At 33.7% G+C, this 115343-nt stretch carries 114 protein-coding genes, 1 tRNA gene and 1 pseudogene (1 of these 116 running past the window's edge); 63 read left to right on the forward strand and 53 right to left on the reverse strand.

The window, feature by feature from the left end; genetic code table 11:
* The first annotated feature begins 212 nt into the window (after positions 1 to 212).
* Positions 213 to 449, forward strand: coding sequence for a hypothetical protein (locus IRZ78_RS16960; RefSeq protein ID WP_194617674.1), 237 nt, complete (start codon positions 213 to 215; stop codon positions 447 to 449).
* Positions 450 to 586: 137 nt separating this feature from the next.
* Positions 587 to 2014, forward strand: a pseudogene (locus IRZ78_RS16965) (IS1182 family transposase).
* 239 nt (positions 2015 to 2253) lie between these two features.
* On the opposite strand, the gene IRZ78_RS16970 reads toward IRZ78_RS16965, so the two are convergent.
* On the reverse strand, positions 2254 to 2844 hold the full coding sequence (locus tag IRZ78_RS16970; protein WP_194617675.1) for a riboflavin synthase: 591 nt from the start codon (positions 2842 to 2844) through the stop codon (positions 2254 to 2256).
* Between the two features lie 57 nt (positions 2845 to 2901).
* On the opposite strand from IRZ78_RS16970, the gene pdxA reads away from it, so the two are divergent.
* The 12 genes from pdxA (at position 2902) to IRZ78_RS17030 (ending at position 11437) form a co-directional block, all read left to right on the forward strand.
* Positions 2902 to 3951, forward strand: coding sequence for a 4-hydroxythreonine-4-phosphate dehydrogenase PdxA (gene pdxA / locus IRZ78_RS16975; RefSeq protein ID WP_194617676.1), 1050 nt, complete (start codon positions 2902 to 2904; stop codon positions 3949 to 3951).
* A 106-nt stretch (positions 3952 to 4057) separates the two neighbouring features.
* Complete coding sequence (locus IRZ78_RS16980) at positions 4058 to 4609, forward strand: DUF177 domain-containing protein (protein WP_173971000.1); 552 nt, start codon at positions 4058 to 4060, stop codon at positions 4607 to 4609.
* A gap of 9 nt (positions 4610 to 4618) precedes the next feature.
* Positions 4619 to 4813, forward strand: coding sequence for a 50S ribosomal protein L32 (gene rpmF, locus IRZ78_RS16985; protein WP_007137315.1), 195 nt, complete (start codon positions 4619 to 4621; stop codon positions 4811 to 4813).
* A gap of 173 nt (positions 4814 to 4986) precedes the next feature.
* Positions 4987 to 5985: a beta-ketoacyl-ACP synthase III gene (locus IRZ78_RS16990; RefSeq protein ID WP_194617677.1), complete on the forward strand. Its 999-nt coding sequence runs from the start codon at positions 4987 to 4989 to the stop codon at positions 5983 to 5985.
* 23 nt (positions 5986 to 6008) lie between these two features.
* Positions 6009 to 6494 carry an acetyl-CoA carboxylase biotin carboxyl carrier protein gene (gene accB, locus IRZ78_RS16995; protein WP_194617678.1) on the forward strand — a complete coding sequence of 162 codons (486 nt, stop codon included), beginning with the start codon at positions 6009 to 6011 and terminating at the stop codon, positions 6492 to 6494.
* Between the two features lie 110 nt (positions 6495 to 6604).
* On the forward strand, positions 6605 to 7954 hold the full coding sequence (gene accC / locus IRZ78_RS17000; protein WP_068842126.1) for an acetyl-CoA carboxylase biotin carboxylase subunit: 1350 nt from the start codon (positions 6605 to 6607) through the stop codon (positions 7952 to 7954).
* A 372-nt stretch (positions 7955 to 8326) separates the two neighbouring features.
* Positions 8327 to 8623: a hypothetical protein gene (locus IRZ78_RS17005; protein WP_065448665.1), complete on the forward strand. Its 297-nt coding sequence runs from the start codon at positions 8327 to 8329 to the stop codon at positions 8621 to 8623.
* A gap of 85 nt (positions 8624 to 8708) precedes the next feature.
* Positions 8709 to 9005, forward strand: a complete 297-nt coding sequence (locus IRZ78_RS17010; RefSeq protein ID WP_065448664.1) for a hypothetical protein — start codon at positions 8709 to 8711, stop codon at positions 9003 to 9005.
* Positions 9006 to 9032: 27 nt separating this feature from the next.
* Positions 9033 to 9323, forward strand: coding sequence for a hypothetical protein (locus tag IRZ78_RS17015; protein WP_194617679.1), 291 nt, complete (start codon positions 9033 to 9035; stop codon positions 9321 to 9323).
* 26 nt (positions 9324 to 9349) lie between these two features.
* A complete protein-coding gene (locus tag IRZ78_RS17020; RefSeq protein ID WP_194617680.1) occupies positions 9350 to 9646 on the forward strand; it encodes a PepSY-like domain-containing protein in 297 nt (98 codons plus the stop codon).
* A 14-nt stretch (positions 9647 to 9660) separates the two neighbouring features.
* Positions 9661 to 9957, forward strand: a complete 297-nt coding sequence (locus IRZ78_RS17025) for a hypothetical protein (RefSeq protein ID WP_194617681.1) — start codon at positions 9661 to 9663, stop codon at positions 9955 to 9957.
* A 130-nt stretch (positions 9958 to 10087) separates the two neighbouring features.
* A complete protein-coding gene (locus tag IRZ78_RS17030; RefSeq protein WP_194617682.1) occupies positions 10088 to 11437 on the forward strand; it encodes a sigma-54 dependent transcriptional regulator in 1350 nt (449 codons plus the stop codon).
* Here IRZ78_RS17030 and IRZ78_RS17035 read toward each other — a convergent pair.
* Entirely contained in the window at positions 11434 to 13875 is a 2442-nt protein-coding gene (locus IRZ78_RS17035) for an ATP-binding protein (protein ID WP_194617683.1), read from the reverse strand. The two genes, IRZ78_RS17030 and IRZ78_RS17035, sit on opposite strands and share 4 nt — an antisense overlap.
* 178 nt (positions 13876 to 14053) lie before the next feature.
* Positions 14054 to 15955, reverse strand: coding sequence for a S9 family peptidase (locus IRZ78_RS17040; protein WP_194617684.1), 1902 nt, complete (start codon positions 15953 to 15955; stop codon positions 14054 to 14056).
* Between the two features lie 301 nt (positions 15956 to 16256).
* On the opposite strand from IRZ78_RS17040, the gene IRZ78_RS17045 reads away from it, so the two are divergent.
* The 4 genes from IRZ78_RS17045 (at position 16257) to IRZ78_RS17060 (ending at position 20403) form a co-directional block, all read left to right on the forward strand.
* Positions 16257 to 17369: an FAD-dependent oxidoreductase gene (locus tag IRZ78_RS17045; protein ID WP_194617685.1), complete on the forward strand. Its 1113-nt coding sequence runs from the start codon at positions 16257 to 16259 to the stop codon at positions 17367 to 17369.
* A complete protein-coding gene (gene mtgA / locus IRZ78_RS17050; protein ID WP_194617686.1) occupies positions 17369 to 18151 on the forward strand; it encodes a monofunctional biosynthetic peptidoglycan transglycosylase in 783 nt (260 codons plus the stop codon). The genes IRZ78_RS17045 and mtgA overlap by 1 nt, the downstream gene beginning before the upstream one ends.
* Positions 18141 to 19097, forward strand: a complete 957-nt coding sequence (locus IRZ78_RS17055) for a lipid A deacylase LpxR family protein (protein ID WP_194617687.1) — start codon at positions 18141 to 18143, stop codon at positions 19095 to 19097. The genes mtgA and IRZ78_RS17055 overlap by 11 nt, the downstream gene beginning before the upstream one ends.
* A gap of 103 nt (positions 19098 to 19200) precedes the next feature.
* Entirely contained in the window at positions 19201 to 20403 is a 1203-nt protein-coding gene (locus tag IRZ78_RS17060; protein WP_194617688.1) for a hypothetical protein, read from the forward strand.
* Positions 20404 to 20466: 63 nt separating this feature from the next.
* On the opposite strand, the gene IRZ78_RS17065 is transcribed toward IRZ78_RS17060, so the two are convergent.
* The 6 genes from IRZ78_RS17065 to IRZ78_RS17090 form a co-directional block, all read right to left on the reverse strand.
* Entirely contained in the window at positions 20467 to 21246 is a 780-nt protein-coding gene (locus tag IRZ78_RS17065; protein WP_194617689.1) for a DUF2185 domain-containing protein, read from the reverse strand.
* A gap of 89 nt (positions 21247 to 21335) precedes the next feature.
* Entirely contained in the window at positions 21336 to 21707 is a 372-nt protein-coding gene (locus tag IRZ78_RS17070; RefSeq protein ID WP_194617690.1) for a hypothetical protein, read from the reverse strand.
* A gap of 200 nt (positions 21708 to 21907) precedes the next feature.
* Positions 21908 to 22939, reverse strand: coding sequence for an oxidoreductase (locus tag IRZ78_RS17075; RefSeq protein WP_194617691.1), 1032 nt, complete (start codon positions 22937 to 22939; stop codon positions 21908 to 21910).
* A 54-nt stretch (positions 22940 to 22993) separates the two neighbouring features.
* Positions 22994 to 23347, reverse strand: coding sequence for a hypothetical protein (locus IRZ78_RS17080; RefSeq protein WP_194617692.1), 354 nt, complete (start codon positions 23345 to 23347; stop codon positions 22994 to 22996).
* Between the two features lie 21 nt (positions 23348 to 23368).
* Positions 23369 to 23965, reverse strand: coding sequence for a hypothetical protein (locus IRZ78_RS17085; protein WP_194617693.1), 597 nt, complete (start codon positions 23963 to 23965; stop codon positions 23369 to 23371).
* On the reverse strand, positions 23952 to 24380 hold the full coding sequence (locus tag IRZ78_RS17090; protein WP_228520515.1) for a hypothetical protein: 429 nt from the start codon (positions 24378 to 24380) through the stop codon (positions 23952 to 23954). The genes IRZ78_RS17085 and IRZ78_RS17090 overlap by 14 nt, the downstream gene beginning before the upstream one ends.
* 311 nt (positions 24381 to 24691) lie before the next feature.
* On the opposite strand from IRZ78_RS17090, the gene IRZ78_RS17095 reads away from it, so the two are divergent.
* Positions 24692 to 24868 (forward strand): hypothetical protein, encoded by a 177-nt coding sequence (locus IRZ78_RS17095; RefSeq protein ID WP_194617695.1) that lies wholly within the window; start codon positions 24692 to 24694, stop codon positions 24866 to 24868.
* Between the two features lie 81 nt (positions 24869 to 24949).
* Here the strand turns inward: IRZ78_RS17095 and IRZ78_RS17100 are convergent, their stop codons facing one another.
* From IRZ78_RS17100 to IRZ78_RS17110, 3 genes are all read right to left on the reverse strand, one after another.
* Positions 24950 to 25357 (reverse strand): hypothetical protein, encoded by a 408-nt coding sequence (locus IRZ78_RS17100; RefSeq protein ID WP_194617696.1) that lies wholly within the window; start codon positions 25355 to 25357, stop codon positions 24950 to 24952.
* A gap of 214 nt (positions 25358 to 25571) precedes the next feature.
* Positions 25572 to 26942, reverse strand: a complete 1371-nt coding sequence (locus tag IRZ78_RS17105; RefSeq protein ID WP_194617697.1) for a hypothetical protein — start codon at positions 26940 to 26942, stop codon at positions 25572 to 25574.
* Between the two features lie 780 nt (positions 26943 to 27722).
* Positions 27723 to 27796: transfer RNA gene (locus tag IRZ78_RS17110), tRNA-Ala, on the reverse strand.
* Positions 27797 to 27932: 136 nt separating this feature from the next.
* Between IRZ78_RS17110 and IRZ78_RS17115 the strand changes: the two genes are divergently transcribed.
* The 4 genes from IRZ78_RS17115 (at position 27933) to IRZ78_RS17130 (ending at position 30274) form a co-directional block, all read left to right on the forward strand.
* Complete coding sequence (locus tag IRZ78_RS17115) at positions 27933 to 28697, forward strand: enoyl-CoA hydratase/isomerase family protein (protein ID WP_194617698.1); 765 nt, start codon at positions 27933 to 27935, stop codon at positions 28695 to 28697.
* 96 nt (positions 28698 to 28793) lie between these two features.
* On the forward strand, positions 28794 to 28970 hold the full coding sequence (locus IRZ78_RS17120) for a hypothetical protein (RefSeq protein WP_194617699.1): 177 nt from the start codon (positions 28794 to 28796) through the stop codon (positions 28968 to 28970).
* A gap of 31 nt (positions 28971 to 29001) precedes the next feature.
* Positions 29002 to 29454, forward strand: a complete 453-nt coding sequence (locus IRZ78_RS17125) for a 6-carboxytetrahydropterin synthase (RefSeq protein WP_194617700.1) — start codon at positions 29002 to 29004, stop codon at positions 29452 to 29454.
* 79 nt (positions 29455 to 29533) lie between these two features.
* On the forward strand, positions 29534 to 30274 hold the full coding sequence (locus IRZ78_RS17130; protein ID WP_194617701.1) for a UDP-2,3-diacylglucosamine diphosphatase: 741 nt from the start codon (positions 29534 to 29536) through the stop codon (positions 30272 to 30274).
* Between the two features lie 3 nt (positions 30275 to 30277).
* Here the strand turns inward: IRZ78_RS17130 and IRZ78_RS17135 are convergent, their stop codons facing one another.
* The 10 genes from IRZ78_RS17135 to IRZ78_RS17180 form a co-directional block, all read right to left on the reverse strand.
* Entirely contained in the window at positions 30278 to 31486 is a 1209-nt protein-coding gene (locus tag IRZ78_RS17135) for a cytochrome c3 family protein (RefSeq protein ID WP_194617702.1), read from the reverse strand.
* 83 nt (positions 31487 to 31569) lie between these two features.
* Complete coding sequence (locus tag IRZ78_RS17140) at positions 31570 to 31926, reverse strand: hypothetical protein (protein WP_194617703.1); 357 nt, start codon at positions 31924 to 31926, stop codon at positions 31570 to 31572.
* Positions 31927 to 32041: 115 nt separating this feature from the next.
* The gene (locus tag IRZ78_RS17145; protein ID WP_194617704.1) at positions 32042 to 32905 is read right to left on the reverse strand and encodes a carboxypeptidase-like regulatory domain-containing protein; all 864 of its coding nucleotides are present in this window, start codon (positions 32903 to 32905) and stop codon (positions 32042 to 32044) included.
* Between the two features lie 46 nt (positions 32906 to 32951).
* The gene (locus IRZ78_RS17150; protein WP_194617705.1) at positions 32952 to 33875 is read right to left on the reverse strand and encodes an alpha/beta hydrolase; all 924 of its coding nucleotides are present in this window, start codon (positions 33873 to 33875) and stop codon (positions 32952 to 32954) included.
* Between the two features lie 3 nt (positions 33876 to 33878).
* Positions 33879 to 35159: an MFS transporter gene (locus IRZ78_RS17155; protein WP_194617706.1), complete on the reverse strand. Its 1281-nt coding sequence runs from the start codon at positions 35157 to 35159 to the stop codon at positions 33879 to 33881.
* Positions 35149 to 36849, reverse strand: coding sequence for a single-stranded-DNA-specific exonuclease RecJ (gene recJ, locus IRZ78_RS17160; protein WP_194617707.1), 1701 nt, complete (start codon positions 36847 to 36849; stop codon positions 35149 to 35151). Before recJ ends, IRZ78_RS17155 begins: the two co-directional genes overlap by 11 nt.
* A 16-nt stretch (positions 36850 to 36865) precedes the next feature.
* Positions 36866 to 37360, reverse strand: coding sequence for a hypothetical protein (locus IRZ78_RS17165; protein ID WP_194617708.1), 495 nt, complete (start codon positions 37358 to 37360; stop codon positions 36866 to 36868).
* A gap of 8 nt (positions 37361 to 37368) precedes the next feature.
* Positions 37369 to 37713, reverse strand: coding sequence for a HopJ type III effector protein (locus IRZ78_RS17170; RefSeq protein WP_194617709.1), 345 nt, complete (start codon positions 37711 to 37713; stop codon positions 37369 to 37371).
* Between the two features lie 104 nt (positions 37714 to 37817).
* Positions 37818 to 38549: a 16S rRNA (cytidine(1402)-2'-O)-methyltransferase gene (gene rsmI, locus IRZ78_RS17175; RefSeq protein ID WP_194617710.1), complete on the reverse strand. Its 732-nt coding sequence runs from the start codon at positions 38547 to 38549 to the stop codon at positions 37818 to 37820.
* A 125-nt stretch (positions 38550 to 38674) separates the two neighbouring features.
* Entirely contained in the window at positions 38675 to 39754 is a 1080-nt protein-coding gene (locus IRZ78_RS17180) for a hypothetical protein (RefSeq protein ID WP_194617711.1), read from the reverse strand.
* Positions 39755 to 39991: 237 nt separating this feature from the next.
* Between IRZ78_RS17180 and IRZ78_RS17185 the strand changes: the two genes are divergently transcribed.
* The 4 genes from IRZ78_RS17185 to IRZ78_RS17200 all read left to right on the forward strand — a co-directional run bounded on the left by IRZ78_RS17185 (position 39992) and on the right by IRZ78_RS17200 (position 41818).
* Entirely contained in the window at positions 39992 to 40582 is a 591-nt protein-coding gene (locus IRZ78_RS17185; RefSeq protein ID WP_029270718.1) for a thymidine kinase, read from the forward strand.
* A 25-nt stretch (positions 40583 to 40607) separates the two neighbouring features.
* A complete protein-coding gene (locus IRZ78_RS17190) occupies positions 40608 to 41045 on the forward strand; it encodes a hypothetical protein (protein ID WP_194617712.1) in 438 nt (145 codons plus the stop codon).
* Between the two features lie 103 nt (positions 41046 to 41148).
* Complete coding sequence (locus IRZ78_RS17195) at positions 41149 to 41409, forward strand: DUF6364 family protein (protein WP_194617713.1); 261 nt, start codon at positions 41149 to 41151, stop codon at positions 41407 to 41409.
* Position 41410: 1 nt separating this feature from the next.
* Positions 41411 to 41818 (forward strand): PIN domain-containing protein, encoded by a 408-nt coding sequence (locus IRZ78_RS17200; protein WP_194617714.1) that lies wholly within the window; start codon positions 41411 to 41413, stop codon positions 41816 to 41818.
* A 59-nt stretch (positions 41819 to 41877) separates the two neighbouring features.
* Here IRZ78_RS17200 and rpoN read toward each other — a convergent pair whose 3' ends face one another.
* From rpoN to IRZ78_RS17215, 3 genes are all read right to left on the reverse strand, one after another.
* Positions 41878 to 43338, reverse strand: coding sequence for an RNA polymerase factor sigma-54 (rpoN, locus tag IRZ78_RS17205; protein ID WP_194617715.1), 1461 nt, complete (start codon positions 43336 to 43338; stop codon positions 41878 to 41880).
* Between the two features lie 136 nt (positions 43339 to 43474).
* On the reverse strand, positions 43475 to 44923 hold the full coding sequence (gene asnS, locus IRZ78_RS17210) for an asparagine--tRNA ligase (protein ID WP_078006881.1): 1449 nt from the start codon (positions 44921 to 44923) through the stop codon (positions 43475 to 43477).
* Between the two features lie 340 nt (positions 44924 to 45263).
* Positions 45264 to 47648: an MMPL family transporter gene (locus IRZ78_RS17215; RefSeq protein ID WP_194617716.1), complete on the reverse strand. Its 2385-nt coding sequence runs from the start codon at positions 47646 to 47648 to the stop codon at positions 45264 to 45266.
* Between the two features lie 179 nt (positions 47649 to 47827).
* Here IRZ78_RS17215 and IRZ78_RS17220 point away from each other — a divergent pair, with 179 nt between their 5' ends.
* The 5 genes from IRZ78_RS17220 to IRZ78_RS17240 all read left to right on the forward strand — a co-directional run bounded on the left by IRZ78_RS17220 (position 47828) and on the right by IRZ78_RS17240 (position 52549).
* Complete coding sequence (locus IRZ78_RS17220; RefSeq protein ID WP_194617717.1) at positions 47828 to 48157, forward strand: multidrug efflux SMR transporter; 330 nt, start codon at positions 47828 to 47830, stop codon at positions 48155 to 48157.
* A gap of 113 nt (positions 48158 to 48270) precedes the next feature.
* Positions 48271 to 48717, forward strand: coding sequence for a hypothetical protein (locus tag IRZ78_RS17225; RefSeq protein ID WP_194617718.1), 447 nt, complete (start codon positions 48271 to 48273; stop codon positions 48715 to 48717).
* A 3-nt stretch (positions 48718 to 48720) separates the two neighbouring features.
* The gene (locus tag IRZ78_RS17230) at positions 48721 to 49482 is read left to right on the forward strand and encodes a histidine kinase (RefSeq protein WP_194617719.1); all 762 of its coding nucleotides are present in this window, start codon (positions 48721 to 48723) and stop codon (positions 49480 to 49482) included.
* Positions 49445 to 50164 carry a response regulator transcription factor gene (locus IRZ78_RS17235; protein WP_194617720.1) on the forward strand — a complete coding sequence of 240 codons (720 nt, stop codon included), beginning with the start codon at positions 49445 to 49447 and terminating at the stop codon, positions 50162 to 50164. The genes IRZ78_RS17230 and IRZ78_RS17235 overlap by 38 nt, the downstream gene beginning before the upstream one ends.
* A 114-nt stretch (positions 50165 to 50278) precedes the next feature.
* Positions 50279 to 52549: a cation:proton antiporter gene (locus tag IRZ78_RS17240; RefSeq protein ID WP_194617721.1), complete on the forward strand. Its 2271-nt coding sequence runs from the start codon at positions 50279 to 50281 to the stop codon at positions 52547 to 52549.
* Between the two features lie 436 nt (positions 52550 to 52985).
* Here IRZ78_RS17240 and IRZ78_RS17245 read toward each other — a convergent pair whose 3' ends face one another.
* From IRZ78_RS17245 to pyrH, 3 genes are all read right to left on the reverse strand, one after another.
* On the reverse strand, positions 52986 to 55478 hold the full coding sequence (locus IRZ78_RS17245) for a DUF5686 family protein (RefSeq protein WP_194617722.1): 2493 nt from the start codon (positions 55476 to 55478) through the stop codon (positions 52986 to 52988).
* 117 nt (positions 55479 to 55595) lie between these two features.
* Positions 55596 to 56159 carry a ribosome recycling factor gene (frr, locus tag IRZ78_RS17250; RefSeq protein WP_194617723.1) on the reverse strand — a complete coding sequence of 188 codons (564 nt, stop codon included), beginning with the start codon at positions 56157 to 56159 and terminating at the stop codon, positions 55596 to 55598.
* Positions 56160 to 56312: 153 nt separating this feature from the next.
* Positions 56313 to 57020 (reverse strand): UMP kinase, encoded by a 708-nt coding sequence (gene pyrH / locus IRZ78_RS17255; protein WP_194617724.1) that lies wholly within the window; start codon positions 57018 to 57020, stop codon positions 56313 to 56315.
* A 189-nt stretch (positions 57021 to 57209) separates the two neighbouring features.
* Here pyrH and IRZ78_RS17260 point away from each other — a divergent pair, with 189 nt between their 5' ends.
* Positions 57210 to 57827 carry a thioredoxin family protein gene (locus IRZ78_RS17260; protein ID WP_194617725.1) on the forward strand — a complete coding sequence of 206 codons (618 nt, stop codon included), beginning with the start codon at positions 57210 to 57212 and terminating at the stop codon, positions 57825 to 57827.
* A 366-nt stretch (positions 57828 to 58193) separates the two neighbouring features.
* Here IRZ78_RS17260 and truB read toward each other — a convergent pair whose 3' ends face one another.
* From truB to IRZ78_RS17285, 5 genes are all read right to left on the reverse strand, one after another.
* Positions 58194 to 58889, reverse strand: coding sequence for a tRNA pseudouridine(55) synthase TruB (gene truB, locus IRZ78_RS17265; RefSeq protein ID WP_194617726.1), 696 nt, complete (start codon positions 58887 to 58889; stop codon positions 58194 to 58196).
* On the reverse strand, positions 58889 to 59686 hold the full coding sequence (locus tag IRZ78_RS17270; protein ID WP_194617727.1) for an undecaprenyl-diphosphate phosphatase: 798 nt from the start codon (positions 59684 to 59686) through the stop codon (positions 58889 to 58891). The genes truB and IRZ78_RS17270 overlap by 1 nt, the downstream gene beginning before the upstream one ends.
* An 88-nt stretch (positions 59687 to 59774) precedes the next feature.
* Positions 59775 to 60032 carry a DUF3098 domain-containing protein gene (locus tag IRZ78_RS17275; RefSeq protein WP_194617728.1) on the reverse strand — a complete coding sequence of 86 codons (258 nt, stop codon included), beginning with the start codon at positions 60030 to 60032 and terminating at the stop codon, positions 59775 to 59777.
* 77 nt (positions 60033 to 60109) lie between these two features.
* Positions 60110 to 60985, reverse strand: a complete 876-nt coding sequence (locus IRZ78_RS17280) for a permease-like cell division protein FtsX (RefSeq protein WP_194617729.1) — start codon at positions 60983 to 60985, stop codon at positions 60110 to 60112.
* Between the two features lie 466 nt (positions 60986 to 61451).
* Positions 61452 to 61724, reverse strand: coding sequence for a LysR family transcriptional regulator (locus tag IRZ78_RS17285; RefSeq protein ID WP_228520516.1), 273 nt, complete (start codon positions 61722 to 61724; stop codon positions 61452 to 61454).
* 297 nt (positions 61725 to 62021) lie between these two features.
* On the opposite strand from IRZ78_RS17285, the gene leuS reads away from it, so the two are divergent.
* The 4 genes from leuS to IRZ78_RS17305 all read left to right on the forward strand — a co-directional run bounded on the left by leuS (position 62022) and on the right by IRZ78_RS17305 (position 67172).
* The gene (gene leuS, locus IRZ78_RS17290; protein ID WP_194617730.1) at positions 62022 to 64889 is read left to right on the forward strand and encodes a leucine--tRNA ligase; all 2868 of its coding nucleotides are present in this window, start codon (positions 62022 to 62024) and stop codon (positions 64887 to 64889) included.
* A gap of 377 nt (positions 64890 to 65266) precedes the next feature.
* The gene (locus IRZ78_RS17295; protein WP_194617731.1) at positions 65267 to 66115 is read left to right on the forward strand and encodes an alpha/beta hydrolase; all 849 of its coding nucleotides are present in this window, start codon (positions 65267 to 65269) and stop codon (positions 66113 to 66115) included.
* 3 nt (positions 66116 to 66118) lie between these two features.
* Positions 66119 to 66592 carry an RNA polymerase sigma factor gene (locus tag IRZ78_RS17300; RefSeq protein WP_194617732.1) on the forward strand — a complete coding sequence of 158 codons (474 nt, stop codon included), beginning with the start codon at positions 66119 to 66121 and terminating at the stop codon, positions 66590 to 66592.
* Positions 66579 to 67172 carry a hypothetical protein gene (locus tag IRZ78_RS17305; RefSeq protein WP_194617733.1) on the forward strand — a complete coding sequence of 198 codons (594 nt, stop codon included), beginning with the start codon at positions 66579 to 66581 and terminating at the stop codon, positions 67170 to 67172. The genes IRZ78_RS17300 and IRZ78_RS17305 overlap by 14 nt, the downstream gene beginning before the upstream one ends.
* Before the next feature lie 70 nt (positions 67173 to 67242).
* On the opposite strand, the gene IRZ78_RS17310 is transcribed toward IRZ78_RS17305, so the two are convergent.
* Positions 67243 to 67641 carry an MmpS family transport accessory protein gene (locus tag IRZ78_RS17310; RefSeq protein ID WP_194617734.1) on the reverse strand — a complete coding sequence of 133 codons (399 nt, stop codon included), beginning with the start codon at positions 67639 to 67641 and terminating at the stop codon, positions 67243 to 67245.
* A 167-nt stretch (positions 67642 to 67808) separates the two neighbouring features.
* Here IRZ78_RS17310 and IRZ78_RS17315 point away from each other — a divergent pair, with 167 nt between their 5' ends.
* From IRZ78_RS17315 to IRZ78_RS17325, 3 genes are all read left to right on the forward strand, one after another.
* A complete protein-coding gene (locus IRZ78_RS17315) occupies positions 67809 to 69821 on the forward strand; it encodes a sensor histidine kinase (RefSeq protein WP_194617735.1) in 2013 nt (670 codons plus the stop codon).
* Positions 69814 to 70449, forward strand: coding sequence for a response regulator transcription factor (locus IRZ78_RS17320; protein ID WP_194617736.1), 636 nt, complete (start codon positions 69814 to 69816; stop codon positions 70447 to 70449). Before IRZ78_RS17315 ends, IRZ78_RS17320 begins: the two co-directional genes overlap by 8 nt.
* A 104-nt stretch (positions 70450 to 70553) precedes the next feature.
* Positions 70554 to 71240: a zinc metallopeptidase gene (locus IRZ78_RS17325; protein WP_194617737.1), complete on the forward strand. Its 687-nt coding sequence runs from the start codon at positions 70554 to 70556 to the stop codon at positions 71238 to 71240.
* 401 nt (positions 71241 to 71641) lie between these two features.
* Here IRZ78_RS17325 and IRZ78_RS17330 read toward each other — a convergent pair whose 3' ends face one another.
* From IRZ78_RS17330 to IRZ78_RS17340, 3 genes are all read right to left on the reverse strand, one after another.
* On the reverse strand, positions 71642 to 72112 hold the full coding sequence (locus IRZ78_RS17330) for an Lrp/AsnC ligand binding domain-containing protein (RefSeq protein WP_035681816.1): 471 nt from the start codon (positions 72110 to 72112) through the stop codon (positions 71642 to 71644).
* A gap of 452 nt (positions 72113 to 72564) precedes the next feature.
* On the reverse strand, positions 72565 to 73314 hold the full coding sequence (locus tag IRZ78_RS17335; RefSeq protein WP_194617738.1) for a uroporphyrinogen-III synthase: 750 nt from the start codon (positions 73312 to 73314) through the stop codon (positions 72565 to 72567).
* Between the two features lie 14 nt (positions 73315 to 73328).
* The gene (locus IRZ78_RS17340; RefSeq protein WP_194617739.1) at positions 73329 to 74021 is read right to left on the reverse strand and encodes a DUF4271 domain-containing protein; all 693 of its coding nucleotides are present in this window, start codon (positions 74019 to 74021) and stop codon (positions 73329 to 73331) included.
* A 106-nt stretch (positions 74022 to 74127) separates the two neighbouring features.
* On the opposite strand from IRZ78_RS17340, the gene IRZ78_RS17345 reads away from it, so the two are divergent.
* From IRZ78_RS17345 to IRZ78_RS17355, 3 genes are read left to right on the forward strand one after another with little or no spacing between them, the layout of a single operon-like run.
* Positions 74128 to 74853: a polyprenol monophosphomannose synthase gene (locus IRZ78_RS17345; RefSeq protein ID WP_194617740.1), complete on the forward strand. Its 726-nt coding sequence runs from the start codon at positions 74128 to 74130 to the stop codon at positions 74851 to 74853.
* 13 nt (positions 74854 to 74866) lie between these two features.
* The gene (locus tag IRZ78_RS17350) at positions 74867 to 76207 is read left to right on the forward strand and encodes a dihydroorotase (RefSeq protein ID WP_194617741.1); all 1341 of its coding nucleotides are present in this window, start codon (positions 74867 to 74869) and stop codon (positions 76205 to 76207) included.
* A 9-nt stretch (positions 76208 to 76216) separates the two neighbouring features.
* On the forward strand, positions 76217 to 76696 hold the full coding sequence (locus IRZ78_RS17355) for a DUF4296 domain-containing protein (RefSeq protein ID WP_194617742.1): 480 nt from the start codon (positions 76217 to 76219) through the stop codon (positions 76694 to 76696).
* A gap of 8 nt (positions 76697 to 76704) precedes the next feature.
* Here the strand turns inward: IRZ78_RS17355 and IRZ78_RS17360 are convergent, their stop codons facing one another.
* Positions 76705 to 77697, reverse strand: a complete 993-nt coding sequence (locus tag IRZ78_RS17360; RefSeq protein WP_194617743.1) for an NAD-dependent epimerase/dehydratase family protein — start codon at positions 77695 to 77697, stop codon at positions 76705 to 76707.
* A gap of 221 nt (positions 77698 to 77918) precedes the next feature.
* Between IRZ78_RS17360 and tyrS the strand changes: the two genes are divergently transcribed.
* Positions 77919 to 79214 (forward strand): tyrosine--tRNA ligase, encoded by a 1296-nt coding sequence (gene tyrS / locus IRZ78_RS17365; RefSeq protein WP_194617744.1) that lies wholly within the window; start codon positions 77919 to 77921, stop codon positions 79212 to 79214.
* A gap of 79 nt (positions 79215 to 79293) precedes the next feature.
* Here tyrS and IRZ78_RS17370 read toward each other — a convergent pair whose 3' ends face one another.
* The 4 genes from IRZ78_RS17370 to IRZ78_RS17385 form a co-directional block, all read right to left on the reverse strand.
* Entirely contained in the window at positions 79294 to 80274 is a 981-nt protein-coding gene (locus tag IRZ78_RS17370) for an acyl transferase (RefSeq protein ID WP_194617745.1), read from the reverse strand.
* A gap of 140 nt (positions 80275 to 80414) precedes the next feature.
* Positions 80415 to 80753, reverse strand: a complete 339-nt coding sequence (locus tag IRZ78_RS17375; RefSeq protein ID WP_194617746.1) for a T9SS type A sorting domain-containing protein — start codon at positions 80751 to 80753, stop codon at positions 80415 to 80417.
* Positions 80754 to 80913: 160 nt separating this feature from the next.
* Positions 80914 to 82047 (reverse strand): hypothetical protein, encoded by a 1134-nt coding sequence (locus tag IRZ78_RS17380; protein ID WP_194617747.1) that lies wholly within the window; start codon positions 82045 to 82047, stop codon positions 80914 to 80916.
* Between the two features lie 203 nt (positions 82048 to 82250).
* On the reverse strand, positions 82251 to 85025 hold the full coding sequence (locus IRZ78_RS17385) for a TonB-dependent receptor (protein WP_194617748.1): 2775 nt from the start codon (positions 85023 to 85025) through the stop codon (positions 82251 to 82253).
* Between the two features lie 233 nt (positions 85026 to 85258).
* Between IRZ78_RS17385 and IRZ78_RS17390 the strand changes: the two genes are divergently transcribed.
* The 3 genes from IRZ78_RS17390 (at position 85259) to IRZ78_RS17400 (ending at position 88765) form a co-directional block, all read left to right on the forward strand.
* Complete coding sequence (locus IRZ78_RS17390; RefSeq protein WP_041518469.1) at positions 85259 to 85942, forward strand: response regulator transcription factor; 684 nt, start codon at positions 85259 to 85261, stop codon at positions 85940 to 85942.
* A gap of 277 nt (positions 85943 to 86219) precedes the next feature.
* A complete protein-coding gene (locus tag IRZ78_RS17395; RefSeq protein ID WP_194617749.1) occupies positions 86220 to 87299 on the forward strand; it encodes an ATP-binding protein in 1080 nt (359 codons plus the stop codon).
* A 170-nt stretch (positions 87300 to 87469) separates the two neighbouring features.
* The gene (locus tag IRZ78_RS17400) at positions 87470 to 88765 is read left to right on the forward strand and encodes a porin (RefSeq protein WP_194617750.1); all 1296 of its coding nucleotides are present in this window, start codon (positions 87470 to 87472) and stop codon (positions 88763 to 88765) included.
* A gap of 1 nt (position 88766) precedes the next feature.
* On the opposite strand, the gene IRZ78_RS17405 is transcribed toward IRZ78_RS17400, so the two are convergent.
* From IRZ78_RS17405 to IRZ78_RS17425, 5 genes are all read right to left on the reverse strand, one after another.
* A complete protein-coding gene (locus IRZ78_RS17405; protein ID WP_194617751.1) occupies positions 88767 to 89837 on the reverse strand; it encodes a glycosyltransferase in 1071 nt (356 codons plus the stop codon).
* 221 nt (positions 89838 to 90058) lie between these two features.
* Positions 90059 to 90604 carry a hypothetical protein gene (locus tag IRZ78_RS17410; protein ID WP_194617752.1) on the reverse strand — a complete coding sequence of 182 codons (546 nt, stop codon included), beginning with the start codon at positions 90602 to 90604 and terminating at the stop codon, positions 90059 to 90061.
* 64 nt (positions 90605 to 90668) lie between these two features.
* Positions 90669 to 94100, reverse strand: a complete 3432-nt coding sequence (locus tag IRZ78_RS17415; RefSeq protein WP_194617753.1) for a hypothetical protein — start codon at positions 94098 to 94100, stop codon at positions 90669 to 90671.
* 90 nt (positions 94101 to 94190) lie between these two features.
* Positions 94191 to 94361 (reverse strand): hypothetical protein, encoded by a 171-nt coding sequence (locus IRZ78_RS17420; protein WP_194617754.1) that lies wholly within the window; start codon positions 94359 to 94361, stop codon positions 94191 to 94193.
* Positions 94362 to 94406: 45 nt separating this feature from the next.
* Positions 94407 to 94637: a DUF5808 domain-containing protein gene (locus IRZ78_RS17425; RefSeq protein ID WP_194617755.1), complete on the reverse strand. Its 231-nt coding sequence runs from the start codon at positions 94635 to 94637 to the stop codon at positions 94407 to 94409.
* Between the two features lie 369 nt (positions 94638 to 95006).
* On the opposite strand from IRZ78_RS17425, the gene IRZ78_RS17430 reads away from it, so the two are divergent.
* The 3 genes from IRZ78_RS17430 to IRZ78_RS17440 all read left to right on the forward strand — a co-directional run bounded on the left by IRZ78_RS17430 (position 95007) and on the right by IRZ78_RS17440 (position 98739).
* Positions 95007 to 95348, forward strand: a complete 342-nt coding sequence (locus IRZ78_RS17430) for a helix-turn-helix transcriptional regulator (protein ID WP_194617756.1) — start codon at positions 95007 to 95009, stop codon at positions 95346 to 95348.
* 38 nt (positions 95349 to 95386) lie between these two features.
* Positions 95387 to 96448, forward strand: a complete 1062-nt coding sequence (locus IRZ78_RS17435) for a helix-turn-helix domain-containing protein (RefSeq protein WP_194617757.1) — start codon at positions 95387 to 95389, stop codon at positions 96446 to 96448.
* Positions 96449 to 96561: 113 nt separating this feature from the next.
* Complete coding sequence (locus tag IRZ78_RS17440; RefSeq protein WP_194617758.1) at positions 96562 to 98739, forward strand: outer membrane beta-barrel family protein; 2178 nt, start codon at positions 96562 to 96564, stop codon at positions 98737 to 98739.
* 76 nt (positions 98740 to 98815) lie between these two features.
* Here IRZ78_RS17440 and IRZ78_RS17445 read toward each other — a convergent pair whose 3' ends face one another.
* Both IRZ78_RS17445 and IRZ78_RS17450 read right to left on the reverse strand, forming a co-directional pair.
* On the reverse strand, positions 98816 to 100078 hold the full coding sequence (locus IRZ78_RS17445; RefSeq protein WP_194617759.1) for an aspartate kinase: 1263 nt from the start codon (positions 100076 to 100078) through the stop codon (positions 98816 to 98818).
* 197 nt (positions 100079 to 100275) lie between these two features.
* Complete coding sequence (locus IRZ78_RS17450; RefSeq protein WP_194617760.1) at positions 100276 to 100764, reverse strand: GNAT family N-acetyltransferase; 489 nt, start codon at positions 100762 to 100764, stop codon at positions 100276 to 100278.
* A 263-nt stretch (positions 100765 to 101027) separates the two neighbouring features.
* On the opposite strand from IRZ78_RS17450, the gene fbp reads away from it, so the two are divergent.
* On the forward strand, positions 101028 to 102035 hold the full coding sequence (fbp, locus tag IRZ78_RS17455; RefSeq protein WP_194617761.1) for a class 1 fructose-bisphosphatase: 1008 nt from the start codon (positions 101028 to 101030) through the stop codon (positions 102033 to 102035).
* 132 nt (positions 102036 to 102167) lie between these two features.
* Here fbp and IRZ78_RS17460 read toward each other — a convergent pair whose 3' ends face one another.
* Positions 102168 to 102599: a TerB family tellurite resistance protein gene (locus IRZ78_RS17460; protein WP_173971414.1), complete on the reverse strand. Its 432-nt coding sequence runs from the start codon at positions 102597 to 102599 to the stop codon at positions 102168 to 102170.
* A gap of 169 nt (positions 102600 to 102768) precedes the next feature.
* Here IRZ78_RS17460 and IRZ78_RS17465 point away from each other — a divergent pair, with 169 nt between their 5' ends.
* The 5 genes from IRZ78_RS17465 to IRZ78_RS17485 all read left to right on the forward strand — a co-directional run bounded on the left by IRZ78_RS17465 (position 102769) and on the right by IRZ78_RS17485 (position 106149).
* A complete protein-coding gene (locus tag IRZ78_RS17465; protein ID WP_194617762.1) occupies positions 102769 to 103362 on the forward strand; it encodes a HupE/UreJ family protein in 594 nt (197 codons plus the stop codon).
* A 5-nt stretch (positions 103363 to 103367) separates the two neighbouring features.
* A complete protein-coding gene (locus tag IRZ78_RS17470; protein WP_065448582.1) occupies positions 103368 to 103799 on the forward strand; it encodes a dCMP deaminase family protein in 432 nt (143 codons plus the stop codon).
* Positions 103799 to 105376, forward strand: a complete 1578-nt coding sequence (locus tag IRZ78_RS17475) for a S41 family peptidase (RefSeq protein ID WP_194617763.1) — start codon at positions 103799 to 103801, stop codon at positions 105374 to 105376. Before IRZ78_RS17470 ends, IRZ78_RS17475 begins: the two co-directional genes overlap by 1 nt.
* A 19-nt stretch (positions 105377 to 105395) precedes the next feature.
* Positions 105396 to 105761, forward strand: a complete 366-nt coding sequence (locus IRZ78_RS17480; protein ID WP_194617764.1) for a nuclear transport factor 2 family protein — start codon at positions 105396 to 105398, stop codon at positions 105759 to 105761.
* A gap of 76 nt (positions 105762 to 105837) precedes the next feature.
* The gene (locus IRZ78_RS17485) at positions 105838 to 106149 is read left to right on the forward strand and encodes a hypothetical protein (RefSeq protein WP_194617765.1); all 312 of its coding nucleotides are present in this window, start codon (positions 105838 to 105840) and stop codon (positions 106147 to 106149) included.
* A 274-nt stretch (positions 106150 to 106423) separates the two neighbouring features.
* Here the strand turns inward: IRZ78_RS17485 and IRZ78_RS17490 are convergent, their stop codons facing one another.
* From IRZ78_RS17490 to IRZ78_RS17500, 3 genes are all read right to left on the reverse strand, one after another.
* Positions 106424 to 107029: an FAD-dependent oxidoreductase gene (locus IRZ78_RS17490; protein WP_194617766.1), complete on the reverse strand. Its 606-nt coding sequence runs from the start codon at positions 107027 to 107029 to the stop codon at positions 106424 to 106426.
* A gap of 1 nt (position 107030) precedes the next feature.
* On the reverse strand, positions 107031 to 107231 hold the full coding sequence (locus IRZ78_RS17495) for a hypothetical protein (protein WP_017496183.1): 201 nt from the start codon (positions 107229 to 107231) through the stop codon (positions 107031 to 107033).
* A gap of 107 nt (positions 107232 to 107338) precedes the next feature.
* Entirely contained in the window at positions 107339 to 107917 is a 579-nt protein-coding gene (locus IRZ78_RS17500) for a MarC family protein (RefSeq protein ID WP_194617767.1), read from the reverse strand.
* Between the two features lie 308 nt (positions 107918 to 108225).
* Between IRZ78_RS17500 and IRZ78_RS17505 the strand changes: the two genes are divergently transcribed.
* The 7 genes from IRZ78_RS17505 to IRZ78_RS17535 all read left to right on the forward strand — a co-directional run.
* A complete protein-coding gene (locus IRZ78_RS17505) occupies positions 108226 to 108795 on the forward strand; it encodes a DUF3109 family protein (protein ID WP_056248837.1) in 570 nt (189 codons plus the stop codon).
* 336 nt (positions 108796 to 109131) lie between these two features.
* Positions 109132 to 110109: a ribonucleotide-diphosphate reductase subunit beta gene (locus IRZ78_RS17510; protein ID WP_194617768.1), complete on the forward strand. Its 978-nt coding sequence runs from the start codon at positions 109132 to 109134 to the stop codon at positions 110107 to 110109.
* Positions 110110 to 110375: 266 nt separating this feature from the next.
* The gene (locus IRZ78_RS17515) at positions 110376 to 112772 is read left to right on the forward strand and encodes a ribonucleoside-diphosphate reductase subunit alpha (RefSeq protein ID WP_194617769.1); all 2397 of its coding nucleotides are present in this window, start codon (positions 110376 to 110378) and stop codon (positions 112770 to 112772) included.
* A 370-nt stretch (positions 112773 to 113142) separates the two neighbouring features.
* Positions 113143 to 113466 carry a hypothetical protein gene (locus IRZ78_RS17520; protein ID WP_194617770.1) on the forward strand — a complete coding sequence of 108 codons (324 nt, stop codon included), beginning with the start codon at positions 113143 to 113145 and terminating at the stop codon, positions 113464 to 113466.
* 6 nt (positions 113467 to 113472) lie between these two features.
* The gene (locus IRZ78_RS17525; protein WP_194617771.1) at positions 113473 to 113853 is read left to right on the forward strand and encodes a hypothetical protein; all 381 of its coding nucleotides are present in this window, start codon (positions 113473 to 113475) and stop codon (positions 113851 to 113853) included.
* An 8-nt stretch (positions 113854 to 113861) separates the two neighbouring features.
* A complete protein-coding gene (locus IRZ78_RS17530; RefSeq protein WP_194617772.1) occupies positions 113862 to 114134 on the forward strand; it encodes a hypothetical protein in 273 nt (90 codons plus the stop codon).
* Between the two features lie 173 nt (positions 114135 to 114307).
* A protein-coding gene (locus IRZ78_RS17535; RefSeq protein WP_194617773.1) for a DUF1800 domain-containing protein crosses the window boundary here: on the forward strand, positions 114308 to 115343 show its 5' portion. It continues 362 nt past the right edge of the window; only the first 1036 of its 1398 coding nucleotides appear in the window; the start codon lies at positions 114308 to 114310; the stop codon falls past the right edge of the window.

Below are 115343 nucleotides of genomic sequence, written 5' to 3' on the forward strand. Positions count from 1 at the left end.
TCAAATATCAAAATTTAATTATTTGGTCTATTTCTTACATCAAGGAATTAAAATCGTTTTTGTTCTGTTTTTTTTGCTTTAAACATTGTGTTTTTGCAAAAAACGTATACATTTGTTGGGTATTTGCATATAAGCCCCTGTTTTTGTGCGAATTATATTTAAAATAAATAAATTTAACAACCTACCTTGTTGTATAGCAACATGTTAAAATTATGAAGGTAATAAAGGCTATTTTTTTTACGATTTGTTTGACTTTGATGAATGTATTAACTGCTTTCGCACAGGACGATGGTGGTGGTGATTTGCCGCCGGAGCCGGGGGGTCCGCCGGATCAACCTCCGGGAGGTAGGGTGCCAATAGATGAACATATTTTTATTCTGTTGATATTGGCGATTGTTTTAGGAGGTATAATGATATACAGGTATAAAATAAAAAAAGCTCTGCAATAATGGAGGGCACTGAAAAAGTCTTTTTAAGGAATGATTTTTAAATTAAAAGGAGTAGAAGCTAAAAGTTTTCTGCTCCTTTTTTTGTATTTTTTGGGTGTAATCATAAGACTTTTTAAATGTTAATTCAATAGCAACAAATTCAGTTTAGTCCCAATTCTTCTTTATTATGATTTAATTGTTCCCCAGGATAATTTACTGAGAAAAATTAATGAACTAATAGATTTTTCATTCCTCTACGATGAGTTGCTAAATAAATACTGCACCAATAATGGTCGCACCGCAGAAAGCCCAGTGCGCATGTTTAAGTTTTTGCTTCTAAAAACAATTTATGATGTCTCGGATGTTGATGTAGTAGAGCGTTCACGTTTTGATATGTCTTTTAAGTATTTCTTAGAAATGACCTCCCGAGGAAGGTGTCATTAATCCAAGTTCATTGACGAAATTTCTTAAGCTTTGTCTTAAAGATACAGACTTATTAAATCTACTCATTGGTAAAACAGTGGCTATAGCTGTTGAAAAGGGAATCATTAAATCTAGGTCTATTAGTTGATGCTACACATACTTTATCGAGATCCAATCCGTTTGCAGCAATTGATGTATTAAGAGAGCGTTCTAAACTACTTCGAGAAACGGCATATCTATTTGAGGATCAATTCAAAGAGCATATGCCTGAGAAGAACACTACCAATGAATTAGAAAAAGAATTCGCTTATTGTAAAGAACTCGAGCAGCATATAGAAAAAGAAGAATCTTTAAGTTCTATACCTGCTGTAAAAGAAAAGCTAAACCTGCTTAAAGAAACTATAGAAGATACTCAGGAAAATTATACTTTGTCAAAAGATACAGATGCTAAAACAGGTCATAAATCCGCTGATAGCACTTTCTTTGGATACAAGACTCATCTAGCGATGACCGAAGAGCGCATCATCACAGCGGCTGTAGTAACCTCAGCAGAGAAAGCAGATTGACCAGAATTGCCTAAACTTTTGGAAATTAGCCAAGAAAACGGAATCGATGTTGATACTATTATCGGCGATGGAGCTTATATAGGAACATGAAATCTCAAGCGAGCAAGCGAGTTAGAGATTAAAGTGGTAGCTAAACTGAATTCTATAATAGCACAAGGTGCCAGAAAAGACGAAGATAAATTCGATTATAATAAAGATGCCAACAGGTTTGTTTGTCCTGCAGGCCATATGGCTATAAAAAAATCAAAACAGGGTAAAAAAAATGTCGGAACAAATCAAGTAGAGACCTATTATTTTGATGTCCAAAAATGCAAGTCTTGTCCTTTAAAAGAAGGGTATTACAAAGAAGGATCAAAGACAAAAACATATTCGGTATCAATAAAATCAGAATTACACCAAGAACAAATTGCTTTCCAAGAAACCGACTACTATAAGGAAAAGGCCAAACATCGATACAAAATAGAAGCTAAAAACAGTGAATTAAAAAATGTACATGGATACGATAGAGCACTATCATATGGTATCACCAATATGCAAATGCAAGGAGCGATGGCTATTTTTACAGTCAACTTAAAAAGAATACTGAAATTAATGTAAGAAACTTAAAGTAAGTATACTTCTATAAAATGCCTCTATAAATCAAATATCAACACATATAGCCTCAAATAAAAAACAGTTATAAAACAAAAAACGCTTACAACGGATACTTTTAAATCCTATTATAAGCGTTTTTTTTTTTTTTTTTTGTCTAAAAAATAAACCTGATCAAAATAAGGGATGTTTTTCAGTGCCCTCATTTAAATTGAAACTTTTTTTTATGAAATTAAATTTGAGTCTTATTTGTTTATCGAATAAAGTCTGGATATATATTTTCCAACAACATCAAATTCTAAATTAATTTTAGTTCCAACCTCGAAATTTTTAAAATTAGTGTTTTCGTAAGTATACGGAATAATGGAAACGCTAAATTCATTTGTTTTAGAGTTTACAACAGTAAGACTAACTCCGTTTACAGTTATTGAGCCTTTCTCGATGGTAATATTGCTGAGGTTTCTATCGTATTCAAAAGTATAGTTCCAGCTTCCGTTTGCTTCTTCAATCTTAATGCAGGTTCCTGTCTGGTCTACGTGACCTTGCACGATGTGTCCGTCAAGACGATCGCCAAGTTTCATTCCTCTTTCTAAATTTACAATATCATCAACTTTCCAGTCGCCAATATTTGTTTTCGAAATGGTTTCTTCGATAGCAGTAACGGTATAAAAGGAATCTTTTATGGCGACAATTGTCAGGCATATTCCGTTGTGCGAGACGCTCTGGTCTATTTTTAATTCGTTGGTAATAGAGGCTTCTACTGTTACGTGAAGATTGCTTTGGTCTTTTTTTATTTCGTGAATCCTTCCAAGGGTTTCTATAATTCCTGTAAACATTGTTGTTTTATTTTACTAAATTTGCACATCAAAATTAGTAATAAATAACCTGAGCACATGAATAAAAATGCAGAAAATATAATTGTTGGAATTTCAATTGGAGATCTAAACGGTATTGGAAGCGAAGTTATACTAAAAACATTCGAAGATTCTCGCATGTTAGAAATGTGTACGCCTGTTATTTTTGCCAATGCTAAAATACTTTCGTTTGTTAAAAAAAGTTTTACTTCTACAGTTCAGTTTCATGGAGTAGATAAATTAGATCAGGTTGTTCCTGGGAAAGTAAATGTTTTTAATCTTTGGAAAGAAGGTGTGGATATTAACTTAGGAACAAACGATGAGAAAATAGGAGAGTACGCTATAAAATCATTTGTTGCAGCAACAAAAGCTTTAAAAGATGGTTTGGTTGATGTTTTGGTAACAGCTCCAATTAATAAATACAACATTCAGTCAGAAGATTTTAAATTTCCGGGACATACAGATTATTTAGATCAGGAATTAGAAGGAAATGCATTGATGATGATGGTGCAGGATAATTTAAGAGTTGGTTTGCTAACGGATCATGTGCCTTTAAGTGAGGTTTCTTCGCATTTGACAGAAGAATTAATTACAAGAAAAATTGAAACCATTAGAAAATCTTTAATTCAGGATTTTAGTATTGTAAGACCAAAGATTGCTGTTTTAGGATTAAATCCGCATAGTGGAGATGGTGGTGTGATTGGTAAAGAAGAAGATTTGATTTTGAAACCAGCTTTAAAGAAAATATTTGATAGCGGAACGATGGTTTTTGGTCCATTTTCGGCAGATGGCTTTTTTGGAAGTGGTCAATATGAAAAATATGATGCGATTGTTGCGACTTATCACGATCAGGGATTAATTCCTTTTAAGACCTTATCTTTTGGAAAAGGGGTAAATTATACTGCAGGTTTAAATAAGGTGAGAACTTCGCCAGACCACGGTACGGCTTACGATATTGCCGGAAAAGACATGGCAGATTTTAATTCATTTAAAGAGGCAGTTTATCTTGCGATAGATATTTTTCACTCGCGAAATCAGTACGAAGAGATTACTCAAAAACCTCTTAAAGTAAAAGAAAAACAGTTATAAATAAAAAAAGGTGAATAAGATTATTAGTTTTATAATAATTTTATATCTTTGCACCCCAATTCAGGTATCTGATTTTTAGATACGAGTTGGTGAAATTGATGTTGAAATGAGCAAAACAAAAGAATTTTTAATTCCTTTCATAGGGTTAAAGCTAGGAAAACACCATTTTGAGTATCAAATAAGTAACGTGTTCTTTGAGAACTTTGATTACGACGAATTTCAAAGTTCGGATATCAAAGTAGGTTTAGTTTTAGATAAGAAAAGCAACATGTTAGAGTTGGAATTCAAACACAAAGGAACGGTAAACGTGCCTTGTGATCTAACAAGCGAAGATTTTGATTTGCCTTTAAAAGGAAAAATGAAATTGATTGTTCGTTTTGGAGATGAATTTAACAATGATAACGAAGAGCTGTTGATCTTGCCGCATGGAGAGCATGAAATAGATGTGGCACAATACATTTATGAAATGATTGCACTTTCGGTGCCGCTAAAACGAGTTCATCCAGGAGTAAAAGACGGAAGTTTGCAAACTGAAGCCTTGAAAAAACTAAATGAGCTGACAATAAACAAAGTCAAAGAAGAAAAAGAAGAGAGTAAACAAGAAGAAGATATTGACCCGCGTTGGGACAAATTAAAGAAACTATTAACGGATAAATAATATAGTAAAATGGCACATCCTAAGAGAAAAATCTCGAAAACAAGAAGAGATAAGAGAAGAACACATTATAAAGCTACTGTAGCTCAAATCGCTACATGTCCTATTACTGGAGAAGCACATTTATACCACAGAGCTTACTGGCATGAAGGTAAAATGTATTACAGAGGGCAAGTTGTTATCGATAAATCTGTAGCGGTTGCTTAATACGTTTTTGTAAATGATACTAGAACTCTCACATAGTGAGAGTTTTTTTTGTTGGTTATAATTTTCTTTTTTTAAGAAAATGCATACAAATTCATTTCGTTTTTTTTTGTAATTTTCAAGTCTTTTAAAAATTTTTCAGATACGTAGTATTTGAAACGAAATAATAGAATATAATGAATACAATCACAGCCGCAATTACCGCTGTTGGAGCTTATGTTCCTGACTTCGTTCTTTCGAACAAAGTATTAGAAACAATGGTCGATACCAATGACGAATGGATTACTACTCGTACTGGAATTAAAGAAAGAAGGATTCTTAAAGATGCTGATAAAGGAACGTCGTTTCTTGCCATAAAAGCAGCACAAGATTTACTTGCGAAAGCAAATATTGATCCTTTAGAGATTGATATGATTATAATGGCAACAGCTACAGCAGATATGCCGGTAGCCTCTACAGGAGTTTATGTTGCTACAGAAATTGGAGCTACAAATGCATTTGCATACGATTTGCAAGCGGCCTGCTCAAGTTTCTTATACGGAATGTCAACTGCTGCAGCTTATGTGCAGTCAGGGCGATACAAAAAAGTACTGTTAATTGGTGCTGATAAAATGTCATCAATTGTAGATTATACAGACAGAGCAACTTGTATTATTTTTGGAGATGGAGCGGGTGCCGTTTTGTTCGAACCAAATTATGAAGGGTTAGGCTTGCAAGATGAATACTTACGAAGCGATGGCGTAGGACGCGATTTTCTTAAAATTCCTGCCGGTGGTTCTCTAATACCAACTACAGAAGAGACCGTTAAAAATAGACAACACAATATTATTCAGGACGGAAAAACTGTTTTTAAATATGCTGTAACGAATATGGCTGATGCAAGTGAGTTGATTTTGAAAAGAAACAATTTGACTAACGAAGATGTTAATTGGTTAGTGCCGCATCAGGCAAACAAGCGTATCATAGATGCTACTGCAAGCAGAATGAATCTTGAAGAATCAAAAGTATTAATGAATATCGAAAGATATGGTAATACAACTTCAGCTACTTTGCCATTAGTATTAAGCGATTTTGAGCACCAGTTCAAAAAAGGAGATAATATTATTTTTGCCGCTTTTGGTGGTGGATTCACTTGGGGATCTATTTACCTAAAATGGGCTTACGATAAGAAATAAATTAAAACTAAAAAAGAATCATTATGGATTTAAAAGAAATTCAAAACCTAATCAAATTTGTAGCAAATTCGGGAGTTGCAGAGGTAAAGTTAGAAATGGATGATGTGAAAATCACGATCAGAACAACTTTAGAAGGAAATGTAACAGAAACTACTTATGTACAACAATTGCCTGCTCAGGCTGCATTGCCACAAGCAGTAGCTCCTCAACAAGCTCCAGCGGTTGTAAGCGTAACTAGCGAAGCATCTGTTCCGGCAGAAGATTCTAAATTCATTACTATTAAATCTCCAATTATTGGAACTTTCTATAGAAAACCATCTCCGGATAAACCAGTATTTACTGAAGTTGGAAGTACTATTTCTAAAGGTGATGTTCTTTGTGTAATTGAAGCAATGAAATTATTTAACGAAATCGAATCAGAAGTTTCAGGTAAAATTGTAAAAATTCTTGTAGATGATATGTCTCCTGTAGAATTTGACCAACCTTTATTCTTAGTTGATCCATCATAAATAAATTTAGATTTTAGATTTTAGATTTTAGAAGGATTCACAATACAAGTTTTGTTAATCATCTAAAATTATCTAATTATCAAATTGTCTAATTATCTAATTAAAGTAAGATGTTTAAAAAAATATTAATTGCGAATAGAGGAGAAATTGCACTTCGTGTAATTCGTACATGTAAAGAAATGGGAATCAAAACTGTAGCAGTTTACTCTACAGCCGATGCAGAAAGTCTACATGTTAAGTTTGCTGACGAAGCGGTTTGTATTGGTCCTCCTCCAAGTAACTTATCGTATTTGAAAATGTCAAATATTATTGCCGCTGCAGAAATTACTAATGCAGATGCAATTCATCCAGGTTATGGATTTCTTTCTGAGAATGCTAAATTCTCAAAAATTTGTCAGGAACACGGAATCAAATTTATTGGTGCTGCTCCTGAAATGATTGATAGAATGGGAGATAAAGCTTCTGCAAAAGCTACAATGAAAGCTGCAGGAGTTCCATGTGTGCCAGGTTCAGACGGATTGTTAGAATCTTTCGAACAAACACAAAAATTAGCTAAAGAATTTGGTTACCCTGTAATGCTTAAAGCAACTGCAGGTGGTGGTGGAAAAGGAATGCGTGCTGTCTGGAAAGAAGATGAGTTATTGAAAGCATGGGAAAGTGCACGTCAGGAAGCTGCTGCAGCATTTGGAAATGACGGAATGTACATGGAGAAACTTATCGAAGAACCTCGTCATATCGAAATTCAGGTTGTTGGAGATTCTTACGGAAAAGCATGTCACCTTTCTGAAAGAGATTGTTCTGTACAACGTCGTCACCAAAAGTTGACTGAAGAAACGCCTTCGCCTTTCATGACAGACGAATTACGTACTGCAATGGGAGAAGCTGCTGTAAAAGCTGCTGAATTTATTAAATACGAAGGAGCGGGAACGGTAGAATTTTTAGTGGACAAACACAGAAATTTCTATTTCATGGAAATGAATACACGTATTCAGGTAGAGCATCCAATTACGGAACAAGTAATTGATTACGATTTGATTCGTGAGCAAATTATGGTTGCGGCTGGAATTCCAATTTCAGGAAAAAACTACTTACCGGAATTACACGCTATCGAATGTCGTATTAATGCTGAAGATCCTTATAATGATTTTCGTCCTTCACCAGGAAAAATTACTACACTTCATATGCCGGGAGGTCACGGAGTTCGTTTAGATACTCACGTTTATTCTGGTTATACAATTCCACCAAATTACGATTCGATGATTGCTAAGTTAATTACGACTGCACAATCTCGTGAAGAAGCAATTAGCAAAATGCGAAGAGCTTTGGATGAATTCGTTATAGAAGGTGTAAAAACTACAATTCCTTTCCATAGACAATTAATGGATGATCCAAGATATATAGCAGGAGATTATACAACTGCTTTTATGGATACATTTAAAATGAAACCTATAGAAGAATAATATAAAGGCTGTCAATTTTGGCAGCCTTTTTTATTTTATAACTTTTTAAACCCGATAGATTCTTTAAGCTATCGGGTTTTGTATTATAATAATTGAGAGAATTTTATTTTTGCAACATTTGAATCTGATAATTTTAAAGTTTACCGGTTTTAATGCTTAAATTCTTTGAGTAAACACTATTTGTGTATACTTTTTACACAGTATTTCATAAAATTACACACTTATTTTTAATCCTATTTTTTGGCACAACAGAATTAAATGCTTAAATTACAGGGTTTTACGTGGTTGTTGGGCTGGCGTTTGCGTTACGGCATAATAATTTCATTATCTAAAGCGTAAACAACTATTAAATAATTATAAAATATACACATTATGAAAAATCTATTTTTATCAGCCGCAATTGTTTTAGGAAGTTTAACTTCATTCGCTTCAACTACTCCTATTACAAATACTATCGTAAAAACGATTTCTATTGAAGACGAATATACAGAAATCAAATTAGAAGAATTACCAGCTCCAATTGCTGAGTCTTTGAAAAAAGCTTATCCTGATGCTGTAATTACTAAAGCATATAAAAACGAAAAATCAGAATATAAATTAGATGTTACCGTTGGTGACAAAGTAGGGAACCTTTTTGCTAATGCAGATGGAACCTGGATTAAAAAATAATCAAATTAAATTTTAGATGCTCATGTCATGCAGATTCAAATTAGCAATACTAAAATAAAATTAACAATATTAAAATATAACTATTATGAAAAATCTATTTTTATCAGCCGCAATCGTTTTGGGAGGTTTAACATCATTTGCATCAACTTCTCCAATAACAAATACAATCGTAAAAACAATTTCAATTCAAGACGAATACACTGAAATTAAATTAGAAGAAGTGCCAGTTGCAATTACAGATGCTCTTAAAAAAGCGTATCCGGATGCAGTACTTTCTAAAGCATACAAAAATGCTAAATCAGAGTATAAACTAGACGTTACAGTAGGTGACAAAGTAGGTTCACTTTTTGCTAATGCAGATGGATCTTGGATTAAAAAATAATTAGAAACGAACTATAAAACTATCACTATGAAAAAGTTAATATTATCGGCAGCTATCCTGTTAGGAGGGTTGTCAATGCAAGCAGGGAATGTAGCCGTGACAAGTTCAATGGTTCAATCAGTAAACATTCAGGACGAATATAAAGAAGTTGATGCCGTACCGGCAGCTATTAAAACGGCGTTAGACGAAGCATATCCAGGTGTAAAACTAGATAAAGCTTATGTAAACGACAAAAAAGAGTATAAAATAGAAATCACTGTAAGGGGTGAAAAGTCTACTGTTTATACAGATGCTACTGGTAAAATTCTTAAAAAATAATTAAGTAACCCATAAAAACTATTATTATGAAAAAGTTAATCTTATCAGCAGCAATCATTTTAGGAAGTTTGTCAATTCAGGCAGCTAATCCTGTAGTAAAAACTTCAATGACTCAGTCAGTGACAGTTCAGGATGAATTTACTGAAATTGGTGCAGATGCTGTTCCGGCAGCTGTAAAATCAACTGTAGAAAAATCTTTTCCGAATACAAAACTTGAAAAAGCGTATAAAAACGAAAAGAACGAGTACAAGTTGGAAATTTCAAGTGGTGACAAAAAGTATACTGTATTTACAGATGCTTCAGGAAACATCATTAAAAAATAATTAAAGAGAGCAACATGAAAACGTTAATCTTATCAGCAGTAATAGTTTTAGGAAGTTTGTCTATTTACGCAAGTAATGAGACAACTCCGCTACAAACTAAGTCGGTTGTTTCTGCTCAGGCAGAATACACAGAAGTAAGTGCAGATGCTGTACCTGCTGCTGTAAAAACGGCATTGCAAACTGCTTATCCGGGAGCAAAACTGGACAAGGCATTTGTAAATGAAAAAAAAGAGTATAAACTCGAAATATCGGTTGGTGACCAAAAGGCTACTGTTTTTTCAGATGTCAATGGCAACTGGTTAAAGATATAAATTAGGTGAATTTAGATTTATGTTTTTGGTGAAAAAGAGATTGCGATACGCAATCTCTTTTTTTTTTGCATAATTTTGTGAAAAGACAATTTTAATAGTCTTATTTTAGCAAAAAAGTCCCTAAAAACAAATGCCAAAGATATTACTCATAGAAGATGATATTTCGTTTTGCAAATTATTAGAAAAGTTTCTGGTAAAAAAAGCATACGAAGTAACCATTGCTTTCTCTGCAGCGGAAGCAAGATTAGCAATCAAAAAAGAATCATTCGATTTAATTTTGACAGATCTTCGCTTGCCTGATTCTGACGGTATTGGACTGATGTCTGAGTTTAAAACGGCGCATCCTGAAATACCTGTAATTCTTATGACAGGATACTCAGATGTAAATACTGCGGTAAAAGCCATAAAAAATGGTGCTGCAGATTACATTTCGAAACCTTTTAATCCTGATGAGGTTTTATTGGTTATTACCAATGCTTTGAAATCTTCAGCAACAGAAGAAGAAATTCCTGTAAAGGAAAAAAAATCGACTAAAAAGCCAGCTCCAAATACTGAAAACGAGTTTGTAAAAGGAATTTCGGTTGCATCCAAAAAATTATTAGATCACATTCATTTGGTTAGTCCAACAGATATGTCAGTTTTGATAATTGGAGAAAGCGGAACCGGAAAAGAAATCATTGCTAAAAGTATTCATCAGCAAAGTTTAAGAAAAAATAATAATTTCATCGCGGTTGATTGCGGTGCTATTCCAAAAGAATTAGCGGCAAGTGAATTCTTCGGACATTTAAAAGGATCGTTTACCGGAGCTATTAGCGACAAAATGGGCTATTTTGAGGCTGCTAATGGTGGAACTCTTTTTTTAGATGAAATAGGGAACCTTTCATACGAAAATCAAATACAGCTGTTAAGAGCGCTTCAGGAACGAAAAATCAAACCTGTTGGGAGTAATAAAGAAATTAATGTTGATATTAGAATTATTACGGCTACGAACGAAGATTTACGGGAAGCGGTAAAGAATGGTGATTTTAGAGAAGATTTATACCATAGAATAAATGAATTCTCGATTCAGTCTCCATCATTAAAAGACAGAGACGAAGATTTAATGGTTTTCGCTGATTATTTCTTAGAAAAAGCCAATCAACAATTGAATAAAGACATCATCGGATTTTCGCCGGAAGTAGTTACTATTTTTCAAAATTATAACTGGCCGGGAAATTTGCGTGAACTTCAAAATTGTGTCAAACGTGCTACGCTTTTAACCCAGGGCGATTTTATAAAAAGCGATGTGTTGCCGGTTGAATTTTTTCAGATTCAAAAACAGCAAACGAATAATGGTGATTTCTCTTTGTCAGAAAACGAAAAAGAAGCTATTATTCACGCTTTATCAAAAGCACAAAATAATAAATCCGAAGCGGCAAAATTGCTTAAGATTACCAGAAAAACACTTTATAATAAATTAAAGCATTACAATATAGATTAAGCTATTTCTGTATGTAAAGCTTTAAAAAGTACATCTGTTTTTGCTTTCAAAACTTTAAAAATATCGTTTAAATCAGAAGTTTCAAGATCCCTGTTTTCTAAGATTTTTAAAATTGCTCCAATTTCTCGCGCCTGAATTTGCTTGAACATTGGCGCAATTCTGTGTGCGATTGAATTAATTTCGGCTGTATTTTTGTCGATCATTGCATTCTCTAATAAATTCAGGTTTTCAGAGCTGCTTTCGATAAACGATTTTAAAACTTCTTTTAATGCTGCAGCATCATTGCCTAAAAACTCTTTAAGTGTTTCCAGAGAATACAATTTAGTACTGGTTTTTTCTTCTTGCTCATTAATGTCAACATTGGGCAAAGTATCATTTTCTAAAATAAGATTTATGGTCTCCAGTAATATTTTAGGCGAATAAGGTTTTTGTATTACAGTTGTAAAACCAGCTTCGTTATAAACAGCCGCATCAAGATCAGTTCTTCCTGTAAGTGCAATTACGGGCTGGTTTTTATAAGTGGAATATCCTGAGCTTTTTAATTTTTTCAAAAACGCAAAACCATCCATTTCCGGCATTTGTATGTCTGTAATTATAAAATCGAAATTGGTGTTCTGAATCGCTTCTAAAGCTTTCAAAGCGCTATTAAAAGACAGCACGTGATGTTGTTCCTGCCTTAAAACCCCGCTTGTCAAATTCAAAAGATTGATATCGTCGTCCAGAACAATAAAAGTTTGTTTCTTAGTATTTCGAACTACAGTTTTTTTGACTTCAGGAACTGAATTCACATTATTATCAAACTGCAAGGGAAGTTCAACTACAAAAGTACTTCCTTTGCCAAATGTACTTTCCAGTTTTAAATCGCCGCCTAAAATCGAAATTATTTTTTGGCAAATAGACAATCCCAAACCGGTTCCGCCATATTCTTTTTCAATATTTTCATTCGCCTGAGCAAATTCTTCAAAAACTAATTTCTGATTTCCTTTTTCGATTCCTATTCCGGTATCTTCAATTCTAATGGTAAAAAACTTATCATTCTCCGATATATAGCCACTAATTTTTATAAATCCTTCTTCGGTAAATTTATACGCATTCCCGATAATGTTACTCAGAATTTGTTTCAATCGAAACGGATCTCCAACAATTCTCGTATTCAGTTTCTCATCTACATTAATAATAAGATCAATGTTTTTGTGTTTGTAAACGGTCTGAATACTTTTGGCAACTTCGTCAATAATATCAGGTAATAAAAACGGAACTTTTTCGATCGTAATTTTTCCGGCTTCAATCTTAGAAAAGTCCAGTAAATCCTGAACCAATTGCGTAATATATTCTGATGAATTTTTGATGTTTCTAATGAAATACGACTGCTTTGTATTGACATCCGAATTGCCCAAAAGTTCAGAATACCCCACAATGGTACTCAAAGGTGTTTTAAGATCATGGCTTACCGTAGAAATTAATTGTTCGCGGCTTTTAAGCAAATTTTTGGTTTTGAAATTCGCAATTTCGAGTTGTTTTTTATAAACCTGCGATTTCGAATAATCACTGACAATCAGGATCGAGAAAAACAACGTTAGGACCAAACCAACAATAGCGGATACGGTGACAATTTCGTTGACTTTTTTAAGGGACTTTTCTTTTAGCGAATTATTTTTTATCGAGTTGATGATAATTTCTCTTTCGATAATTCGAAGTACTTTACGAAGCTGGTCCGAAATGGCGATTTCGTTTTTTAGTAATTTATTCTCTTCAAAATTCAGCGATTCTTTTTTCTTTTCGGCCTTGATTTTTACATTGCTCAACAATTTTTTCGAATTGGCCAAAATAGAATCCGATGCTTGTTTGCTTAACGTATTGGTGCTGTCATCCGGAATATTCTGATTGAGATAATCAACATATTTTTGAAGTACATTTCGCTGATAACTGCCCAACTGATTTGGGTTTTTATTGAAATCCTGAAGTTCCAGCTTTCGAAGTTTGAACTCCATTTTGGTAATTTCGTCAATAGCCGTATTAACCGACACTTCATCTTCGGCTTTGTTTTTTATCGTTTTTAATTGCTGGATATTTTTTGTTTTTTCAGATAACAAATAAGTAACGCTATCCAATAATGTTTTTTGATATTGTGTAGTAACGATTTGTTTTAAAGTATCGATTCTAGATTTTAAAGAATCGGTTTCAATAATGTAATTTTTAAAATCTTCTTCAGAGTTATTTTGAATTGTTTTCCTGGCTAAACTTTCTGTTTTATACACATTCGAAAATAATTTACTGACCCTAAGAATCTTGGTTTTTTCGAAAGCAATTTTACTTTCAAGTTTGTTATATACTACATTTTCAGAATATAAAAACCATCCAACAGTAACAACCAAAGCCAGTAATGCAACATAACTGAATAAAACTTTGAGTGCTGTATAACTTTTTTTGCTCTCCATAGATTGCTATTGTGGGGATTGGGAAGATTTATAACGGGAAATTGCTGCAATTTATTCAAAATTTCTGTTTTAGAAATACAAATTAATGCTAATCTTTTACATAATTAAAAGGTCTAAAAAAGAAAATAGCCGTAGATTTTATAAAATCTACGGCTATTTTTATGTTTAAATTATTTGACTAAAGTGTCTCGTCTAACCATTTAAAGAATTCACCTTGCCAAACCTGAGCGTTTTGCGGATGTAAAACCCAGTGATTTTCATCAGGGAAATACACAAATCTAGATTTAATTCCTCTTAACTGAGCAGCCTGAAAAGCTTCTTGTCCTTGCCCAATTGGTACACGATAATCTTTTCCTCCCTGGAAAATTAAAATAGGTTTATTCCAGTTTTGTACCAAAGTTGCAGGGTTAAAAGTAGTATATGCTTTTTGAGCTACAGCATTGTCTTTTTCCCAGTAAGGGCCACCAAAATCCCAGTTGTTAAAGAAAACCTCTTCGGTGGTTCCTAGCATACTTACTGTATTGAAAACGCCATCATGAGCGATAAACGTTTTGAAACGGTTTTTATGAATTCCAGCCAAATAAAATACAGAATATCCACCATAACTTGCACCCACACAACCCAAACGAGATTTGTCTACGTAGTTTTCTTTAGATACATCATCAATTGCGGAAAGGTAATCGTCCATAACTTGTCCGCCCCAGTCTTTACTAATTTGTTCGTTCCATTCAACACCATGTCCTGGCATTCCACGACGGTTTGGTGCTACCACTACATAACCTTTAGCAGCCATTAACTGGAAATTCCAACGGAAAGAATACGATTGTGTCAACGGACTTTGTGGCCCACCCTGACAGAATAATAAAGTTGGATATTTTTTAGTGGCATCAAAATTTGGAGGTAAAATTACCCAAACCAACATTTTTTTACCATCAGTAGTTGTAACGTAACGTTTCTCTGTTTTGCTTAATGCTAATGTTTTGTAAGTTTCAGTATTTACATTCGTCAATTGTTTCCAGCTATTTTTCTTTAAGTTAAAAGAATAAATTTCCGGAGCGTGATTCATGTCATTTCTTGTTACGATAATGTCATCGCCGGCAAAACCTACCAAATCATTTACGTCAAAATCTCCTTTGGTTAATTGGCGAACCTGAATCGCAATTCTGGTTAATCCCGGAAAGTTTACTGTAAATAATTGTTTTGTACCATCAACAGCAGCTACAAAAAATACGTTTTTACCATCTTTACTCCAGATAAAATTATCTACAGTTCCGTCCCAGTTTGCTGTTAAGTTGGTTTTGATTCCTTTAAAATCAACAATAATATCGTTTTTATCCGCTTCATAACCGTCACGTTTCATTTGCAGCCAGGTTAAATTTCCTGTTGGAGAAAATTGAGGTGCCGTATCGTAACCTAAGTTTTCTTCGGTTCTGTTTGTCGTTTTTTGAGTTTCTAAATTGTACTCATAAATATCTGTATTGGTAGAAATCGCATATTGTGTTCCTGCTTTTTTCTTGCATACATACAAAATGCTTTTTCCGTCAGGAGACCAGATATAATCTTCGTCGCCACCAAAAGGTTTTTGCGGAGAATCAAAATTTTCTCCTTTCAAAATGTCAATTCCTTTTGCGCCGTCTTTGTTTTCTTTATAAAAAACGTGGTTGAATTTACCCTCATTCCAGGTGTCCCAGTGACGATAATCTAAACCATCGTAAATTTGAGCATCAGATTTGTCCAGTTTTGGATAAAAATCTTTACCTAAAACCTTGTCAATTTTTACTTCTTCATTGTACACTAAAAACTTTCCGTCAGGCGAAACATTTTTGTCCGCCAGGATTTCTTTTGTGTCTTTAATTTCAGTTGCATTTCCTCCATTTACAGGGATAATGTAAAACTTAGAAGACGATTTGTTTTCCTCGATCGAAGGAGTCGAAACCTTAAAAACAACATTCTTCGCATCTTTCGAAAGTCCAAGAGCACTTACTCTTCCTAATTTCCATAACAATTCCGGAGACATCACATTCTGCCCGATAGCGTTTAAACTCATCATTATTAAGGTTGTAAATAATACTTTTTTCATAATAAAATTCTAATATTCGTGAGGCTAAAAATACAACATTTAAATACCAATTAGTTAAAATAAATCCCAAAAAAATAATTTCCAAATTCCAATCAGTACAATGATAAATCCAAAGAGTTAAATTCCAAATCCAAAAAAAAATTAAAAATCCAAAAATTTTTCCTCCACGGATTCATGATTTTTTTTGATAATCTTTGAAAATGAAAATTCGTGAATTCGTGGCGATTGAAAATAAAGTTTTAAATTTATTTCTTAAATTGGAATTTGGAATTTAAAAGATTGGAATTTAATTTAAGGCAAAATGGAATTAAGTTATTGGGAACTTAAAAATTGGTTCACAAATGTTGATTATACTATTGTAGGCAGCGGTATTGTAGGATTACATGCTGCATTACGCTTGCGCGAAAGATTCTCTGCGGCGAAAATTCTGGTGTTAGAAAAAGGAATGATGCCTCAAGGCGCGAGTACCAAAAATGCTGGTTTTGCCTGTTTCGGAAGTCTTTCTGAAATTTTGGAAGATCTCAAAACACATTCAGAAGAAGAGGTAATAAATTTGATAGAGAAACGTTGGAAAGGTTTGCAATTGCTTCGAAAAAGGTTAGGAGATGTTGCAATTGATTTTAAACCTCACGGCGGATATGAATTATTCCTGAAAGAAGACGAAATCGGATTTAGTCAATGCATTTCGAGATTGCCTTTTATCAATGAAATTTTAAAATCACTTTTTAAAGCCGATGTTTTTTCTAAAGAAGTGGATCGATTTGGGTTTGATAATATTCAGGAATATTTAATTTTTAATCCGTTTGAAGCGCAGATCGATACCGGAAATATGATGCAGGAATTGATGAGACAAGCCGTTTCTGAAAATATTTTAATACTGAACCAACAAACCGTAACGGCATACGCCGATTTAGGAAATCAGGTCGAGATTGTGTTGAATGATTTTAGTTTTAAATCTCAAAAAATACTTTTTGCAACAAACGGTTTTGCCAACGCAATAACAAAAGGTGCTGTGCAACCGGCAAGAGCGCAGGTTTTAATTACAGAACCTATTCAGAATTTAGATATAAAAGGCACTTTTCACCTGGATCGCGGTTATTATTATTTCAGAAATATAGGCGACAGGATTTTACTTGGTGGAGGCCGAAACTTAGATTTTGATGCTGAAAATACAACCGAATTTGGGCAGACGAAAATTGTGCAAAATAAATTGGAAGATTTACTTAAAAATGTAATTTTACCAAATCAGGATTGCCAAATTGCCCATCGTTGGAGTGGGATCATGGGAATGGGAAACAGTAAAAATCCTGTTGTTACCCAATTGTCTGAAAACGTGTTTTGTGGAGTGCGTTTAGGCGGAATGGGAGTAGCAATTGGAAGTTTAATAGGAACAGAATTAGCAGATTTAATATAATGGGAGTAACCAAAAAACCGATACCAAAAACAACAACCGCAAACAAACCGAAACCAAAACCTAAAACAGCATCAAAAAAAGGCAATCGCTCTTTTGGTGAAAAAGTAAAATGGTTTTTTATTAAATTATGTCTATGGTTCTTCGGGATCTCGATCGCATCAGTCATATTCTTTAAATATATTCCGGTACCATTTACACCTTTGATGCTCATTCGTGCCATCGAAAATAAATTAGATGGTAAAGAAGTTTATTTTGATCACGATTGGGAACCAATTGAGAAAATCTCAATGAATTTGCAAAAAGCTGTGATTGCAAGCGAAGACGGAACTTTCTTGAAGCATAATGGTTTCGATTTTAAAGCGCTTCAAAAAGCCTATAAAAGCAACGAACGCGGACGCCGAATCCGTGGTGGAAGTACCATCTCGCAACAAACTGCTAAGAATGTCTTTTTATGGCAGGGAAAAAGTTATTTCCGTAAAGGATTAGAAGCCTATTTCACAGTTTTAATCGAAGTAATTTGGGGTAAAGAACGTATTATGGAAGTATATCTGAATAGCATCGAAATGGGCGATGGAGTGTACGGAGCTTATGCTGCTACAGAACATTGGTATCGTCGGGATGCATCTAGCTTAACGCCAATTCAGGCAGCGGGAATTGCTGCCATATTGCCCAACCCAAGAAAGTTTAAGGCAACAGGATCTTCTAGTTATATTAACAGAAGGAAAGAGAGAATTGTTCGTGAAATGCGCGCCGTTGGAAAAATAAATTATCATGCGAAATAAAAAATCATTTATTGCGCTCTTAGTATTGACATCGGCTTTGGCTTTTGGTCAGGCAAAAACAACAGAGATTGGTTTTATTACCGACAACGATTTATATACGTCGTCTAAAAATGATATGTATTATACCAATGGTTTAGAGCTTTTTTATCGCTTTTTATCGAAAAATGAAAACACTAAAATCAACAAGAAAATTACCGAATTTCGTATTGGGCAATATATCTATAATCCGAGATTTATCAACGCCGAAGCGGTTACCATAAATGATCGTCCGTTTACAGGATATCTTTTTGCCGAAGCGGGCCGAAGCTTTTTTTACCAAAGCGAATCAGTCTTGAAAACCGATTTCCAGTTGGGTTTTATGGGGCCGAATGCTTTAGGGAAAGAAACTCAGGAAAGTTTTCATCATATTATTGGATATAAAGAAGTTTTTGGCTGGGAAAATCAGTTGCATAATGCTTTTGCCGTTCAGGTGCATGTGATGTATTCGAAAAAAATGTTTCCATCAAAACACAATGATTTTATAGATCTTCATTTTCAGTCAGAAGCTAATCTGGGAACTATTTTTACAGGAGTTTCTACAGGATTTTTAACCCGAATTGGTTTCAAAAAGCTACTCCCAATTTACGATTCGAATTTGCATGATGCTTCGGTAAGTTTGCAGCCGCAATACAATATCAGAGAATTTTACTTTTACGCGATGCCTAGTGTCAACTATCAGTTTTATGACGCTACGATCGAAGGAAGCATGTTTAGTACTACAAGCCCTTTAACTTTTGAGCTCGAACCACTGCGTTTTAATGCAGAGTTTGGTTTAAAATACCGTCACAATAACTTCAATATGTCGTATTCATTTATTTATAGAGGACGAGAATTAAGAGATCCGGAAACAAATACCAATTCAGGTTATTTTTATGGATCGATACGATTTGGGTATTTGTTGAATTAGTATTTGCCACCAAGGCACTAAGACGCAAAGGTTTTTTGATCTTAAATCTTTTCGAATAAGGGATATAAGTTACTTGGAGTTAATCAATAATGTCAAATCAAATATGATAAAAAAAATAAATAGATTAGCGCATCCTGGTTTTCTTGTTTCGTTATTGATTCTTCTTTTAAATGACTTCATATTAAAAACCGTCTTTCATAATTATCTCACGGGAAAATTATCTGATTTTGCGGGACTTCTTGCTTTTCCGTTTTTTTGGAGTGTGCTTTTTCCAAAAAGAATCAAAGAAATTCATATTGCTGTTGCTTTATTTTTTGTTTTTTGGAAAAGCCCTTTTTCAGAAGCTTTTATTGACTTTTTTGGTTTATATCGCGTTGTAGATTTTTCAGATAATATTGCCCTGGTAAGTATTCTGGTTTCGTTTTGGTTATTAAAGCAAGAATCTGTCCTATATAAAGTTCAGCCCGTTTTTCTAAAATTGATTTTTCTTCTTTCTTGTTTCTCTTTTGTAGCAACTTCTAAGCCACAGGAGCCGGAAACCTTTGACGATGGTTTTTCACATCTGTATTTGAACAATCGATCTGATCAAAAGATAACGGTTTTAATAAATTTTAAATTTTCTGAAAATGAAATTGCGACGTATAAAAATCAACAGATTAAAATTCTTATAGATAATTACAAAAGATTTATTAGTCAGGATGAAAAAGAGCATAGATTAGTTTTTAAACCATCTGATTCTATAAGTATTGTAAAGGAAGTAAATGATGAATGGCTGTTAAGACAAAAGCATAGTGTGAGACGCTCGATTGTGTTGAATAAAGGAGCTGAACGATATTTGACATTGCCTTTGAATGTTGCCGATACATTAATAGGTTTTCCTGAAGATTTTAAAATTTCAATTTTAGATAGTAATTCGAAAGCACTAAAAATCTATGATAAAAAAGCATTTTTTAGTAAAATTGAGAACAAAGAATTAAACGAGTTCTCCAGAGGAGAAGTGTTTAGTTTGACTTTTGGAAAGAAAAGAGAACCTTTAAAAAATTCCGATTGTTATGGCAAGTGGGAATCTCGCCAGAAGGGTGATTTTAATAAAATAGAAATCAATTCTGATTATTTTATAAATGATAGTAATGGCGAAGTTTCTGATTGTAGTTATAACAATGACACCATTTTTGTTTATTCTCCTGATGGATTATATATAGGAATTATTAAAAAAGGAACAAAAGACAGTCTGGTAATTTCCTGGGATAATGAACCGGATTTAATTTATGTTAAGTCTAAAAAGCCTACGGTTTTGGCTCGTTAGTTATTCTCTTTGCGGGTACAGATTGAAAATTAGCGCTATCGGATTTTTCGGTATTACATAGTATCATTCTTTCAGCTTAATGTTTTTCCAAGTATTTAATGCCCAGTCAAAATCTGTTTTATCATCAAAGTAGAATACTGCTTGAATTACTTCTTTGTCAATTATAGAGAAGCCAAAAAGGACAAAATATGTTTTTCGTTCATTATTTTCTTCTATTAGATAACCTATTCTTGAAACTTTATTATCAGAAAACTCAAATTTGTCTAATGTTTTAGATTTTGTCTGATCTCGATTTTCAAGATTTTGTTTCTGTTCTTCATAAAGATCTTCTTTGTTTTTCTCTGAATTCCATATGATTAATCTAATAGATTTGTCTTCTGTAGTATAATATAAGGTCCCGTCTTCTTCAATTGTTCTTTCAAAGAGATTATTAATCTCAATTGTCCAATCTTCAGTAAGTCTATGAGTGGTCATATAATCATCTTCCAGCTCAAAATCAGTAACTTTGTACCATTCAGAATCATCTTTTTCTCTTTCGTAAACAGAACCAACTCCTTTTAATAAAATATCCTTAAGTGAAGGATCTATTTTTAGAATGGTTGAAGGATTGTAAATGCCAATGTTTTCAGGATCATCATTGTATTCGGGGGATTCAAATCCTGTTAAAATCCTCCAGCCGCTATCTTCGGGTCGTGTCCTTTTTTCACGATATAAAAATCCAGGTTTAATGTTTTTATCGACAACCATTTTTGAGACCATAAGTCCTCCAATTGGCGGAAAATCATTAAAATTATTTTCTTCTTCTTCTTCTTCTTTTATTTTCTTCTTTTTGAAAAATTTCATTCTGATTTTTTTATATTGATAAATTTACTAGAATTTTCAATTTGCTTTACTCGATCGGGTTACAAATCTCCTCTATCGGGATTATTAAATCACCACTCCATAAAAACAATAAAATGATTGTCGGGATCTTTTAGAAAGAGCGCTTTTCCGCCAGGATAATCCCAAGGGCCTGAAAATGTACCGTGCGGTAATTTTTCGACGTCTGATTCATCGCTTTGCGGTAGCTGGTTTTTTATAAGGCGATTATAAATGTCATTTATATCTGCTTCGTTTATTTCGATATTTCCTTCGTTGGCAGGTTTTTGCAAAGTACTTATTTTTAATTCGGAATGATCATCGATTGGTACAAAGAAAGTTTTTGCTTTGTTGGTAAAGTTTTTGTTGTTGAGATTAAAAACTTTTTGATAAAAATCAAATGAGACTTCTGGGTTTGAACAATAAAGCCAGAAAGAAATTTTCATAGAAATGTTTTTAAATAAAATTATTGGGTAATAAAACTAAAGAAAAGTTCTGATAAAAACTAAAACTCCTAATCTAGAGCCCCGATGGAGGCGGTATCCTTTTTATCCGCTTTTTTGCGGATAAAAAGATATATCCGAGAGCGGGACAATTGGTCTTTTTTAAAACGTATCTTCTGCTCCTGATTTTTTAAATTATCAATTTAATGACGGTTATCGCATTGAATATAAATGTCTTCGTTTGATTTGTCGATAAGCGAAATGGCAGGACATCCGAAAGATTCATATTGAAAGCCAAATACAACTGGTGCTTTGTTTTTAAAGAGTTTACCTGTATATTGATCATATGAGTCGTCTCCGTTTTCGCCGTTGAGTGGAGCGGGAGAGGTGCCTTCGCTTTGGCTGTAGAGCTTCTCGATTATGATTTCTTTGGTTTTTGAATCGGTTACTAAAAGGCGTCTGGCATAAATTATTTTATCACTATCGAGGTAGTCTTGTAAAAAATATTGATAAGTATCTGTCTTATATAAATACGTATTGCCAGCAACGGTGCTTTTTAAGATCTCACGATCTTCTTTTTTCATAGGTTTAGATGGATATTCTTTACCAGGGATTTTTTTCCAGACAATTGGTTTTAATGGTTCGTTTGCAAACGGATTTTCTTTGCCTGCATAAACGATCACATCAGAATAATAATCGCTAAAACCTTTTAAATTTTGTTTACTGATTTCAAACCCAATCATATAATAATATTTGGGATAAGGCCAGTCCTCTTCGGATGAATAACCGTTTAGCCATGCAGCGGCTTTAAGATTTTTTATGGCAAATGAAGCCAATTTGTTTTTGGCATAATCATAGACAAACAAAGAATCGGTTTCGGAAATATTGGTTTTAGATAAAAAACGATTTCTGTATTTTTTATCTAGGGTGAAATACTTTGCGGCCTTTTTTTCCATTTTTTCAATATTGGGCAAGGCAAAAGTGTCTGAAGCGGTATCGTCGAGAGGATAAATATCTGAAAGGGAAACAAAAGCTACATCGGTGCTGTCTCTGTAAGTAAGGGTAAATAAATTGATGCTTTCTTTTCTTGGTGCTTGTTCAGTTTCTACAGTATCATTTTGGGCTGCTGCGGTTTGGTCTGATTGTGGCGTGTTGTTTTTAGTTTCTTTCTTATCGTTGCAGGACAAGAGGAAAAGAAATGAAGCACTTAGAATTGCAGGTATTTTAAGATTCATAAAATGTGATTGGGTTTAAAGTTGATTTTATAGGATAGAAAAAGTGCAAATCTTCTATTTTGAAATTACAATTAGAAAAAATACGAATGAGAGTATTAAGAGAACCAGTCCGATAATTAGCAATACATCGTCTTGTATGGTATCGATGCTTTTTTTTGCGAGATAAAAACGATGTAATAATAACCCAATTTCATAGCATAATAAAAAGGCTATTAAGGTCAATAGACCATACATTTTTGCTAATCCGCCGCTTCCGCTAAAGGCTCCTTCATGCGCAAACCAGCTAACAATGAGAACCAACGGAATAATTAATAATGACGATTTTATAAGCAGTGGACTGCCTTTCCAGAATAGTAATGCAATTAGTGCTAGTATGGGCAGTAATAACCAACGGAGTAATAGTGTCATATTGTTTTGTTTTTGTTCAATTCAATTGTTTTTTATTGATGAGACTTCGCCTGTATTTTTATTGAAGGTAATGGTTTTGTTTGGTCCTCCATAAAATAAGGTAAGGGTAAGTGTGCTGTCGGTTTCGTGATTAAAGATGATATCTTTTGCTGTTCTGATTTTTATATTTAGATCATCGTTCATAAGTTGATAATCGGTGCTTTTTAATATTCTTTTTTCAAAAAGACCATGTTTTTCTATTACTTCAAGCCATGGGGGCGCCATTGCACTATAACTTACAATTTGTGCCCTGTAATTTTCATTTAGATTTTTATCTATCCTTAATCCTAATGATGTGGTCGAAAGGATCCATGCGTAAAAAGGCATCATTAGCGGTAAAATACTGAGTATGATGGCTAATATAATTCCGCCCAAAAGTAATTTTGCCATAATTTTTTTCCAAAATATCACAATCACCACAAAGTTGGTCAAAAACCACAGCCAATACAGAACCACATCGCTGTAGTAGCCTCGTAAGCTAATGAGTTTATAATAATACAACAGGCAATCTGTTGCCAGAAGCAAAGTAAGAATGAGATAAACTCTTAAAGCTATCGTAGATTTTTTATTTTGGTTCATGACTTTTTAAGATATAATTTAAACCAAATATTGTGGGAATTGATAAAACCATAATAGGCAAAATTGAAACCGAAAGGGTGTAATGAAGTTCTTCGTTGAAACGATAAGTACTCCAAGAAGATTCGCGATCGACAAAAACGGTATAATTCCAGAAAAACCAAACTGAAATTAAGAATATGAATTGAATTGTGACTTTAAAATATATGTTTTTAATAAGGGAAAGAAAAAGAAATAAAATTGTCAGGAAGATCGTTGTAAATAGCGACATCAGATAAGCGTCATCAAAAAATGAAGCATCGGGATTGCCACTTGACATTCGTCCGGAAAATTCGCCAACAGCCCAGTAAATCTCTAAAAAGGTACTTATGAAGAATATTAGTCCAATTGATAAAGGTTTTTTTAGATTTTTAAGCATTTTGTTTATTTGGAGCATGTTTGGTATTTTATTGTTTGATTGGAAATTTGAAAAGGCTCAAAACAAAGATCCTTTTATAAAATTTAAATATAAAAAAGATTTCTGACAAAAAACAAAACTTCTAATCTGAGCCCCGATGGAAACGGCATCCTTTTTATTCGCTTTTTTAAGGATAAAAAGATATAGTGTACAGCGGGACAATTGGTGTTTTGAAAACAAAATTTTCGCTCCTGATTTTTATAACGCTACGGCTTAACCTTTTGGTAATATTTTATAAGTTTAAAATCTTAACTTTAATAAAAAAAAAAGTCATGGAAATCAATTGGGTAATAATAGGAATTGTAGTTGCAGTTGTAATTGTTTTAATTGTGTTTACTACAAAAAAGAACCAGAAAGAGAAAAAGAAACTAACAGACTTGTTGAATAATGATTTTAAGAAACCTGAAGAAGATGAACCAAATTTTGATGATGCGGCAAATGAAAAGTAACAAATAGTGATCTCAATAAAATCTAAAAAACCTTGTAGAATGTGTCCTGCAAGGGTTTTTAAGTTTTAATTATTGAAATAATTAAAGTTTTGTAAATGTTCCCGTAAAGAAACCTGAAACATCGATTTGTCTTTGAGATATTTGAATAATAGTAAATTTCATTCGGTAATCGATATTGTAATTGTATTTTAAACTGTAGTAATTAGCGTAGGCAGTTTCCTGAATATTTGGATTTCCAAAATGCTCTTCGTAATAAGCGATCTCTTCGTTGGCAGAATAAATAGGATTTCCGTATTCGTTAAAAATTACATTATTTGATGTGAATGTTATTTTGTCACCCTGAATGTTAGTCCATGTTCCCAATAACCAAGTTGGAGGATCGAAATATATGTAAGTAATATCGTTGAACTGGTCTTCTTCATGAATTGTGTCATCTTTAGAACAAGAAGTAATAAAGATTAAAGCAAATAATAAAATTAGTTTTTTCATGTCTTATTTATTTTAAACAAATAAATGAAGATGAAATCTATAAAAGAGACTGTAAAGGTTTTGATTGTAATAGTTTACGACAATTTACAAAAATAGTAAAGAGATAAGGGAACAAAAAAGTATTGATTTTCTAAAATGTTTCAATAACCAATTGATAGCTGGTTCTTGATTTCTTTATTTTAGAATTTTGTTTAACGGTTGGGCTTATTAATCTTTATTTTATGGATTTAAAAAGCGTTTCAATTGTCGATGTTTTTTGGTTGAGTACAATCAATTGACTTTTATCATTTAATAAAATCATGTTTGTAAATTCCTTGTTGGCGTTAACTTTCCAGTTTTTTAATTCTGGAAATTCACGTTTTAACAATTTTATCTTTTCGGTACTATTTTTTGAAATAATAACCACTTTTGTGAGCGATGTTTTTTTCATTTTTTCAATACTATTTTCTGTAATTTCATATTCTCCTTCGGTTCTGGAACGATAACGGTACAATTTTCTTATGGCGTTTATGTCTTCGATATTTTCAGTAAGAACATAACGATAACTCATTATATTATCAAGTTCATTTATCCAGTTTGGGAAGTTGGTTTCATAAAGATTGATGTAGTGGTCAATGAAATTTTTATCCATTTGTTTCTTTTGATCAATATATTCTGTAACCAATGGATAGATTTGTTTTGCCATCAGGTTAATATATTTTTTATTATACCAATCTCCAGAGTCAATTTGTCCATCTAATTTTTCGTAAACATAGCCATTTCCTAATGCGGTTGCCAAAGCTTCATTCATGAGTTGATAGGCATAATTACTGCATTTTGATTTGCTTTCTTTAAAATAGCGATCAATTTCTGTTTTTACTTCAAGCGATTGTTCGTCGTAAATAATATGATAGGTTTCGTGAAGCATGACACTAAATAAATCTTTATGCGATTTTAAGTCTGTTTGTACGGCGCTTATAAAATTGTTGCAAAATGCTTGAGCTGTAAATCCTTGAGAATTTGGCAGTGGATAAAAAGCTATTTCGAAAGGAATTGAATTGTCCCAACCTGAATTATAGAATAATAACCCCACTTGAAAATAATTTTCGATAGTATGATCGTTCGAATATTTTATTATTTCCCCGACTTGCTTTTCGAATTTTTCTTTATTTGGGTTGTAGATTAGTTCGTTGTAAATTGGCGTAAATTCTAACATGGCTTCGGCAAATTCATTCAATGTTTTACTAGGAATAAAACCGATGGAACGAACTTTAAAATCTGTTAGATTATTGGTTTCAATAAGGTTTTTTTGTACGAGATCTTCTGTTTGCATAGTCTTTTTAGAGCCAAAAGGATATTCGTCAAACCGATAACTGTAATAAATATTTAATTTGTCAAAGTTTGAAATGATCGTTTTATATTTCTCTATGTTGTATTTGGATTTTTGGAACTCAGTTTTGAAAACATTTTCAGGGTAATTTTCAGAAAGATTTTGTAGAAAAACAAAAACAGCTAACTGTTCAGAATATTTAATTTTAAAAGTTGCTTTTTGTGCAAATGCTAATGTCGTTAAAAATAAAAGTGAGAGTAAAAATTTATTTTTCATTCGGTTTGTTTTGGTTTATGTTTTTGGTTGTGTCTTTTGTAAATAAAGCAAATGTTCTCTTATGCTAAATTTTATGCTACTTATTGTAAAATATCGACGAATTGTTTAAAGAATTGTTACAGAGGTTAAATTAAGATAATTTGATGAAACGTAAGAAGTTAAATTTTATCTTTTATAAAACAGGCCTAATTGAAACAAGTTTTGTCGCGAAAAGAATGTAGTAGAAATAAAAAAAGAAATTATTCTAGTTTTCTAAAGCTTCTTTTTTTTGCGATATACCAATTTTTCAGGACAATTATGAAATTTGAAATGAGAACAATAAAAATGATCTGGATTAATTTTATAGTTATAAATTCTGAAAGACCATCCATGATATCCGGAATTTGATTGTTGTATTTCTTTGACCAGAATTGGATATAATAAAAAGCGTAGCCCACAAGCTAAAAAAGAAAAGTTTAGGATAAAGCAGTAATGGGAAGTTCTTGTTTAGGTAATAAAAAATTCCTAAAAGAATAAAGATGGGAATAAATGAGTAACATAAATACATTATCAATACTCCACTCAGTAAGGAGTTTAACTGAAAACTATGATTTTTTTGATATGTAAAAAAAAGACCAATAACTATTATCAATTTTATTTAGAGAAAAGTAGATTCAATTATCTGTACAAAGATTTTACCTTCGTTTTTATCTTCTTCCATTTGATAATTCGTTTGTATTAAGACTTTTTCTTTTTTGAATATAAAAAAACCGTATCACAATGAAGTAATACGGTTTTTTGTGGAGAATACCGGATTCGAACCGGTCACCCCTTGCCTGCCAGGCAAGTACTCTAGCCAAATGAGCTAATCCCCCTTTTTAGTGAGCTTTAAGAACTAATCCCCCAAAGCGATAGCAAATAAAGTCAATTAATTTTCAAAAAACAAATTTCAAATCGCGTTCAGGCAAAATTATTTTTCAAAACCGTAACTTTACGATCAAATCTATTTTTATGAGTTTAGAAAATCAAAACGGTTCTTTACAAACTATTTCCAATAATGTAGTTGCAACAGTACAATTTGGCCATCCGGCGAGTAATTCTTTTCCAAGAGAATTGTTGGATCGATTAACAGCCGAAATCAATTCTTTAAGCCTTAACGAAACTGTTTCTGTTATTATCTTGCAAAGCGAGGGATCCAGGGTGTTTTGTTCCGGTGCTTCGTTTGATGAACTTCTGCAAGTAGAAAATGAGGAGCAGGGAACAGAATTTTTCTCTGGTTTTGCGCATTTGCTAAATGCTATGCGCAATTGTTCTAAGCTTATTATTGGCCGTGTTCAGGGAAAAGCTGTTGGCGGTGGTGTCGGCATTATATCGGCTTGCGATTATGTCTTGGCAACTCCTGAAAGTGCTGTAAAATTATCAGAATTAGCTATTGGTATTGGTCCGTTTGTGATTGAGCCTGCCGTTTCACGCAAAATAGGAAAAGCTGCAATGGCCGAAATGACTTTGGCAGCGCATGAATGGAAATCGGCAGAGTGGGCATTAACTAATAAATTGTTTTCTGAGATTCATAATGCAGAAAATCTGGATACTGCTGTTGCAGACTTTGCTCAAAAATTGAGTTCTTACAATCCTGAAGCTTTACAAGAAATGAAAAGAATTATTTGGGAAGGAACGGAGCATTGGGAATCTTTATTGATCGAACGTGCCTCGATTACCGGGAAATTGGTTTTATCTGATTTTTCGAGAAAGGCTTTAACGCAATTTAAAAAATAGAATTCCAAATAGGAAATTCCAAATTCCAATAGTATTGAGTTCGCTATTGGAATTTGGGATTTAAATATTGGAATTTTTTAGCTTAAAATTATCAATATGTTTATCATTTCATTATTTCAGCACGTAGATGTTGCAGAGAAAATAAAAACCGCTCCTGATGGCAGTTATCAGATAGGAGTTATCATCGGATCGTTTATTCCTTTCGTCGTTTTAATAGGAATTGCGTATTGGATGTATAACAGAGCTAAAAAAAGAGATGAAAACGGTTATTAATTTGTAAATTTGCAACCTAAAATTCAAATCGATGAGTAATATCAGAATTACAAAGCAATTTAGTTTCGAAACCGGGCATGCTTTGTACGGTTACGATGGAAAATGCAAAAACGTTCACGGGCACAGTTATAAATTATCGGTAACGGTTATTGGTTCGCCAATCACGGATCGATCGAATGTAAAATTCGGAATGGTAATTGATTTTTCGGACTTAAAGAAAATTGTAAAAGAAGAAATCGTCGATCAGTTTGATCATGCAACGGTTTTTAACGAAACTACGCCGCATATCGAATTGGCTAATGAATTGAAAAATCGTGGTCATCATGTAATTTTAGTAGATTATCAGCCAACAAGCGAAAACATGGTGGTTGATTTTGCAGATAGAATCATTGCGCGTTTGCCAAAAGAAATCTCTCTTTTCTCTCTTAAACTTCAGGAAACAGAATCATCGTTTGCAGAATGGTATGCAAGTGATAATGTTTAGAAATTCCAATTTTTTTAAATTCCAAATTCCAAGTTAAGAAACCTAACTCATAACTCGTAATTCCTAACTCATAACTTCAATGAAGAAAGTATATTTCGCTTCTGATCAGCATTTTGGTGCTCCAACGCCTGAGTTGAGTTTGCCGCGTGAACAAAAATTTGTGGCCTGGCTGGATGAGGTGAAACAGGATGCGGAAGCTATTTTTTTATTAGGTGATTTATTCGATTTTTGGTTCGAATATAAAACAGTTGTTCCAAAGGGTTTTGTACGCGTTCTGGGCAAATTGGCTGAAATTCGTGATAGCGGAATCCCGATTTATTTTTTCGTGGGAAATCACGATTTATGGATGAACGATTACTTTCAAACTGAATTGAATATTCTGGTGTATCATGATAATAAGGAATTTACTTTTAACGGAAAAACATTCCTGATTGGTCACGGTGACGGAAAAGGTCCCGGCGATAAAGGATATAAGCGGATGAAAAAGGTATTTACAAATCCGTTTTCGAAATGGCTTTTCCGTTGGTTACATCCCGATGTTGGCGTAAGTTTAGCCCAATATTTATCAGTTAAAAACAAATTGATTTCTGGTGCCGAAGATGTAAAATTTTTAGGCGAGGAGAACGAATGGCTGGTTTTATACGCCAAACGCAAACTCGAAACCCAACATTATAATTATTTTATTTTCGGACACCGTCATTTACCTATGATAATAGAAGTAGGACAAGATGCCAAATATGTAAATCTGGGCGACTGGATTGGTTATTTTACTTATGGAGTTTTTGACGGAGACACTTTTGAACTTAAAAAATTCGGGTAATAACTATTTTTTATTGCCTGAATAAATCCCGATTTTGTGTGTTCTTAAAATATAATTCGACATTTCTTTGCTGTTCGAAATTTGAAATTTAATAGCATTAGACATCTTCTTAGGCATATGGCATTCTACACAATTATTAGCCAGTAAACTTCCTGACATTGTTTTTAGCGTTGTTGCATTGTGTTTTAAATCCTGATGACAGCTCACGCAAATTTTAGAATAGGAGGCTAAATTTTTAGAAGCATTTTCATGTGGATTATGGCAGGTAATGCAATCCATTTTTTCGCTTTTGATGAAACATTTGCTTTGTGACATTAAGCGAAATTGATTTCCATGTACATCAAATGTTGTGTCGTTAGGATTTCTGGTACTTCTGTAAAATTCAGATAAATTATCTCCGGGCTTAAAATCAAAACGGGATTTTATTTTCATTCCGTCATTTCCGGAATGACAAAGCGCACAAGCATCTAACTTTTGTTGTCTGTTTAATGTTTTATAGCTTACAATGCTGTTGGCTACTTTTATGTTTGGATTTTTCAGATGAAAATCAGCATGTTTTTTAGCAGGTCCGTGGCAACGTTCACAATCAATTCCGTAAACAATTGTTTTTTTATCAATTACATCTTCAACTTCTGCAGATAGAAAATTTACCTCTTCAGGGTTCTGATTTACACTTCTGCTGCTTATGTTCGAACTATGACAGGCATAGCAATCTTTTACAACCTTTCGGTCAAAATAAGGTTTATCAGCTGGAAATCCCGGACTTGTTGCCCAGCTATTTATAGCGTTATAATAAGAAAGTGGTAATTCGTAGGTATTGTTGTCTCGCCAATAAACCGATGTTTGCGCATTCTTAGTGCCAAAAACTATTTCAAAGCGATGTGCCTGAACTTCCTTTCCGTTTTTATATAGAACCTGATATAAACTGTCATTGCGTTTTTCCATGACCAGTTTAGTGTCTTTGTCGTAAATAAAAGTGTGATTTTTTTCGTCGAAATCGCCCAGAACATTTCCTGAAATGGCAGGTGCAGTTGCTTTAAAGTGAGCACTTTTTAAAGCCATATCGTATTGTGTCTTATGGCATTGAATACAGCTTTCTGAACCCGCGTAATCAGGACCTCGCGGATCAATATATTCGTCGGATTCATTATTGCAGTTCGAAAAGAAAACTGCCAAAACTATAAGGATAAAAAGTATTCTGGTTTTTTTCATTGCTGTAAATATACTTTTTTTTGAAGAAAATCAAAATATATTTCAATAATGAAAAAATGCTGTTAAAATATTTAGAATGTTTCTTAATTTAAGCCAACTCCATAAACATATTCGTCAAGCTCAATTCTGAATAAAGAACCTTCGACCAAATCTTTAATCGATTTTAATTCTTTTACAGAAACTGCTAAATCTATCGCTGCACACGGAGTTTTAAGTAGAAATTTGTGACATGAGTTTTTTAATTCACAAGCTTCACAACAAGCATTTTCAATCATGCTGTCCTCGATTAAATCACAAAAATAATTTAATTCCTGTACTGTAAAATAGAATCCTGTTTCCTTAAAAACCAATTGTATTTTATCAGTTATAATTTCGTTGTCCTTTTTCCAATAAAAGGCGATACCGAAGTTGTTGTGGTATAATTGTTCTATTTCTCTCATTATAAATTCCTTTATTTTAACAAATATAAATATTATTTATATTAATTCTAAATAAAAAAATCATAAAAAAGATTTTTTTTTGTTAACCGATAATTAGGGTATAAATTAAATGCTGCTATTGGCACATTGCGTTGAGGTAGAAAGTCAGACTCTGGGCGCTTTTGTACCAATTGCTCATGTTCTTTTCTCTGTAAAAACTGGTTTCGGTAGCTGACATGGCTGTCGAAATAGCAAAGAATTTGCTTTTTTCATTGGTTTTTACACTTTCAATCCATTGAATTGTTACGGCAACATCTCCCATTTCCTTATCAAGATAAATATCAAAAGGTTTTAAATCTAAAGTGTATAAACCCAGAAACCCATTTTTTACTTCAAAAATAATATCCTTATTCACAATGAGGTTGGTTGGCAGGTCGTTTTCTATTTTGTAAAAATTCAATCTGAATTTGACTGATTTGAATTCGTTTGTAGTAATATTAAAATTAAAATCACTCAACTTACAGTCTTTTTTGATTTTAAATTTCATTCCTTTTTCGCGGCTTAACCGGTCATCAACATCTTTATCAAGAGCATAGTAAAAATTAGAATGCATTAGTGAAAGGCCTTTGGCACTTCTGCCAAATTGTTTGGGTTTAGGCTGTTTGAACTTTATAACAACTTCCTTCAGCATGTTATCTGAAGGTTCTAAAAGGATCAGATTATTTTCTTGCTTTAATTGATTTACAATTATTTTTTTAGAATTATAACCCACGTGCGAGAATACAATGGTGTCATTAGCACCAACTTTATCGTTAAGTTTTAAATTGAAAATTCCCTTTGAACTTGAAACCGTTCCTGCATTTTTATTGTTGATGCCAATATTTACATATTCTAAAGTCGAATTGGTTTGGGAATCTTTTATTTCGCCGGAAATGGTTTTTTCCTGTGAGAATGAGTTAAAAGCAATCAGAAATAAAGGTAAAAGTTTCGTGAATTTCATTTAGAAAATTTCTTATAAAGAAATGAAAATCCATTAAAAACCAAACTTACTTTATCCAATTTTTAACATTTGAAAGAAACTCTTTTTGTTGGTCTACAAAGAGATAATGTGAGCAATTCTCCAATAAAGCAAAATGATTTTTACCGGCTAAATTCCTGATAGAATTAATTTGTTCTGTTGAAAACACACCATCTTGTTTGCCGTAAATCGCATAAATAGGAATGCCTTCGGCTTTTATTTTTTTTATAGATGATCTGGTGTCTATATTGTTTTTCTTTTCGTTTTGATAGAAAAGTAGGGGAGCATTTTTATTTCTATTGTTGGTTTTAAAAAAATCACTTGCATCATAATCAGCGTATAATTTTTTAGATTCTTCAGTTGGATGTGGCATTTTAAAGAAATTATTTTCACCCGCCAATTCAAAACATCCTTTTCGATATTCAGCCGAATTTTTATTAAGATTTTCTACAAGAGCCACTTTGTCGAGTTTGGCCAAATCATTCTTTTTGGTATATATTTTTTTAACCGAATCCAGAATATGATTATACGTTTCCTGCTGCGAAAATAAAGCTCCCGCAAGAATCAGGGCATTGATATTCTGAGGATATTTCTCAGCATATAAAGTCGCAACCAGTCCGCCAAAACTGTGAGAAAGAAGTGTGGCTTTTTTGAGATGGTACGTTTTATAAATAGAATTTAAATCCTCGAAAGCTTCTGCATAAGTAAATGTAGCATTAGGGTCTGTAGATCTTCCTTCGCCTCTTCGATCGTAAGCAATGACAAAAAAGCCTTTCTTCGAAAGTTGTTCAGCAGTATTACTACCTTCAAAAAGTGTAGCATTGCCACTTGGACCGCCGTGAACAAAAATAATAGGTTTGTCATTTTTGTTTCCGTAGGTTTTGATGTAAAGTGTTTGGCTGCTAACGAAGAATGATATGGAAAGCAACGATAATAAAAATATTTTCTTCATTTGCTATTCCATGTTTTGATGATCTTCCATATCCTTATTAAGATCTAATTTTGTAAAGGTTGGCGATTTTAATGCCGTTACAATAACAGTCAAAAGTGTAACACTTCCTCCAAAAACAACAGAAGTTACAGTTCCCATTAATTTAGCCGTTGCACCACTTTCAAAAGCACCTAATTCATTAGAAGATCCAACAAAAATTGAGTTTACAGCACCAACTCGTCCGCGCATATGATCGGGAGTTTTAAGCTGTAAAATCGTTTGACGAATTACTACAGAAATTCCGTCAGCAAGTCCACTTAAAAATAAAGCAAAAACCGAAAGCCAGAATGACGTAGAAAGACCAAATAAAATTATCGATAATCCGAAAACAAATATGGCTATTAAAAGTTTCTTTCCTGCATTTTTATATAAAGGCACATAAGCAGAAACTAGCATGGTAATAAAAGCTCCTACTGCAGGAGCAGCTCTTAAAATACCAAAACCTTCAGCACCAACTTTTAAAATATCCTGAGCAAAAACAGGCAATAACGCAACAGCACCACCAAAAAGTACTGCAATCATATCAAGCGATAATGCACCTAAAACAATTTGGTTTTTAAACACGAAATTTAAGCCTTCTGCAAGACTATCTTTTATCGATTCTCCAATCTTTGGATTTGTGATGGGTTTTTTACTGATTTGTGATAAGGCAATTAAAGAAAGAATTGAGAATCCAAAAACCAGACACATTGACCAGTGAACTCCAATCCAGTTAATTGAAAATCCAGCCAGCGCCGGCCCCATAACAGCTCCGATTTGCCAAACCGAACTACTCCATGTAGCCGCATTTGGATATGCTTTTTTAGGAATAATCAACGATAGAAGAGAGAAGATAGTTGGCCCAAGAAAAGCTCTAACCAATCCGCCTAAAAAAACTAATGTATAAATCGAATATAAAATAACTGTTGGAGATAAGTCGCCAACAACTTTTGGCCAGGTCAATAAAAACAATCCAAAACTAATTACAGAAAATCCCAGAATACATTTTACCAATAATCCTTTCTTTTCCTTTTGATCCACAATATGTCCGGCAAATAATGCCATACCAACAGCGGGAATAACTTCCATTAAACCAATAATTCCTAATGAAAGAGGATTTTTAGTTAAACTGTAAACTTCCCATTCGATCACGATAAATTGCATAGCCCAGGCAAAAACCATGGCAAAACGTAATATTAGAAATACATTAAATTCTCTGTAACGCAATGCCTCATAAGGATCTCGCTTGTTTGTTTTAGTTGTCATTTGTTCTAATGTCTTTAAGCATAAGTTGGGTAGAAACGCTGCCGTTCCATTCGTTTTCAGCCAATGAATACGCTAATTGAAAAGGATTTTGATTTTTTACGATGTTTATTTTTTTTCCCAGTCCAAAACCTATGGCGGCAATTCCGTCTGAATTGTTCTGTTTTATAAAAAGTCTCAAATGTTCGTCTTCTGAACCCAAAGTTTTGGCATAACCCGTGTCTTTTGCGTCTTTGGTCATAAAAACAGGCGTCATATTCAAAGGGCCAAAAGGTTCAAATTGTTTTAAAATCCGAACAAGTTTTGGAGTAATGTCACTAAAATTAATTTCGGCATCGACTTCGATTTCCGGAGTTCGCATTTCGGGTAAAATGGTTTCCTCGACTTGTTTTTCGAAAGCGTCTTTAAATGTTTTATAGTTTTCGGCTTTGAGGGTCATTCCTGCAGCGTACATATGGCCTCCAAATTGTTCTAAATGTTGTGAACAGGCATCAAGGGCATTATACACATCAAATCCTTTTACAGATCTTGCAGAAGCGGCATATTTATCGCCGCTTTTTGTGAAAACCAAAGTGGGACGATAATAGGTTTCGATTAGCCTCGAAGCTACAATCCCGATCACGCCTTTGTGCCAGTCTTCCTGAAATACTACGGTCGAATATCGGTCTTCTTCCTGATTTTGTATAATTTGCTGAAAAGCTTCTTTGGTAATTTGTTTGTCCAGATCTTTTCGGTCAGAGTTGTATTGTTCTATTTCGGATGCGAATTGTTGTGCTTGTTCGAAATTAAATTCCGTCAATAATTCAACCGCATGATTTCCGTGTTTGATTCTTCCGGCAGCATTTATTCTTGGTGAAACAATAAAAACAACATCAGTAATATCCAATGTTTTCTTTTTGACCTGATGTACCAGAGCTTTAATTCCCGGTCTCGGATCTGAGTTGATAACCTGCAATCCAAAATAAGCCAAAACTCTGTTTTCACCTGTAATCGGTACAATATCGGCCGCAATTGCTGTGGCAACTAAATCCAGATACGGAACTAAATTTTCTATTGTTTCGTTTCTGTTTGTTCCTAAAGCCTGAATCAATTTAAAGCCGACTCCGCAACCGCACAATTCATCATAAGGATAGAAGCAATCTTCTCTTTTTGGATCCAGAATCGCAACCGCATCCGGAAGAAATTCTCCGGGTCTGTGGTGATCACAAATAATAAAATCGATGTTTTTTTCTTTCGCGTAGGCGATATGATCGATTGATTTTATGCCGCAGTCTAAAGCAATGATTAGCGAAAAGCCGTTATCATCGGCAAAGTCAATTCCTTTAAAAGAAATTCCGTAACCCTCGGCATAACGATCCGGAATATAAGTGGCAATATTAGGATAATGCGATTTTAAATAAGCCGAAACCAAAGAAACGGCCGTTGTTCCGTCGACATCATAATCGCCAAAAACCAAGATGTTTTCCTGATTTTCGATGGCCAATTCTATTCGGGCAACCGCTTTGTCCATGTCTTTCATCAAGAACGGATCATGGAGATGTTCTAACGAAGGGCGAAAGAAATTTTTGGCATCTTCGAAAGTTTCAATGCCACGCTGAATCAAAAGGGTTGCTACAAAATCTTCTACATTCAGGGCTTGCGCCAAATGTTTGACTTTATCTTCAGAAGGTTTTGTTTTTAATGTCCAACGCATTTTTTTATTGTAGATTTTATAGTGTTGATTTTAGATTATCGAAACTGCTATTTATTAAAATTAATAAATCCTCAGGGTTTTTATTTTGACTTTTGAAATTATAAAACTCATTATTCATCGATTTGTCTATTGCTTTTCCGTTGCTGATTTTAATTAAATACGGATAGCCTTTTCGGTCAGAAACGGAAGCTGCCAGATGAGAAATGTATTCTTGAATGTATTTAGATCTTAAAATTTTACCTTCCAAAAAAACAGGTTCAATATCACCTGAAAGATTTGGTATTATATTTTTTTCAATATAGTGATGGTTATTTTTTCGATTGGTGTAGCAAAAGAATTTCTTTCCTTCAATGGATAATAAATAATTATGATATCTTTTTTTGAACCGTTTTCTTTGAAAAAAATCAAAGGCTAAATAAACTAAAATTATAGGAAGAAATAATACAGGTAAAAGAATGCCAATTATAAGCAGAAATAGTCTAGTTGGGATTTCTTTTAATGTTTCCTTCATTTATAACTTTATTTCAGTTCCAAAGCATTTCCTTCAAATTTAATTCCGTCCCAGCCTAGATTGATGAAATTTCTAATGTTTTGGTGATTCGTTCCGTTTGGGTCTCCTAAAACTTCTTCGAAATAAAAAGCGCCAAAACAGGCTAACGTTTCTTCTTTTGTCAAGTTTTGCAATTTCGCAAAAGAAAACAATTTACAAGAACCAGAATTTTCTCCGGCTGCATTATGCTGCGTCCCGTTTTGGAAAGCAGTTGGAGTAAAATTGTAATTTTCCTCGATTACTGCAATAGTTTCCGGGAATGTTATTTCGTTTGGAGTTTGTTTTACTTTTTCTAAAAAGGCTTGTATGCTCATGTTGTTGGATATTAGTTTTTTGCCACGAATTTCACTAATTGAACACGAATTTTAATTTAAGTTCGATCTCTAATTCGGGAAATTAGTGAAATTCGTGGCGAAAATTATTCTTTTTCTGTTTCTTCTTCATCCTTAGAAAATTTACTTTTCTTCGGTTCTTTTGTTATTGTTTTTCCGGCAACGACTACGACAATTTCACCGCGTGGCGCTGTTTTTTCAAAATGAGTTAAAACTTCTCTCGCGGTTCCGCGTACGTTTTCTTCGTGTAGTTTTGATAATTCTCGTGAAACGCAAACTTGTCTGTCTTCGCCAAAATATTGGATAAACTCAGCCAAAGTCTTAACGAGTTTATGTGGCGAAACGTATAAAATCATCGTTCTTGTTTCTTCGGCTAAAGCCAAAAAACGAGTCTGACGTCCTTTTTTATCAGGCAGGAAACCTTCAAAAATAAACTTGTCATTTGGTAGTCCGCTGTTGACCAATGCAGGAACAAAAGCAGTTGCACCAGGCAAACATTCGACTTCGATTTTATTTTCGACACAAGCGCGTGTCAATAAAAAACCCGGATCTGAAATTGCCGGAGTTCCTGCATCCGAAATCAAGGCAATAGTTTCGCCGGCTTTCAAACGTGCAATCAAATTCTCGGTAGTTTTATGCTCGTTGTGCATATGATGGCTGTGCATGTGCGTGCCAATTTCAAAATGCTTCAACAATTTTCCACTCGTTCTGGTGTCTTCCGCCAGGATCAAATCGACTTCTTTCAGAATCCTGATAGCACGAAAAGTCATGTCTTCAAGATTGCCAATAGGCGTTGGAACGATATATAATTTAGACATAATTTTTCGCTATTCTATAATTTAATTAGAACACGAATTGCACTAATTGACACAAATTTCAGGTGTCTTTAAAAATTTAGCAAAGAAAAAATTCGTGCTAATTCGTGTAATTTGTGTTTTACTTTTTATGAGAATTTCTTCTCTACAATTCCCAGGAAACGTTCTGCATAATCGTCTTTTCCGTCCCAGTTGTTGTAATCTGGTTTTACCATGTTTTCTATAAACTCCTGCGCTTCACCGTAAGAATCAAAAGTCAATAACTGATTAAGAACACGGCTATAATCTTCAGAACTGTTTCCGAAAAGGTTTTTGGTGAAAGCAATTCGGTCATTTAGATCAATATGGAAACCTTTTGCCAGCTTTTCGTTTAAAGTAACGGCTTTTGGTTCTGCTGGTTTTTCTATAACAACAGTTTCGATGATTTCTTTTTTCTCTTTAAATTCATTGATCACCGGAGTAGGAGTAGAAGCAACGTTTTCAAAACTATCTACTTTTACAAACTGGGCATCGGCATAATTAACGCCAAAATCCTCAAACGAGATGGTAATAGGACTTGGTTTTGAAATCTCTGATTTCGGTTCTTCTTTTTCAGGTTCTTTTTCCTCTGGTTTTTCTAATTCAAAAAGAGGTACAAAATCCGGTATTGGTTTTAAATCGCTAACGGTTGTAAAAGAAAGTTCCTCAACTGTTTCAGTTTTAGTTTCAGCAATCGGTTCTTCAATTTTTTCAGCAACAGGTTCTTCGATAACTTCAGCAATTGGCTCTGCAATAGTTTCCGGAATTATTTCTTCAGGGATTTCTGCAACAATTTCTTCTACGGCAGCTTCTTCTGAAACAACTTCTTCTACAGCAATTTCTTCTGTAATGATTTCTTCGGCAGCTTCTTCTGCTTTGATTTCTTCTGTAACTTCCGATTCAGCTATAGTTTCAGTTGAAGTTTCTTCGACTGCAATTGGTTTCTCGATTTTAACTTCTGCAGGAATTGTTTCTTCTTTATCAAAAATAGATTCAATTTCAGAAGTAATTTCGCTGTGACCAATTGTTGGCTTCAAAGTATCGAAATTTTCGTCTACAAACTTTAAAACCGCTAATTTCTCATATAATTTCTGCGTTTCAAGATACAATTGATTGATATCGGATTTGTTTTTAAGCTTTAAAATTCGATGTGCAATGCTGATTAAATCGGCTTCCAATTTTTTTTTCATAACTGTTGAAATTATAGTGAATAGGGTATTTTAGTATATTTTGTATTTGAATGTCTTTATTCCTGGTAGAAATCTAAAAGATATTTTTTTATTTCTGTTAATAAGCGTTTGCGAATCTCCGATTTGATAAAAATTTTCTACTTTTGAAAAAGTGAAAAAACAGCTGTTTTTCACGTCGATTTATTACCAGTACAAAGTAATAAAAACTATTCATTTTTAAAGGTAGAAAAATACAAAATGTTTCTCGAAAATACAGTAAATCACAAAGAACAATTTGGTTGGATTGAAGTTATTTGTGGATCAATGTTTTCGGGTAAAACCGAGGAGTTAATCCGCAGATTAAAACGCGCCCAATTTGCCAAACAAAGAGTCGAAATTTTTAAACCCGCAATTGATACCCGTTATCATGACGAAATGGTAGTGTCTCATGATGCTAACGAAATTCGTTCTACTCCGGTTCCGGCTGCTGCCAATATTGCTATTTTGGCACAAGGTTGTGACGTTATCGGGATTGATGAAGCGCAGTTTTTTGATGATGAGATAGTTACAGTTTGTAATGATCTTGCCAATCAGGGGATTCGTGTGATAGTTGCAGGACTTGATATGGATTTTAAAGGGAATCCTTTTGGTCCAATGCCGGCACTTATGGCAACCGCCGAATATGTAACTAAAGTTCATGCCGTTTGTACCAGAACAGGAAATCTGGCGAACTATAGTTTCAGAAAAACAGATAATGATAAGTTAGTAATGCTTGGTGAAACTGAAGAGTATGAGCCTTTAAGCCGCGCAGCTTATTATAATGCAATGAAAAAAAGCCAGGAAAAGTAATATTCAATTAAGTTTTAGTAAACGTATGGAAGAAAAACAAAGTAAAAGGAAGCAAAATATCCTACTATTAATTGGAATTGGAATCGCATTGGTGCTGGTTGCTTATTTTCAGTTTTATCTTTCTAAAAGTGTCAAGGAAGTTAATACCGAGGTGACAGAACTTATTGCAAAATATAATAAAAACTGCCCACTGACAATTCAGGAAGGCATTCGTTTAGACAGTGTGAGTTTGCCTGAGGAAAGAACTGTTCAGTATAATTTGACGTTGCTGAATGTAGAAAAAGAAAAAGCAGAAATCAATATCATACAGGAAGAGATCGAAAAAAGCTTAATAAGTACCGCTAAAGCAAATCCGGGGCTTCAGGTTTTTAGAGACAATGATTATACTTTGATTTATAATTACTACGACAAAAAGAAAGTAGCTTTGTTTAAAATAAGAATATTACCTGATCAGTATAAATAACCTGATGTTTGAATATAAAGAAAACCCAACAGATTTTGAATTTGTTGGGTTTTGTTTTGTACGGACAAAATTATTATATTTGTACGTATTAAATTATGAAGTCATGGATGCGAAATTAACATTGAAATTAGATAAAAGTGTAATTGAAAAGGCTAAAATTTACGCGGCTAAACATAATCATAGTTTATCACTTTTAGTTGAAAATTATCTAAAAGCAATTACTGAAACTGAAAAAAAAGAAAATGCAAAAGAGATTGAAATAAGTTCTTTTGTAAAAAGTCTAACATTAGGTAAAGGGCAGATTCCAGTGGATTTTGACTATAAAAAAGAGCGTCAGGATTATTTGTCTCAAAAATATAAGTAATATGAATTTATTTTTAGATACAAATGTTTTAATCGATTTGATTGATAGAAGAGAACCTTTTTATAATGATATTGCTATAATTGCTTCAAGGGCTGAGAATAAAGAATTTAAATTATCAGCTTCTTCTTTGTCTTTTGTGAATGCAGTTTATGTGGTTTCCAGGAATGTTGAAGAGAAATTGGTTTTAGACGCTTTAAAAAAGTTTAGAATTATATGTGAAGTTTCTAACATTGACGAAATTGTAATTGACAAAAGTTTAATTTCAAACTTTAATGATTTCGAAGATGCAGTTCAATATTTTAGTGCTTTACATCATAAATCTGAGATTATACTAACCCGGAATAAAAAAGATTTTAAAAACTCGGAAATTCCAATAATGACTCCTTCTGAATTTCTTGCTTCTTTATAAAACAACAGACCCGACAAATTTGAAATCTGTCGGGTCTGTTGTTTTATGGAGCTTTGATTTTAAATCTTCTTTCTCATTCTCGCTACGGGAATATCAAGCTGTTCACGGTATTTTGCGATAGTTCTTCTGGCAATCGGATAACCTTTTTCTTTTAGAATTTCTGCCAGTTGATCGTCTGGTAAAGGTTTCTTTTTGTCTTCTTCTTCAATCGTATTTTTAAGAATCTTTTTGATTTCTAAAGTCGAAACATCTTCACCCTGATCGTTTTTCATCGCTTCAGAGAAAAACTCCTTGATTAATTTTGTTCCGTATGGCGTTTCAACATATTTACTGTTGGCTACACGTGAAATTGTCGAAATGTCCAAACCAACCATATCTGCAATGTCTTTTAAGATCATTGGTTTTAGCTTGGTTTCGTCGCCATCTAAGAAATATTCTTCCTGATAATGCATAATCGCATTCATCGTTACAAAAAGGGTTTCCTGACGTTGTCTGATCGCATCGATAAACCATTTAGCCGAATCCAGTTTTTGTTTGATAAACTGAACCGCATCTTTTTGAGCTGATGATTTATCACGAGAATCTTTATATGTCTGCATCATTTCCTGATAATCCTTAGAAACGTGCAGGGAAGGAGCATTTCTTCCGTTTAAAGTCAGTTCCAGTTCGCCGTCAACAATTCTAATCGCGAAATCAGGGACTACATTTTCCGTTACTTTATTGTTTCCGGTGTAAGATCCTCCTGGTTTCGGGTTTAGTCTTTCGATTTCGTGAATCGCTTTTTTAAGCTGTTCGTTCGAAACACCATATTTTTGAAGCAGTTTGTCGTAATGTTTTTTGGTAAAAGCATCAAACTGATTTTCGATAATATCAATTGCTAAATCAACATATTCAGTCGGGGTTTTATGCTTCAATTGTAATAACAAACATTCCTGCAAATCACGCGCTCCAACCCCTGAAGGTTCCAGTTCGTGAATAACCTGAAGCATTTTCTCGACCATTTTCTCATCTGTATAAATACCCTGAGTAAAAGCCATATCGTCAACTATATCCGGAACGCTTCTGCGGATATAACCCATATCGTCAATACTTCCAACAAGGAATTCCGCTATTTCGCGTTCTTCATCATTCAAGATAAAAGTATTCAGCTGATTGATCAAATCCTGATGAAAACTAATTGGTGAAGCAAAAGGAGTTTCTCTTTCTTCATCTTCACTATAATTATTCACCTGAGTTTTATAATCCGGAGTATCGTCGTCGCTTAAATATTCGTCGATATTGATGTCATCTGCTTCGATTCTGTCAGATTCTGCATCATCATAATCGTCGTATTCTTCATTTGCGAATTCATCCGCTTCGTATTCGTCTTCTTTTCCTGCTTCAAGAGCCGGATTTTCGTTCATTTCTTCTAATAAACGTTGTTCAAAAGCTTGCGTAGGCAATTGAATTAACTTCATCAGCTGAATTTGCTGTGGAGATAATTTTTGAGATAATTTTAAATTTAAAAATTGCTTTAGCATTTATTTTCGTTAAAAATTTCAAGTTTCAAGTTTCAGGTTGCTGAACGTGCAACAACATGAAACTTGAAACCTGAAACAAATTTTACTATTTATTAAAACTTAGAATCTTAGTAACTCAGTACCTTAGAATCTTATATTAAAATTCTGCATTTCCAGGAGTTCTCGGGAAAGGAATTACGTCTCTAATGTTTGTCATACCTGTTACAAACAATACCAAACGCTCAAAACCTAATCCGAAACCTGCGTGAGTTGCAGAACCAAATCTTCTGGTATCTAAATACCATGATAATTCTTCTTCGTCGATTTCCAGGGCTTTCATTTTTTCGATTAGAACATCGTAACGCTCTTCTCTTTCAGAACCACCAACGATTTCTCCAATTCCAGGGAAAAGGATATCCATTGCACGAACCGTTTCTCTTCCCGGTTCAGTGTTGTCGTTCAAACGCATGTAAAACGCTTTAATATTTGCGGGGTAATCAAACAAGATTACCGGACATTTAAAGTGTTTTTCAACCAAATAACGCTCGTGTTCTGATTGTAAATCAGCTCCCCATTCGTTGATGATATATTGAAATTTTTTCTTCTTGTTTGGAGTTGAATCTCTCAAAATGTCAATTGCTTCTGTATAAGAAACACGTTTGAAGTTGTTCTCCAAAACGAAGTTCAATTTCTCCAATAAAGCCATTTCGCTTCTTTCTGCCTGAGGTTTTGATTTTTCTTCGTCTAAAAGTCTTCCTTCTAAAAACTTCAAATCATCCTGACAATTGTCTAAAGCATATTTAATTACGTACTGAATAAAATCTTCAGCCAAATCCATGTTGTCATCAAGATTGTTGAAAGCAACTTCCGGCTCAATCATCCAGAATTCTGCAAGGTGACGAGAAGTATTAGAGTTTTCAGCTCTAAAAGTAGGTCCAAAAGTATAAATCTGACCCAAAGCCATCGCGTAAGTTTCACCTTCTAATTGTCCTGAAACTGTTAAGTTCGTTTCTTTTTCGAAGAAATCTTCTTTATAATTTACTTTTCCGTCTTCAGTTCTTGGCGTGTTGTCAAAAGGTAAAGCCGTAACTTTAAACATTTCTCCAGCGCCTTCAGCATCAGATCCGGTAATGATTGGCGTATTTACGTATACAAAACCTTTTTGTTGAAAATAGTTGTGAACCGCAAACGACAATACCGAACGCACACGCATAATCGCGCCAAACATATTAGTACGAACACGTAAATGTGCATTTTCGCGCAAGAAATCTAAACTAGGTTTGTTTTTTGGCTGTATTGGGAATTTTTCTGCATCAGAATCTCCTAAGATCTCCAGTTTGTTTACCTGAATTTCGTATTTCTGCCCCGCACCTTTACTTTCGATCAAAGTACCAATTACAGAAATAGCAGCTCCGGTAGTAATTCTTTTTAAAGTTTCATCCGGTGTATTTTCAAAATCAACAACACATTGTATATTATTAATGGTAGAACCGTCATTAAGAGCGATGAACTGATTGTTTCTAAAAGTTCTCACCCATCCTTTTGCATTAACCTCCTGAAGCGTCGTCGTACTGTTTAATAAGTCTTTAACTTTTGTGTGTTTCATTTTATATATAATATTGAAATTAAATTATTTGTTGTGTAATAACTGCAAATATAAACGATAATAATTAAAATTAGAAGCTGTTTCCCGCTATCCGCTATATCTTTTTCTTGCTAAAGGAGCAAGAAAAAGGATACCGCTGCTATGGGGACTAGGGCAATCGTTTTCAAAAGAGCCTAATCTTATTTTTGTCATTGCCAGGAACGAAGCAACCTCAGGACTAAAAGCAGTAATTAATTTAGCAAGTGTGATTGCTTCGTTTCTCGCAAAGATCAAGCTTGTCTGTCAACCTTAGTCAAAGTTTTAAACCCTTAGTCTAAAGTTTTGTAATATTTAATTCGTGCTAATTGGTGAAATTCGTGTTTCCCTCCAAATTCTCCAAATCCTCTTTCTTAGCTTTCTTTTTCTCAAAAGTCAAAACCAAAGCTGGTAAAACCAATAAATTCGCGAACATCGCAAACGCCAATGTACAAGAGATTAATCCACCAAGCGCAATTGTTCCGCTAAAGCTTGAAAGCGTGAAAGTAGCAAAACCTAAAATCAAAACTACCGAAGTATAAAAAGTACTGATTCCCGTTTCTCTTAAAGCACTGAAAACAGATTTTTTAACCTTTCCGTTGCTCTGAATTAAATCATGTTTGTATTTCGCCATAAACTGAATCGCATTATCTACTGAAATACCAAATGCAATACTAAATACCAAAATAGTTGAAGGTTTTAACGGAATCCCAAAATAACCCATTAATCCGGAAGTAATGCAAAGCGGTAAAATATTTGTAATTACAGATGCCATTACCATTTTGAAAGATCTGAACAAGTACAACATTAATCCTGCAATTACCAAAATCGCAAAAATCAATGACTCGATTAAGTTGTCTACAAGATAAGAAGTTCCTTTCTGGAACACCAATGCTTTTCCTGTCAAAGTCACTTCGTAACGATCAGCAGGGAAAATTTCAGCAATTTTAGAGCGTAATTTTTTCTCTACTCTTGCCATTTCCTGCGTTCCGATATCTTTCATGAAAGTCGTGATTCGGGCATATTGTCCAGTCGAATCTACGTACGATTTCATTAAATTGTCTTTACTGTTTTTTGTTGCATTCTTTGCATACGACAAAATAAAAGTCTGTTCCTGCGAAGTGGGCAATTGATAATATTCCGGGTTTCCGTTATAGAAAGCCTGTTTCGAATATTTAACCAAATTTACTACAGAAACCGGTTTCGATAATTCAGGAAGTTCAGCAATCGTGTTTTGCAATTCATCCATTTTTTTCATCGTCGATAATTTCATAACACCTTTTTTGTGTTTGGTGTTAATCATTATTTCAAGAGGCATAACGCCGTTGAATTCTTTTTCGTAAAATAAAATGTCTTTATAAAATGAAGCACTTTTTGGCATTTCACCAATCAAACTTCCTGAAACTTTCATTTGCGAAACCCCAATTACACTAAAAACCAAAAGTAAACCGTAAATCGTATAAATTACTTTTCGTTTGTTTTTTACCACATTTTCAACAAAATTCAATAAAGTCGAAATGTAAGTTTTGTTCAAATGGTATAAGTGTCTTTCTCCCGGAATCGACATAAAACTGTATACAATTGGTACAATTAAAAGTGTAAGTAAATAAACCGAAATCACATTGATGGAAGTCACTAATCCAAATTCAAAAAGCAAATCATTACCCGTAATCATAAACGTTGCAAAACCTATCGCAGTCGTTAAATTCGTCATTAAAGTCGAAACTCCAATTTTAGATATAATACGCTGCAAAGCTTTTGCCTGATTGTTGTGTAGTTTTATTTCCTGCTGGTATTTATTGATCAGGAAAATACAATTCGTAATCCCGATAACGATAATTAATGGCGGAATAATAGCCGTTAGAATCGTAATTTTATAATGAAATAATCCAAGTGTCCCAAAAGACCAGATTACACCAATGATTAAAATACAAATAGAAATAAAAGTAGCTCTGAACGAACGGAAAAAGAAAAAGAAAATCAATGAAACCGTGAATAAAGCCGCGCCAATAAAAAGCCCGATTTCACCTTTCATATTATCCGCATTAATCGTTCTGATGTACGGCATTCCGGAAACTTTTAGATCAACTCCTGTAGTTTTTTCGAACTTATCAATTTTCGGAACCAGGTTTTCAAGAATAAAAGTCTTTCTTTCCGGTGTATTTACAAGTGCTTTATTGATGTAAATTGCCGAACGAATACTACCACTTTGTTTATTAAACAATAATCCTTCGTAAAAAGGTAAATTGTGAAACAAATCATATTGTATCTTCTTTAAGTACCCAGGATCAAGCGCTTTCTTTTGATCAATAAACGGAGTAAGGACAAATTTTTCGTTAACAGTATCTTTTTCCAGTTTCTTTAAATCATTCAAAGAAACAACCAAATCTACTTCTTTAGAATTTTTTAAACCTGTCATTAATTCATTCCAGGCCGCGTAGTTTTTAGGTGTAAAAAATTTCGGATCCTGAAACCCAATTACTACTAAATTTCCTTCTTCACCAAATTTATCAAGAAACTGTTGGTATTGTTTATTTATGATATGATCTTTAGGAAGCAAGTTCGCTTCGGTATAAGTCATAGAAAGGTTTTTCCATTGATAACCAAGGAAAATCGTTAAAGCAGATAGGATTACTAGTATTATAATTCGGTTCTTAAGTATGATTCGGGCTAGTTTTTCCCAAAATCCAACTTGTACAGCGTTTTTCATAAATTCTTTAAAATGGATGCAAATGTAGTGAAAAGTGCTCTAAATCATAAATAATCGATTGTATTTTACTTAATGTTAACACAAAATGCGCACTTGATATTTGTGATATATTTCTCTCTTTTTGTGTTTTAATGATCAGCTTTTCTCATATTTGTACGTAATTTAAAAATGAGACGAAAATGAATTGGATTTTATTAATTATAGCAGGACTTTTTGAAGTAGGGTTTGCTTCTTGTTTAGGCAAAGCCAAAGAAACAACAGGAATGATCTCCACATATTGGATGGTTGGTTTTTTTGTTTGTCTTTCGATCAGCATGGTATTATTGTACAAAGCCACGCAAGTTTTACCCATAGGAACCGCTTATGCCGTTTGGACAGGAGTTGGCGCCGTTGGAACTGTTCTAGTCGGGATTTTAATTTTTAAAGAACCGGTAACTTTCTGGAGAATATTTTTTCTTTCGACTTTAATTGCTTCGATCATTGGGTTGAAGTTTGTTTCTAGTCATTAGAAAATTGGCCCACGGGTTTTGCTGATTCAAGTGGTTTACACTGATTGGTTTATTTTTAAATTCGTGAATTCGTGTTAAAAAAAATACAGGCAAAAATAACATTTATATAAATTATGGAATCGAAGGAAATTAAATTTACAACTATTGGATTGAGCTTATTAGTTTTTGCTATTTCGCTTACTGAAAATGCTTTGGTTGTAAATTATAATAATGAAATAAAAACAGCATCATCATTAGAATATCTTTTTATAGGATCAATAGCTTTTATGGGCGGAGGATTATTAGAAGAGATTATTTGGCTGGCGAATCCTTTATGTTTGCTTGCCATAATACTTTTGATTAAAAATAATGAAAAAGCAGTTCTGTGGAGTTTGATAGCATCTGGTTTGGCTATTTCATTTTCATTTTGGAATGAAATATTGGGTGCGGAAAGCGGTACGATGGCTAAGATTGTTTCTCTTGAATTGGGGTATTATCTTTGGTTAGCGAGTATCCTGATATTGACAATCGGGATTTTGATTCATTATAAAGTGTCACTAAAAACAACTTTACAAGCGTAACATATGCAGGAAAACAACACTATTACTTTTATATTTCTGGCGATACTTTTATTGCTTATCGTTATCATTTGTTTTTTGATGTATCAATTGATGCAGTTTAAAAAAGCAAAAGATGATGCTGAGAAAAGTTTCTATGCACTCGAAATGAAAGTAAACGATTTGCAGTTAGAAACTTTAGAATCAAAACTGAATCCGCATTTGTTTAAGAATATTTTGAATTCGATTCAGTCGCATGCGTACCAAACTTATTTTGCTTTAGATAAACTCGCTAATGTTTTAGATTATATTTTATACGAAAGCAAAAAGAAATTTGTCACCGCAAAAGAAGAAATTGATTTTGCCTTGAATTTAATCGAAATCAATAAAATCAAGATTAGTCCGCTTTTTGAATTGAAGATCAAAACCAACATCAATAAAGAAGATAAATTATACGATCAGCCATTATTGGCGCCGCTTATTTCTATTGATTTAATCGAAAATGCCTTTAAACACGCTGATTTGCAAAGTGCCGATGCTTTTATTTCGGTAGTTTTTGAGTTTAGAGATAATGCCTTTTTTATGACAGTTTCGAATAAAATCTCCGATAAAAAAGTATTAAAAAAAGAACGAAGCGGTTTTGGTCATGCAACTTTAGAACACCGATTGCGTATTATTTACAAAAACAACTTCAAACTCGATAAGTTTGTAGAAAACGATATTTATATTGCCCATCTTAAAATAGATTTACTTGAATACAAAACTGAAATGCTTGCTGCTGGACGATGAGTTACCGGGATTAACATACTTAAAAATGCTTTGCGAACAAATTCACGAAGTCGAAATTGTAAAAACGTATAATAATCCGGAGAAACTTCTTGCCGATATTCCGAATCTCGATTTTGATCTTTTAATATCAGATATCGAAATGCCCGGAATCGACGGTTTGCATCTGGCAGAAATGCTTGATAATAAATTAGTTATTTTTTGCACGGCTTATAAAGATTATGCTGCAGATGCTTTTAATATTGATGCAGTAGATTATATCACAAAACCTGTAAAACTGGAGCGTTTGCAAAAAGCGATCTCAAAAGCTTTTGAACGCTTTCATAAACCGGATGCGACTAAAAAGTTTATTCAACTCAATACAGACAAAGGAAAAACGTTATTGTATTTTAATCAGATTGTATACATAAAAACGGCCGTCAGTGATAGCCGCGATAAAACAGTTTTACTTGTTGATGGAAGTTTCCTGAATCTAAAAAATGTAAAATTTGATACACTGCTGCGCGAATTGTCTGATGCTGATTTTTGTCGCGTAAACAAAAAAGAAATTGTGGCGGTAAAAGCTATTAAATTTTTTAATCATAACGAAATTGTGCTGCATCATTTAGAAAAAAATGATAAAAACAGCACGATGATTTTAAGCGAAACCTATAAATCTGACTTCTTAAAAAAGGTGAAAATCTAACTTATTACAAAGTTTTTCCGACTTGTTACATACATTGAAAATTAGGTTTAAAATTGCTTTATCACTTAATTCTCAGTTCTGATATTTGCACCATTAAAATCAAAAAAACGAGTTATGAATAACATAAAAAACTCCTTGTTTTACGTTACTGTAATTGGCGGATTCACTGCCTTGATATATTGGGTAATTTCAAAAGGTGCTGCACTCGAAGTAGGTCGCGGAATCGTACACAAACAAATCGAAAGCAATCATTGGAATGATTTTCTCTATTCAATGATAGATAATTTAAAACATCCGTTGGCTATTTTATTGGCACAGATCGTTACGATTATCTTAGTAGCTCGTTTGTTTGGATGGGTTTTTAGAAAAATAGGGCAGCCATCTGTAATTGGCGAAATGATTGCAGGTATTGTTTTAGGACCATCTTTAGTAGGGATGTATTTTCCTGAATTCTCTGCAGCATTGTTTCCAAAAGAATCTTTAGGGAATTTACAATTTTTAAGTCAGATTGGTTTGATCCTTTTCATGTTCGTTATCGGGATGGAATTGGATCTGAAAGTATTAAAAAACAAAGCACATGATGCGGTGGTAATAAGTCACGCAAGTATTGTTATCCCGTTTGCCCTGGGCTTGTCATTAGCTTATTTTATCTACCATACTTTTGCTCCGGTTGGCGTTGAGTTTGCATCGTTTGGTTTGTTTATGGGGATTGCCATGAGTATCACAGCGTTTCCGGTATTGGCCAGAATCGTGCAGGAGCGAGGCATGCAAAAAACAAAACTCGGCACTATTGCCATCACTTGTGCTGCGGCAGATGATATTACGGCCTGGTGTATCTTGGCTGTTGTAATTGCGATCGTAAAAGCAGGTTCGTTTACAAGCTCTTTATATGTAATTGGTTTGGCTATTTTGTATGTAATTATCATGCTCAAAATAGTACGTCCGTTTTTGAAACGTGTTGGAGATTTAAATTCAACCCGCGAAAGTTTGAATAAACCTGTTGTTGCTATTTTCTTCTTAACTCTTTTATTCTCGGCTTATGCTGCTGAATTAATCGGAATTCACGCTTTATTTGGAGCTTTCTTAGCTGGAGCAATTATGCCTGAAAATAATAAATTCAGAAATATTTTTATCGAAAAAGTCGAAGATGTTGCCATTATTGTTTTATTGCCATTGTTCTTTGTGTTCACGGGTTTACGTACGCAAATAGGATTATTAAACGATCCGTACTTGTGGAAAGTTACAGCTGTAATTATTGCAGTTGCTGTAGCGGGTAAATTCTTAGGAAGTGCTTTTGCTGCAAAATTCGTAGGACAAAGCTGGAAAGACAGTTTGGCCATTGGAGCATTAATGAATACTCGTGGTTTAATGGAGCTTGTAGTTTTAAATATTGGTTATGATCTGGGCGTTTTATCTACAGAGATTTTTACCATGATGGTTATTATGGCTTTGGTAACGACTTTTATGACTGGTCCGGCACTGGATTTTATAGGATTTATTTTTAAAGATAAAGTCACCGCCGTTCCTCAGGAAATTGGAAATAAAAGCAAGTACAAGATTCTACTTTCGTTTGCAACTCCTGAAAGAGGTAAAAAGCTATTGAAGCTTGCTAATAGTTTAGTAAAAAAACAAGGCGATAATTCGATTGTAACGGCGATGCATTTATCATTAAGCACAGAAATACATTCGTTTGATGTAAAAGATCACGAACGTAAAATGTTAGTTCCTGTAATCGAAGAATCAGTACGTTTGAATCAGAATATGGTGAGCGTTTTTAAAGTAACAAATGATATTGATACTGATATTATAGATACGGCTAATCAAGGCGAATATGATTTATTATTAGTTGGTTTAGGACAATCTATTTTTGACGGAACTTTGCTTGGAAAGATTCTTGGTTTTACCACCAGAATCGTAAATCCGGATCGCTTGATTGATAAGTTTACAGGAAAAGAAGGTTTGTTCGAAAATTCTCCTTTTGATGAAAGAACACGTCATATTATTGCAAAAAGTAAAATGCCCGTTGGTATTTTTATCGATAAAGAACTAGAAGAAGTAAATCAGATCTTTATGCCAATTTTTAGTAAAGAAGATTCTTTCCTTATTGAATATGCGAAGAAACTAATCAATAATAACGGATCTCAAATCACGGTTCTGGATGCCAGCGGTGAAGTAAAAAATACCAGGGATATTCAGGAAACGATTCGGTCAATCGAACAAATTGCACCAAATCATATCATGATTATGCACGACAGAACGATCAAAAAAGAGTTTTTAGAAAATCAGAACCTTATGATTATTAGTTTAGACAGTTGGAAAAAACTAATAGAATCTCAAAGTACATGGTTGAATAATACGCCTTCGGTTTTGATTTTGAAACCATAAGGGTTTTAAATTCCAATAATTTTGAAAATTCCAAATTCCAATTTTTACGATTGAGGTTTGGGATTTTTTTTATGTTGTGGTTTTCTTTGCTGGCGTGACGATTAGTTTGTGGAAACTTTGTCAAAGTTGTTTGGTGGTAAAGCATTGTCATTTGCATTGCGGGATGGCAGGCGGATGACACGGATTCGCTAGCACGAAAACGCAGATTTTTACGGATTTTTTTGTTGCATTATTTTTTCTTATGAAAACAAGTGCACCAGCCCTGATAGAAGTGGAAATCCTTTTGTGCCGGTGTTCGGCACCAAAGATTGAAACGGATAGCAGGAAGTAGTTCGTGATTCTTCGATTTCGCCCAGAGTGACAAACGAAAAGTGATATTCTGAATTGGAATTTGGAATTTATTTCGAAGCTTAGAGGTTGGAATTTTTAAATTTTTTTACAACCCTAAGTCTAAAACATAAGAAATCTTAACGGCAATATTGTCCTCAAATTTTAATAACTGATTTGGTCCGTAGCGATAAAAACCGCCTAAACCAAAACCTTTGTAAATTTTGTTTAGTTCGATTCCGGATTCGAAGAAACCTTTGTCTAATGTTTTGTAGGTTGGACCAACGTGTTGTTGAGGATTTTCCATATTTCCCCAAGCCATTCTGGTAACTAAAACTAAAGATGGACGTACTTTTTTAAGGATTCTGATTCGGTCAAAACCATGTTTGATTTGGAAAAAGATGTATTGGCTCGAGAAAAACTCATTAAAATACATAGTTTCAAAACTGTTCCGGCCTGCAAAGGTAATACGCTGGATAACGGTTTCTTTGGTTAAATTATTTGGCATTGTGTTGTACAAATGTGTAAGAGGCACATCGCCTATTGCGTAACCTCCTTGTAAAAGCAAGCTTGTTTTTTGGCCGTTTAGGTAATTTTTTTCATACTCGGTTTTGAAATCTATTTTGCCAAAAGTAAAATCGTTTCCTAAAACGTCGGGTAATGTTTGTGTGTACTGAAAAGTAAATCTAGGGAATCTTTTCTCTGATTCATTTCGCCCGGTTGGTGTTTGCATAAAGTTGCTAAATGGCGCCCAAACGATCGAAACCATAGCTGTGGTCATAACGTAACTCGAATATAATTTCCCGTCATAATTAAACATATAATCAAATTGAGGCGCGACATAAGTTCGTGCTAATTCGAAAACAGCTTCGGTTTTTGGGATGATTTTAGACTGAACGTTGGCTTTCCAGGCGGTATATTGATAGAAAGTACTAATGTTGATGGGGCGAGGATCATAAATTTTAAAAACACGCTTATCAACAGCAAAAACAGTACTTGCAATTTCGCGAACATCATCTGTATAATATCCGTTTACCCAAGTGTTCGTGCTTTTGTCTAGTAAAACTCCGGCTCCTAAACTGTACTTAACTTCGCCATCTTTGGTTCCATAAGCAGAATATCCTTCGATTCGGAAATTTTTAGAAAAACGATCATTTGTGATGCCGCCAAGACCAAGTCGGAAACCTTCGTAATTGTTGTAACTAATGATCTTTTTCAGATCAAGATCAATTGGTCCGATAGGGATGTAGCCATTTATGATTTTTCGGCCAAAACCTAAGCGATTTTCGATTCTTTTCTTAATCGAAAGGCTATCTATCAATTGATATGTTTTTTGCCCTTTGAGATCTAAACTTTCTTTTCTGTATTCATTCCAGAATGCTTCGGGTTTTTTGTTAGCATCGTCTTTAATTTCGATATAAAGTGAAGGATCTTTTATTGGTGTTTTTGTATTGTAATGAATATCGAAATTATTACTTTCAGAAAGTAAATAAGTAAAGTCTGAAGCAGATTTTTTTCTTGGTTCGAAATTGTCTTCTACATCTCCGTCAAACTGAATGGTTCCGCCAAGAATTTTAATATCATCATCATTTTTTCCTTTTACGATTTTAAAAGTCGTATTGCTCTGAAACCATATTTTTTCACTTGGTACATAGTCGAATTCGTGAATGCCGCTAATATCGAGAACGCCTTTTATACGCATTACAGCTTTGGCAACGGCAAAATTTTCCTTATCGATATACAACACACCTTCTAATCCTGATGATTTTCTGTTTTGTTTGTTTTTAAAGTAAATCATGTAAGTCTCGCGAGCTTTTATATTTACCGTATCGAGTAATTTGTAGTTGTAACTTGAAGTTGCAGTATTCGAAATTGGGTTTTCGTATTTGGTTTCGAATAACTCGTATTTATTATCGTAAATCGATATGGATTGCAAATTGAAAGCAATAACTTCATAGATCGGGTTTTTGAATCCCGCCATTTTGGTTCCCAGAATGGTTTCTTTTAGCTTGTTATTTCCAAACTGATATTGAGAAACTTTTTCGGTTTGAAACAAATGCTGCTTGCTGATTATTTCTTTGAATTTATAATCTGATGAATCGACATTGATGCGTTTTTTATCGAAATCCTTATAAGCTGCAGTAGAATCGATTCTGCCATCGATAGAATCTGGATTGGCCGTTACGATAAGTTTATTGTAGCTTTTGTATTCGAAACTGTTCAGCTTTTTTTGTGGATTGTTTTTGTTCTTATTCGCAATTACTTTTCTTATTATGCTTAACGCCGGATTTTCATTCGAAATTATCACTTCTTTTAAATCATCGGTTTTTTGAGAAAGCCAAACAGAATGATATCTTTTTTCTGTAATGGCAACAATTTTGGTTTGAAAACCAATGTAAGAAACCGAAAAACTAGTTGCTTTTTCAGAAGGTGTAAAAATAAACTTTCCATCAACATCGGTAATCGTATTGATGTTGTCCGGAGTTGTTATGGTTGCAAAAGGAAGCGGTTTGTTGTTAGAGTCCGTTACAATTCCGTTTAGTTGAAATTGCGCCTGAATAGTAAGCGTGAAAAACAAAGTCAATAAACAAAATAGCTTCATAGAGAATATTATAGTTTCAAAACGGACAAAATTGGATTTTGGTATGCAAAAATAACAATAAAAAAAATCCGTTTAGTAGAATTTAACTAAACGGATTTTTATTTTATGATATTACAATTATACCTTCATGATTTCGGCTTCTTTTGCAGCCAATAATTCATCGATTTTTTTGATATAAGTGTTGGTCAGATTCTGAACTTGCTCTTCGGCAGATTTACAAACGTCTTCAGAAGTTCCTTCTTTTTCTAATTTTTTAATATCTGTATTTGCATCTTTACGCACATTACGCACACCAATTTTGGCATCTTCAGCTTCAGATTTTGCTTGTTTGGCTAAATCTCTACGACGCTCTTCTGTCAATGGCGGAACGCTGATAATGATAACATCACCATTGTTCATTGGGTTAAAACCAATATTAGCAACCATGATCGCTTTCTCGATCGTTTGCAACATGTTTTTTTCGAAAGGTTGCAAAGTAATTGTTCTCGCATCGGGAACGCTAATTTTTGCTACTTGCGAAAGTGGTGTTGCTGATCCGTAATAATCTACAAAAACACTTCCTAGCATTGCTGGAGATGCTTTTCCTGCACGAATGTTAAGAAATTCTTTCTCTAAATGCGCAATCGAACCATTCATTGATTCTTCAGTACTATCTAATATAAATTCTATTTCTTCAGTCATTTTTTTAGATTTTTAGATTTTTAGACGATTGGATTTTTAGATTTTTAAAAATGCCAGAATCTAATTTACTAACTAATATAGTTTTTTGTTTTTTTTAATATTATTCGATTATTGAAATTTAGAGAAATCTAATGATCTAATAATCTAAGTAGTCTAAACGTTAACTACAGTTCCTATGTTTTCGCCTTCACAGATTTTTAATAAATTTCCAATTTTGTTCATATCAAAAACAACGATTGGTAATTTGTTTTCCTGACTTAATGTAAAAGCTGTTGTATCCATCACGTTTAATCCTTTTTTAAGGACATCATCAAACGAAATCATATCAAATTTCACAGCTGATGCATTTTTTTCAGGATCAGAATCGTAAACACCATCAACACGGGTTCCTTTTAAGATCACATCAGCATTGATTTCGATACCTCTTAAAACCGCTGCGGTATCAGTTGTAAAATAAGGATTTCCGGTTCCGGCACCAAAAATTACAATTCTTCCTTTTTCAAGGTGACGATCTGCTCTTCTTTTAATATATGGTTCTGCAATAGATTCCATTTTTAAAGCAGTTTGTAAACGCGTTTTCATTCCTTTGTCTTCAAGAGCGCCTTGTAATGCCATTCCGTTGATCACGGTAGCGAGCATTCCCATATAATCGCCTTGTACTCTATCCATACCAGCACTTGCACCTGCAACGCCTCTAAAAATATTTCCTCCTCCAATAACAATAGCAATTTCTACTCCTTTACTGTGAATTTGCTTAATTTCTTCAGCATATTCGGCTAATCTTTTAGGGTCAATACCGTATTGTAAATCACCCATCAAGGCTTCGCCGCTCAGTTTTAGAAGAATTCTTTTATATTTCATGTGTTGTTGCGTTAATTTGTGCAAATATAGACATATTCTTATTTTTAAAAATAATGTTTTAAAAAAATTAATAGTTCTTTTGTTTTTAAATTTATAAGGAATTTTCAGGATTTTTTTGAATGTGATAAAAGTCATTCTTTGGGTCTTCCTGAAATTTGTAATTTTATCCAATTCAAAAAGTAAATAAACATGAAAAATATTATCGCTAAAGCATTATTTAAAAGTCATTCCTATCCTGAATATCGCAAATTGGTTGCTGATTTATTAGTAGACGGACAATCAACCGGTAGCGAACAATCTGAAAGTTTAACTAATTATAGTAAGCTGAACGATGCCAGAATGAGTCGATTAGATAAAACGATAAAACTTACAGATGAAATTGTTTTTAAATTAGAAAACCTGGATCATGGATATATTTGGCTTGTAATTTCTGAAGGCTGGTGCGGTGACGCTGCTCAAATACTTCCTATTATTAATAAAATGGCTTTGGCATCGAATAAAAAAATCGATCTTAGAATTGTACTGCGCGATGAAAACGAGGAATTAATGAGCCAATATCTTACAAATGGCGGAAAAGCAATTCCGAAAGTGATTGTAATTTGTAAAGAAGCAGGAATTGTTCGTGCTGATTGGGGACCGCGACCAAAAGGAGCATCTGAATTAATAACGAATTATAAAAAGGAATTTGGTGTACTGGATGAAAAAATAAAAACAGATTTGCAATTATGGTATCTGGCAGATAAAGGTGTTTCGGTTCAGGAAGAACTCATGCAAATTATACAAGATATCAAATATAATCGTTTGTAGTTTTGTTTAGTTAAGATATTAAAAAGGGATTTTGTTTTTTAAATTGTTGAGGTTTAATTTAATAGACCTTAAAAGTTTATTAAAATGTTTTTTTTGATTTAAAAAAAATGTAACTTAGTAACATCATCCCACTTCTATTATTTACTTTCTGATTTACTCTTTTTATTGGTGTTTATTTAATGTTTAACAATTAAAAAATGCACTATTATGAAAAAGTTATTCGAAAGATTTTATGATTTTATTTCAGGTGTATTGTTTGGAGGGAAAAATGTTTGCAATTATTAACTCCAAAAAATACCTTATGAAATAGAATTACTTTAGGAGTTGGCACATTGCAATTTTTTAATTAGTAATGTGCTTTCTGTTTTATTCTAAGTTAAGGCTTTCCTCAAATAAAGTAACATCGATCGCATTTTTTACGTCATAATCACCAATTTTGGTTCTGCGTAAAACGGTTAAATGTGATCCTGAATTCATAGCTTTTCCAAAATCATATGCTATAGATCGAATGTAGGTTCCTTTGCTGCAAACGATTCTAAAATCGATTTCAGGCAAAGCAACTCTGGTAATCTCAAATTCGTTAATAGTAGTTTTTCTGCTGGCAATTTCTATAGTTTCACCGGCACGTGCGTGTTCATATAAACGAACGCCATCTTTTTTAATAGCCGAAAAAATAGGTGGTTTTTGATCGATTTCTCCTAAAAACTGTTTTACGGTTTCATGAATCAAAGCTTCATCGATATGTGAGGTTGGAAATGTTTCGTCGATTTCGGTTTCAAGATCATACGATGGAGTAGTGGCTCCTATATAAAAAGTTCCTGTGTATTCTTTTGCCTGCCCCTGTAATTCGGTAATTCTTTTAGTGAATTTTCCGGTGCAAATCAACAATAAGCCTGTTGCCAAAGGATCTAATGTTCCGGCATGGCCAATTTTGAACTTTCTGGGAAGTCCAACTTTATTGATCAAAAGGTATTTTAATTTATTGACAGCTTGAAACGAACTCCATTTTAAAGGTTTGTCTATCAATAAAACTTGTCCGTTTAAATAATCTTCAGGTGTCATTATATAATGGTAAGAGGATGAATGAAAAAGTGAATCAGTAATAAAACGATTCCGGCGATTATTCTATAATAGCCAAAAACTTTAAAGCCATTTTTAGTCAAAAAGCCTATGAAAGTTTTAATGGCTAAAAGCGCCACAATAAAAGCAACTACATTACCAATAACTAATAAATTAACCTGATCCTGAGATAATTCGAATCCTGCTTTGTAATAATCGTAACATTTTTTTGCTGTTGCACCCAACATCGTTGGTACAGCCAAAAAGAATGAGAATTCAGCAGCTGTTGTTCTGGATAATTTTTGAGACATACCACCAACAATACTGGCTCCGCTTCGTGAAACTCCCGGAATCATAGCCAAACATTGAAACATTCCGATTTTGAAAGCTTGCAAATATGTGATTTCTTGTGAAGTCTCGGCAGTATTTGGGTTGTTGAACCATTCGTCGACTTTTAATAAAATTAGTCCTCCTATTAAAAGTGAAACAGCAACGGTAACGGGATTTTCTAATAAACCATCAATAAAATCACTTAGCAATAATCCTAAAACTACGGCCGGAATAAACGCAACCAAAAGTTTAAAATAAAAATCAAGTGTTTGAAAGAAACGTTTGAAATATAAAACAACCACAGAAAGTATAGCACCAAGCTGAATAACAATGGTAAAAAGTTTAGTAAAATCTTCGTGGGCAATTCCAAAAAAGGAAGAGGCAATAATCATGTGGCCAGTTGAAGAAACAGGTAAAAATTCTGTTATTCCTTCAATTATGGCAAGAACAATAGCTTGTAATGTATCCATTGAGAATTTTAGATTTCAGATTTCAGATTTCAGATTTGTCACCCTGAACTAAGTCAAAGCCTTACAATTAGAAATCTACAGAATCTATTTATTTTGATTTTTTAAAAATAGAATAAACAGTAATTCCAAAACCAATTAAAACAGTTGTTGGAGCTAAACGAATACGTCTAAAATTAAAAACATCTTCATTAAATATATTAGGATCTTTACTTCCTCCGCCAGACATTAAGATAAAGCCTAATGCGATAACTCCAATTCCAATTAATAAGATTTTGTAGTTAATACCTTCAAAAAGGAATTCTTGTTTTTGTGGCTGTTGTGGTTCTGTATTGTTATTGTTTTTCATTTTTATTTTTTTGTCAGCCTGAGCGAAGTCGAAGGCTATTTTTTACTGTACACTAAAAAACCGGGACTGAATACTTTTTAGTAAAGATCGTCTGTTCTTAAATTAAGGAAACGTTGAGTTGCAAAATGTGTGCTTACCCAGGTTATTAAAACTCCTAGTCCGAAAACGCCTAATAACACCAATCCTATTAGTACTTTATCTTCTAAAATTCCTAAGCCAGGGAAATTGGTTTCTACATAAAATAAAACTCCAATTAAGGCAATTATAGCTAATCCTGCGCCTAACATTCCTAATTTTACACTACGCGTTACAAATGGTTTACGAATAAACGATTTTGTTGCGCCCACCATTTGCATGGTTTTAATAATAAATCGATTAGAATGTATCGATAAACGTAAGGAACTGTTGATTAATAAAACGGCAATTACGGCAAGGAAACCGCTAATAATCAAAATCCACATACTTACTTTTTTGATGTTGTCGTTTACCAGATTTACCAATTGTTTATCGTAAACAATATCTTCGATCATAGTGTTTTTACGCAATTTACTTTCGATTTGCACGATGCTGTCTCTCTCAACATAATCAGCTTTTAAGTGAATGTCGTAGGAGTTTAATAAAGGATTTTCTCCTAAAAAAGTAAGGAAATCTTCTCCAATAATATCAGTATGTTCTTTTGCTGCTTTGTCTTTGGTAACATAAACATAAGATCTTGCGAAAGGAGCTCTTTTCAATTCAGTATCGAATGCTTTTATCACACTATCATTAGCTTCATTTTTAAAGAAAACCGTCATGGCAATTTTTTCTTTAAAATCATTGGCCAGTTTTTTAGAATTGATAATGAATAATCCCAGTACTCCTAAAAGGAATAAAACCAGAAATACACTTAGTACAACCGAAAAATAAGAGGAAATTAACCTGCGCTTTTGAAATTTATCAAAGTTAGAACTCATAGTTTGCTTAAATTATGTGGTAAAAATAATAAAGAATTTCTTTATTTGAAGTTAATAACGATCAAAGTTTTGACTTTAGTACCATAAATGTACAATTAGATGTTGAATAAAAAGTTTATTTAACTGCAAAGTGCGCAAAGCTTTATTTTTTTTGGTCTCGCAAAGAACGAATTATTTTCCTGAACGACGGGAAGCTGTAATGGCAATTTCGTTCAACTCTTCTTTTTTTGATGCTATCCTGGTTTGTTTTTGAATTTTCTACTTGAAAAAACAATTAAAGCTGATTAAAAACAGAAAAAGATAAAATTGAATTTTCATGATTTGGGTTATTATTCAGTGTGTTTAAAAATGAATACTGAAGTATTTAAAAGAATATTTTTCGCTGCAATTTTTATAAATAAATAATTTAGGGTTTTAGAATTTTAGGTTTAGGGTTTCTTTGTGGGTAAAATCCTTCAATTCGTTTTTAGATTTCATAAAATACGGTTTTTGCTTTTTCTGCGGCAGGAGTTAATCTTGCGCCGCCGCCACCTTTTCTGCCAAAAAGTTTTTCTACCAACGGACTTTCTGCCCGTTGATTCATTTCTTCAACCAATTGCCACGCCTGACGATAGGCCATTTTCATTTCTTTAGCGGCGTTGGTTATAGATCCGGTTTTTCGAATATTTTCTAATAACCAGATTTTTCCAATTCCTAAAAAAAGGACCTTCGGCTTCTTCAATCCAAAGTCGTACTTCAATAGTGTATTTTTTATTATTTTCCATTTTTGCACTTTAAAAAACATCTTTAAAAATAGACTATTTTCAGTAAAATGATTCTCCTAATTCGAAAAGTGTTTAAAAAAAACCATTTTCTTCTCTAAATATCAGTGCAAATTTGAGTATTTGTGGGTTTTGAAATAATGATCTTTATCACATTTTTTAATCTAAAAAAATTACTTTGGTACAATCCACAATAAACGTAAATTTGCAAACTTATTATACAATATACTAAAACTTAGCAACTCAGTTACTCAGTAACTCAGCAACTCAAAGAAATGAAATACAATCCAAACGAAATCGAAGAAAAATGGCAGAAATATTGGGCTGAAAACCAAACTTTTGCTGCATCAAACAATTCTGAAAAACCAAAGCATTATGTGCTGGACATGTTTCCTTACCCATCTGGGGCAGGATTACACGTAGGGCATCCGCTGGGTTATATTGCTTCAGATGTTTATTCTCGTTTCAAAAGACATCAGGGTTTCAATGTTTTGCACCCAATGGGTTATGACAGTTTTGGTTTGCCGGCGGAACAATATGCGATACAAACAGGACAACGTCCGGAAGATACAACGCGCGTAAATATCGACGGTGGAGTAGATAAGGAAGGAAAACAAATTGCAGGATATAGAAAACAATTGGATAAAATTGGTTTTTCGTTTGACTGGAGTCGAGAAGTGCGTACATCAAATCCTGATTATTATAAACATACACAATGGATTTTTATCCAATTGTTCAATTCGTGGTATTGCAGAAAACAAGGAAAAGCATTTGATATTTCAGAGCTTGTAAAAGTTTTTGAAGAAGAAGGAAATGTTTTGGTCGAGGCAGTTTGCGATGACAATGTTGCGATTTTCACAAGAGAAGATTGGAATTCATATTCTGACGATCAGAAAGAAAAAATCCTTTTGCAATACAGAATGACCTATTTGGCTGAAACCGAAGTAAACTGGTGTCCTGGTTTAGGAACTGTTTTGGCAAATGACGAAATTGTAAACGGAGTTTCAGAGCGTGGAGGATATCCGGTTATTCGTAAAAAAATGACTCAATGGAGCATGCGAATTTCTGCTTATGCAGAACGTTTGTTGCAAGGTTTAAATGATATTGACTGGAGCGAATCGATAAAAGAATCGCAAAGAAACTGGATCGGAAAATCGGTTGGTGCTTTGGTTACTTTTAATGTAAAAGATCATAACGAAGTTATCGAAGTATTCACAACTCGTCCTGATACTATTTTTGGAGTTACTTTTATGACTTTAGCGCCAGAACATGATTTGGTAGCTAAAATCACAACTACGGAACAAAAAGCAGTAGTTGAGGCTTATATCGAAAAAACAGCAAAACGTTCAGAGCGTGAGCGTATGGCTGATGTAAAAACCATTTCGGGAGTATTTACCGGCGCTTATGCGGAACATCCTTTTACAAAAGAACCAATTCCGGTTTGGATTGGGGATTACGTTTTAGCAGGTTACGGAACAGGTGCTGTAATGGCGGTTCCTTGCGGAGACGAAAGAGATTATGCTTTTGCGAATTTCTTTAAAGGTCAAAACGGAATGCAGGAAATCAAGAATATCTTCGCAAATGTTGATATTTCTGAAGCAGCTTACGGATCTAAAGACAATGTTGAAATCGCTAATTCTGATTTCTTAAACGGATTAAATTATAAAGCAGCAACTCAAAAAGCAATTACCGAATTAGAAAAAATAGGACAAGGCAAAGGAAAAACAAATTACCGTTTGCGTGATGCTGTTTTCTCTCGTCAGCGTTATTGGGGAGAACCTTTCCCGGTGTGTTATGTAAATGGTTTGCCAAAGATGATCGATGCGCAGCATTTGCCAATTATTTTGCCTGAAGTAGAGAAATATTTACCAACCGAAGATGGTTTGCCTCCGTTAGGAAACGCAGCAGTTTGGGCTTGGGATACAACAAATAATAAAGTTGTCAATACTGATTTAGTAGATCATGCAACTATTTTTCCATTAGAATTGAACACTATGCCAGGTTGGGCAGGAAGTTCATGGTATTGGATGCGTTATATGGATGCGCATAACGAAACTGAATTTGCAAGCAAAGAAGCTTTGGGGTATTGGGAAAGCGTAGATTTATATATTGGAGGAAGCGAACACGCGACCGGACATTTATTGTATTCTCGTTTCTGGAATAAATTCTTAAAAGACAAAGGTTTTGCGCCAACCGAAGAACCATTCAAAAAACTGATCAATCAGGGAATGATTTTGGGAACAACGGCTTATGTTTACAGGTTAGAAGGAACAAATACATTTGTATCTAAAAATAAAATTGAAGGCCAGAATGTTCAGCCAATTCGTGTTGATGTTCATTTCGTAAATTCTTCTGATGAATTGAATCTAGAAAAGTTCAAAGCATGGAGAGAAGATTTTAATACTGCCGAATTTATTTTGGATGAAAACGGAAAATATATTGTGGGTCGTGAAGTCGAAAAAATGTCGAAATCATATTATAACGTAGTTACTCCGGATGATATTTGTAATGAATATGGTGCTGATACATTACGTTTGTACGAAATGTTCTTAGGGCCATTAGAACAAGCAAAGCCTTGGAATACTGCCGGAATTTCGGGAGTATTTGGATTCCTTAAAAAATTATGGAGATTGTATTTTGATGAGAATAATGGTTTAATCGTAAACAACGACGAACCAACCAAAGACAACTTAAAATCATTACATAAAACCATCAAAAAAGTAGCAGAAGATATCGAGAGTTTCTCTTTTAATACTTCGGTTTCTCAATTTATGATTTGTGTGAATGAATTGTCTACTCAAAATTGTCATTCCAGAGCAATCTTAGAACCATTAGCGATTTTGGTTTCGCCGTATGCACCGCATATCGCTGAAGAGTTATGGTCACAATTAGGACATACAACTTCTATTGCAACAGTTGATTTTCCGGTTTTTGAAGCCAAACATTTAGTAGAGACTAATAAGGAATATCCAGTTTCTTTCAACGGAAAAATGCGTTTCACTATCGAATTACCTTTGGATTTAACCAAAGAACAAATCGAAGAAATCATCATGAAAGATGAAAGAACATTACGTCAGTTAGATGGTAAAACACCAAATAAGGTGATTATTGTTCCCGGGAAGATTATTAACCTTGTGGGGTAAATAAATAAATTCCATTTTTTAAAATTCCAAATTCCAGTTTTATGATTGGGATTTGGAATTTTTTTTTGCACATAGTTTTTTTTTTGCTACGAATTACACGAATTAAATTCGTGGTAAAACTTCACCATGCTTCAATTGGAGTCTGAAATTTTTAAATTGGAATTTCCTTCCTTATAATTGGGGTTTGGAATTTTTTTTTGCCCATAATTTTTCCGACACGAATTCACGAATTTACAGAAATTAAATTCGCGAAAATTCGTGGCAAAAATTCGCCCTACTTCAATTGGAATTTTTTTTTGTAAAAAATCTGTAACATTTTAAAACTTCTCGTATCCAAAAGGCGAATTAAATCATTTAACAACTTAAAACTATTAAAAATGAAAAAGTATATCATCTTAATTATCGCCCTATTGTTTTCAGCATTATGTTTAAATGTATTTGCACAAGCAAAACAATATCCGTTTGAGGTTCTTAAAACCGGAAAAGGAAAACAAGCTATGATATTTATTCCCGGGTTTGCTTCTTCAGGAGATGTCTGGAATGAAACCAAAACAACTTTCGAAAAAGATTTTACCTGTTATACTTTTACAATGGCTGGTTTTGCAGGGGTAAAGCCCCAGCCAAATCCTTCGTTTAAAAATTGGGAAGATGAAATTGCTCATTATATAAAAGCAAATAAAATAGAAAAACCAATTGTTGTTGGTCATAGTATGGGCGGAGGATTGGCTCTTGCAATCGCCGCAGATTATCCGGAATTAATCAGTAAAATTGTTGTGGTGGATGGATTGCCTTGTTTAGCTGCATTGATGGATCCTTCTTTTACATCAAAAGAAAATAATGATTGTTCTGCTATGGTGACTCAAATGACAGGAATGTCAGATAATCAGTTTTATGATATGCAGAAAAAAACAATGCCAATACTTCTTGAAGATACTTCGAAACTGAAAATGGTAGTAGATTGGAGCGTAAAATCAGATCGAAAGACTTTTGCCGAAATGTATTGTGATTTTTATAATACCGATTTAAGAGATAAAATTGCAGCTATAAAATGTCCGTCATTAATTTTACTGGAATCTTATTTTGTAAATTTAAAACCTGCAATTGAGGGGCAATATAAAAACTTGAAAACAGCTAATTTTCAATATGCCAATAAAGGTTTACACTTTATAATGTATGATGATAAAGCGTGGTATTTAACTCAGATCAGCAATTTTATAAAATCGTAGTAAATGGAATTTGAGACTATTTATAAAACATATTGGGAGAGGATCTTCAGGCTTTGTATGGGGTTTGTAAACAATTATGATATTGCGCAGGATTTGGCACAGGAAACTTTCATTATTGTTTGGCAGCAGCTGGAAACTTTTCGAAATGAATCCGGTATAGGAACCTGGATTTTTAGAATCGCATCTAATAATTGTTTAAGGCAGATTGAAAAAGAGAGACGTTTCCTGAAATCGGATTTGCCCAATCATCTTACGGAGGAAAAACAGGCTTCAATAGAACCTCAAATCCAGTTTTTGTACAAATGTATTGCAGAATTAGCGGAAACAGACCGTATCATTATTTCGCTGGAATTAGAAGATGTAAAGCAAGCAGAAATAGCCAAAATTGTGGGACTTTCCGAAGCAAATGTGAGAGTTAAAATTTACAGGATAAAAGAAAAACTGACTCAAAAATTTAAAGAAAATGGACAACAATAATATAGACTTTAAAGATTTATGGAAAAAACAAACCGTAAATCAGTACAATATCGAAGATTTGTTACTGAGATTAAAACAGTTTAAAAGATCAAGTTTAAGATCTTTGTGGAGAACTAATATCTTACTTGCAGCAACAACTGCTTTTGTAATTTTTGTATGGTACCATTATCAGCCCGAATTTATTTCGACCAAAATTGGAATCATTTTAGTGATTTTGGCCATGGTAATGTATGTGGGTGTTTATAACAGATTGTTGGGGACTTATAAAAATATCGATTCGACACAAACCAATCAGGAATATTTACAGCAGTTAATTTCGATTAGAAAAAAACAACAATGCATGCAATCGACCATTTTGAGTTTGTATTTTGTACTACTTGGAGTGGGAATTGGTTTGTATATGTATGAATACACAGTGAGGATGACTGCTTTTTGGGCAATTTTCACCTATGGAATTACATTGCTTTGGATTGCATTGAACTGGTTTTACATTCGTCCGAAACAAATTAAAAAACAGCAAACTAAAATTAATGGACTAATTGAGAAGTTTGAAGTGATCAACAATCAATTTGCGGAATAAAAAAGAAGCTCTGCAATAATGCAGAGCTTCTTTTTTCCAAAATTAAAATAAAAATTCTACTCCTAAAAAATTATAGGGGAAAAACGTAAGGCACAAGAGTTACTACAATGATTCCGTCACTGTTTGCTTTTGCGGTAGATTCTTTTACTACTTTACCGCCAACATAAATTTTGGCAGTTAAAGTTTGATCTTTAAGGCCACCATGACCACTTGCGCTAGCTGTTACACCATTAACATCTGCATCAACGGTAATCTCTTTAGTCCAAGGCAATTTGGTAACGTCCTCATTTAACGGATTTCCGCCTTTGTCAAAATAAATTGTACTAAGTTCTCCGGTAAAATTTCCGGTTAGCTCATATTTTACATCTCTAGAAACTGGTTGTGAGTCATTATCGTCATCGCTGCTGCAAGATCCTACTGTAAAAGCCAGAGTTAATACAATCGCTAAAGTTTTAAAAATTGATTTCATACTATTTTTTTTAATAATTAACATTTCGTTAAAACAAAATTAGGCACTTATTCAAGAGGTGGCAATACCTGATAAAATGCATTTTGCATTACCTGATATCAGGTAAAAGTGGTGGAATTCCTTTTCAAACATTTTTTTATTTGATATTTTTGAATAAATACCACTTTATGAAGAAAATCTACTTATTAATATTATCCCTTTTTTTATCTGTCGTTTCGCATTCCCAGGTAATTCTTTCTCTTGATGATGATTCGGTTTATATAGACAGTATTGCTAAAATCACTAAAAATACAAAGTCAGATAGTGTTAAATGTTTGTATAGCTTTAAGTTGTCTAAACTATATTTGATGGTTCAGGATGCTAAAAAATCAAAAGAATATTTAGAGCAGGCCAATAAACTAAAAAGCAAATTTCCGTTTTTAAACGATGCGGGAGTATTTTACAATTCCTATAGTTTTTTAGAAAAAGGAGATGTTGATGGTTTCGAAAAAGCACTGCTTGAAGGAAACAACAAACTAAAAAAGTATTACAATACCGAAGCATTTCGACTCAGGGCAATTATCCTGCAGAATTACGGTATCATGCAGCAACGAAAGAATAATGAAAAGCTTTATATGAAACTGCTGATTAATGAAGCCATTCCTGCTGCCAAAAAAAGTCGTGATTATGAGCTTATAAGTGGTTTGTATAAAGCGGTTGCAATTATTTTTATGAATAATAACGAGCGTGAAAAAGCAAGCGAATATTTAAGCGAGGCCCTGAAATATATCGAAAGGGCGATTAAAAAATCGCCAACACTTGCAGAGTCAAGAATGGAAACTTATATCATAAATGCCGAAAACCTAATAGAACTAAAGCATTTTTATGACGCCAAAAAAATACTTGATAAGGCATTTTTGACTTTAAAAAACTTTCCTGAATCAAACTTAAACGATTCCTATTTTTATGCTGAAGGATTGTATTATGCGAAACAAAATAAAAATACAATTGCTTTAGAAAGTTACGAGAAAGGAATAAAGTCTGCCGAAAAACATCAGAATGCAATTGCGGTAAACCGATTAAAATTTGCTGAGTATGAAGTGCTTTTTAAGTTGAGGAATTATGAAAAAGCAAAAAAGAATTTAGAATACCTTTTAAAGAATACTCCTTTTGTTATAGATAAAAAGAATTATTACAACGAATTGGCCAAGGTATACAATGCTACAAAAGAGTATGACAAAGCTTATTATTATTCTAATAAACACAATGCAGTAAACGATAGTTTAAACAATACTAAGTTTAAAAGTGAAATTGTAGAACTTGAAGCAAAATACAAAAAAGCCGAAAGCGAGAAAAAAATAACGATGCTGCAATCGCTAAATGATAAAGCCGCCTTAATGGTGTACAGCAACCGTTTGAATTCACTCCTTTTTGCAGGTTTGTCTTTTCTGTTACTTGTGATTGTCTTGTTTTTGTGGATTTTTAATAAAAACCAAAAGAAATTAAGCATTCAAAAAGAAATCAACCTTAAGCAAGAACTGTCTGCTTTTGAAAATCGTCATAAACTTTCGGTTTCTAAAGCCTTGATTCAGGGAGAAGAAATGGAACGCAGAAGAATCGCCAGAGATCTGCATGATGGTCTGGGAAGTATGCTTTCGAGTGTAAAAATTCATTTAAATCTGGCAAAAAAAGAAAATGCTGAAACTGTAAACGGAGTAGATGCCCTGCTTGATAATTCGATAAAAGAGCTTCGAAACATATCACAGAATCTAATGCCCGAAAGTTTGCTGGAGCTAAGTTTAGAACATGCTTTAAGAGATTTATGCGCTGCAAATTCAAATGCTGTTACCAAAGTTGAATTTCAGTATTTGATAAAAAAATCAAGGCTTCCTAAAAATTCCGAAATCATGATTTACAGGATTATTCAGGAGTTATTAAATAATGCCTTAAAATATGCAAAGGCCAGTCAGGTTTTGGTTTCGTGCTCTCAAAATAAAGATGTGTTTTTTATTACGGTTGAAGATAATGGGGTTGGTTTTGATGTTTTCGACCCAAAAAATAAAAACGGAATGGGATTGAAAAACATCAAAAACCGTGTGGAATTCCTAAACGGAAAATTAGAAATTGACAGTAAACCTAATCAGGGAACATCGGCATATATTGAATTAAATGTAATCAACGAAAATCAGGAAAATGAGTAAAAAATATAAAATGGTGGTGGTTGATGATCATCCTATTGTAATTTCGGGTATTTCAGGACTTTTATCTGATTTAGAAAATGTTGAAATTATCGAAAAAATGCAGTCCGGAGTTGCGCTTCTTGATTATATGGAGTGCAACGAAGTAGATTTGGTTTTATTGGATATTTTTCTTCCAGTGATAACGGGTATCGATTTGTGTAAAGCTATTAAACAGAAATTTCCGCAGGTAGTTGTTATTGGAATGAGCAGCCAGTCTGAACGAAGTTTAGTGATGCAATTTATTCAGAATGGAGGAAATGGTTATATTTTGAAAAGTGCTTCATTTGACGAATTTAAAAACTGTATCAATAAAGCAATTGAGGGTGAAATTGTTTTTAGCGATGAGGTTAAAATAATTGTAAGTCAGCCATTATCTGAAGATCTGGATACTATTCCGAGTTTAAGCCGAAGAGAAAAGGATATCGCTATTTTACTTTCAAAAGGAAAACAAACCCAGGAAATTGCCGATGAACTTTTTTTGAGCTTTTTAACGGTACAGACCCACAGACGAAATATCCTTCAGAAATACAAAACCAAAAATGTCGCAGAATTAATAACACTACTGTTGAAAAACAATCTTTTAGATTGAAAAAAATGTCCTGTAAAATGCCAAAATGACATTTTTTTAAATTGGTTCAGAAATTGCAGTTTCTTTTGTAACTTTAGTAATCAATCAAATAAAAGTAAAAAAATATGGGAAGTGGATATTTAATTATTGCAGGAGCAATTATGTTGCTCAGCTGGTTAGTGAGTTCAAAACTCAAAAGTAAGTTTGAATTATATTCGAAAATACAGTTAAGAAACGGAATGAGTGGTGCGGAAATTGCCGAAAAAATGTTGGCTGATAACGGAATTACTGATGTTAGAGTAATCTCGACTCCGGGACAATTAACAGATCATTATAATCCTTCAGATAAAACAGTAAATTTAAGCGAAGCAGTTTACAATCATCGTAATGCGGCTGCAGCTGCTGTTGCGGCGCACGAATGCGGCCATGCTGTGCAGCATTCTATAGGTTATGAATGGCTGACTTTACGCTCTAAACTGGTGCCAATTGTAAGTATTGCCTCAAATTATGTACAATGGATTTTGCTGGCCGGAATTTTAATGATCAGGACTTTTCCGCAATTACTACTGGTAGGAATCGTGATTTTTGCTGCAACAACATTGTTTACCATTATAACTTTGCCTGTAGAATACGATGCGAGTAACAGAGCGCTTGCCTGGTTGGAAAATAAACACATGCTGACACAAGAAGAACAGGCAGGAGCAAAAGATGCTTTAAAATGGGCTGCAAGAACTTATGTTGTAGCGGCTATAGGATCTATTGCAACGCTGCTGTACTATATCTCGATTTATTCCGGAAGCAGGAGGAATTAAAAATGAGATAATGTGTCAATTTGATAATTAGACGATTTATAGAAAATCCGATTAGTTTTAACGCTAATCGGGTTTTTTTATGAATTGCTGAAACTTAAAGAGATAAATAGGAAAACCCAAATTCCGGATATAATATAAATGGAGTTTAAGTATTGTTTGTTCTCTGATTTATAATATTTGTAATAAAGAATTGAAGAATAAATTATACTCACCGGAATTGAAAGTAAAAATAATAAAAAGCCTGCACCCGTCGTGCATACGCCACTCGGACTTGTTTTTTCTCCTATGAATGCTATTACAAAGTAAAATATAAAAAATAGAATGGTTTTAATCTCAGGTCTAATATTCGTCATAAAGATTTTAAAAAATTATCTAATTATCAAATTGACACATTATCTCATTTACAATTGTATCTGCCTATCGATCTGCTGATCCAGCGATATAAACGTTTCAGTTCTTGAAACACCTTCTATGGCTTGAATTTTAGTGTTTAAAAGCTGCATCAAATGTTCGTTGTCGCGACAAATGATTTTGATTAATACAGACCAGTTTCCTGTGGTATAATGACACTCGAGAACTTCGGGGATTTTTTTGAGATCTTTTACAGCTTCGGAGTTTCGGGAAGCTTTGTCCAGATAAACACCAACAAACGCCATAGTGTTATATCCTAAAACTTTAGGGTTTACGGTAAATTTCGAACCTGAAATAACGCCCGATTGTTCCAGTTTTTTTAAACGCTGATGAATCGCAGCTCCTGAAATGCCTATTTTATTGGCGATTTGCAAAATAGGTTTTCTGGCATCATCCATTAAGTAACGAAGGATTTCTTTGTCGATACCATCAATTTCGATTAAAAGGGAGTTGATTTTCATGAGAGTTGTAATTTGAAACTAATTTTAGTTATTTGGTTTTAGTTAGAAATCAAATTTAGGAATAAAACTTTAAAATATTTAAAAAATAAAGGTTTGAATTATTTTTCTCAGCGTTGAGTTTTTTTTTTTTTTTTACCATTAAGGATTAAGGAAGTAAAGAGAAGTTCTTAAAATGTGAAATTTAAATAAAGACCGAAAGGAACTTTGACAAATGGCTACGTTCAAAGTTATTATGCGCATTTTTGTCATCACGAACGAGGGATCTCCGCGGATAGCTCGACAAAGATAGGTAACTTACTTTACGTAGTTTCTTGCGGAGATCCCTCGTTCGTGGATGACAATGATTGTGTTTAGATACTTAAAATCCAAAGTGATTTAAAAAGAAAAAATTCCAAATCCCAGCATTAAAGTTGGAATTTGGAATTTTAAAAATTGAATATTTTAAAGAAGGATTATTTTCCTTTATTTGCTTCTGCGATGTATTTTTCTAAAGCCATGGTCATAGAAGGAGTTTCAGGAGTTGGAGCAAGAATATCTATTCTTAAACCATGATCAAGAGCTTCTTTTTGAGTTGTGCTTCCAAAAACAGCGATTCTGGTCTCGTTTTGCTTAAAGTCCGGGAAGTTTTTAAATAATGATTTAATTCCGGTTGGACTGAAAAATGCCAAAACATCATAATAAACATCTGCAAGATCAGATAAGTCGCTCATTACTGTTTTATAAAAAACAGCTTGTGCCCAGTCTACTTTTAGATTGTTTAACGTTATAGGAGCATCAGCATTCAATTGATCGGATGCTGGTAACAAGAACTTTTCGTCTTTGTACTTTTTGATAAGAGGTGATAAGTCTGCAAAATCTTTTGCTCCAACGTAAATCTTACGTTTTCTATACACAACATACTTTTGCAGGTAAAATGCAACAGCTTCAGATTGGCAGAAATATTTCAATCCTTCAGGAACTTTATAACGCATTTCATCTGCTACTCTAAAAAAGTGATCCACCGCATTACGGCTTGTCAAAATTATAGCAGTATAATGATTAAGATCGATTTTTTGTAATCGGATCTCTTTTGCATTAACCCCTTCCACATGAATAAATGGTCTGAAATCAATTTTTATTTTGTGTTTTTGTTGGAGCTCAAAGTAAGGAGAATTTTCCACTTTAGGTTCAGGCTGTGACACCAAAATTGTTTTCACTTTCATATTGTAAACTTTTTCTAAGCACTTACTTTTGTAATCCAATAATAGAGAAAATAATAAGGTGCTATTTCAAGAGCGCAAAGATATAAAATAAAATAAAATAACTTGCTGATTATTACGTTTTGATACGTTTTTATTGAAATAAAATATGAGTAGAGGCTGATACATAGCGAAATACCTATGATTGCCAGTGGTATAATTTTAGGAATATTGTCATAATAAAACAAAATAGCATTAATAGGAAGCACCAAAACGCCAATATAAGTTCTGTAAGTAACTTTTTGTAAGTTAAAAAGGTCGGCAAACTCCTCGATGTTGAATGAAGTTGCAACAATTTTTTCGATTAAAAACTTCGCCAGAATAAAATAAAGTAAAAATGTAGCGATCTGAATAAACAGTATCCAGTCGGTTTTTAAAATGCTATAAGTTCCCGTTTTGGTATCTTCTGAAAAAATATGCATCGTCAACTGAATGAAAAATGCATACGAAATAACCTGAACGAAAAACAAACCAACGGTAAAACTACTCTTCAGGTGGTTGTTGTCGCGATAGATCTTCGCGTATTTGTCTGAGAAAATAAGCTTGCTGAATTCGCTAAATCTAGTTTCATAAGCTGATTTAGTCATAGCAACAACAGCAAAGGTTAACACAAATAAAAGTGTCGCCCAGTCTTTGTTTTCGATAATTCGAGGGTGAAGTTGTTCAATCATAACGACACAAAATTAGTAATTTTTTGTCTCAATACTTTTATTATATATTTATTATGAATCAAATGCTATAAAAAGTTTACTTTTGCGAGGAAATTTACGCAGAAAAATGAATGATTGTATTGTCATAATCCCCACTTACAACGAAATCGAAAATATTGAAAGTATAGTTAGAGCTGTACTCTCACAACACAAACCCTTTCATCTTTTGATTATTGATGATAATTCGCCCGATTTTACGGCCAATAAGGTAATTGCGTTGCAGGAAGAATTTCCTGACAGGCTGTTTTTAGAAAAAAGATCCAAAAAATCAGGTTTAGGAACTGCTTATGTTCACGGTTTCAAATGGGCTTTAGAGCGCAAATACAACTACATTTTTGAGATGGACGCTGATTTTTCTCACAACCCCAATGATCTTGAAAAATTATTTGATGCTTGCCATTTTGGCGGAGCAGATCTAGCTATTGGTTCTCGTTATGTAACAGGCGTAAATGTGGTAAACTGGCCATTGAGCCGTGTTTTAATGTCTTATTTTGCTTCTGTTTACGTGAAGTTTATTACCGGAATGAAAATTCATGATGCCACAGCAGGTTTTGTTTGTTACAAAAGAGAAGTTTTGGAAAAAATCAATCTTAACAAAATAAAATTTGTGGGTTATGCTTTTCAGATCGAAATGAAATACAGAACCTATTGTGCTAAATTTGAAATTACTGAGGTTCCTATTATCTTTACAGACAGAACAAAAGGAGTTTCGAAAATGAGCAATGCCATTATCAAAGAAGCTATTCTTGGTGTAATTTCACTAAGATTAAAAAAATTATTCAATACCTTATAATACCACAATGGCGATGAACAGGATTTTAATAAAGAATGCTAAAATTGTAAACGAAGGATCTATTTTTGAAGGTGATGTCCTGATCGAAAACGACTTGATCGTTGAGGTAGCAGACAGTATCAGTCTAAAATCATCCGATTGTAAAGTGATAGATGCCGAAGGAAGTTATTTGATTCCTGGTGCAATCGATGATCAGGTACATTTTAGAGAGCCGGGATTAACACATAAAGGTGATATAGAATCAGAATCGAGAGCTGCGGTTGCGGGAGGAATTACTTCTTTTATCGAGCAGCCTAATACGGTTCCTAATGCGGTAACTCAGGAAATTTTAGAAGATAAATATCAAATTGCTGCCGTAAAATCATTTGCGAATTATTCTTTTATGATGGGTGCAACCAATGATAATCTGGAAGAAGTTCTAAAAACCAACCCGAAAAATGTTGCCGGAGTCAAGATTTTCTTAGGTTCATCTACCGGAAACATGTTGGTAGATAACGAAGCGACTTTAGAGAAAATATTCTCAAGCACGCCAATGTTAATTGCTGTGCATTGCGAAGACGAAACTACGATCCAGAATAATCTTGCCGCTTTTAAAGAGCAATATGGCGATGATGTTCCCGTAACGGCGCACCATTTGATTCGTAGTGCTGAGGCTTGTTATATTTCATCATCAAAAGCCGTGGCTTTGGCAAAGAAAACCGGAGCACGTTTGCATATCTTTCACCTTTCGACTGCGAAAGAGATGGAGTTGTTTACAAATAAAATTCCATTAGAAGATAAAAAAATTACCGCAGAGGTTTGTGTGCATCATCTTTGGTTTACCGATGAAGATTATAAAACAAAAGGAAATTTCATCAAATGGAATCCTGCTGTAAAAACTGCTCAGGACAGAGCAGAACTTTGGAAAGCTTTAAACGATGGTCGTATTGATGTAATTGCTACAGATCATGCGCCTCATACCAAAGAAGAAAAAATGCAATCTTATCTAAATGCACCCTCGGGAGGGCCGCTTGTACAACATGCTGTTGTGGCAATGTTCGAAGCGCATCACCAGGGAAAAATTACTGTAGAGAAAATCGTAGAGAAAATGTGCCACAATCCGGCTAAAATTTTCAAAATCGAAAAAAGAGGTTTTATAAAAGAAGGTTATTTTGCCGATTTGGTTATTGTAAATCCAAGTTTGCCATGGAGTGTAAAACCGGAAAATATCCTGGCAAAATGCGGATGGTCACCTTTTGAAAATTATACTTTTAAATCAAGAATCACCCACACTTTCGTGAATGGGGAACTGGTTTATAATAATTTTAAAGTAAAAGACCTTCGCAACGGAAAAAGATTATTGTTTGATAGATAAAAAGCTGAAATGAAAAATTGTATAGTAATAATATTGGTTTTGTTTCTTTCTGTAAGTTGTAAAAAAGAGTTGGTCAAACAACCTGCAAAACTTATCGAGAAAGAAAAGATGATTGATATTATGTATGATTTGTCTCTTTTGGATGCAATGAAATATCAAAATCCAATCTCGCTGGACTCAGTTGAAACAGATCCTGTAAAATTTATTTTAAGAAAGTTTAAGGTTGATAGCCTGCAATTTGCCCAAAGCAATATGTATTACGCAACCGATTATGAAGCTTATAAAGAAATGTTCGACGAAGTGAGCAAACGATTGGCGGTAAACCAAAGAGCTACAGATTCGATCATGAAAATCGAAGATAAAAAAGCAGCTAAAGAAAAGAAAAAGAAAGAAACAGATTCAATAAAAGAAGCGGTTAAGAAACCTTTGAAACAGCAAGCTACTATCGATTCGATAAAACAATTAATACAATTAAGAAAAAAGAGATAGTTTTAGAACTAAACGCCTTTTATATATTGATGTACATCTAGAAAAACCGTTCCCAGAGCGGTTTTTATTTTTTCATTCGAGTACAGATTCTTAGAATAAGAAGCTTTTGCAGTTGCTTTTGTAAGACGCCTCTTTTGAAAAAACAAAGTTGAAAATGCTGCATCCGCTATCCAAAGAAAATTCATCAATAAAGGCTTCGCATGAGTGCCTGGTTTTTTTACTTTTAAAGCTTCAGCAATTGTGTCCAGTATATCTTTAAAAACAATATTGTCGGCAATTAAAGTAAAACGCTCGTTTTTGATGTCGCTTTTCATTAATTCATGTGCAATTCCAATCACATCATTTATGGCGATAAAACCAGTACTTCCCAGCGTATAAAATGAGAGTCCGTTGGCTACTTTTCGGTACAATTCGACACTTCCCTCATCGAAGATTTTTGTTGCTGAAATTGGACCTAAAATTACCCCGGGATTTATAATAATAACATCAAGACCTTCCTGAAGTCCGCGCCAAACTTCCATCTCGGCACCATATTTAGAAATCGCATAATCGCTGTGGGGTTTCTCAGGATTCCAGTCGGTTTCTTCGGTAATATAAGTTTCGTGTGGTGCTATATCGCCCAGAGCGGCAATAGAACTTACAAAACAGAATTTCTTTATTCCTTTGGCAATAGAAAAATTAACCATATTGGCAGTTCCTTCGATATTGGTTTTTCGAAGAGATTCTTCGTCTTTAGGATCAAAAGAAATGAAAGCAGCGCAATGATAAACGTAGTCAATATCGATAAAAGCAGTTTCTAGTGAGGGAACATCAAGAATATCGGTTTCAAGCCAATTGATTTTTTCGAATAAATCTCCTTTTTTATACAATTCAAAAACCGATTTAGTTTTTTGAATGTTGTTCTGGTTTCGATAAATAGCCCGGACATTTTCTCCATTTTCAATTAAATGAAGCAATAAATGCGAGCCTACTAAACCTGTTCCTCCAGTTACTAATACCATTTTGTAAATATACCGATTTTGCCACAAAGCCACAAAGCCACAAAGTTTTTTGTTTGTTATTTTTTACTGCAAAGACACAAAGCTTATAATTGTTATTTGCTTTAATTGAAAGAAGGTGATCTCTGTTTTTTTATTATTTCCTTTGAGTCTTAACGTCTTTGTGGCATTGCTTTTTGATTTTGATATTGACATTGATTACATTTGCACAAATTATTTTAAAAATGAAGAATCTAGTTGAAGAATTAAAGTGGCGAGGGTTATATCATGATAGCATGCCAGGAACGGAAGAACAATTGCTTAAAGAGGTAACAACGGCATATATAGGTTTTGATCCAACGGCAGATTCGCTACATATTGGTAGTATGGTTCAGATTATTTTATTGGTTCACTTAAATAGGACCGGTCATAAAGCTATCGCCCTGGTAGGTGGTGCAACCGGAATGATTGGTGATCCATCTGGAAAATCTGACGAAAGAAATTTGTTGAACGAAGAAACTTTGGCTAAAAATGTTGCGGGAATAAAAAGTGTTTTGTCTCGTTTCTTAGACTTTAATTCAAAAGAAGCAAATGCTCCGGTTATGGTAAACAACTATGACTGGATGAAAGAATTCTCGTTTATTGATTTTGCACGTGAAGTTGGAAAACGTATCACGGTAAATTATATGATGGCGAAGGATTCGGTAAAAAAGAGATTTGCCGGAGAAGGCGAAGGAATGTCTTTTACAGAGTTTACTTATCAATTAATTCAAGGATACGATTTTTATCATTTATATAAAAACAATAATTGCGTTTTGCAAATGGGCGGTTCTGACCAATGGGGTAATATTACCACAGGTACAGAATTAGTGCGCAGAATGGGCGGAGAGAATGCAAAAGCTTTTGCTTTGACAACGCCATTAATTACAAAAGCAGACGGTTCTAAATTCGGGAAATCTGAAGGTGGAAATGTTTGGCTGGATGCTGATAAAACTTCGGTATATAAATTTTACCAATTTTGGGTAAATTCAACTGATGTTGATGCTGAGAAATACATTAAAATCTTTACTTTCTTAGATAAAGAAACGATTGATGCTTTGATCGAAGAGCACAAAACGGCTCCGCATTTAAGAGTATTACAAAAGAAACTGGCTGAAGAAATCACGATTTTTGTTCACTCTGAAGAAGAATTAGAAAAAGCAATCCAGGCTTCGAATATTTTGTTTGGAAATTCTACTGCAGATGATTTGAAGAAATTAGATGAAACTACTTTTTTAGAAGTTTTTGACGGAGTTCCTCAAGCCGAAATCGCAAAAGCAGATTTAGAAAATGGATTGGATATTATTTCGGTTTTAAATGAAAAAACAGGTTTCTTTAAGTCAAACGGAGAGGCGAGACGTGCATTAACAGCTAACTCAATCTCGGTAAACAGAGAAAAAATAAAAGAAGATTTTGTATTGACTGCAAATGATTTGATTAACAATCAGTTTGTGTTGTTACAAAGTGGGAAGAAGAATTATTTTGTGATTAGAGTGGTTTAAAAGGTTTAACTGTTTAATTGGTTAACTGTTTAATCGAGTGCAAAACGATTAAACGATTTAGCAAATCCACGATTAAACGCTAAAGCATCATCAAATTACAACCACGAATATCAGAATTATCAAAACGTCCCAATACCTCGAAAGAGTTGTTGGGATTTTTTTTGCCCAAATCCTGCGTAGCTATAAAAGAGCAAGAGTTGATGTTGGCTAAATCAATAACGTTTATTCCACCTGTTTTTCCATCTTTCACGTAAGTGAGAGCATCTTCGGGATCACGAACTAAAATGTGCATCCATGACGGACATTCAAATACACCTTCGCCCAGAGAATAGGCTTGTCCTAAAAGTTCGGTCATACCGTATTCTGAATGAATTGCCGAAACACCAAAACCTTTGCAAAGAATCTCGTGCAATTCTTCGCGAATCATTTCTTTACGTCTGCCTTTCATTCCTCCGGTTTCCATAATGATGGTGTTCTGAAGGTTGAATTGATGTTTTTCAATTAAATCCAATAAGGCATAAGTAACGCCAATTAAAATAACATTTTGACCTGATTCGTCAAGAGCAGTTAGTTTTTTTATCAAGTCGTCGTGATTGTGTAAATAAAACCCGCTTTCAGGCTGATTGGATAGTTTTATAAGGTCTTCGACCATATAAATTAACGAAGAGCCGTCGCGTTCGAGATAAGACGGTAAAAGGGCTAAAACAACGTAATCTTCGATATTGCCGTAAAACTGCGAAAATCCATTGCGGTAACTTTCCTCATATAGGGAAACATTGGTCACTATATGTCGGCTTGTAATCATTCCGGTTGTTCCGCTGCTGGTAAAAGTAACCTGAGCCGGATCGTTAGTAGAAACTACATCATGGCTTTTGAAAAACTGAATGGGTAAAAATGGAATTTGCTCCAGCGATTTTACCTGTTGTGGATTGACTTTCAGGAAATCGCAGAAATCACGATATACAACGTTGTTTTCATGTTGAAAACGAAATACTTTTAAAGCTATCTTTTCAAATTGTTTCTGACTCGAAATCGTAAACATATCGTTGGCTATAATCAAAACTTTTTTTGTGCAAAGATATTGTTTTTAGTTTTTAGTAGCAGTTTTTCAGCGGCAGTTTTCGGTTTTCTGTGAGCCTGAAAACTGTGACTGTGACTGAAAACTAAAAAAGCTCCTGAAAAAGGAGCTTTTTTTATAATTTATCGAATGATGAGCTTTCTTGTTGCAGAAGCATTTTCTTCGCTTATTTTGATGATATAAACACCTGGAACAAGCTCTGAGACATTTAATTCTTTTGAGCTTAAATGTGCCTGAAGGACTTTTTTACCTAAAACGTCAAAAATTATAATCTCCTTTTCTAAATCATTTTTAGAAGAGATATATACTTTTCCGTTATTAACGGGATTAGGGTACAAGCTTAAACCCTCAATGTTGCTTGCACTTTGAGGTTTTGGTAATTGCTTACTATCTTGTGCCGAGACACTTATAGTAAAGAAAAAAGCCAATAAGAATGTAATATAAAAGTAGTTTTTTGCCATCGCATTTTTTTGATTACCGTAAATATACAAAAAAAAATTACAAAAAGCACGCCAAAAAAAAACATCCTAAATTTTTAGGATGTTTTTAACAATTTATTTCGAAGTTATTAGAAATCTACTGATCAATAGGTGATTGCGTTTTTTCTACAACTTTATGTAATTACTTAGTCCAGCTAGCCCAAGATGGTAATTCAGCACCAGCACCAGCACCAGTTGCACCAGTAGTTGTTCCTGATAATTTAGGACCATCAAAAGCAGTTACAGAAGCTCCAAAAGTATAGTTTGTGATAGTGAAGTTTCCAGCAGCGATATTTGCAACTGCACCAGCATCTGTAGATAATTTTGCAAGGTCTTTAGGCATTCCGTCAGCAACATATAAATTTGTGTAAGTTTGTTTTCCACCACCTTCTTTGTAATTGATTGCTTTTTCGTCAGCTAAAAATGCAGCATCACCTTTGATGATAGAGATGTTAGTAATTTTACCGTTAGTCATTGGAACAGCTGTACTTGGGTCTTTTAAGTTGTTAGATCCTTCAACACCAGCTTTAGTAACACCTTTAATGTAAACGTTTGTAACAGTACCTTGCCATCCGTCAGCAAAATCTAATGAATCATCATAAGAGTTTATGATCACTAAGTTAGAAGCATTTACTGCTCCTCCGAAGAACTCAATTCCGTCATCACCACTTTCGAAAGCATAGATATCAGATACTACCGTTCCTGAACCTACTCCGAAGAAAGAAACTCCATTGTATTCTTTATCAGCAGTATATTTAGAACCTGTGTAAGAAATTCTTAAGAAGTTAATGTTTCCAGAAGAATCTGTATTATCATTACCACCATAGCTTAAAGCACCTACTTCAGAAGTACCATTGTCTCCAGTGTTTACTTTACCATTACCAGCGATAATCAAACCACCCCAGTCACTTTGAGCAGGAGTTGCTTTTCCAGATGTCATAACTACTGGTTTAGCAGCAGTACCGTTAATGTGGATTTTTGCATTTCTTTCTACAGCAATAAATAAAGAAGTAGCTTGTGCAGAAGGAGAAGTTTTAATTACTGTTCCGGCAGGAATAACTAAGCTTGCTCCGCCTTTAACAACTAATCCTCCAGTTAAAGTGTAAGTTTGAGTAGGATCTAAAGTTACAGTTCCATTAGTAATTTCTCCTTTTAAATCGTCAACTTTTACAACAAAAGTGCTTTTGTTATCGTCGCTTTTGTTATTGTCGTCAGAACTACAGCTTGTTAAGGCAAGTCCTAATATTGCAGCCATTGCAAATAATGATTTTTTCATTGTGTTGTGTTTTTTATTGTTTTATTTATTTATGGCAAAGTAAACGAACATATGTTTTTGCTGAGTTAAGGCCGTATTAACAATATATTAAGTATGTCGTGTAAAAAATAATCCGCTTAATGTAAAATTTACATTGAGTTGTTAAAAATAAAAAAGGTGATTAGTTAATACTAATCACCTTTTGTGCTTTTATGGTTTTACTTTTAGAATGTGTAGTTTAAAGTAATTCTGAAATCTGAACCTGCTTTGTACGAAACCGCAGTAATATCACCAACAGATTCTTTACCTGGTACTTTTCCTTGTTCTTGTACACGTTTGAAAGTTGGATTCAGGATGTTATTGTAAATAACGCCTAATTTTAAGTTTTTAGTCAAACTTGTATTAGCAATAAAGTCTAATTTATTTACCGCTTTATCAACCAAGTTTCCAACTCTTGAGGTTCCAATAACAGCTAATTTATCTGAAAAATAAGAATAAGATATTGTTGCACTGAAATCCTGTCCTTCTCTGAATTCATTTAAAAATGATAAGTTAGCGTTGGCAAGGAAATTGGAAGCCCCTGTTAATTTACTTTCTGTAAATGTAAAGTTTGCTCCAAAATCATTTTCGTCGTTTACTTTATCGTTGCTTAGATCTTGGTTTGTGTATAAATATGATCCGTTTGCATCAAAAGAAAGTTTTGTCTTTAGATTGTTGTTGTTTTCAATTTCAAAAATGTCTTTTCTAAATTCTACTTCAACCCCAGCTACAGTTCCCTTATCTCCTGTATTTGCATAAGAAATGTCATTTGAAGAAGAATTAAGGAACATCTCGTTGATTGGGTTTTGAATAATTTTTCCAAATGCAGTTACAGAAATTAACTCCCCTGCTTTCGGGAAATATTCCCATCCTAAATCGAAGTTGTAATTTGTTGAAGCATATAAATTAGGGTTTCCTTCGTATGCTTGTGCAACATCTTCATAAATAATTGGCACTTTTTCTTTAAACTGAGGAAGAGTATATGTTTTACTTGCTGAGAATTTTAAATTTTGCTTTTCATTCAAAGTATACTTCGAAATTAAACTTGGTAAGATGTTAAACTTTGAATCATTAGAACTATCGCCACCAGGAACTGTAGTTGTGATGTAGAAAACATTTTGAGTTAATTGTTCCACTCTCGCACCTAATATCACGCTCAATCTCTCAGTTAATGAGTATTGAACATTAACAAATCCAGCATTAATATCTAAATTTCCATTATACAACTGGTTAATTCTGTTTGAGTATGATGAACCCCAATGTGCAGGATCTAAATAATTATCTACATGGTGTATGTCTTCTTTAGGAAAAGAAATTGTAGATCTGTTCGGAAAGAATGAATATTGTTCCATGTTATAGTCTACATCCTTGAACTTTCCTGAATATCCAATAGTTATTTTTCCTCTGTATGTGTCGTCGGTCTTTTTGTTGAAATTATACGATAATGCAATATTTGCAGCGATTTCATTTTCCTTTAAATCCTGAAAAAATCGGTGGTTGTTTATGTTTGAATTGGTAAAGAATGTATAATCTATAGCATTTGGAGCATAAACAAAAGAGTTTTGCATACGATCCGGGATTGCACTGTTAGACATACTATATCCTACTCCCCAGTTTAAATTCCACTGATCGTTGAATTTGTTTTTCCCTGTTAATTGATTTACAATTAATTGAGTTCTTTCAAAAGTCCCACGTTTTATGAAGCCTGTAATTTGTTGAAGCGCGTCTCCACCACCGTCAAAATTCTGGTTTGTTCCTTCGTACTCACTGTAATCCTGATCACTTGAATTTAAGAATAAAGAAGTAAAGACGATCGAATTCTTGTTGTTGATTTTATAATCGGCAGTACCCATAACGGTTGTAGTAGTACTGTGCTTGTATGACGTTCTGATAAAGTCAGAAAAAATATCTCCGTCAGACGTAATTCCTCCTCTGCTGTATCCTTCTGTGTATTTATTTTTTGCGCTAAATGAACCAGTAACAAAAGTGCCAATTGAACTCTCATCATTTATAGTAAATCTTTTGCCGGCAGATACAGTGTAGAAAGCGTTAAGTACATTTTTGTTTTCCTGTCTGTCCCAGCTTGTTGCATAGCTATATGGCTGAAGTGGAGCATTAGGAACGCCTACTTTTTTGAATCCGGTATAGTTAGGTCCGTCTTGCAGATAGAAATGATCCTGGCCTAATACGTTTGTGTTAGCGCCTGATCCTATTGAAAAACTTACGAATGGTTTTCCGCTGAATTTTTTTGCGGTGATATCAATATTTGCTCCACCAAAATCAGCATAATTTTGAGCCTCAAATGTTTTGCTTACTCCAATATTATCTACAATATTTGTTGTAAAAATATCTAAAAGAATATTTTTGTTTGCCGGATTATTTGATGGTAATGGAAGCCCGTTTAAAGTAGTAACATTATAACGATCCCCTAATCCTCTTACGAAAACATTTCCTGAGTCGTCATTTTTAGAAACCCCACTTACTTTAGCTACTGCATTAGCGACATCATTGATTCCTTTTCTGGAAATTTCCTCAGCACCAATTGCAGCTTTAAAAGACACTGCATTTTTTTGGTCTAATAATAAAGCTGATTCTTTTTGTTTGTTTATCGCAGATGATTTTACAACGACATCTTTTAGAGTATAACCTCCTGATGAAAGCACCTGATTTACAGTAATAGTCTCATTTGCTTTAACAATTACTGGTTGTTCTACAGATTCATATCCAACGAAACTAAAAATAATAATATAATTTCCCGGATTTACGCTTAACGAATATTTTCCGTCAATGTCAGTGTTCGCGCTTGTGTTAGTCCCTTTTACTAAAACATTTGCGAAAGGTAAAGGTTGATTGTTGGTTTCTTTGTCGGTTAATACACCAGAAATCGTACCTTTGTTTTGAGCGATCGAAATCGTACAAATAAAGAATGTGATAAATAGAAATTTTAAATTGAATTTCATTTTTGTGTTGTGTTTGATTTATTTTTGTGCAAAGAAAGAAATGCTGTGTAAAGTTCATGTTAGGCACTTGTTATGTTTTTGTGTCTTGTAGATTATCAAATTGTTACCAGATTAAATTACCGTTAACCGCAATTTTTAACGGTTATTTTGTTAGTATATTTACGCTGTGAAATAAAAAACATCGAATGTATAATCAAGAAAATTTGATGTAAAAATCTCAATTTTTGCTATTTATGAAAAAAACACAAACCAAGATTTTATTAGTTGACGATGAACCAGATATCTTAGAAATCGTTGGCTATAACCTTGCTCAGGAAGGCTACCAGATTGTTACTGCTTCAAACGGAAAAGAAGCAATAGCAAAGGCTCAGAAAGAATTGCCGGACCTAATTATTATGGATGTAATGATGGCCGAAATGGATGGAATGGAAGCTTGCGAACACATCAGAAAAATCCCGGAATTAAATAATGTTATCATAACATTCTTAACAGCCAGAAGCGAAGATTATTCACAAGTTGCTGGTTTTGATGCAGGTGCAGATGACTATATCACCAAACCAATAAAACCAAAATTATTGGTAAGCAAAGTAAAGGCTTTGTTAAGAAGGTTAAAAGAACAAGAAGTTGTTAGCGATACCTTAAATGTAGGCGGAATCGAGATTAACCGAGAGGAATACAAGATCATAAAAGGCAATGTAGAAATTGCTTTACCAAGAAAAGAATTCGAATTATTTTATTTATTGGCTTCAAAACCGGGGAAAGTTTTTAAAAGAGACGAAATCCTGGATAAAGTTTGGGGTAATGAAGTTGTAGTGGGCGGAAGAACAATAGATGTTCACATCAGAAAACTACGCGAAAAAATAGGAGAAGACCTTTTTAAAACCATCAAAGGTGTTGGTTATAAATTTGAAGTTTAAAATTTGATTTTTAAACATTAAATAAATCTTTAAAAATGTTTCTAAACCATAAAGAGATTAAGTTAAATAAGACTTAAGCTGATTTTGATTGTTTGAAACAGAAACATAATAATAAATTTAAACCATATAAGAAATTGAAGTTCCTGTGATCTTCTATTTCTTATATGGTTTTTGAGTTCAAATATTAATTCTTTATAAAAATGCATTAAACCCAAGAGAAACTTAATTTTTCTTAATTTCTTAATGGTTCATTATTTAAAAAGCCTAGCTGTTTCAAATGAAAATTAATTTTAAAAAAACATACAAATTTGCTGTAAAGTCGGCATTATATATAAGTCTTTTTGGGACAGGATTTGTGCTGATCCTGATGAATTTATTCTATAAAAATCAGCTGAAACATCAGGTTGCATTTGGGACAATCTTTATTATTTCGATTTATATTTTCTCATTTCTGGTGTTACAATATCGTGTAGAACGCTTTATTTATCGAAGAGTAAAAAAAATCTACGATGAGGTTTCCTTATTAGAATCAACAACACTTATCAATCAGCCCATAACTACAGATATGGAAACCCTTTCACGTGAAGTGAAAAAGTTTGCTACCGATAAAAAGCTGGAAATCGAAATGCTTGAAATTCGTGAACAATATCGCAGGGAGTTTTTAGGGAACGTTTCGCATGAACTTAAAACGCCTTTGTTTACCGTTCAGGGTTATGTTTCGACTTTGCTTGATGGTGCAATGGATGATAAAACCATTCGAAAAAAATATTTAAAACGTGCCGAAAAAGGAGTGGAGCGTCTTATATATATAGTAGAAGATCTGGATATGATTACCAAATTAGAATCAGGAGACCTGGATTTGAATATGACTGATTTTAATATTGTCGAACTGATTCAGAATGTGTTTGATTTGTTGGAAATGAAAGCCGACAAAAAGAAAATTAAACTCGCTTTTGAAAGTAAAAATGTGCAGTCGGTTATCATTCGTGGAGATCAGGACAGGATTCAGCAAGTTTTAGAGAACCTGATTGTTAATTCTATTAAGTATGGTAAAGACGGAGGTTTAACAGAAGTTGGTGTTGTAAACTTAACCAAGAAAAAAGTTTTAATCCGCATTAGTGATAACGGAGAAGGAGTGGAAAAACAAAATATTCCAAGACTTTTCGAACGTTTTTACAGAGTCGATAAAAGCGGAACCCGTTCAGAAGGTGGTTCTGGTCTGGGATTGGCCATTGTAAAACATATTATCGAAGCTCATAAAGAGAAAGTATATGTAGAAAGTGAATTTGGTATTGGATCTGAGTTTTCTTTTACACTTGAAAAAGCGCATAAAACCATAAAAGCAGAAGTTAAATAATTGTAAGCTGATTGCGGCGAACTGCTGTAAAACATGGCGTTTTAACAATTAATCAAACTACGGAAAAACTTCGTAACATTAAATTTTTATTATAGTAACATCCTGTTAATGATTTCTTAACATTGATGCTACATCTTTGTACCCTGAAATTAAGGGATATTAGAGAAAGGATGATAAAAAGAAAATTGGTTGCCGTTTTATTGCTGTTAAATTTTGCAGCAAATGCTCAGGATTTGAATAAACAGGATGTAAAAAACGAAGTAATGCGTATTTTAGATTCTATCAACAAAGCGAAACTTCCGGATACTAAATCTGGCGGAGGAGTTGAAGAACACTGGTATGACAGAATCTCTTTAAGAGGTTATGCACAAATACGCTACAATGGTCTTTTCTCAACAAATGATAAAGTTTCCTGCGATCAGTGTGATAAATCCTGGGGAACAACATCAACAGATCCGGATGCAAAAGCAAACAACGGATTATTTATTCGACGTGCACGTTTAGTGTTTTCAGGACAAGTACATCCTAATGTGTTTTTTTATTTTCAGCCTGATTTTGCCAGTTCGCCAAGTACGGGAATCCAGAATTTTGTTCAGATTCGTGATTTGTATTTTGATCTTTCTTTTGATAAGAAAAGAGAATATCGCGTTCGTGTTGGGCAAAGTAAGATTCCGTATGGTTTCGAAAACATGCAGTCAAGTTCTGTACGCTTAGCGTTAGACCGTAATGATGCAATGAATAGTGCGATATTAAACGAACGTGATTTAGGAATATTCTTTTATTGGGCTCCAGCCGAAATCAGAGAGCGTTTTGCCATGTTGGTAAAAGACGGTTTTAAAGGTTCAGGCGATTATGGTGTTTTTGCCTTTGGAGTTTACAACGGACAAATTGCCAATAAACTTGATGGTAACAGAGATTTGAATGTTGTCGCAAGAGCAACGTATCCTTTTGTAATAGGCAGTCAGATTATCGAACCCGGAATTCAGGCTTATACAGGAAAATGGGCTTTTACCGGCGAGATTTCACCGGGAGTAAAAGTAAATGATCCGCAATATGTAAAGGATCAAAGGGTAGGAGCGACTTTTGTTTTATATCCAAGACCTTTCGGAATCCAGACAGAATATAATATTGGTACAGGACCGCGATACAATACGGTAACTAATGCTGTTGACGAAACAGACTTAAACGGAGGTTATGTTTTACTAAATTATAAATTAGATATCAAAAAGCAACACATATATCCTTTTGCCAAATTTCAATATTATGATGGAGGAAAAAAATACGAAAAAGACGCCAGAAGTTATGTCGTTAGAGATTATGAAATTGGTATAGAATGGCAGCCAATTAAAGCTTTTGAGTTTACAGCAGAATATGTCATTGCTGATAGAACTTTCGAAGACAGTGTGCTGCCAATCAACCGTCAGCAAGGAAATTTATTACGCTTGCAAGCGCAGTTTAATTTCTAAACTAATCTTCGAAAACGGTAAACAAAGAATCCCAATCGATATCTTCGTTGAACTGAGTTAAACCTTTAAACGACTTTACTTTTGAAAGATCTTCAATGGTAAAGTCGTTTTGTAATGCGTACGGTACCAGATTTTCTTCCTGAAGTTTTATCGCCAGATATTCCTGCTCATATTGCCCCGGAGTTGGAATAAAAAAAGCTTTCTTGCCCAATTTTGCCAAATCCATTACGGTGGTATAACCAGAACGGCATAAAACAAAATCACTTTCGTTAAAAGTTTGTTCCAGTTGTTTTGAGTTCATGAAATTGTAATACGTTACATTTCCTACCTGCCATTTGGTTTGGGTTTTATCAATAATACCTTGTACAAAAACTACTTTACCCTGGTAATTAGCTACTTCTTTTTGTAATTTTTCGTCCAAATAAGTGCGCTGAGGTTCAGGCCCGGACAAAATCACCATCAAATCATATAATTTTGGTGTTTCCTTTTTGCGCATTCGGCTCAAAGGACCAATGTATTTTAAGTTAAGGTGATTTGTTTTAAGGTGACCTAAATCGCCGGTTAAATTTACCTTTTCATTAGTATCAGGAACCCAGCATTCGTTATATTTTTTTATAATGTATTGATGGCATTTACTGGTAAACCAGGTTGTATTTCCTGTCATCACATTCAATTGATGGGTCATAAAAACAGATGGGATTTTTTTACTGAAAACTCCCAATCGATTATCCGAAATAATACCGTCAATTCCATGTTTTTTGATCCAGCGGTTGACCATTTTTTTCTCGTCCAGGATAGCAACGATCATTTTAGGAAGGCTTTTGATCAATTTCCATTTAAAGTTTTTGCCATTTTTAGCATATTCAATATGATAAGAAGGCAATTCAAGCGTTTGTATGTATGGAAACTCCTTGCGTAATAACGCCAAGGCAATCCCATCAGAAGCTATAATTGGGATGAAATTTTTTTCCTGAAGCGCTTTTATAATAGGGATACATCTTGTGGCATGGCCTAATCCCCAGTTTAATGGAGCAACTAAAATTGTTTTGTTCGCAGAATAGTCAATGCTCATAGTTTAACGCTTTTTAAAAACGAAGATAAAGAAATAAGCTTTTTATGTTATTTCGTACATATTACTAAATTATTAACTCTGATTTAAGCTTCTAAGTTTCTAAGCCTCTAAGATGCTAAGTTTTTTGCTTGTTAAATAAAAAAAACCGAACTATATAGTTCGGTTTTTTATTAATCTTAGCGCCTTAGAAACTTAGTAGCTTAGCATCTCAGTATCTTTAACTAATCCTGAATGTATGTTTTGTTTCCGTTTTTATTAATGTAGTATTTGCCGCCTTTTGGTCCCGTATATACTTTTTTCCCGTTGTATTCCCCTGTAACTTTATCAGCTACTTTAGGAGCTTTCTCTGTAGTTTCTTTTAGTGTTTTAGTAGCTGTTTTTTTAGTTGCCGTGGCATCTTTCTTGGCTACAGTTGCTTTAGTTTCAGCTTTTTTTGCATCGGCTTTAGCACTTTCTCCTGCTGCAGTTGCTTTTTTTGCGGCTTTTGTAGCATCGCTTTTAGCTTTAGCGGCTTCTTTGTCAGCTGCTTTTTTTGTTGCTGCGGCACTTTCTTTTTTGGCTGCTGCCGAAGCATCGGTAGCATCTTTAGCTGCTTTTTTTGATTTTGCAGCTTCTTTTTTCGCATCGGCTTTTGCTTTGTCTGCCTCAGATTTAGCTTTTTTAGCCGTAGCTTCAGTTTTGCTTTTAGCAGCTTTAGTGGCAGTTTCCTGAGCGTAGAAATTGGTAGATAAAACCACCATTAAACAAAGTAATAATAATTTTTTCATAGGGTTACGTATTTAAATTTCAAATTAAAATTAATCAATTTATTAATACGTTTTTCGTAAAGTGTTAAAAATAAGCGCGAAGCTGTATGTTGCCGGTATGAACAACGGATCCCGTCTCACTTTTTCTTCCCTGGTAGTTTAAATTTACATCCAGAAACTGAGTTAAGTTCTTCTGTAAAAGCAATTTCCAGACTAAATTTTTCCCTTCCTGAAGTCCTTCAAGCATCTGAAATCCTACCGATGAAAATTCATTTCCGTTAAACTTATTCTGGTAAAAAGAAAACTCTCCATTCAGAGTGACTTTTTTCTCGCCAGCAAACGAAAACGAAGTTCCGAGTCTGTTTTGAACCAGAGTTTCTAAATCTCCAATTTGATTTTCTTTGTTCTGAAATTCGTAAAAGAAATCTAAACTGGTATTTTTAGAAAACAAATAACTAATTTTTGGTGCGACCTGATAACCTTTTAGGTCATAGTTTTTTTCGACAAAATCTTCAGAAACCAGGTTGGTACTAATCGTTTTGGTGAAGAAATTAAATAACCAGCTTTTTTTATACAAATGCGTATACTGCAATTGATTTGAACTGTTTCTAACATTTTGTGATCCTATCGAAAGTAAATTTTTTCCTTTATTAATAAGGTAGGTATAGGTTACAGAATGCTTTTGCTTTCCGCGATTATAATACAAACTATTCCTAAAACTCGAATTTAATCCTAGTATGTTTTCTTCAGATGAATCAAACGGATTGAGTTCTAAACGTTCGCCCTGGCTTTTTACCTTTCGATCCATAATAAAGGAAGTTTGATTGTAAAAATAAGAAGCGATTTTTTTAAAACCCGTTTCGTTTTGCCATTGCAGCGGATTAAGAGCAACAGATTGTGAAAATTTATTCTGATTGGTTTTGATGTAAACCTGGTTGGGCAGAAAGATTCGAACATATTTGGCCTGATCTGGGAACGCGGCAATCTCAAACTCTTCCAATTCCTGAATTCCGTTGCCATTATAGTCGTTCCAGGCATAAACACCCTGACCCGTTGGCACTTCAACATACGTAAATTCCTGCTGCGCAATGGTCCCTGAGCTTGTTTCGTAAGCCGTACCAATTTGCATGAATTGGTTAAAGAATCGATCGTTGTAAAGGATTCTTGAATTTAAGGATGGTTCGTTTTTTCGGGATGAATTGGTGAAATCTAAATTACGGTAACTGGCATAAACGGCTAAATCTGTTGTTTTATTCTGGATCAATTTCGATTTCAAATAATAAGTTTGCGAATTGTTTACGTGCTGCAAGAATCCGTTTTGCAAACTATCGTTTCGGCGTTGCAAATAACCTAATTCTACAAAAACTCTGGTACTGTCACCACGCCCAATAAATGCTCCGTATTCTGTGAATCTTTGGCTTAAAGCCGAAAACTGACTGCTAACTTTATCCCGTTGCTGATTGTCCTCAAGTTGCATGCTGGCACCAATCCAGTTTTTGCCAAAATGATATTTGGTTCTGGTTTGATTTCTGATAAATTTTGAAGTAGAACTTGTTGCATCACTCTTCATAAAACTCCCCTGATTTTCTATCGTCCAGTTCTTTAATTTGAATAAAGCAGTCGTGGTATGTCTTGCTCCGGAATAACTTTCGGTATAATCTAATTTTTCGAACTGATAAGTAAACAGACCAATATTTGAGGTTTGTTTTTTAGCAAATAAATCAAAATTGAATCCCGTCACCAATAAACTCTGATTGCCATAAAGTGTTTCATTCAAGTTCCAGTCCCTGTTGAATTCTATATTATACAATCGCTCGACAGATCTAAAATCTTCCTGAACAAGCTGGTAATTTGCAAAAGCATCTAAAGTCCATTCGCGGGTAAAAAGACGTTTTTTAATATTAGTTTTAAGCGCAATTCCGCTATTGTCTCCATCGTCAATTTTCGAAAATAAATTTTTATCGTTGTTGCCTATGGCAATTTCAAAGTCTACAAGAGTTTTTTCATCAGGATTGTATTTTCCTAAAAAAGTAGCCACTTGCAATTTTATTGGAGCAACTAATTGTACGATAGGTTCGTAATTTCCTTGTAAAACGCCGCTTACCGGAGCAACATATTGATAAATGCGTTCTACCGAGTTGTTGTTTTGAATGATATAATTTCCGAGATTATTACCCATAAGGCTAAACTTTACATTGTATAAAACATTGCTCGGATCATTTGAGTATTCGTATGCTTCTACCGAATTGACCAATATTTTTTTATATAAAATTTTATTATCTGCATAGGAATCTTCGTAAGCAGAAGGCGCTTTCATTAAATTAGGATCATCACCCGCCTGACTTAAAATCTCAACCTGCCCGGTAGAAAGATTTTGTTGCAAAGGCTGATTTTTCATGTCATTTTCAGAATAAATATAACCGGCAAAACTCCAGTTTTTATTTTCGTGCGTTGCACCGGCGTAAGTAACCAAACGATTATAGTTTCTTTCAGAATATTGATATTCTACATTAATACGCATTTCTGATGTAATCGTAAAAAGAGAAGTAAAAGTAATTTCTCCGGCATTATAATCAATAACATAATCGTTGTTTTCGCCACGTTTTAGCAAAATACCATTGACATAAACACGTTCTGATCCTGAAATTACCAAAACATACAATTCGCCATTTTGCCCTTTTAATTTATAAGGTCCCTGATTTCCTTCCTGCCCTGTAAAAGTGCTTTTAGCATATTGACCTTTAACAAAAGCGACTGATGCAAAAATATTGGTTTTGCTTTCTTCATCTCCAAAATTAAAACTGGTCGAAAGTCCCTGTACTTTTTTATTAAAGTTTAGAAATTGGGTTTTTCTGTTTTCTAAAAAAACATCGCCGGCCCGAATGTTCCAGTCGTCGCTAAAAAGTTCGATAAAAATATTGTCAAATTGATCCAGCTTTTGCGAATAGCCGCCATCCTGAAGCGGAATGTTATTGTCCTGCAGCGACGCCCGAAGACTAATTTTATCGGATATTTTTCCCGTAATCTGAAGATCTAAATTAGAGTTTAAAACCGTATTTTGATTATTTCCAACCGTAACGCCGCGGGTAATGCTTCCTGATGTTACTAAGCCATCAAACGGAGTGACTTTTTTGGTGCTGGTATTATCAATTCGGTACAATCTCTCAGAACCAACATCATTGGTTACCACCTGATCTGATTTGTAAAGACTGTATTCTTTGGTCAGGAAATCGGGATATTTTAAATAATTTACAACTAAAGTATCCAAAACTGAACCTGCTTTTTCATTTAAAATCAAAGTTCCTTTTTGAAAATTAACTTTATAAAAAGTACTATCTATAGGTTGGTTTTTAGTGTTTAGAATTTCAAAAAAGCCCGAATTAATACTGAATTGCTCAAGATGAATGGTATCCCGGCTTACAATTACTTTTTTCGTTTTGTACGATGATTCCGTTTCCTGTGCCTGAAGCCCGGAATACCAGATAAAAACCGTTAAAAACAGTAATTTTTTCAACATAAATACTTTAACTCTAAAAAATCAAAAGTAGTATTTATAATTGGGAAATTCCGGGTCTCTAATTTGTTGTTTGAATGTGTGTGTTTTGAGCTATTTTCCGCTTTTTATCTGACTGAACATCGAGATAGAAATTAATAATGCTAATACAATAGAGGTTCCGGCTTTTATCATATTGCCGGTATGATCCGGGCTAAAAAAAAAGTAAGCTAAATACAGACAGCTTACAATAGCCATGCTATATTTGAATATAAAGAATTTCATGTTGTAATGAATATTAATCAGGAGTAATTACCCGGTTTTTTGAATTTAATTATTGGCGTGTTCTGCCAGAATAAGAAGAATTGCAATTATAATCAAGGCTATAAAAACAGAATTTGGATTGGCAAAATTAATCGTCCAGCCCAATTCTTTTATTTTTTTGGGAGGAAATAATCTATTGTCTTTTGGATTATAATAAAACATTCCCCAAATCCAGTTATCGGGATCGTTGTTCCATTCGTTTTGGTTTTCCTGATCAGGTTTATTGTTAATCCCCATGATTTTTTAGCGCTTTAAAATTATTACTACTAACCAATTTTGCAGATATATTTTTAACGATGCTTTTTTGAAAACCGATAGCCCAGCGCAATAATTATTATTAGAAGACATAAAAACAATGTTGGATTACTCATATTCTTTAGATTTTAGGGTTTAAATTTTTAATACATATTACCTGATTTCAGGTACTATCTACTTGTTTTTTGGAAAGTCTAAATTACTGTTTTGTAAGGTTTTTTATTATGTGATTATCGGGTATTTTAATAAGTAATTTATAGATATTTTTTTATTTAAAAATAATTGATCTTTTGTGAGTATATTTTTATAAAACCGTCCTCTATTTGATTATAAGGAAAAATACCATAAAATATGAATATTGTTGTAGGTAATAAACTTAAAATACTTCGAAAGAACAAAAACATGTCGCAAGAAGAAGTGGCAGACTGTCTTCATATATCCCAATCAGCATATGCAAGGATGGAAAGTGGCGAGAGCAGTTCATGGTCAAATCATATTTTAACCATCTGTAAAATTTTTGGGATCACTCCTGAAGACTTATTAAAAGTAGATCTGAATAATAAGGGAATATCTTCTATTAATAATGCAGATCAATTGTCAGATCAGATCATCGAGCAATACGAGGAACGCATCAAAGAGCTGAAAAAAATGATTAAAGATTTGAAGGAGGATAAAAAATCGTTAAAGTCATAATTTTTTTTAGCTTTGTGAGAATAAAACAAACTTAAATTATGGATACCAGCAAAGAACTCTTATTCTTTTTTAGCGCATTAGGAGTTTTCAACGGAATTATTTTAAGTATTTATTTTTTTTTCTTTACAAAGAAAAAATACCTGACCAATTATTTTCTGGGGGCTCTTTTATTTGCCCTAAGCATCAGAATTGGAAAATCAGTGTTTGTGTATTTTCATCCCACATTACCTAGATTATATTTACAAATTGGGTTAACCGCTTGTTTTTTTATTGGTCCATGTTTGTATTATTTCCTGAAATCGGCTGTTGCCCAAATTAATATAATGCCGAAATCCTGGAAAGGCACACTTTTATTCTGGGCAATATTGATTGTATCGGTAGGAATTGTTTATCCGTATGAATATTATCCTTTGCTTTGGAACCAAATTTTTATTTGGATTATTTATTTTCAATGGTTTGCTTATATTGTTTTCTCCGGTTTTGCGATCAGAGAAATATTGGCAAAAATCGTAAATAGAAAGCACAAAACAACTCCGGCAGAAATGTGGTTCGGGACGATTTTTTTGGGTAATTTTCTGTTGTTCTTTTTTTATTTTCTTGCTATAGTACGTGGTCCGGCAGCTACTTATATTAGTGGAGCAATAGTTTTTTCGTTTATTCTTTATTTAATTATTTCGATTCTTTTACACAGAAAAAAAACGGATGATTTGTTTTTATTAAATGGTCCTAAAACTTCGGGCAAAAAAATAGATTCAGTTGAGGCCAAAATTTTATCCGCAAAACTGGAAAAAATAATGATCGAAAAAGAATGGTATAAAAACTCCAATCTAAGTTTGCTGGATTTATCTCAGGAACTCAACATTTCAAGTCATCAATTGTCGCAGTTTTTAAATAGTAATCTGAATAAGAATTTCACCAGTTTTGTAAATGAGTTCAGGATAAACGAAGCTTGCAAAATCATCACCTCAAATGATAAGCTAACGTTAGAATCTATTGGTTATGATGTAGGTTTTAATTCTAAATCGACATTTTTTGCCGCCTTTAAAAAACATACCGGAACTACACCTTTAAATTATCAACTTCAGGCGTTACAGGCTTAAAGCTTAGTGTGAATTTATAAATTCGTACTCCTGATTTCTGTTTCGATTACTTCACCCTGCAATTTAGAATAGATTTTTGTCTCAACAAAGTCAAATTTTAAATTGCCAAATCTATGAGATTCCTAGTTTCTGTTTTCATTTACACTTATTGCTTTCTTTTTTATGCCTTAGAAATAAAAGCACAATCCAAGCCAACAATTCCCGAGAAAATTACAAATCAAAATAATGAGTTAAATGAAGTTGTGATCAAAAAACAAACTTCATTGGTAAAGTATTCTGCCAACGGAAATCTTGATGTCAATGTCGCTAACACGTTGCTTTCGACAAGTAGTTCTGTCAATGAATTATTGGGCAGGGTTCCGAATGTTATTGTAGCCGAGGGACAAATAAGTGTTCTCGGAAAAGGAGAAGCGATTATTTACCTTAACGGAATTTTGATTAATTACGAACGTTTTGCCGCAATTGCGGTTTCTCAAATTTTAAAAATCGAAGTCATTTCAAATCCATCTTCAAAATACGACGCCGAAGGAAAAGCGGTTATCAATATTATTACCAAAAAAAATATCGAAAACGGTATGATGGGAACGGCGAGTAAGCAAATGACCATTTCTGAGTTTGCTGGAACGAGTACCAATACACTTCTGGATTTTAATTATACAAAAGGCAAATTTTCGTTTATTACTAATTACGGATTGCAATTAGGCAAAGGCCGCGAATTATTATACACAACCAGAACGCGACCTAATCCGGAGGATTACATGCGATCTGAACTAACTACAGACTGGAAAAGACAGTTTAATAATTATTCGAATTTTGGTTTTGGATTGCAATACACGTTCTCTGAGAAGAATTATATTTCATTGGCCTATAGCGGAAATATTGAAGATTTGGGTGGAGTCGTAGAAAGCCGAAATTCCATCAGTAATAATGTTGGGAATAGTTTTTATGCCACGGATATTGCTAAAAATGATGTATTGCTAAATCAGTTTATTAATCTAAATTATAATGCCATAACAGATAGTAAGGGTTCGTCGTTATTTATAGGAACGCAATACTCTAATTATAACGGAACTACAAAAGATTTTATTGATGAAAATAGTTTGGTTGATGAACGAAATGCTGAAAAGTATTTGAAGAATAATGTTGACAATACAATTGATATTTTAAGCATTCAGGCAGATTATTCTAAAAAGATAAATGAAAATACAAAGCTCGAAACCGGAGCAAAATACAGCAATGCGAAAGTACAATCAGCAACAGATTTCCTGATTTCTGATACAGAAAATGGCGATTTTGAACCTGATAATCAACTTTCGAGTGATTTTAAATACGTTGAAAAAATCAGTGCTGTTTATTTTAATTATGGAAGTTCATTAGGAAAGAAGTTTAATTTTTCTTTTGGTGCCCGAGGCGAATGGACGAGTTATAATTTGTATACTACAGCAAACGGGATTCAGCAATTCAAAAAAAGTTATGGCAATTTTTTCCCTAATGTGTTACTAAATATGGATGTTTCGGATGATTTGAAAGCGCATATCTCGTATGTTTCCAGAATAACAAGGCCCAGATATCAGGGGTTGAATCCGTATGTTATTTATCAGGATCCGTTTACCACTATAGAAGGAAATCCTAATTTATTACCTGAAAAAGTTCATGCCTTTGAAATTGGTGCGATGTACAAAAAGTTCGATTTTAGAATAGGATATTCCTATAAAATCGATCCAATTTCTGGAGCTGCTTTGCGTGGCGATACATCTAACAGTTATATTTTGAGATCATTAAATATAGAAAAAGAACATACTTTTTTCACTTCGCTTTCAAGATCATTTACAAACAAATGGTGGAATTCAACAAATACAATTAGTATGAATTTAAGTAAATCGATCGATAATTTTTATGAATATGCTTTGGGTCCGGTCAAACCTCAAATCTATCTGTATTCGAATAATACATTTACCATTCCGAATCTTTTTAAAGTTCAATTGCTTGCCTGGTATCTTGGCGATAAAAGCTACGGATTACGAAGTGAAAATAGCAGATCGACAGTGACTGTAGGAATCGAAAGAAACTTTTTTAAAGAGGCCCTAAAACTCAATTTTACCGCAAATGATATCTTTCATGACTTTATGGTTTCTGGTAATTATGACGTAGGACAAACCGAAATCTATTATCACAGAACCTATACAACCAATTATTTTAAATTGATTGCCACTTTTAGTTTCGGCAATTCAAAGAAACAGGCTTTTAAGAAAACAGAGATTGAACAAAGCGAAAATAATAGAGCGAGGTAAATAAGAAAGGCTTCACAGTTATGTGAAGCCTTTCTTAATATGTTGAATTTATATAATTAACGTAAATAAAAAAGATTTAGTTATTAATCTCTTTAGTAACAATTTGCATTGTTTCACGGCTTACTTGTTTTAGTAAAACAGTTTTGTTTGCTTCAACAGTTTCGGCCGCATTTTCTGTAAAGTGACGAATCGTATATAAAGTTACATTATCATTATAATCAACTTTGAATTTTTTCGAAAGAATCGCATTCAATTCATTAAAGTTTTCGAATTTATCTTCCACACAAACAGAAAAACTAATTGCTGAATTCTGAATCAGATTCACTTTAATTTTAAATTCATGAAACAAAGCAAAAATTTCGCTGATATTTTCTTCCATAATAAAAGAGAAATCAATTGATGAAAGCGAGATCAAAAGCTGGTTTCTTTTTACAATAAAACAAGGATATTGTGGTTCTAAATCAACACCTTTAGAAACGCAGGTTCCTTTTAATAACGGGTTGATAAACGATTTTACATATAACGGAATTTCTTTTTTCTGTAAGGGCTGCAAAGTTTTTGGGTGAATAACCGTTGCACCGTAAAAAGCCAATTCGATAGCTTCACGATACGAGATTTGGTTCAATAAACTCGCGTTCTCAAAATAACGAGGATCCGCATTCATAACTCCCGGAACATCTTTCCAGATCGTTACACTTTCGGCATTTAAACAATAAGCAAAGATTCCCGCAGTATAATCAGAACCTTCACGGCCAAGAGTAGTGGTGAAGTTATTCTCATCAGCACCTAAAAATCCTTGCGTGATGTTTAATATTTTGCGTTTTACATTTTTGCTGATCAATTGTTGAGTCGTTTCCCAATCCACTTCGGCATCTCTGTAATTAGCATTCGTTTTAATGAAATTACGAACATCCAGCCACTGCGTCTGAATACCTCTGTAATTCATATAATGACTTAGAATAGTAGTCGAAATCAATTCTCCAAAACTTACCACCTGATCGTAAACAAAGTTGTAATTAGGAGACTTATTATGTGCAAGGAAATATTCTAATTCAGAAAACTGCGCTTTTACAGCCGTAAAAACCTCCTGTTTTTCATCCTCAAATAAATCTAATAATATTTGATTGTGATATTTTTTTATTTCCTGTACAGATGAATTTAACTCTGCCGATTTCTCAAAATAATTTTTGATGACAACTTCAAGAGCATTTGTTGTTTTTCCCATCGCCGAAACGACCAAAATCACATCTTCATAACCTACTTTTTGTAAAACGTCATACACGTTTTTAATTCCATCAGCATCTTTAACTGATGCTCCACCAAATTTAAATACTCTCATTTTTAATTTTAGATTTTTAATTTTAGATTTCAGATTGAAATGAAATCTAGTATTTTTTTATTTTCTGCCACAGATTAAAATGATTTTCACTGATTTTTTTAGTTAATTAATTAGTGAAAATTCGTGAAATTCGTGGCGAATTGACACAGATTTTAAAAATCATTTTAATCCTTTTAATCGGTGGTAAAATATTTTCTTTACAATTTTTCCAGGAACGAATTAATTCCGTTTTCGTCCATTTGAACCACTTGCCAGTCTTCAAGAATTTTAGCTCCTGAATTTTGGTAGAACTTTACCGCTGGTGTATTCCAGGCCAGAACATTCCATTCTACTCTTCGAACATTATCTTTTTTACCTTGTTTCATGATTTCGGCATAAAGTGCAGATCCTAAACCTGTCCCACGCATTTTTTCCTTTACAATCAAATCCTCAAGATGTATGGTTTTACCTTTCCAGGTAGAGTAACGATAATAGTAAAGCGCGATTCCAACTATTTCCTTATTGCCTGATTCATCTTGAATTTCTGCCACAAAAACATTAAATAGTGGTTTTTCACCAAAGCCATCACGCACTAAATCATCTACAGTAATTACAACGGCCTCCGGTTCTTTTTCGAATATTGCCAACTCCTGTATTAATCCCAAAACCGATTCCATGTCTTCAGGATTTCCTTTTCTAATATTCATATTCTGTAAATTTTATTTTCTTCCTAAATATACTATTACCTCTTTATATTTTAAAATTTCCTTGTACGAATTTTTTGTAGGGGCAATTCATATATTCTTATTGTTAAGCGTTTATTAGCTAAAAATGCATTTTTTTATTTGATACTTCTCGCTTTTAATTAGCAAATATACAATAGTGGCAAACTAACAAAATAATTTTTGAATCATTCTCACAAAAAAAGCGATATTTGTGACTTATAATCAAAATCTATAACGATATAGTAATGGAAGAACGCAATAAAACACTAGGAGAGTTTATTATTGAGAACCAAAAAGCATTTCAGTATTCGTCGGGGGAGCTTTCCCGAATTATCAACTCTATACGTTTGGCGGCCAAGGTCGTAAACTATAAAGTAAACAAAGCCGGACTGGTAGACATTATTGGCGCTGCAGGCGAACAAAATGTGCAAGGCGAAGACCAACAAAAATTAGATGTGTATGCAAACGAAGTATTTATCCAGACGTTAATAAACCGTGAGATTGTCTGTGGTATTGCTTCAGAAGAAAACGACGATTTTATTACTGTTCAGGGGAGCGACAACAGTCATAATAATAAGTACGTGATCTTAATGGATCCGCTTGACGGATCTTCAAACATTGATGTAAATGTTTCTGTAGGGACTATTTTTTCTGTTTTTAGAAGAATAACTCCAATAGGAACCCCGGTAACAAGCGAGGATTTTTTACAACCGGGAATCAATCAAGTTGCAGCAGGTTATGTAATTTATGGAACTTCGACCATGTTGGTTTACACAACAGGTCATGGCGTAAATGGTTTTACACTGAATCCGGCAATTGGTACATTTTATCTTTCACATCCAAATATGAAATTTCCTCAAAACGGAAATATCTATTCGGTAAATGAAGGTAACTATGTTCATTTTCCCCAAGGAGTAAAAAACTATATTAAGTATTGTCAAAGAGAAGAAGAAGACAGACCTTATACTTCCCGATATATTGGAAGTTTAGTTTCTGATTTTCATCGAAATATGATCAAAGGCGGAATTTACCTGTATCCCACAAGTTCAAAAGCACCAAAAGGAAAGTTGCGTTTATTATACGAATGCAATCCAATGGCGTTTATAGCAGAACAGGCAGGAGGAAAAGCAACAGATGGTTTTGGAAGAATTATGGAAATCCAGCCAACAGAACTGCATCAAAGAGTTCCTTTTTTCTGCGGAAGTTATAATATGGTAGAAAAAGCTGAGCAGTTTATGGCAGAAGCGCTCTAGTTTACAGTCTCAGTCTCAGTTTTCAGTCTCAGATTAAAGTATAAATAAATAAACCCGACAGATTTTTAAAATCTGTCGGGTTTATTTATTTACGTTAGTACTGTATACTGTGACTGTAAACTGAATACTTCCTTATTTGTTCATGTTTTCCATCTCGAAAAGGAAAGTATCTAAATCTACTTTTTTATCTACTAAAGACAATGCTTTTCTAACAATGTAATTTACGTTTCCTGGTGTAAATCCCAGAGCTAATCCCATACGGCCTAACATCACTTCTTGCTGGTCTCCTAAATGGTGGTCTACGTGAACCATTCTTGCCAAATCATACAAACGCTCTAAACGTTGTGTGTATAAGTAAGGTGGGTTTATTGGGTGTTTCCACGGATCTTTAAGGATTTCGTTGTATTCTTCTTCTGAAATTTGTAATGTTGAAGCTATTTTATCTAAAAACGTTTGTTCTTCTTCATTAATTTTTCCGTCAGCGAAAGCTACACGAACAATTGCAGAGAAATGGCCTCTGTTTCTTTCTTTGAATTCGTTATCAAATAATTCTGAAAATGGCATAATTTGTTGATTTTTATAAGGCAAAGATAAATTTTATTTTAATTTATTAATTTTAATTTTCTCATAAATTTTAACTTTTCAATATTCATTGATTTAATATGAGACGTCTTTAAATTTTCAAAATAAATCGTAAGTTTACAACCCCTAATCATTTAATAGTATTACCCGTATGTCAGAATTTTGGATTTATTTTCAAATAGGATTAAAGCACGTTTTAGATGTTCACGCTTACGATCACGTTCTTTTTTTAATCGCATTAACAACCCCTTATTTATTCAAAGACTGGAAACGCATTTTGCTTCTGGTTTCTGTTTTTACAATTGGTCACACATTGGCTTTATTGCTTTCGGTTTACGGAATCATTGCCATAAAAGTAAATACAGTCGAATTTTTAATTCCGATAACCATTTTAATAACGGCGGTTTTTAATCTTTTTACAGCAGGGAAAACCTCAAAGAGCGATGGATTCAATTTAGTGTTTTTTGTAACCTTGTTTTTCGGGATTATACACGGACTTGGATTCTCAAATTATTTCAAGACCATTTTAGGAGGATCACCTAGTTCAAAATTACTACCTTTAGGCGAGTTTGCGTTAGGAATCGAAGCAGCTCAGTTAGTTGTAGTGTTTGTGGTACTAATTATATCCTATATTGTGCAAACCGTATTTCGTTTTTCAAAACGCGATTGGGCGCTGGTAATGTCGGCTTTTATCATTGGGGTAGTAGTTCCAATGATTATCGAAAGCCCTATTTGGAACAGATAAAATAAATGGAAGAAAAAAAATTAAATAAATACGATAAAGCTTATTTGCGAATTGCGACAGAATGGGGAGCACTTTCCTATTGCAAACGAAAACAAGTAGGCGCCATTATCGTAAAAGACCGAATGATTATTTCTGATGGATACAACGGAACACCATCCGGTTTTGAAAATTGTTGCGAAGACGAAGACGGATTAACCCGTTGGGATGTTCTGCATGCCGAAGCAAATGCAATTTTGAAAGTAGCAAGATCTACACAATCATGCGAAGGAGCCACTTTGTATATTACGCTTTCGCCTTGCAAAGAATGTAGCAAACTGATACATCAGTCAGGAATAAAAAGAGTGGTATATCATAACGGATATCGCGATGATTCCGGAATTCAGTTTTTAATAAAAGCAGGTGTCGAAGTCGAACATATTCCTGTTTTAGAAGAGTAATGAAACTTAACTCAAAATATTTGCCAATCATTATCGGAGCAACTTTTGCTCTTGGTATAGTCATCGGAAGCCTTACAAGTGCTCCCGTTGATGATCAGCTTTTGGCTAAAAATTACTCGAAAACCAAGCTGAATAAACTCATTGATTTTATCAATAACGAATATGTTGACAGCATCAATACAGATTCTATTGTCAATCTTACCGTAGATAATATTCTTTCAAAATTAGATCCGCATTCTGTTTATATTCCGCCAACTGAGCAAGCTGAAGTGGCTGAAAGTATGAAAGGTGATTTCGTGGGAATCGGGATTAATTTTTATATGTATAAAGATTCTGTTGCGATTATAAAGCCTGTCGAAAACGGACCTTCGGCAAAAGCCGGATTAAAATCGGGAGATAGAATTCTATTTGCAGGAAAAACGAAATTATATGGCAGAAGATTGCCATCAGACAGTTTGTTTTCGAAATTAAAAGGAATAAAAGGTTCTGAAATTGAATTGACCGTTTTTAGAAAATCAGAACAAAAGAAACTTAAATTTAAAGTAAAAAGAGATATTATCCCTATAAAAAGTGTTGATGCTTCTTTATTGTTGGATAATAAAACAGGTTATATAAAAATTAACCGTTTTGCCGAAACTACTTTTAACGAATTCAAAACCGGTTTAACCAGATTAAAACAAAACGGGATTGAATCACTTATCATTGACCTTCGTGATAATGGCGGTGGTTATATGGAAGAAGCGATTGCAATTGCGGATGAATTCCTAAAAGACAAACAGCTGATTGTTTTTACAAAAAATAAAAACGGAACCACCGAAAAAACTTTTGCTACAAAAGCAGGAAGTTTTGAAACCGGAAAAGTTTATGTTTTAATTAATGAAAATAGCGCCTCAGCAAGCGAAATCCTGGCCGGAGCAATTCAGGATAGTGATCGAGGAACGATTGTAGGTCGTCGTTCTTTTGGTAAAGGATTGGTGCAGCGTGAAATGGATTTCAACGACGGATCTGCTGTAAGATTAACCGTGGCGAGATATTATACACCAACGGGAAGATCGATTCAGAAACCGTATAAAAAAGGAAACGAAGAATATTATAAAGAATCAGAATCGCGTATAAAATCAGGTGAACTTTATGCAAAAGACAGCATAAAAGTAGCGGATTCTCTAAAATTTAAAACTCCAAAAGGTAAAATTGTTTATGGCGGCGGCGGAATTGTTCCCGACGTTTTTGTACCAATTGAAGCCGAACACGGAAATGAAAATGTGGCGTATTTAATGCAAACCGGAATCGTGGGTCACTTTGTTTTTGAAGAATTAGACAAAAACAGAGATGCTTTTGCCGGACTTCATTTTAATGAATTTTTGGCTAAGATGAAAAGCTCTGATGCTTATTTTAGAAAGTTCAGAAATTATATTTTAATGACAGGCTTAGATCTGAAATTAGATAAAACTAAAGCTTTGGTAAACCGTTACATTACCGCAGAGTTTGCCCGACAATTGTACGGCGAATTGTATTATTATGATGTTATTTTAAAAGACGATGCCATGATAAAAGCCGTTTTGAATCCGAAAAAGTAATCCTTAAATTTTGTATCAGATGAAAATAGAAACTATTGTAAATGCTGAAATCGAACTTTTAACGGTAATTAAAACTGCCGATGTTGCAGCGTTGGATAAATTATTGCACGATGATTTACTTTTTAATTTATCGGACGGACAAACCATCACAAAAGAATTTGATTTAGAAACGTATCGCTCAGGCAAAGTGAAAATCGAAACATTAGAAGCTGCAGATCAAATTATTAATATAATTGAGGATACGGCAGTAGTTAGCGTCATCATTTTATTAAAAGGCACTTATGATAATAATCCCATTGCTAATTCGTTTCGTTATATAAGAGTCTGGAAACAATTCGGCGAAAGCCTAAAAGTAATAGCAGGAAGTTGCGTTGCGCTACAATAAAATAATAATAATTTTTTAAAATATAATGTAATAAGTTTCACTTATAAAGAGCGAGATTTACATTTAAAATATAAACATGAAAAATCTAAAAAGAATAAGTTTCTTAATATTACTAACGACTTTTGTAATTTCTTGCGCGTGTATGAAAGATAAAAATACCATTTCAGGAAAAGTCGAATCTATAGAAAACGGAAAAGACGGCTACACAGCCAAAATCAATACTGATAAAAATGAGGTTTATTTTGCGACTGTAAGCATTGTAAATGTTGGAGGGCCACAAAACTACAAAAGGTTTAAAGAAGGCGATGAGGTATCAGTAAAAGGAGAAATCTGGAAAACAGATACTGAAAAACATATCACAGTAAAAGAAATTGTTTCGGTTAAGTAAGATCTGAAACATTAAAATTTTTAAACCATTAAGATATTAAGTTATTAAGCTTGATTCTTGATGGTTTTTCTTTTTTAGAATGTAAGACTTGAAATGATAAAATTTTTAAACCATTAAGATATTAAGTTTATTAAGTCTCAAAGCTTAATTTTGGTAATCTCTTAATGGTTCAATATATAAAAACTTATGTTTTAGATTTCGTTTGTAAAGGACTAAATTTATTTCAGCCAAAACTTAATTTTCTTAATATCTTAATGGTAAAAATAAAAAAAAACTATCGAATGCTATCGTGCGAATGAGTTTGCACGCCGTTATTCCATAAAGTAAGAATATCTGTGGCGACAGCAGCGCCACTTCCGGCAGCAATTGCCAATTGACTTCTCCAGCCTGCTAAAGTTCCAATGACATAAATACCGTCGGTTACTTTATGATCGTCGTTTTTAAGCTGAATACGTTGTTTTTCGGGTAATGCTTTTTTGTGAGATTCTACATATTGTGTCAAACCTTCGATGTCAAAAGTATTGGCAGAACCAATCCCAACAACGATATTTTTTGTTTGGTATGAGTTTTTGTTTGTAGTAACCGTGAATTCAGGATATGAGCCTTCTACTTTAATTACCTTTTCATTTGCAATCTGGGTAATATGCGGATACGTTGTCGCTAAATCCTGTGTACTTTCTTCTAGTAACTCAGAACCTAGTTTGCCTGGTGTTATGCCGTAAGCATTGTAGAAAATTGCTTCTTGTAACGAAGAATTTTTTTGATGTGTAAAAATTCCGATTTTTTTATCGGTAACAAAAGCTTTGTTTTTGGCTGAGCCTAAAACAAGGGCACAAGACATGCCTGACACTCCTCCGCCAATAATTAAAACGTCAAACATATTATCGTCCGTTTGTTTTCTCTTCGATTCTTTTAGAAATTCTAAAGATTAAAAGAATCAAAACGGCACAAAATGAAGCTGCAATTCCAATAAAAGCAACTACACTGTCTCCCTGAAAAGGATTTTTAAAGTCTAGCAACGTAATATTAAATACAATTAAAGCTAATGCTAAAAGCACTAAGATTGAAGTGAAAATTTTCATAATGGTTGTTTGTTTGCCTAAAATAATAAAGTAAAACTCTTTGACCTAAAAAATGTCCTAAAGTTGTATTTTAGAAATTTTATGGGGTAAATTTATAAAAATAATTGTTAGACGAACAAACCTTTAACATTAGCAGCAAATAATTTAACAGCAATCGCTAAAAGTATCACTCCAAATGTCTTACGAACCACGCCAAGTCCGTTTTCTCCTAATAAAGTTTCTATTTTTTTAGAAGATTTTAAAACGATGTAAACCAATATGATATTGAGTAAAATAGCAATAATAATATTAATAGTGTGAAATTGAGATCGTAACGATAATAAAGTCGTCATTGTTCCTGCTCCGGCAATTAACGGAAACGCCAATGGAACAATAGAAGCCGATCCCGGTTCTTCGTCACGATAGATTCTGATTCCTAAAATCATCTCTAAAGCCAGGAAGAATAATACAAAAGAACCCGCAACGGCAAACGAATGCACATCGATACCTATAAGACTCAGGAAACCTTCTCCAACAAAAAGAAACACAATCATAATAAGTCCTGCAACAATCGAAGCTTTTTCAGATTCGATATGTCCAACTTTAGATCTTAAATTCACAATAATCGGAATTGATCCCACAATATCGATAACCGCAAAAAGTACCATCCCAACAGTAATTATTTCTTTAAAGTCGATTTCTAACATATTACTTTGATTTTAAGCGTTTAAAATTTTTGCAAAGGTAGATAATAAAGGTAGGTGTTTTTTTAATACGATGTATTTTTGTTATAAAAACACGTTTTGAGTATTGAAAAAGTGATATTTGTAACAAAAGATGATTTAACAGCAAAGATTCGCAAAGATTTACGCAAACTACGCAAAGGATAAAAAAGTGATAAAGCTTTGCGAATCTTTGCGTAAATCTTTGCGTGCCTTGCGGTTAAATATTAAGAGTGTTTTATCTGTTTTCTTTGTCTATCTTTGCACTTTATAAATTTCAGTATTTTAGTATCATGTTTCAATTAGGAAAAACCATTATTTCAGAAGATATTCTTGAAAAAGAATTTGTGTGCAACTTGTCAGCTTGTAAAGGAGCTTGCTGTGTTGACGGAGATGCCGGTGCGCCTTTGAGCGAAGCTGAAACTAAAATCATGGAAGAGATTTACCCTAAAGTAAAACCATTTTTACGCAAAGAAGGAATTGCTGCTATCGAAGCGCAAGGGACTTGGGTAAAGGGAACAGATGGAGATCTTGAAACACCATTAATCGACGAAAAAGATTGTGCTTACGTTATTTTTGACGGAAAAACAGCTCTTTGCGGAATCGAGCAAGCTTATAACCAAGGAATCGTAGACTGGAAAAAACCGGTTTCTTGTCATTTATACCCAATTCGTGTAAAAGACTTTACGGAATTTGCTGCAGTCAATTATGATAAATGGGATATTTGCGATGATGCCTGTTCTTTAGGTAAAGAACTCGAAGTTCCTGTTTATAAATTTGTCAAAGAGGCATTAATTCGCCGTTTTGGTCAAGATTGGTATTTGGAGCTTGAAAAAGTGGCCGAAGAGCTTAAAAAATCTTAAAAATCCAAACGCTCTAGTTACTGCTTTTGGGTGATATATTTTAACTCAAAAAATATAGTTTTAACTCAAAAAAAAACTTTTAAAAACAATTCAAAATTTCTTGCTTTTTATGATAAAAAGTCTATATTTTACGGGCTTTTAGGTCGTTTATTCGTTTTTAAAACATTCATTTACAGTAAATTAATTATTGTCTGAAAAATATCTCATTTTTTCTCCTTTGTTAAAAACTACGTCGAATTGTGAATAAGTTTGGCTTTCTTTTTTAGCGATAATTGACAATCTTTGTAGTCTATTGAATTAGTAAAAATTCAGTACAAAAATTAAATAAAAATTACCATGTCACAAGTCGAGCCAATATTACAAGAAAATAAAAATCGTTTCGTTATTTTTCCTATCAAACATCATGATATTTGGGAATGGTATAAGAAAATGGAGGCTAGTTTCTGGACTGCTGAAGAAATCGATTTACACCAGGACTTGACAGATTGGAACAATAAACTTAGTGACGACGAAAGATATTTCATTAAACACATATTGGCATTCTTTGCTGCCTCTGACGGAATTGTAAATGAAAACCTTGCTGAGAACTTTGTAAACGAAGTGCAGTATGCTGAGGCGAAGTTTTTCTATGGTTTCCAGATCATGATGGAAAACATTCACAGTGAAACTTACTCTTTATTAATTGACACTTACGTGAAAGATGAAGTGGAGAAAGCAGAATTGTTTAATGCTTTAGAAGTTTTTCCTGCAATTAAGAAAAAAGCAGACTGGGCTTTAAAGTGGATTGAATCTGATTCATTTGCCGAAAGACTAATTGCTTTTGCCGCAGTTGAAGGAATTTTCTTTTCAGGTGCTTTCTGTTCTATTTATTGGTTAAAAAAACGTGGTTTAATGCCAGGTTTAACTTTTTCTAACGAGTTGATTTCCCGTGACGAAGGTGTACACTGTGACTTTGCAGTGCACTTACACAATCATCACCTGATCAACAAAGTGCCAAAAGACAGAATTAAAGAAATCATTGTTGATGCCTTAGATATCGAAAGAGAATTTGTTACAGAATCACTTCCGGTGAGTTTAATAGGTATGAATGCTGCTTTAATGACGCAATACTTAGAATTTGTTGCCGATAGATTATTAGTAGAATTAGGTTGCGAGCGTGTATATGGGTCAGCGAATCCGTTTGACTTCATGGACATGATCTCACTTCAGGGAAAAACCAATTTCTTTGAAAAACGTGTTGCCGAGTATCAAAAATCAGGTGTGATGAACACCGATAGTGATGCTCAGAAAATTTCATTCGATGCAGATTTTTAGACAACAAAAATAATTTTGGCGTTACCTCGAAACGCTAAAAAGAATAAAATTTTATAACAGAACATTTTTCGATTGAATCTCTTTCCCAAATCGCAGATTCAATAACAATTTTTAATGCCTTTTCGGTCTATTTTTTAGGCTGGAACAGATAACTATTGAGAATCCTGCAATTCTCAAAAAATAATTTAAAAACACGCAATGTTTAAGCACTGGGAATCGTTATTCCAGTGTCTTTCATTTTTTCAATAACTAAAATTAGTAAGCTTATGTATGTAGTAAAAAGAGATGGCCACAGAGAGCCCGTAATGTTTGATAAGATTACAGAAAGAATCAAAAAATTGTGTTACGGTTTAAATGAACTTGTAGATCCTGTTAAGGTAGCCATGAGAGTTATCGAAGGATTGTATGATGGGGTTTCAACTTCTGAACTGGATAATCTTGCGGCAGAAACGGCGGCTTCTATGACAATTGCGCATCCTGATTATGCACAATTAGCAGCGCGTGTGGCAATTTCGAACCTACATTCAAATACAAAAAAATCGTTCTCAGAAACGATGAAAGATATGTACCATTACGTAAATCCAAGAAACGGGCAAGATGCTCCGTTACTTTCGGATGAAGTATTCAAGGTAATTCAGGAAAATTCAGAATTCTTAGATTCACATATCATTTATACAAGAGATTTTAATTACGATTACTTTGGGTTCAAAACCTTAGAGCGTTCGTATTTGTTAAAGATAAACGGAAAAATCGTCGAAAGACCACAACATATGTTGATGCGTGTTTCGGTTGGTATTCACCTTGACGATTTAAAATCGGTAATCGAAACTTACGATTTAATGTCTAAAAAGTTCTTCACGCATGCAACGCCAACGTTGTTTAATGCAGGAACTCCAAAACCACAAATGTCTTCTTGTTTCCTTTTGGCAATGCAGGATGATAGTATCGATGGTATTTATGATACATTAAAACAAACGGCTAAAATCTCGCAATCAGCGGGAGGGATTGGTCTTTCTATTCATAACGTTCGTGCAACAGGATCTTACATTCGTGGTACAAACGGAACTTCAAACGGAATCGTACCAATGTTGAGAGTTTTCAACGATACGGCTCGTTATGTAGATCAGGGTGGTGGAAAACGTAAAGGAAGTTTTGCGATTTACATCGAAACATGGCATGCGGATATCTTCGATTTTTTGGATTTAAAGAAAAATACAGGAAAAGAAGAAATGCGTGCAAGAGATTTATTCTTCGCCATGTGGACATCGGATTTATTCATGAAACGTGTACAGGAAGATGCGTCATGGACTTTAATGTGTCCTAACGAATGCCCTGGATTATACGATGTTTACGGAGAAGAATTCGAAACCATGTATCTTGATTATGAATTTAGAGGAAAAGGTAGAAAAACCATTCGCGCACGTGAATTGTGGGAGAAAATCCTTGAGTCACAAATCGAAACAGGAACGCCTTATATGTTGTACAAAGATGCAGCAAACCGTAAATCGAACCACAAGAATTTAGGAACTATCCGTTCATCCAACTTGTGTACAGAGATTATGGAGTTTACCTCTAAAGATGAAATTGCAGTTTGTAACTTAGCTTCTATCTCGTTACCAATGTTTATTGAAAACGGGAAATTCGATCACGAAGCGCTTTATAATGTTACAAAACGTGTAACCCGTAACCTGAACAAAGTAATCGACAGAAACTACTATCCGGTAAAAGAAGCTGAAAATTCTAACTTACGTCACCGTCCGGTAGGATTAGGAGTTCAGGGATTAGCAGACGCTTTTATCATGTTGCGTATGCCATTTACAAGTGACGAAGCAAAAGCATTAAACCAGGAAATTTTCGAAACATTATACTTCGCAGCTGTAACTGCTTCTATGGAAATGGCGAAAGAAGAAGGGCCATATTCTACATTTGCAGGATCTCCAATGTCACAAGGAGAATTCCAATACAATATGTGGGGAATGAAAGATGAAGAATTATCAGGACGTTGGGACTGGGCTTCATTAAGAAAAGAAGTAATGGAACACGGAGTTCGTAACTCACTATTAGTTGCGCCAATGCCAACTGCTTCGACTTCGCAAATTCTTGGAAACAACGAAGCTTTCGAACCCTATACATCAAACATTTATACACGTCGTGTATTGTCTGGAGAATTCATCGTAGTAAACAAACATTTACTTCACGATTTAGTAGACAGAGGTTTATGGAACGAAACATTGAAACAAGAAATCATGCGTCATAACGGATCAGTTCAAAATATTGATGTGATTCCGCAAGACCTGAAAGAATTATACAAAACAGTTTGGGAAATGTCGATGAAAGACATTATCGATATGTCACGTCAGAGAGGTTATTTTATTGACCAATCGCAATCATTAAACTTGTTCATGCAAGATGCCAACTATTCTAAATTGACGTCAATGCACTTCTATGCTTGGCAATCAGGTTTAAAAACAGGAATGTATTACTTAAGAACAAAATCTGCGGTTGATGCGATTAAATTCACATTAAACAACGATAAAAAAGAAGAAGATGCACCGGTAACTTTAGTTCCGGAAACAGAAGCAATCAGCGTTGAGGATTACAAAGCAATGCTTTTGAAAGCACAAGCAGCAGAGCCTGATGATTGTGAAATGTGTGGGTCTTAAATTTTTTTATTAGAATAAAGAAAATAGAATAAAGATTTATATCTTTAAATTTATAGAAAGCAGTTATTGTAATGATAGCTGCTTTTTTTTTTAGGAGCTATTTCCCGCTTTTCGTTGCAATCTTTTTATTTTTTAAAGAAAAAAATAAAAAGGATTTCCACTTCAATCGCGGGCTAATCATTATTCAATAGAAATTTATGAAAAGTAGAATTATCTTTATATTGTTAGTGCTCTTTTTTTTTTTTCATGCAAAAAGAAAGAAACTAAAGATATAAAAGAAGTCAAAATTGCAAAGCAGGAAAACGATTCTAGTGATGTTGATCAGGACGAGGTTGTTACGATGAATGCTATAAGGACTAATTATGATACCTTGGTTAATAGAGTTAAAAAGAAGGGCGATGAAGATGCTTACTTAGAGCTTTTTTATAATTTTAAAGAATGTAGTATAGAAGTGCGTACAGATACTTTGATGGCTTACGCCAAAATCATGGCTTTAAAGCACAATAATGAAAGAGGATATTATGATTATCTTCAAGCATTGTACGAGAAGTATGGTGTCGATTATTCTAATTCCTCAAAAAATGATATTAGCAAGCTAGACAAAGTTTCTAAGAAGCCAATTGAAAATTGGTTAAAACTTATGCTTGATAAAAAGATGATGACAAAAAAAGATTTTGATGCAATAAAAAGATAGTTTCGAATGAAGAAGATTGTGTTATTTTTGCTTTTGATGGTTGGCTCTCTTTATGCTCAAAAAAAGGATATTATTTATAGAATTACTTATGATTCTTATCCGGCAGTTGGTTATTCTTATGATATTAATGTTTTAATGTTAGAAGAAGATTCGAGATATTGCTTAATAAATCAAAAATTTTCGTCAAGAGAAATGGCGAGAAAAAATATTCCATTAAGAACTTCAAAAGAATATGGAAATTGGACTATTATCAAGGATACATTAAAGCTTATCGAAGATCAGAATAAGAGAGAAAGTAGGTATATAATTCTAAGTGATAAGAAAATTACTTTTTTGTTTGATAATGTAGATCAGTCCAAATATTATTGGAGAAAAATAGAAAATTGAAATATTTTATGGACTTAAATATTATTTACAAGAATAAAGATGATTATTATAATTTGGCTAATGATTATTTTAATCAACTAGATTCTGATGAATTAGAGATTAATGATCTTTCTATAATCTTTCCAAAGTCTATTTCTATTGTAATAGATCACGATTTTATTCCAACTCAATGTATTGAAATTAAATTGAATATTCTTCAAAATCAAAAAGAAGTTGGAGACTATTTTTTATACATCAACGAGGAAAAGGAATTTATTGATGAATTTCTTATAATATATTAATTCCGTCCGTTTCGTGTTAATATAAATAGAACAATATCCCCAAAAATTCCCCGTTCTAATTATTACCAAAAATTTTTAAAACTTAGCACCTTAGCATCTAAATAACTCAGAGCCTTTCTCAATTAAACCTTTAAGAGAAACTAGAGTCTTATTGCTAAACAAATTCCTGTGTTATGAAAAAAAGCAATCTTTGGTCGTTACGGTTGGGTTTTTCCGGAAAAGAATCCGATAAAATTGAAAAACTAGGATTAGAAAAATTTCTAAAACGCTCCTATGATTCAAAATTCGATATACAACTTCCTGCTTTTTTAAATGACGATCCCAAAACATTAATCGAACTCAAAGAACTGCGAGAAGCGATAAAAACTGCTGATACAGAAGAAAAGAAAAAGATTCAAAAAAAAGAAATCTATTCCGCAGTTGAATTAAAAAAATGGTGGATTGGTAAAATGCGAAACGACGAATTTCCGTTACGTGAAAACATGGTTTGTTTCTGGCACAATCATTTTGTTTCTACAACCCAAAAAGTAAAAGTCAATTACTGGATTTACCAGCACAATATGATTTTGCGCGAACATGCATTTGGAAACTTCAAAGAACTTACCAAGCAAATCGTAAGATCGAATGCAATGGTCAAATACCTTGACAATGTCGATAACAAAAAAGGAAAATATAATGAAAATCTAAGTCGGGAATTACTGGAATTATTCACAATTGGAATTGGAAATTATACCGAAAATGATATCAAAGAAGGCGCAAGAGCTCTAGCCGGATTAAACTACGGAGATGATGGTGCAATTTATCGAAGCCTTGCACAGGACAATACCAATAAAACGTATTTCGGTAAAACTGGAAATTGGAACTCAGATGATCTTGTCGATATTATTTTTGAGCAAAAGAATATTCCGTATCTCATAACCCGAAAAATTCTAAAATGGTTTATTTATGATCATCCGTCAGAAGAATTAGTGACCTATTACGGCGATTATTTCAGAAAAGTAAAGTTTGAAATACAGCCTTTACTAACCAAAATTTTTACTGAAGAATATAAAAAAGAGAATTCAGGAACTAAAATTAAAGATCCACTGGTTTATATTTTACAGCTTTTGGATGAATTGCATATTGATGATCTTGATGACGGTATAGTTATGTTTTTCCTGAAACAACAAGGAATGGATTTGTATAATCAAGTTAATGTAAAAGGTTGGG

This window comes from Flavobacterium sp. CSZ, assembly GCF_015350725.1.
Classification (GTDB): Bacteria; Bacteroidota; Bacteroidia; order Flavobacteriales; family Flavobacteriaceae; genus Flavobacterium.

Excerpts from the sequence above, each read along its gene's own strand:
- IRZ78_RS16960 (WP_194617674.1), top strand. The coding sequence starts at position 213 with ATGAAGGTAATAAAGGCTATTTTTTTTACGATTTGTTTGACTTTGATG.
- IRZ78_RS16970 (WP_194617675.1), bottom strand. The coding sequence starts at position 2,844 with ATGTTTACAGGAATTATAGAAACCCTTGGAAGGATTCACGAAATAAAA.
- pdxA (WP_194617676.1), top strand. The coding sequence starts at position 2,902 with ATGAATAAAAATGCAGAAAATATAATTGTTGGAATTTCAATTGGAGAT.
- IRZ78_RS16980 (WP_173971000.1), top strand. The coding sequence starts at position 4,058 with ATGAGCAAAACAAAAGAATTTTTAATTCCTTTCATAGGGTTAAAGCTA.
- rpmF (WP_007137315.1), top strand. The coding sequence starts at position 4,619 with ATGGCACATCCTAAGAGAAAAATCTCGAAAACAAGAAGAGATAAGAGA.
- IRZ78_RS16990 (WP_194617677.1), top strand. The coding sequence starts at position 4,987 with ATGAATACAATCACAGCCGCAATTACCGCTGTTGGAGCTTATGTTCCT.
- accB (WP_194617678.1), top strand. The coding sequence starts at position 6,009 with ATGGATTTAAAAGAAATTCAAAACCTAATCAAATTTGTAGCAAATTCG.
- accC (WP_068842126.1), top strand. The coding sequence starts at position 6,605 with ATGTTTAAAAAAATATTAATTGCGAATAGAGGAGAAATTGCACTTCGT.
- IRZ78_RS17005 (WP_065448665.1), top strand. The coding sequence starts at position 8,327 with ATGAAAAATCTATTTTTATCAGCCGCAATTGTTTTAGGAAGTTTAACT.
- IRZ78_RS17010 (WP_065448664.1), top strand. The coding sequence starts at position 8,709 with ATGAAAAATCTATTTTTATCAGCCGCAATCGTTTTGGGAGGTTTAACA.
- IRZ78_RS17015 (WP_194617679.1), top strand. The coding sequence starts at position 9,033 with ATGAAAAAGTTAATATTATCGGCAGCTATCCTGTTAGGAGGGTTGTCA.
- IRZ78_RS17020 (WP_194617680.1), top strand. The coding sequence starts at position 9,350 with ATGAAAAAGTTAATCTTATCAGCAGCAATCATTTTAGGAAGTTTGTCA.
- IRZ78_RS17025 (WP_194617681.1), top strand. The coding sequence starts at position 9,661 with ATGAAAACGTTAATCTTATCAGCAGTAATAGTTTTAGGAAGTTTGTCT.
- IRZ78_RS17030 (WP_194617682.1), top strand. The coding sequence starts at position 10,088 with ATGCCAAAGATATTACTCATAGAAGATGATATTTCGTTTTGCAAATTA.
- IRZ78_RS17035 (WP_194617683.1), bottom strand. The coding sequence starts at position 13,875 with ATGGAGAGCAAAAAAAGTTATACAGCACTCAAAGTTTTATTCAGTTAT.
- IRZ78_RS17040 (WP_194617684.1), bottom strand. The coding sequence starts at position 15,955 with ATGAAAAAAGTATTATTTACAACCTTAATAATGATGAGTTTAAACGCT.
- IRZ78_RS17045 (WP_194617685.1), top strand. The coding sequence starts at position 16,257 with ATGGAATTAAGTTATTGGGAACTTAAAAATTGGTTCACAAATGTTGAT.
- mtgA (WP_194617686.1), top strand. The coding sequence starts at position 17,369 with ATGGGAGTAACCAAAAAACCGATACCAAAAACAACAACCGCAAACAAA.
- IRZ78_RS17055 (WP_194617687.1), top strand. The coding sequence starts at position 18,141 with ATGCGAAATAAAAAATCATTTATTGCGCTCTTAGTATTGACATCGGCT.
- IRZ78_RS17060 (WP_194617688.1), top strand. The coding sequence starts at position 19,201 with ATGATAAAAAAAATAAATAGATTAGCGCATCCTGGTTTTCTTGTTTCG.
- IRZ78_RS17065 (WP_194617689.1), bottom strand. The coding sequence starts at position 21,246 with ATGAAATTTTTCAAAAAGAAGAAAATAAAAGAAGAAGAAGAAGAAGAA.
- IRZ78_RS17070 (WP_194617690.1), bottom strand. The coding sequence starts at position 21,707 with ATGAAAATTTCTTTCTGGCTTTATTGTTCAAACCCAGAAGTCTCATTT.
- IRZ78_RS17075 (WP_194617691.1), bottom strand. The coding sequence starts at position 22,939 with ATGAATCTTAAAATACCTGCAATTCTAAGTGCTTCATTTCTTTTCCTC.
- IRZ78_RS17080 (WP_194617692.1), bottom strand. The coding sequence starts at position 23,347 with ATGACACTATTACTCCGTTGGTTATTACTGCCCATACTAGCACTAATT.
- IRZ78_RS17085 (WP_194617693.1), bottom strand. The coding sequence starts at position 23,965 with ATGAACCAAAATAAAAAATCTACGATAGCTTTAAGAGTTTATCTCATT.
- IRZ78_RS17090 (WP_228520515.1), bottom strand. The coding sequence starts at position 24,380 with ATGCTTAAAAATCTAAAAAAACCTTTATCAATTGGACTAATATTCTTC.
- IRZ78_RS17095 (WP_194617695.1), top strand. The coding sequence starts at position 24,692 with ATGGAAATCAATTGGGTAATAATAGGAATTGTAGTTGCAGTTGTAATT.
- IRZ78_RS17100 (WP_194617696.1), bottom strand. The coding sequence starts at position 25,357 with ATGAAAAAACTAATTTTATTATTTGCTTTAATCTTTATTACTTCTTGT.
- IRZ78_RS17105 (WP_194617697.1), bottom strand. The coding sequence starts at position 26,942 with ATGAAAAATAAATTTTTACTCTCACTTTTATTTTTAACGACATTAGCA.
- IRZ78_RS17115 (WP_194617698.1), top strand. The coding sequence starts at position 27,933 with ATGAGTTTAGAAAATCAAAACGGTTCTTTACAAACTATTTCCAATAAT.
- IRZ78_RS17120 (WP_194617699.1), top strand. The coding sequence starts at position 28,794 with ATGTTTATCATTTCATTATTTCAGCACGTAGATGTTGCAGAGAAAATA.
- IRZ78_RS17125 (WP_194617700.1), top strand. The coding sequence starts at position 29,002 with ATGAGTAATATCAGAATTACAAAGCAATTTAGTTTCGAAACCGGGCAT.
- IRZ78_RS17130 (WP_194617701.1), top strand. The coding sequence starts at position 29,534 with ATGAAGAAAGTATATTTCGCTTCTGATCAGCATTTTGGTGCTCCAACG.
- IRZ78_RS17135 (WP_194617702.1), bottom strand. The coding sequence starts at position 31,486 with ATGAAAAAAACCAGAATACTTTTTATCCTTATAGTTTTGGCAGTTTTC.
- IRZ78_RS17140 (WP_194617703.1), bottom strand. The coding sequence starts at position 31,926 with ATGAGAGAAATAGAACAATTATACCACAACAACTTCGGTATCGCCTTT.
- IRZ78_RS17145 (WP_194617704.1), bottom strand. The coding sequence starts at position 32,905 with ATGAAATTCACGAAACTTTTACCTTTATTTCTGATTGCTTTTAACTCA.
- IRZ78_RS17150 (WP_194617705.1), bottom strand. The coding sequence starts at position 33,875 with ATGAAGAAAATATTTTTATTATCGTTGCTTTCCATATCATTCTTCGTT.
- IRZ78_RS17155 (WP_194617706.1), bottom strand. The coding sequence starts at position 35,159 with ATGACAACTAAAACAAACAAGCGAGATCCTTATGAGGCATTGCGTTAC.
- recJ (WP_194617707.1), bottom strand. The coding sequence starts at position 36,849 with ATGCGTTGGACATTAAAAACAAAACCTTCTGAAGATAAAGTCAAACAT.
- IRZ78_RS17165 (WP_194617708.1), bottom strand. The coding sequence starts at position 37,360 with ATGAAGGAAACATTAAAAGAAATCCCAACTAGACTATTTCTGCTTATA.
- IRZ78_RS17170 (WP_194617709.1), bottom strand. The coding sequence starts at position 37,713 with ATGAGCATACAAGCCTTTTTAGAAAAAGTAAAACAAACTCCAAACGAA.
- rsmI (WP_194617710.1), bottom strand. The coding sequence starts at position 38,549 with ATGTCTAAATTATATATCGTTCCAACGCCTATTGGCAATCTTGAAGAC.
- IRZ78_RS17180 (WP_194617711.1), bottom strand. The coding sequence starts at position 39,754 with ATGAAAAAAAAATTGGAAGCCGATTTAATCAGCATTGCACATCGAATT.
- IRZ78_RS17185 (WP_029270718.1), top strand. The coding sequence starts at position 39,992 with ATGTTTCTCGAAAATACAGTAAATCACAAAGAACAATTTGGTTGGATT.
- IRZ78_RS17190 (WP_194617712.1), top strand. The coding sequence starts at position 40,608 with ATGGAAGAAAAACAAAGTAAAAGGAAGCAAAATATCCTACTATTAATT.
- IRZ78_RS17195 (WP_194617713.1), top strand. The coding sequence starts at position 41,149 with ATGGATGCGAAATTAACATTGAAATTAGATAAAAGTGTAATTGAAAAG.
- IRZ78_RS17200 (WP_194617714.1), top strand. The coding sequence starts at position 41,411 with ATGAATTTATTTTTAGATACAAATGTTTTAATCGATTTGATTGATAGA.
- rpoN (WP_194617715.1), bottom strand. The coding sequence starts at position 43,338 with ATGCTAAAGCAATTTTTAAATTTAAAATTATCTCAAAAATTATCTCCA.
- asnS (WP_078006881.1), bottom strand. The coding sequence starts at position 44,923 with ATGAAACACACAAAAGTTAAAGACTTATTAAACAGTACGACGACGCTT.
- IRZ78_RS17215 (WP_194617716.1), bottom strand. The coding sequence starts at position 47,648 with ATGAAAAACGCTGTACAAGTTGGATTTTGGGAAAAACTAGCCCGAATC.
- IRZ78_RS17220 (WP_194617717.1), top strand. The coding sequence starts at position 47,828 with ATGAATTGGATTTTATTAATTATAGCAGGACTTTTTGAAGTAGGGTTT.
- IRZ78_RS17225 (WP_194617718.1), top strand. The coding sequence starts at position 48,271 with ATGGAATCGAAGGAAATTAAATTTACAACTATTGGATTGAGCTTATTA.
- IRZ78_RS17230 (WP_194617719.1), top strand. The coding sequence starts at position 48,721 with ATGCAGGAAAACAACACTATTACTTTTATATTTCTGGCGATACTTTTA.
- IRZ78_RS17240 (WP_194617721.1), top strand. The coding sequence starts at position 50,279 with ATGAATAACATAAAAAACTCCTTGTTTTACGTTACTGTAATTGGCGGA.
- IRZ78_RS17245 (WP_194617722.1), bottom strand. The coding sequence starts at position 55,478 with ATGAAGCTATTTTGTTTATTGACTTTGTTTTTCACGCTTACTATTCAG.
- frr (WP_194617723.1), bottom strand. The coding sequence starts at position 56,159 with ATGACTGAAGAAATAGAATTTATATTAGATAGTACTGAAGAATCAATG.
- pyrH (WP_194617724.1), bottom strand. The coding sequence starts at position 57,020 with ATGAAATATAAAAGAATTCTTCTAAAACTGAGCGGCGAAGCCTTGATG.
- IRZ78_RS17260 (WP_194617725.1), top strand. The coding sequence starts at position 57,210 with ATGAAAAATATTATCGCTAAAGCATTATTTAAAAGTCATTCCTATCCT.
- truB (WP_194617726.1), bottom strand. The coding sequence starts at position 58,889 with ATGACACCTGAAGATTATTTAAACGGACAAGTTTTATTGATAGACAAA.
- IRZ78_RS17270 (WP_194617727.1), bottom strand. The coding sequence starts at position 59,686 with ATGGATACATTACAAGCTATTGTTCTTGCCATAATTGAAGGAATAACA.
- IRZ78_RS17275 (WP_194617728.1), bottom strand. The coding sequence starts at position 60,032 with ATGAAAAACAATAACAATACAGAACCACAACAGCCACAAAAACAAGAA.
- IRZ78_RS17280 (WP_194617729.1), bottom strand. The coding sequence starts at position 60,985 with ATGAGTTCTAACTTTGATAAATTTCAAAAGCGCAGGTTAATTTCCTCT.
- leuS (WP_194617730.1), top strand. The coding sequence starts at position 62,022 with ATGAAATACAATCCAAACGAAATCGAAGAAAAATGGCAGAAATATTGG.
- IRZ78_RS17295 (WP_194617731.1), top strand. The coding sequence starts at position 65,267 with ATGAAAAAGTATATCATCTTAATTATCGCCCTATTGTTTTCAGCATTA.
- IRZ78_RS17300 (WP_194617732.1), top strand. The coding sequence starts at position 66,119 with ATGGAATTTGAGACTATTTATAAAACATATTGGGAGAGGATCTTCAGG.
- IRZ78_RS17305 (WP_194617733.1), top strand. The coding sequence starts at position 66,579 with ATGGACAACAATAATATAGACTTTAAAGATTTATGGAAAAAACAAACC.
- IRZ78_RS17310 (WP_194617734.1), bottom strand. The coding sequence starts at position 67,641 with ATGAAATCAATTTTTAAAACTTTAGCGATTGTATTAACTCTGGCTTTT.
- IRZ78_RS17315 (WP_194617735.1), top strand. The coding sequence starts at position 67,809 with ATGAAGAAAATCTACTTATTAATATTATCCCTTTTTTTATCTGTCGTT.
- IRZ78_RS17320 (WP_194617736.1), top strand. The coding sequence starts at position 69,814 with ATGAGTAAAAAATATAAAATGGTGGTGGTTGATGATCATCCTATTGTA.
- IRZ78_RS17325 (WP_194617737.1), top strand. The coding sequence starts at position 70,554 with ATGGGAAGTGGATATTTAATTATTGCAGGAGCAATTATGTTGCTCAGC.
- IRZ78_RS17330 (WP_035681816.1), bottom strand. The coding sequence starts at position 72,112 with ATGAAAATCAACTCCCTTTTAATCGAAATTGATGGTATCGACAAAGAA.
- IRZ78_RS17335 (WP_194617738.1), bottom strand. The coding sequence starts at position 73,314 with ATGAAAGTGAAAACAATTTTGGTGTCACAGCCTGAACCTAAAGTGGAA.
- IRZ78_RS17340 (WP_194617739.1), bottom strand. The coding sequence starts at position 74,021 with ATGATTGAACAACTTCACCCTCGAATTATCGAAAACAAAGACTGGGCG.
- IRZ78_RS17345 (WP_194617740.1), top strand. The coding sequence starts at position 74,128 with ATGAATGATTGTATTGTCATAATCCCCACTTACAACGAAATCGAAAAT.
- IRZ78_RS17350 (WP_194617741.1), top strand. The coding sequence starts at position 74,867 with ATGAACAGGATTTTAATAAAGAATGCTAAAATTGTAAACGAAGGATCT.
- IRZ78_RS17355 (WP_194617742.1), top strand. The coding sequence starts at position 76,217 with ATGAAAAATTGTATAGTAATAATATTGGTTTTGTTTCTTTCTGTAAGT.
- IRZ78_RS17360 (WP_194617743.1), bottom strand. The coding sequence starts at position 77,697 with ATGGTATTAGTAACTGGAGGAACAGGTTTAGTAGGCTCGCATTTATTG.
- tyrS (WP_194617744.1), top strand. The coding sequence starts at position 77,919 with ATGAAGAATCTAGTTGAAGAATTAAAGTGGCGAGGGTTATATCATGAT.
- IRZ78_RS17375 (WP_194617746.1), bottom strand. The coding sequence starts at position 80,753 with ATGGCAAAAAACTACTTTTATATTACATTCTTATTGGCTTTTTTCTTT.
- IRZ78_RS17380 (WP_194617747.1), bottom strand. The coding sequence starts at position 82,047 with ATGAAAAAATCATTATTTGCAATGGCTGCAATATTAGGACTTGCCTTA.
- IRZ78_RS17385 (WP_194617748.1), bottom strand. The coding sequence starts at position 85,025 with ATGAAATTCAATTTAAAATTTCTATTTATCACATTCTTTATTTGTACG.
- IRZ78_RS17390 (WP_041518469.1), top strand. The coding sequence starts at position 85,259 with ATGAAAAAAACACAAACCAAGATTTTATTAGTTGACGATGAACCAGAT.
- IRZ78_RS17395 (WP_194617749.1), top strand. The coding sequence starts at position 86,220 with ATGAAAATTAATTTTAAAAAAACATACAAATTTGCTGTAAAGTCGGCA.
- IRZ78_RS17400 (WP_194617750.1), top strand. The coding sequence starts at position 87,470 with ATGATAAAAAGAAAATTGGTTGCCGTTTTATTGCTGTTAAATTTTGCA.
- IRZ78_RS17405 (WP_194617751.1), bottom strand. The coding sequence starts at position 89,837 with ATGAGCATTGACTATTCTGCGAACAAAACAATTTTAGTTGCTCCATTA.
- IRZ78_RS17410 (WP_194617752.1), bottom strand. The coding sequence starts at position 90,604 with ATGAAAAAATTATTATTACTTTGTTTAATGGTGGTTTTATCTACCAAT.
- IRZ78_RS17415 (WP_194617753.1), bottom strand. The coding sequence starts at position 94,100 with ATGTTGAAAAAATTACTGTTTTTAACGGTTTTTATCTGGTATTCCGGG.
- IRZ78_RS17420 (WP_194617754.1), bottom strand. The coding sequence starts at position 94,361 with ATGAAATTCTTTATATTCAAATATAGCATGGCTATTGTAAGCTGTCTG.
- IRZ78_RS17425 (WP_194617755.1), bottom strand. The coding sequence starts at position 94,637 with ATGGGGATTAACAATAAACCTGATCAGGAAAACCAAAACGAATGGAAC.
- IRZ78_RS17430 (WP_194617756.1), top strand. The coding sequence starts at position 95,007 with ATGAATATTGTTGTAGGTAATAAACTTAAAATACTTCGAAAGAACAAA.
- IRZ78_RS17435 (WP_194617757.1), top strand. The coding sequence starts at position 95,387 with ATGGATACCAGCAAAGAACTCTTATTCTTTTTTAGCGCATTAGGAGTT.
- IRZ78_RS17440 (WP_194617758.1), top strand. The coding sequence starts at position 96,562 with ATGAGATTCCTAGTTTCTGTTTTCATTTACACTTATTGCTTTCTTTTT.
- IRZ78_RS17445 (WP_194617759.1), bottom strand. The coding sequence starts at position 100,078 with ATGAGAGTATTTAAATTTGGTGGAGCATCAGTTAAAGATGCTGATGGA.
- IRZ78_RS17450 (WP_194617760.1), bottom strand. The coding sequence starts at position 100,764 with ATGAATATTAGAAAAGGAAATCCTGAAGACATGGAATCGGTTTTGGGA.
- fbp (WP_194617761.1), top strand. The coding sequence starts at position 101,028 with ATGGAAGAACGCAATAAAACACTAGGAGAGTTTATTATTGAGAACCAA.
- IRZ78_RS17460 (WP_173971414.1), bottom strand. The coding sequence starts at position 102,599 with ATGCCATTTTCAGAATTATTTGATAACGAATTCAAAGAAAGAAACAGA.
- IRZ78_RS17465 (WP_194617762.1), top strand. The coding sequence starts at position 102,769 with ATGTCAGAATTTTGGATTTATTTTCAAATAGGATTAAAGCACGTTTTA.
- IRZ78_RS17470 (WP_065448582.1), top strand. The coding sequence starts at position 103,368 with ATGGAAGAAAAAAAATTAAATAAATACGATAAAGCTTATTTGCGAATT.
- IRZ78_RS17475 (WP_194617763.1), top strand. The coding sequence starts at position 103,799 with ATGAAACTTAACTCAAAATATTTGCCAATCATTATCGGAGCAACTTTT.
- IRZ78_RS17480 (WP_194617764.1), top strand. The coding sequence starts at position 105,396 with ATGAAAATAGAAACTATTGTAAATGCTGAAATCGAACTTTTAACGGTA.
- IRZ78_RS17485 (WP_194617765.1), top strand. The coding sequence starts at position 105,838 with ATGAAAAATCTAAAAAGAATAAGTTTCTTAATATTACTAACGACTTTT.
- IRZ78_RS17490 (WP_194617766.1), bottom strand. The coding sequence starts at position 107,029 with ATGTTTGACGTTTTAATTATTGGCGGAGGAGTGTCAGGCATGTCTTGT.
- IRZ78_RS17495 (WP_017496183.1), bottom strand. The coding sequence starts at position 107,231 with ATGAAAATTTTCACTTCAATCTTAGTGCTTTTAGCATTAGCTTTAATT.
- IRZ78_RS17500 (WP_194617767.1), bottom strand. The coding sequence starts at position 107,917 with ATGTTAGAAATCGACTTTAAAGAAATAATTACTGTTGGGATGGTACTT.
- IRZ78_RS17505 (WP_056248837.1), top strand. The coding sequence starts at position 108,226 with ATGTTTCAATTAGGAAAAACCATTATTTCAGAAGATATTCTTGAAAAA.
- IRZ78_RS17510 (WP_194617768.1), top strand. The coding sequence starts at position 109,132 with ATGTCACAAGTCGAGCCAATATTACAAGAAAATAAAAATCGTTTCGTT.
- IRZ78_RS17515 (WP_194617769.1), top strand. The coding sequence starts at position 110,376 with ATGTATGTAGTAAAAAGAGATGGCCACAGAGAGCCCGTAATGTTTGAT.
- IRZ78_RS17525 (WP_194617771.1), top strand. The coding sequence starts at position 113,473 with ATGAAGAAGATTGTGTTATTTTTGCTTTTGATGGTTGGCTCTCTTTAT.
- IRZ78_RS17530 (WP_194617772.1), top strand. The coding sequence starts at position 113,862 with ATGGACTTAAATATTATTTACAAGAATAAAGATGATTATTATAATTTG.